At 62.4% G+C, this 115,343-nt stretch carries 103 protein-coding genes and 3 pseudogenes (2 of these 106 only partly in view); 51 read left to right on the top strand and 55 right to left on the bottom strand.

Annotation, left to right across the window (positions count from 1 at the left end; all coding sequences use genetic code 11):
* The 4 genes from EEB13_RS03130 to EEB13_RS03115 all read right to left on the bottom strand — a co-directional run.
* Positions 1-1,960, bottom strand: the 5' portion of a protein-coding gene (locus tag EEB13_RS03130; protein WP_141484566.1) for an acetyl-CoA acetyltransferase. It extends 410 nt beyond the left edge of the window; the window shows 1,960 of its 2,370 coding nt (coding positions 1-1,960); its start codon is at positions 1,958-1,960; its stop codon lies beyond the left edge, outside the window.
* Between the two features lie 66 nt (positions 1,961-2,026).
* Positions 2,027-3,115 (bottom strand): NAD(P)-dependent alcohol dehydrogenase, encoded by a 1,089-nt coding sequence (locus EEB13_RS03125; RefSeq protein WP_141484565.1) that lies wholly within the window; start codon positions 3,113-3,115, stop codon positions 2,027-2,029.
* Between the two features lie 37 nt (positions 3,116-3,152).
* Positions 3,153-4,646 (bottom strand): aldehyde dehydrogenase family protein, encoded by a 1,494-nt coding sequence (locus EEB13_RS03120; protein WP_141484564.1) that lies wholly within the window; start codon positions 4,644-4,646, stop codon positions 3,153-3,155.
* 65 nt (positions 4,647-4,711) lie between these two features.
* Positions 4,712-7,180 (bottom strand): CaiB/BaiF CoA transferase family protein, encoded by a 2,469-nt coding sequence (locus tag EEB13_RS03115; protein ID WP_141484563.1) that lies wholly within the window; start codon positions 7,178-7,180, stop codon positions 4,712-4,714.
* Positions 7,181-7,498: 318 nt separating this feature from the next.
* On the opposite strand from EEB13_RS03115, the gene EEB13_RS03110 reads away from it, so the two are divergent.
* The 4 genes and pseudogenes from EEB13_RS03110 to EEB13_RS31880 all read left to right on the top strand — a co-directional run bounded on the left by EEB13_RS03110 (position 7,499) and on the right by EEB13_RS31880 (position 10,271).
* Positions 7,499-8,467, top strand: a complete 969-nt coding sequence (locus EEB13_RS03110; protein WP_141484562.1) for a LysR family transcriptional regulator — start codon at positions 7,499-7,501, stop codon at positions 8,465-8,467.
* A gap of 810 nt (positions 8,468-9,277) precedes the next feature.
* Positions 9,278-9,448, top strand: a pseudogene (locus EEB13_RS31890) (DegT/DnrJ/EryC1/StrS family aminotransferase); the annotation flags it as partial.
* A 121-nt stretch (positions 9,449-9,569) separates the two neighbouring features.
* Positions 9,570-9,743 (top strand): hypothetical protein, encoded by a 174-nt coding sequence (locus EEB13_RS31885; RefSeq protein WP_261984549.1) that lies wholly within the window; start codon positions 9,570-9,572, stop codon positions 9,741-9,743.
* A 216-nt stretch (positions 9,744-9,959) separates the two neighbouring features.
* A complete protein-coding gene (locus EEB13_RS31880; protein ID WP_261984433.1) occupies positions 9,960-10,271 on the top strand; it encodes a hypothetical protein in 312 nt (103 codons plus the stop codon).
* A 291-nt stretch (positions 10,272-10,562) separates the two neighbouring features.
* On the opposite strand, the gene EEB13_RS03100 is transcribed toward EEB13_RS31880, so the two are convergent.
* Positions 10,563-13,844, bottom strand: coding sequence for a protein kinase domain-containing protein (locus tag EEB13_RS03100; protein ID WP_141484561.1), 3,282 nt, complete (start codon positions 13,842-13,844; stop codon positions 10,563-10,565).
* A 278-nt stretch (positions 13,845-14,122) separates the two neighbouring features.
* Here EEB13_RS03100 and EEB13_RS32305 point away from each other — a divergent pair, with 278 nt between their 5' ends.
* Positions 14,123-14,590 (top strand): SDR family oxidoreductase, encoded by a 468-nt coding sequence (locus EEB13_RS32305; protein ID WP_141485524.1) that lies wholly within the window; start codon positions 14,123-14,125, stop codon positions 14,588-14,590.
* Here EEB13_RS32305 and EEB13_RS03090 read toward each other — a convergent pair.
* The 8 genes from EEB13_RS03090 to EEB13_RS03055 form a co-directional block, all read right to left on the bottom strand.
* Positions 14,513-15,061 (bottom strand): hypothetical protein, encoded by a 549-nt coding sequence (locus EEB13_RS03090; RefSeq protein WP_141484560.1) that lies wholly within the window; start codon positions 15,059-15,061, stop codon positions 14,513-14,515. The two genes, EEB13_RS32305 and EEB13_RS03090, sit on opposite strands and share 78 nt — an antisense overlap.
* Positions 15,054-15,536 (bottom strand): flavin reductase family protein, encoded by a 483-nt coding sequence (locus EEB13_RS03085; RefSeq protein ID WP_261984432.1) that lies wholly within the window; start codon positions 15,534-15,536, stop codon positions 15,054-15,056. The genes EEB13_RS03090 and EEB13_RS03085 overlap by 8 nt, the downstream gene beginning before the upstream one ends.
* 257 nt (positions 15,537-15,793) lie before the next feature.
* Positions 15,794-16,774 (bottom strand): phosphotriesterase, encoded by a 981-nt coding sequence (locus EEB13_RS03080; RefSeq protein ID WP_141484558.1) that lies wholly within the window; start codon positions 16,772-16,774, stop codon positions 15,794-15,796.
* Between the two features lie 159 nt (positions 16,775-16,933).
* Entirely contained in the window at positions 16,934-17,986 is a 1,053-nt protein-coding gene (locus EEB13_RS03075) for an LLM class flavin-dependent oxidoreductase (protein WP_141484557.1), read from the bottom strand.
* A gap of 10 nt (positions 17,987-17,996) precedes the next feature.
* Positions 17,997-18,263, bottom strand: coding sequence for a CoA-transferase (locus EEB13_RS03070; RefSeq protein WP_141484556.1), 267 nt, complete (start codon positions 18,261-18,263; stop codon positions 17,997-17,999).
* Between the two features lie 41 nt (positions 18,264-18,304).
* Positions 18,305-19,669, bottom strand: a complete 1,365-nt coding sequence (locus tag EEB13_RS03065) for an MFS transporter (protein WP_141484555.1) — start codon at positions 19,667-19,669, stop codon at positions 18,305-18,307.
* 238 nt (positions 19,670-19,907) lie between these two features.
* Positions 19,908-20,357 carry a DUF4158 domain-containing protein gene (locus EEB13_RS31370; RefSeq protein WP_187328477.1) on the bottom strand — a complete coding sequence of 150 codons (450 nt, stop codon included), beginning with the start codon at positions 20,355-20,357 and terminating at the stop codon, positions 19,908-19,910.
* A gap of 314 nt (positions 20,358-20,671) precedes the next feature.
* Positions 20,672-23,158, bottom strand: a complete 2,487-nt coding sequence (locus EEB13_RS03055) for a chitobiase/beta-hexosaminidase C-terminal domain-containing protein (protein WP_141484554.1) — start codon at positions 23,156-23,158, stop codon at positions 20,672-20,674.
* Between the two features lie 106 nt (positions 23,159-23,264).
* Between EEB13_RS03055 and EEB13_RS03050 the strand changes: the two genes are divergently transcribed.
* Entirely contained in the window at positions 23,265-23,522 is a 258-nt protein-coding gene (locus EEB13_RS03050; protein ID WP_141484553.1) for a hypothetical protein, read from the top strand.
* A gap of 136 nt (positions 23,523-23,658) precedes the next feature.
* Here EEB13_RS03050 and EEB13_RS03045 read toward each other — a convergent pair whose 3' ends face one another.
* Genes EEB13_RS03045 through EEB13_RS03035 form a run of 3 tightly spaced genes read right to left on the bottom strand, consistent with a single transcriptional unit; the run spans position 23,659 to position 26,010 of the window.
* Positions 23,659-24,084 (bottom strand): hypothetical protein, encoded by a 426-nt coding sequence (locus EEB13_RS03045; RefSeq protein WP_141484552.1) that lies wholly within the window; start codon positions 24,082-24,084, stop codon positions 23,659-23,661.
* Entirely contained in the window at positions 24,044-25,258 is a 1,215-nt protein-coding gene (locus EEB13_RS03040) for a TIGR03364 family FAD-dependent oxidoreductase (protein WP_141484551.1), read from the bottom strand. The genes EEB13_RS03045 and EEB13_RS03040 overlap by 41 nt, the downstream gene beginning before the upstream one ends.
* A gap of 38 nt (positions 25,259-25,296) precedes the next feature.
* On the bottom strand, positions 25,297-26,010 hold the full coding sequence (locus tag EEB13_RS03035) for a GntR family transcriptional regulator (RefSeq protein WP_187328475.1): 714 nt from the start codon (positions 26,008-26,010) through the stop codon (positions 25,297-25,299).
* A gap of 108 nt (positions 26,011-26,118) precedes the next feature.
* Between EEB13_RS03035 and EEB13_RS03030 the strand changes: the two genes are divergently transcribed.
* From EEB13_RS03030 to EEB13_RS03005, 6 genes are all read left to right on the top strand, one after another.
* The gene (locus EEB13_RS03030) at positions 26,119-26,835 is read left to right on the top strand and encodes a phosphonatase-like hydrolase (protein ID WP_141484550.1); all 717 of its coding nucleotides are present in this window, start codon (positions 26,119-26,121) and stop codon (positions 26,833-26,835) included.
* Positions 26,836-26,884: 49 nt separating this feature from the next.
* The gene (locus EEB13_RS03025; RefSeq protein WP_141484549.1) at positions 26,885-27,853 is read left to right on the top strand and encodes a phosphate/phosphite/phosphonate ABC transporter substrate-binding protein; all 969 of its coding nucleotides are present in this window, start codon (positions 26,885-26,887) and stop codon (positions 27,851-27,853) included.
* A 3-nt stretch (positions 27,854-27,856) separates the two neighbouring features.
* Positions 27,857-28,657: a phosphonate ABC transporter ATP-binding protein gene (gene phnC / locus EEB13_RS03020; protein WP_141484548.1), complete on the top strand. Its 801-nt coding sequence runs from the start codon at positions 27,857-27,859 to the stop codon at positions 28,655-28,657.
* On the top strand, positions 28,654-30,237 hold the full coding sequence (gene phnE / locus EEB13_RS03015; RefSeq protein WP_141484547.1) for a phosphonate ABC transporter, permease protein PhnE: 1,584 nt from the start codon (positions 28,654-28,656) through the stop codon (positions 30,235-30,237). Before phnC ends, phnE begins: the two co-directional genes overlap by 4 nt.
* A complete protein-coding gene (locus tag EEB13_RS03010; RefSeq protein ID WP_141484546.1) occupies positions 30,213-31,268 on the top strand; it encodes a zinc-binding dehydrogenase in 1,056 nt (351 codons plus the stop codon). Before phnE ends, EEB13_RS03010 begins: the two co-directional genes overlap by 25 nt.
* 964 nt (positions 31,269-32,232) lie before the next feature.
* The gene (locus EEB13_RS03005) at positions 32,233-33,132 is read left to right on the top strand and encodes an alpha/beta fold hydrolase (protein WP_141484545.1); all 900 of its coding nucleotides are present in this window, start codon (positions 32,233-32,235) and stop codon (positions 33,130-33,132) included.
* A 151-nt stretch (positions 33,133-33,283) separates the two neighbouring features.
* On the opposite strand, the gene EEB13_RS03000 is transcribed toward EEB13_RS03005, so the two are convergent.
* Both EEB13_RS03000 and EEB13_RS02995 read right to left on the bottom strand, forming a co-directional pair.
* Entirely contained in the window at positions 33,284-33,634 is a 351-nt protein-coding gene (locus tag EEB13_RS03000; RefSeq protein WP_141484544.1) for a hypothetical protein, read from the bottom strand.
* A 783-nt stretch (positions 33,635-34,417) separates the two neighbouring features.
* Positions 34,418-34,699, bottom strand: a complete 282-nt coding sequence (locus EEB13_RS02995; protein ID WP_141484543.1) for a hypothetical protein — start codon at positions 34,697-34,699, stop codon at positions 34,418-34,420.
* A gap of 1,097 nt (positions 34,700-35,796) precedes the next feature.
* Here EEB13_RS02995 and EEB13_RS02990 point away from each other — a divergent pair.
* The 5 genes and pseudogenes from EEB13_RS02990 to EEB13_RS02975 all read left to right on the top strand — a co-directional run bounded on the left by EEB13_RS02990 (position 35,797) and on the right by EEB13_RS02975 (position 40,697).
* Positions 35,797-37,443: an ABC transporter substrate-binding protein gene (locus EEB13_RS02990; RefSeq protein WP_141484542.1), complete on the top strand. Its 1,647-nt coding sequence runs from the start codon at positions 35,797-35,799 to the stop codon at positions 37,441-37,443.
* A 557-nt stretch (positions 37,444-38,000) separates the two neighbouring features.
* A pseudogene (locus EEB13_RS02985) lies at positions 38,001-38,458 on the top strand (IS21 family transposase); the annotation flags it as partial.
* 825 nt (positions 38,459-39,283) lie between these two features.
* Positions 39,284-39,559 carry a hypothetical protein gene (locus EEB13_RS02980; RefSeq protein ID WP_141484541.1) on the top strand — a complete coding sequence of 92 codons (276 nt, stop codon included), beginning with the start codon at positions 39,284-39,286 and terminating at the stop codon, positions 39,557-39,559.
* 44 nt (positions 39,560-39,603) lie between these two features.
* On the top strand, positions 39,604-39,735 hold the full coding sequence (locus EEB13_RS31870; RefSeq protein ID WP_261984431.1) for a hypothetical protein: 132 nt from the start codon (positions 39,604-39,606) through the stop codon (positions 39,733-39,735).
* 500 nt (positions 39,736-40,235) lie between these two features.
* Positions 40,236-40,697 (top strand): transposase, encoded by a 462-nt coding sequence (locus EEB13_RS02975; protein ID WP_141484540.1) that lies wholly within the window; start codon positions 40,236-40,238, stop codon positions 40,695-40,697.
* A gap of 13 nt (positions 40,698-40,710) precedes the next feature.
* Here the strand turns inward: EEB13_RS02975 and EEB13_RS02970 are convergent.
* A pseudogene (locus EEB13_RS02970) lies at positions 40,711-41,169 on the bottom strand (IS6 family transposase); the annotation flags it as partial.
* Positions 41,170-41,308: 139 nt separating this feature from the next.
* Positions 41,309-41,710 carry a nuclear transport factor 2 family protein gene (locus tag EEB13_RS02965; protein ID WP_141484539.1) on the bottom strand — a complete coding sequence of 134 codons (402 nt, stop codon included), beginning with the start codon at positions 41,708-41,710 and terminating at the stop codon, positions 41,309-41,311.
* Between the two features lie 1,219 nt (positions 41,711-42,929).
* Between EEB13_RS02965 and EEB13_RS02960 the strand changes: the two genes are divergently transcribed.
* On the top strand, positions 42,930-43,796 hold the full coding sequence (locus tag EEB13_RS02960) for an amidohydrolase family protein (protein ID WP_141484538.1): 867 nt from the start codon (positions 42,930-42,932) through the stop codon (positions 43,794-43,796).
* Positions 43,797-44,038: 242 nt separating this feature from the next.
* Here EEB13_RS02960 and EEB13_RS02955 read toward each other — a convergent pair whose 3' ends face one another.
* Entirely contained in the window at positions 44,039-44,635 is a 597-nt protein-coding gene (locus tag EEB13_RS02955) for a serine/threonine protein kinase (protein WP_261984430.1), read from the bottom strand.
* 86 nt (positions 44,636-44,721) lie between these two features.
* On the opposite strand from EEB13_RS02955, the gene EEB13_RS31770 reads away from it, so the two are divergent.
* On the top strand, positions 44,722-45,183 hold the full coding sequence (locus tag EEB13_RS31770) for a hypothetical protein (RefSeq protein WP_141484537.1): 462 nt from the start codon (positions 44,722-44,724) through the stop codon (positions 45,181-45,183).
* Here EEB13_RS31770 and EEB13_RS02945 read toward each other — a convergent pair.
* Complete coding sequence (locus tag EEB13_RS02945; protein ID WP_033231251.1) at positions 45,161-45,697, bottom strand: hypothetical protein; 537 nt, start codon at positions 45,695-45,697, stop codon at positions 45,161-45,163. The genes EEB13_RS31770 and EEB13_RS02945 overlap by 23 nt on opposite strands.
* 17 nt (positions 45,698-45,714) lie before the next feature.
* Positions 45,715-46,656 (bottom strand): oxygenase MpaB family protein, encoded by a 942-nt coding sequence (locus EEB13_RS02940; protein ID WP_141484536.1) that lies wholly within the window; start codon positions 46,654-46,656, stop codon positions 45,715-45,717.
* A gap of 52 nt (positions 46,657-46,708) precedes the next feature.
* Between EEB13_RS02940 and EEB13_RS02935 the strand changes: the two genes are divergently transcribed.
* The gene (locus EEB13_RS02935) at positions 46,709-47,278 is read left to right on the top strand and encodes a TetR/AcrR family transcriptional regulator (protein ID WP_033231249.1); all 570 of its coding nucleotides are present in this window, start codon (positions 46,709-46,711) and stop codon (positions 47,276-47,278) included.
* Here the strand turns inward: EEB13_RS02935 and EEB13_RS02930 are convergent.
* The gene (locus EEB13_RS02930; RefSeq protein WP_045070662.1) at positions 47,265-48,056 is read right to left on the bottom strand and encodes a DNA-formamidopyrimidine glycosylase family protein; all 792 of its coding nucleotides are present in this window, start codon (positions 48,054-48,056) and stop codon (positions 47,265-47,267) included. The genes EEB13_RS02935 and EEB13_RS02930 overlap by 14 nt on opposite strands.
* Positions 48,057-48,069: 13 nt before the next feature.
* Complete coding sequence (locus tag EEB13_RS02925) at positions 48,070-52,590, bottom strand: ATP-dependent helicase (protein ID WP_187328474.1); 4,521 nt, start codon at positions 52,588-52,590, stop codon at positions 48,070-48,072.
* Positions 52,591-52,707: 117 nt separating this feature from the next.
* Between EEB13_RS02925 and EEB13_RS02920 the strand changes: the two genes are divergently transcribed.
* A complete protein-coding gene (locus EEB13_RS02920) occupies positions 52,708-54,039 on the top strand; it encodes an anaerobic C4-dicarboxylate transporter family protein (protein ID WP_095887913.1) in 1,332 nt (443 codons plus the stop codon).
* Here the strand turns inward: EEB13_RS02920 and EEB13_RS02915 are convergent.
* The 3 genes from EEB13_RS02915 to EEB13_RS02905 are packed head-to-tail and all read right to left on the bottom strand — an operon-like array spanning position 54,036 to position 56,776.
* Complete coding sequence (locus EEB13_RS02915; RefSeq protein WP_230589969.1) at positions 54,036-55,151, bottom strand: N-formylglutamate amidohydrolase; 1,116 nt, start codon at positions 55,149-55,151, stop codon at positions 54,036-54,038. The genes EEB13_RS02920 and EEB13_RS02915 overlap by 4 nt on opposite strands.
* 38 nt (positions 55,152-55,189) lie before the next feature.
* Positions 55,190-56,191 carry an acyl-CoA dehydrogenase family protein gene (locus EEB13_RS02910; RefSeq protein ID WP_141484534.1) on the bottom strand — a complete coding sequence of 334 codons (1,002 nt, stop codon included), beginning with the start codon at positions 56,189-56,191 and terminating at the stop codon, positions 55,190-55,192.
* 21 nt (positions 56,192-56,212) lie between these two features.
* Positions 56,213-56,776 carry a helix-turn-helix domain-containing protein gene (locus tag EEB13_RS02905; protein WP_141484533.1) on the bottom strand — a complete coding sequence of 188 codons (564 nt, stop codon included), beginning with the start codon at positions 56,774-56,776 and terminating at the stop codon, positions 56,213-56,215.
* Positions 56,777-56,923: 147 nt separating this feature from the next.
* On the opposite strand from EEB13_RS02905, the gene EEB13_RS02900 reads away from it, so the two are divergent.
* Genes EEB13_RS02900 through EEB13_RS02890 form a run of 3 tightly spaced genes read left to right on the top strand, consistent with a single transcriptional unit; the run spans position 56,924 to position 60,145 of the window.
* Positions 56,924-58,318 carry a uracil-xanthine permease family protein gene (locus EEB13_RS02900; RefSeq protein WP_092801274.1) on the top strand — a complete coding sequence of 465 codons (1,395 nt, stop codon included), beginning with the start codon at positions 56,924-56,926 and terminating at the stop codon, positions 58,316-58,318.
* Complete coding sequence (locus tag EEB13_RS02895) at positions 58,299-59,363, top strand: isopenicillin N synthase family dioxygenase (RefSeq protein ID WP_095886594.1); 1,065 nt, start codon at positions 58,299-58,301, stop codon at positions 59,361-59,363. The genes EEB13_RS02900 and EEB13_RS02895 overlap by 20 nt, the downstream gene beginning before the upstream one ends.
* The gene (locus tag EEB13_RS02890) at positions 59,360-60,145 is read left to right on the top strand and encodes an alpha/beta fold hydrolase (protein WP_141484532.1); all 786 of its coding nucleotides are present in this window, start codon (positions 59,360-59,362) and stop codon (positions 60,143-60,145) included. Before EEB13_RS02895 ends, EEB13_RS02890 begins: the two co-directional genes overlap by 4 nt.
* Here EEB13_RS02890 and EEB13_RS02885 read toward each other — a convergent pair.
* A complete protein-coding gene (locus EEB13_RS02885; protein WP_141484531.1) occupies positions 60,096-61,601 on the bottom strand; it encodes an aldehyde dehydrogenase family protein in 1,506 nt (501 codons plus the stop codon). The two genes, EEB13_RS02890 and EEB13_RS02885, sit on opposite strands and share 50 nt — an antisense overlap.
* Positions 61,598-62,854 (bottom strand): VOC family protein, encoded by a 1,257-nt coding sequence (locus tag EEB13_RS02880; protein ID WP_141484530.1) that lies wholly within the window; start codon positions 62,852-62,854, stop codon positions 61,598-61,600. The genes EEB13_RS02885 and EEB13_RS02880 overlap by 4 nt, the downstream gene beginning before the upstream one ends.
* A gap of 30 nt (positions 62,855-62,884) precedes the next feature.
* On the opposite strand from EEB13_RS02880, the gene EEB13_RS02875 reads away from it, so the two are divergent.
* The gene (locus EEB13_RS02875) at positions 62,885-63,346 is read left to right on the top strand and encodes an Lrp/AsnC family transcriptional regulator (RefSeq protein WP_045070647.1); all 462 of its coding nucleotides are present in this window, start codon (positions 62,885-62,887) and stop codon (positions 63,344-63,346) included.
* 65 nt (positions 63,347-63,411) lie between these two features.
* On the top strand, positions 63,412-64,743 hold the full coding sequence (gene lat, locus EEB13_RS02870; protein WP_033231239.1) for an L-lysine 6-transaminase: 1,332 nt from the start codon (positions 63,412-63,414) through the stop codon (positions 64,741-64,743).
* Here lat and EEB13_RS02865 read toward each other — a convergent pair.
* From EEB13_RS02865 to uraD, 6 genes are read right to left on the bottom strand one after another with little or no spacing between them, the layout of a single operon-like run.
* Positions 64,733-67,429: a molybdopterin-dependent oxidoreductase gene (locus EEB13_RS02865; RefSeq protein WP_141484529.1), complete on the bottom strand. Its 2,697-nt coding sequence runs from the start codon at positions 67,427-67,429 to the stop codon at positions 64,733-64,735. The two genes, lat and EEB13_RS02865, sit on opposite strands and share 11 nt — an antisense overlap.
* Positions 67,426-68,232: an FAD binding domain-containing protein gene (locus EEB13_RS02860; protein WP_033231237.1), complete on the bottom strand. Its 807-nt coding sequence runs from the start codon at positions 68,230-68,232 to the stop codon at positions 67,426-67,428. The genes EEB13_RS02865 and EEB13_RS02860 overlap by 4 nt, the downstream gene beginning before the upstream one ends.
* Positions 68,233-68,239: 7 nt before the next feature.
* On the bottom strand, positions 68,240-69,637 hold the full coding sequence (locus EEB13_RS02855; RefSeq protein WP_141484528.1) for an 8-oxoguanine deaminase: 1,398 nt from the start codon (positions 69,635-69,637) through the stop codon (positions 68,240-68,242).
* On the bottom strand, positions 69,625-70,548 hold the full coding sequence (gene pucL, locus EEB13_RS02850) for a factor-independent urate hydroxylase (RefSeq protein ID WP_141485522.1): 924 nt from the start codon (positions 70,546-70,548) through the stop codon (positions 69,625-69,627). Before pucL ends, EEB13_RS02855 begins: the two co-directional genes overlap by 13 nt.
* A gap of 17 nt (positions 70,549-70,565) precedes the next feature.
* Positions 70,566-70,895, bottom strand: a complete 330-nt coding sequence (gene uraH / locus EEB13_RS02845) for a hydroxyisourate hydrolase (RefSeq protein WP_092801250.1) — start codon at positions 70,893-70,895, stop codon at positions 70,566-70,568.
* On the bottom strand, positions 70,892-71,410 hold the full coding sequence (gene uraD / locus EEB13_RS02840) for a 2-oxo-4-hydroxy-4-carboxy-5-ureidoimidazoline decarboxylase (protein ID WP_045070631.1): 519 nt from the start codon (positions 71,408-71,410) through the stop codon (positions 70,892-70,894). The genes uraH and uraD overlap by 4 nt, the downstream gene beginning before the upstream one ends.
* A gap of 119 nt (positions 71,411-71,529) precedes the next feature.
* On the opposite strand from uraD, the gene EEB13_RS02835 reads away from it, so the two are divergent.
* Positions 71,530-72,330 (top strand): tyrosine-protein phosphatase, encoded by an 801-nt coding sequence (locus tag EEB13_RS02835; protein WP_045071165.1) that lies wholly within the window; start codon positions 71,530-71,532, stop codon positions 72,328-72,330.
* Positions 72,331-72,337: 7 nt separating this feature from the next.
* On the opposite strand, the gene EEB13_RS02830 is transcribed toward EEB13_RS02835, so the two are convergent.
* The 9 genes from EEB13_RS02830 to EEB13_RS02790 form a co-directional block, all read right to left on the bottom strand.
* Positions 72,338-72,685, bottom strand: a complete 348-nt coding sequence (locus EEB13_RS02830; RefSeq protein ID WP_045070628.1) for a VanZ family protein — start codon at positions 72,683-72,685, stop codon at positions 72,338-72,340.
* Positions 72,682-73,023, bottom strand: coding sequence for a hypothetical protein (locus EEB13_RS02825; protein ID WP_092801244.1), 342 nt, complete (start codon positions 73,021-73,023; stop codon positions 72,682-72,684). Before EEB13_RS02825 ends, EEB13_RS02830 begins: the two co-directional genes overlap by 4 nt.
* Before the next feature lie 4 nt (positions 73,024-73,027).
* The gene (locus tag EEB13_RS02820; RefSeq protein WP_092801241.1) at positions 73,028-73,429 is read right to left on the bottom strand and encodes a DUF1707 domain-containing protein; all 402 of its coding nucleotides are present in this window, start codon (positions 73,427-73,429) and stop codon (positions 73,028-73,030) included.
* Positions 73,430-73,509: 80 nt separating this feature from the next.
* Positions 73,510-75,306, bottom strand: coding sequence for an acetyl/propionyl/methylcrotonyl-CoA carboxylase subunit alpha (locus tag EEB13_RS02815; protein WP_033231230.1), 1,797 nt, complete (start codon positions 75,304-75,306; stop codon positions 73,510-73,512).
* 140 nt (positions 75,307-75,446) lie between these two features.
* Positions 75,447-76,859 carry a condensation domain-containing protein gene (locus EEB13_RS02810; protein WP_033231229.1) on the bottom strand — a complete coding sequence of 471 codons (1,413 nt, stop codon included), beginning with the start codon at positions 76,857-76,859 and terminating at the stop codon, positions 75,447-75,449.
* Positions 76,860-76,869: 10 nt separating this feature from the next.
* Positions 76,870-77,286: a SufE family protein gene (locus EEB13_RS02805; protein WP_141484527.1), complete on the bottom strand. Its 417-nt coding sequence runs from the start codon at positions 77,284-77,286 to the stop codon at positions 76,870-76,872.
* On the bottom strand, positions 77,283-78,185 hold the full coding sequence (locus EEB13_RS02800; RefSeq protein WP_033231227.1) for a sulfurtransferase: 903 nt from the start codon (positions 78,183-78,185) through the stop codon (positions 77,283-77,285). The genes EEB13_RS02805 and EEB13_RS02800 overlap by 4 nt, the downstream gene beginning before the upstream one ends.
* Before the next feature lie 128 nt (positions 78,186-78,313).
* On the bottom strand, positions 78,314-79,777 hold the full coding sequence (locus tag EEB13_RS02795; protein WP_033231226.1) for a condensation domain-containing protein: 1,464 nt from the start codon (positions 79,775-79,777) through the stop codon (positions 78,314-78,316).
* On the bottom strand, positions 79,777-81,258 hold the full coding sequence (locus tag EEB13_RS02790; protein ID WP_033231225.1) for a condensation domain-containing protein: 1,482 nt from the start codon (positions 81,256-81,258) through the stop codon (positions 79,777-79,779). Before EEB13_RS02790 ends, EEB13_RS02795 begins: the two co-directional genes overlap by 1 nt.
* 219 nt (positions 81,259-81,477) lie before the next feature.
* On the opposite strand from EEB13_RS02790, the gene EEB13_RS02785 reads away from it, so the two are divergent.
* A complete protein-coding gene (locus EEB13_RS02785; RefSeq protein WP_257013076.1) occupies positions 81,478-83,172 on the top strand; it encodes a DHA2 family efflux MFS transporter permease subunit in 1,695 nt (564 codons plus the stop codon).
* Here the strand turns inward: EEB13_RS02785 and EEB13_RS02780 are convergent.
* The 3 genes from EEB13_RS02780 to EEB13_RS02770 are packed head-to-tail and all read right to left on the bottom strand — an operon-like array spanning position 83,157 to position 85,811.
* Positions 83,157-83,798, bottom strand: a complete 642-nt coding sequence (locus tag EEB13_RS02780) for a Maf family protein (protein WP_095886587.1) — start codon at positions 83,796-83,798, stop codon at positions 83,157-83,159. The genes EEB13_RS02785 and EEB13_RS02780 overlap by 16 nt on opposite strands.
* 37 nt (positions 83,799-83,835) lie before the next feature.
* Positions 83,836-84,174 (bottom strand): acyl-CoA carboxylase epsilon subunit, encoded by a 339-nt coding sequence (locus EEB13_RS02775; protein ID WP_033231223.1) that lies wholly within the window; start codon positions 84,172-84,174, stop codon positions 83,836-83,838.
* Entirely contained in the window at positions 84,171-85,811 is a 1,641-nt protein-coding gene (locus EEB13_RS02770; RefSeq protein WP_033231222.1) for an acyl-CoA carboxylase subunit beta, read from the bottom strand. Before EEB13_RS02770 ends, EEB13_RS02775 begins: the two co-directional genes overlap by 4 nt.
* Before the next feature lie 116 nt (positions 85,812-85,927).
* On the opposite strand from EEB13_RS02770, the gene EEB13_RS02765 reads away from it, so the two are divergent.
* The 5 genes from EEB13_RS02765 to EEB13_RS02745 all read left to right on the top strand — a co-directional run bounded on the left by EEB13_RS02765 (position 85,928) and on the right by EEB13_RS02745 (position 90,060).
* Entirely contained in the window at positions 85,928-86,782 is an 855-nt protein-coding gene (locus tag EEB13_RS02765) for a biotin--[acetyl-CoA-carboxylase] ligase (RefSeq protein ID WP_095886586.1), read from the top strand.
* A 52-nt stretch (positions 86,783-86,834) separates the two neighbouring features.
* The gene (locus tag EEB13_RS02760) at positions 86,835-87,410 is read left to right on the top strand and encodes an HdeD family acid-resistance protein (protein WP_095886585.1); all 576 of its coding nucleotides are present in this window, start codon (positions 86,835-86,837) and stop codon (positions 87,408-87,410) included.
* Between the two features lie 61 nt (positions 87,411-87,471).
* The gene (locus tag EEB13_RS02755) at positions 87,472-88,026 is read left to right on the top strand and encodes a PH domain-containing protein (protein WP_033231219.1); all 555 of its coding nucleotides are present in this window, start codon (positions 87,472-87,474) and stop codon (positions 88,024-88,026) included.
* Between the two features lie 37 nt (positions 88,027-88,063).
* Positions 88,064-88,744, top strand: coding sequence for a response regulator transcription factor (locus EEB13_RS02750; protein ID WP_033231510.1), 681 nt, complete (start codon positions 88,064-88,066; stop codon positions 88,742-88,744).
* 8 nt (positions 88,745-88,752) lie between these two features.
* Positions 88,753-90,060, top strand: coding sequence for a sensor histidine kinase (locus tag EEB13_RS02745; RefSeq protein WP_141484526.1), 1,308 nt, complete (start codon positions 88,753-88,755; stop codon positions 90,058-90,060).
* Positions 90,061-90,083: 23 nt separating this feature from the next.
* Here EEB13_RS02745 and EEB13_RS02740 read toward each other — a convergent pair whose 3' ends face one another.
* Positions 90,084-90,617: a GtrA family protein gene (locus tag EEB13_RS02740; protein ID WP_033231509.1), complete on the bottom strand. Its 534-nt coding sequence runs from the start codon at positions 90,615-90,617 to the stop codon at positions 90,084-90,086.
* A gap of 139 nt (positions 90,618-90,756) precedes the next feature.
* Here EEB13_RS02740 and EEB13_RS02735 point away from each other — a divergent pair, with 139 nt between their 5' ends.
* From EEB13_RS02735 to EEB13_RS02705, 7 genes are all read left to right on the top strand, one after another.
* Positions 90,757-92,025: a 5-(carboxyamino)imidazole ribonucleotide synthase gene (locus tag EEB13_RS02735; RefSeq protein ID WP_033231217.1), complete on the top strand. Its 1,269-nt coding sequence runs from the start codon at positions 90,757-90,759 to the stop codon at positions 92,023-92,025.
* Positions 92,009-92,527, top strand: a complete 519-nt coding sequence (gene purE / locus EEB13_RS02730; protein WP_033231216.1) for a 5-(carboxyamino)imidazole ribonucleotide mutase — start codon at positions 92,009-92,011, stop codon at positions 92,525-92,527. Before EEB13_RS02735 ends, purE begins: the two co-directional genes overlap by 17 nt.
* 24 nt (positions 92,528-92,551) lie before the next feature.
* Entirely contained in the window at positions 92,552-92,935 is a 384-nt protein-coding gene (locus EEB13_RS02725) for a hypothetical protein (RefSeq protein ID WP_033231215.1), read from the top strand.
* Between the two features lie 20 nt (positions 92,936-92,955).
* Positions 92,956-94,137, top strand: coding sequence for a sensor histidine kinase (locus EEB13_RS02720; RefSeq protein ID WP_033231508.1), 1,182 nt, complete (start codon positions 92,956-92,958; stop codon positions 94,135-94,137).
* Positions 94,138-94,147: 10 nt separating this feature from the next.
* Positions 94,148-94,840, top strand: coding sequence for a response regulator (locus EEB13_RS02715; RefSeq protein WP_033231507.1), 693 nt, complete (start codon positions 94,148-94,150; stop codon positions 94,838-94,840).
* Between the two features lie 129 nt (positions 94,841-94,969).
* The gene (locus EEB13_RS02710; RefSeq protein WP_141484525.1) at positions 94,970-95,770 is read left to right on the top strand and encodes an ABC transporter ATP-binding protein; all 801 of its coding nucleotides are present in this window, start codon (positions 94,970-94,972) and stop codon (positions 95,768-95,770) included.
* Positions 95,767-98,214, top strand: a complete 2,448-nt coding sequence (locus tag EEB13_RS02705) for an ABC transporter permease (RefSeq protein WP_141484524.1) — start codon at positions 95,767-95,769, stop codon at positions 98,212-98,214. The genes EEB13_RS02710 and EEB13_RS02705 overlap by 4 nt, the downstream gene beginning before the upstream one ends.
* Positions 98,215-98,220: 6 nt before the next feature.
* Here EEB13_RS02705 and EEB13_RS02700 read toward each other — a convergent pair whose 3' ends face one another.
* Positions 98,221-98,934: a TIGR03089 family protein gene (locus EEB13_RS02700; RefSeq protein WP_141484523.1), complete on the bottom strand. Its 714-nt coding sequence runs from the start codon at positions 98,932-98,934 to the stop codon at positions 98,221-98,223.
* Positions 98,935-98,955: 21 nt separating this feature from the next.
* A complete protein-coding gene (locus tag EEB13_RS02695) occupies positions 98,956-100,470 on the bottom strand; it encodes an LCP family protein (RefSeq protein WP_045070602.1) in 1,515 nt (504 codons plus the stop codon).
* A gap of 94 nt (positions 100,471-100,564) precedes the next feature.
* On the opposite strand from EEB13_RS02695, the gene rfbD reads away from it, so the two are divergent.
* The 4 genes from rfbD to EEB13_RS02675 are packed head-to-tail and all read left to right on the top strand — an operon-like array spanning position 100,565 to position 104,259.
* Entirely contained in the window at positions 100,565-101,419 is an 855-nt protein-coding gene (rfbD, locus tag EEB13_RS02690) for a dTDP-4-dehydrorhamnose reductase (protein WP_141484522.1), read from the top strand.
* Between the two features lie 43 nt (positions 101,420-101,462).
* Positions 101,463-102,377: a glycosyltransferase family 2 protein gene (locus tag EEB13_RS02685; protein WP_033231211.1), complete on the top strand. Its 915-nt coding sequence runs from the start codon at positions 101,463-101,465 to the stop codon at positions 102,375-102,377.
* Positions 102,374-103,453, top strand: a complete 1,080-nt coding sequence (locus tag EEB13_RS02680; RefSeq protein WP_033231210.1) for a sugar phosphate nucleotidyltransferase — start codon at positions 102,374-102,376, stop codon at positions 103,451-103,453. The genes EEB13_RS02685 and EEB13_RS02680 overlap by 4 nt, the downstream gene beginning before the upstream one ends.
* 32 nt (positions 103,454-103,485) lie before the next feature.
* On the top strand, positions 103,486-104,259 hold the full coding sequence (locus tag EEB13_RS02675; RefSeq protein WP_092801198.1) for an SGNH/GDSL hydrolase family protein: 774 nt from the start codon (positions 103,486-103,488) through the stop codon (positions 104,257-104,259).
* Between the two features lie 4 nt (positions 104,260-104,263).
* On the opposite strand, the gene EEB13_RS02670 is transcribed toward EEB13_RS02675, so the two are convergent.
* From EEB13_RS02670 to cofD, 3 genes are read right to left on the bottom strand one after another with little or no spacing between them, the layout of a single operon-like run.
* Positions 104,264-104,821: an NUDIX hydrolase gene (locus tag EEB13_RS02670; protein WP_141484521.1), complete on the bottom strand. Its 558-nt coding sequence runs from the start codon at positions 104,819-104,821 to the stop codon at positions 104,264-104,266.
* Positions 104,822-106,189, bottom strand: a complete 1,368-nt coding sequence (locus EEB13_RS02665; RefSeq protein ID WP_141484520.1) for a coenzyme F420-0:L-glutamate ligase — start codon at positions 106,187-106,189, stop codon at positions 104,822-104,824.
* Positions 106,186-107,178, bottom strand: a complete 993-nt coding sequence (cofD, locus tag EEB13_RS02660; RefSeq protein WP_033231206.1) for a 2-phospho-L-lactate transferase — start codon at positions 107,176-107,178, stop codon at positions 106,186-106,188. The genes EEB13_RS02665 and cofD overlap by 4 nt, the downstream gene beginning before the upstream one ends.
* A 402-nt stretch (positions 107,179-107,580) precedes the next feature.
* Between cofD and EEB13_RS02655 the strand changes: the two genes are divergently transcribed.
* The gene (locus EEB13_RS02655; protein ID WP_165826358.1) at positions 107,581-107,844 is read left to right on the top strand and encodes a WhiB family transcriptional regulator; all 264 of its coding nucleotides are present in this window, start codon (positions 107,581-107,583) and stop codon (positions 107,842-107,844) included.
* Positions 107,845-108,030: 186 nt separating this feature from the next.
* Here the strand turns inward: EEB13_RS02655 and EEB13_RS02650 are convergent, their stop codons facing one another.
* Positions 108,031-108,519 carry a metallopeptidase family protein gene (locus tag EEB13_RS02650; RefSeq protein WP_033231205.1) on the bottom strand — a complete coding sequence of 163 codons (489 nt, stop codon included), beginning with the start codon at positions 108,517-108,519 and terminating at the stop codon, positions 108,031-108,033.
* A gap of 80 nt (positions 108,520-108,599) precedes the next feature.
* Between EEB13_RS02650 and EEB13_RS02645 the strand changes: the two genes are divergently transcribed.
* From EEB13_RS02645 to EEB13_RS02620, 6 genes are all read left to right on the top strand, one after another.
* Positions 108,600-108,998 carry a DUF3499 domain-containing protein gene (locus tag EEB13_RS02645; protein ID WP_033231204.1) on the top strand — a complete coding sequence of 133 codons (399 nt, stop codon included), beginning with the start codon at positions 108,600-108,602 and terminating at the stop codon, positions 108,996-108,998.
* A gap of 138 nt (positions 108,999-109,136) precedes the next feature.
* Positions 109,137-110,510, top strand: coding sequence for a phosphomannomutase/phosphoglucomutase (locus EEB13_RS02640; protein ID WP_141484519.1), 1,374 nt, complete (start codon positions 109,137-109,139; stop codon positions 110,508-110,510).
* A 132-nt stretch (positions 110,511-110,642) separates the two neighbouring features.
* Positions 110,643-111,737 (top strand): tobH protein, encoded by a 1,095-nt coding sequence (locus EEB13_RS02635; RefSeq protein WP_141484518.1) that lies wholly within the window; start codon positions 110,643-110,645, stop codon positions 111,735-111,737.
* Positions 111,737-112,954 (top strand): mannose-6-phosphate isomerase, class I, encoded by a 1,218-nt coding sequence (manA, locus tag EEB13_RS02630; protein WP_033231201.1) that lies wholly within the window; start codon positions 111,737-111,739, stop codon positions 112,952-112,954. The genes EEB13_RS02635 and manA overlap by 1 nt, the downstream gene beginning before the upstream one ends.
* Positions 112,955-112,956: 2 nt before the next feature.
* On the top strand, positions 112,957-113,883 hold the full coding sequence (locus EEB13_RS02625) for a cation diffusion facilitator family transporter (protein WP_033231200.1): 927 nt from the start codon (positions 112,957-112,959) through the stop codon (positions 113,881-113,883).
* Positions 113,884-113,934: 51 nt separating this feature from the next.
* On the top strand, positions 113,935-115,343 hold the 5' portion of the coding sequence (locus EEB13_RS02620; RefSeq protein WP_045070584.1) for an amino acid permease. Its footprint extends 85 nt past the window's final position; 1,409 of the gene's 1,494 nt are visible here — the first part of the coding sequence; the start codon lies at positions 113,935-113,937; its stop codon lies off the right edge, out of view.

The raw sequence follows: 115,343 nt of genomic DNA, 5'->3' as shown, positions 1-115,343 counted from the left end.
CGTCGGCGACAACCAGATGGCAGGCCAGAGCAATTTCACATCCGCCGCCCATGGCAAAACCGTTGACCGCGGCAATAACGGGTTTGGTCATGTTCCGTCGGCTCGTCAGACCAGCGAAACCGTTCTTGGGCACCCACATGGGTTTCCCGCTCGCCGAGTAACCGAGATCGTTGCCTGCGGAGAAGGATTTGTCGCCGGCTCCAGTGAGGATCGCGACCCAGAGGTCCGGGTCGGCGAAATAGGCGTCGAATATCTGGTCGAGCTCGTCGTTGGCCTGCGGGGTGAGACTGTTGCGTGTCTCGGGGCGATTGATCGTCACTTCGAGGAGATGGCCCGTACGCCGGACTGTGGCGAACTGATAGTCGTTGCGCAGCTGGGGTATGGCTCGCGGACGAAGTTCATCCATGCGCTCCTCCGACAACGTGACGACGTTGCCCGGTCCGAACGACCTCGCGAACACTCTGCTCCCGATCGGCTCCCCGATCTGAAGACGGTCGAGAAGCTCGCTGTCGCCGTCGATGCCGGTGGCCAGGAAGCGGCGTCCGTCGTCGAGGCGACCCACTACGATCCCGAGCACCTTGTCACGTCGGTGCTGAACTGTGTAGGTCTCGATCTCTGCCCAGCCGTCCGCCCGGATTGCGACGAGCACGTTCGGCGCCGAGTCGAGTTCGACCTGCAGGCCGGTGCTGTTGTCGTCCCGTAAGTTCGTCGGTGTGGTCGAGTAGATTCCGGTCGAATACTTGCTCAGCAGACCGCCGTTGGCACCGACGAAGCCGTAAGTCCCTGGTGCCGCGCGAAGCGCCTGCACCACTTCGGCTATGGCATGCATCGAATAGTTGTTGCCGGCACCGCCGAAGAAGGGCAGTCCGCCGGTCAAGGTGAGGTTGCGAGGGTCGTCGGCCTCCAACCCCAGCCCGTCACACACGTTCGACACGGCAATCGGGAAGCAGCTGTACAAGTCGAGCACGTTCAGGTCGTCGACGCCGATGCCGGCGACCTCGAGTGCGTGTAGGGCAGCAGTGATCGCGGCGGGGCTGGTGCCGAGGTCGGCGCGATCGAGCAGGTCCTTCTCACGGAGATCGGCCTGACCGTGCAGGAAGACCCACTTCTCCTGCGGTATCCCGAGTTCGGTGGCGACTGCCACCGACGTCAGCACAACGGCGGCTCCCTGGTTCACCTGGTCGCGTGCAATCAGGAATCTGGGGTACGGGTCGGCGATCATTCTGTTGCGTTCGGTGACGGTGGCCAACTCATCCGCGCTTCGTTCCGTCGGAGCGGCGGCATGTGGGTTCTTCGCCGCCACAGTAGTGAATGGTGCGAACAGTTCACCCATCGATCGCGCATACGCTTCGCGAGTCAACCCGAGACGGGCGCGGCGAGCGTTGTCGAACAACGCGTACTGACTAGGAATGTCGGTGAGCCCGTGGCTTGCCGTATAGCTCGAGGCCAACCCGTTCAATCCGAATCCGCGGTCGTCCAGTTCACCCCCGCGGGTTTCGCCGAAGTCCGGTTTATCGTCGGTTCCCGCGAGGTGACGGGTGGTGGAGATCGCCTCGGATCCGAAGATCAGCACAGCATCCGCGTCGCCGCTCGCGATGGTGCGTGCAAATTCCGTGACGAGATGCTGAGGTGACTGCCCGCCCACGACCTCGAGAATTGCGCGGGTGGGGTCGGCACCGATGCGATCTGCCACTGAACGTGGATAGTTGTCGGACTTCCCCAGCGGGGCCGACGCACCCGGATTCGAAATCTCGAACTGTCGGACTCCGGCAACGGTGTCGAGTCGGGCACCGACCAGGGCGGGGTCGACGCCCGTATCGGCGAGCGCGGCATGTGCCGCCTCTGCTGCGAGTCCGACTGCAGACAGTTTTCGGTAGTCGGGATCGTCGAGACGTTCGGACGCTTGGCCCACGCCCACCAGAACCGGTGTTCGGGGATCGATATCATGAAGTGAGTTCATCGGTTCTGCTTCTCCTGCAATAGATGTCATGTTGAATGAGTGTTCGGGCAACCAGGGCGCACAGGTTCAGAAGATGAGAATCGGTTTGACCGTTGCCCCGGTCGCAGCTCGCACGGCCTCGTTGATCGTCTCGAAGGCGTACGTCGTCACCACCTTCTCCAACGGAAACTTTCCCTCGGCATACCAGGCGAGCAGACGTGGAATCAGAATCGCCGGATCGGCATCACCCTCGATGCAGCCACGGATCGTCTTTCCTGACATGATGATGTCGGAGACGTCGAAACTCACTTCTGGTTGGCCGATGCCCACCAGAACCAGAGTTCCCAGGGGTCCGAGTACGTGTGCGGCTGTACGTATCACCTGGGGAACGGCCGTGGTGTCGATCGCCGCCGTCGGTCTCTCTTTCGTCAGTGCGCGAACCTTTTCCGACAGATCGGGATCGGAACCGTTGAATGCGTGTGTAGCGCCGACGTCGAGAGCGAGTTGTCGACGCTCGGCGTGGAGATCGACCGCGATGATCGTCTCCACGCCGAGTGCCGAAGCCGCCATCACTGCAGCAATTCCGACTCCGCCTGTACCGAAGACGGCCAGGCTCGAACTCGGTTCCGGATCGACGATGTTGACGACTGCACCGGCCCCAGTCTGAAATCCGCATCCCAGTGGAGCAACCATTGTCAAATCCACGTCAGGTGGCACGACGATCACATTCGTGCGTCGGGCTATCGCGTGTCGCGCGAAACTGGACTGGCCGAAGAAGGACGCCCATACCTCGGTTCCGTCCAGAGTGGTCAGTGGTGACGTACCGTCGAGCCGCATCCCCGAGGCATTGCGCAGACCGAATTCCTGGCAGTAAGCCTGATTCCCGGCAGCGCATCTCGGGCATCGACCGCAGCTGTCGAAACCGATCACCACGTGATCGCCCACTCGGACACCGGTGATTTCGGATCCGATTCTCTCGACCACACCTGCGCCCTCGTGCCCGTAGACAGCTGCGACACCAGGTGTCGAGACGGCCTTGACGCCGAGATCGGTGTGGCATATTCCGGTCGCGACGAGCCGAATCAGTATCTCGTCCGAGCGTGGATCGGAAATCTCGATCTCGTGGAGTTCGAACGAACTGTTCGGACCGGTGGAAATGGCGGCGGTGGTGCGCATGGTGAACCTTTTCGGGTGGTCGAGTCGACGTGGAGCCTCAGGACTTGCTCAGGCGCTGCTGGATTGCGTCCAGGGCGTAACCAATTGCAGCCCCGATGGTTTCGGCTTCGACGTCACCGGCGGGCGGAATGAATCGGGCTGCCAACGCGGTCTCAGTGGTACTGGCCGTCACGGTTCGGTGGTGTGAGAAGGTGTCGAATCCTACTTTGCCGCTGTACGCCCCCATTCCGCTTCGCCCGATTCCTCCGGACGGAGCTCCTTCGACGCCCCAGTGGACGACGAGGTCGTTCCGGGTTACTCCACCGGATGTGGTGCGGCGTATGTACTCTCGGAAGTCAGCGCTGTCGGATCCGAACCAGTACGCCGCCAGTGGGCTGGGTTGCGCGTTGATGTGGTCGATCGCTTCGGTGAGCTCGTCGTAGGGGTACACGACGATGACTGGGCCGAATATCTCTTCGGCGGCAATTGCCATCTGGGATGTGACATCGAGCAGCAGGGTTGGCGCGATTCGTCGAGATGCCCTGTCCGGAAGGGACTTCTGATCCTCGTCTGCGACGAGGGAGATCGCGCGTGCCCCCTTGCTCACCGCGTCGTCGATAAGCGCAGTGACTCGATCGAAGTTGCGGTCGTTGACGATCGTGACGACGCCGGGGTTGTTCGGGTAGTCCGCGAAGTGATTCTCGACAGAACTGCGGTATTCGTTCACGAAGTCGTCGACTTTCGCGCGAGGCACGAAGACGTAGTCCGGGCACAAGCAGATTTGTCCGCCATTCATCATTCGAACACCCGAGATGCGCTCGGCAGCAAACGCGACGTCGGCGTCGTCACCGAGGACCACCGGATTCTTTCCGCCCAGTTCGAGAGTCACCGGTACCAGATTCCGGCCCGCGTTTTCGGCGACGAGGGCGCCGACGGCTGGTGACCCGGTGAAGATGATGTGATCGAAAGCCAGATCCGAAAATGTCGATGCCGTCGACACTCCGCCTCTGATCACCACCACTTCCTCCGGGGACATTCTCGTGGCAATCGCCTTGGCGAACACGTCTGCGGTTCTCGACGGGATCTCGGAAAACTTGATCATGATCCGATTTCCGGCTGCCAGCGCCTCAATGGCCGGATGTACGACCAGAAGTACCGGGAAGTTCCACGGTCCGATGACCCCGACCACGCCCTTCGGCCGGATCTGCACGAAGGTTGGAGTGCCCGCAGCATCCGAGCCGACCACCTCCTGATCTGCCATCCACTCGTCGATGTTGTTTCGGATGTGCTCCACTCCGGGGATAACTCCGGCTATGTCGCTGAGCAGGCTCGCAATTCGTGGACGATTTCCGAAATCGGCGTCGAGGGCCTCGGTCAACTCGTCGACGTGCTCGAGGACGGAGGCGAGAAACCGGTCGATCCGATCGAGTCGAACTTCGGCAGACGGCGGACCGTCGGCCAGGAAGTCGTCGCGCTGTGCGCGCAGCAATTCGAGCTGACGGTTCGCGGAAGGATCGACAGGTACGACGCGATGGGTGGGGATGACGGTCATGGCGCTGTTCTTTTCTGTAGTTTGCTCTGGTGTTCGCGGTGACCGTCGGCACGGTGACCGGGTTTTCAGGAGTTTGTGACGGACCGGTTGTCGGTGTCGATCGGAGGGAGTTCTTCCTCGAGGACGCCAGCGGCGATCATGCGGTCGATGTCGTCGTTGGACAGGCCGAGAAGGGTCGACGCGATTTCGCGGGTCTGCTCGCCGAGAAGCGGAGCCGGTCGTAACTCCACATCGGGAATGTTTTCGAAGTGCGCCGGTGTGTTCTCGCTCGGCAGGAGACGATCGATCAACGGATGCCTTGCGACTCTGAAGGTTTGGCGTGCCCGCAGGTGCAGATCTTCGGGTAGTTCCGGAAGCCTCAGCATCATGGCGCCCGGGACTCCGCTTTCCTGGAGTAGATCGACTGCTGCCCGTGGTGATCGACTGCGGGTCCAGTTCTCGATGACGGCGTCGAGTTCGGCGCGGTGTTCGAGGCGTTTCGTCGCAGTCTCGAATCGGGGGTCGGACACGAGTTCGATCGAGCCGATGCACTTGGCCAGTCGTTCCCAGTCGTCGGAGTCGCGGACGTCGATCACGATCCATTCGTCCGTGCCTGCGGCGGGATACAGTCCGCTCGGTGCGTTGCAAGTTCCTCTGTCCGACTCCGTGCCGATGCGTACCGATGCGCTGGCAAACAGATCCGAGTGTTGAGCCAGAATCACTTCGGCTTGGGCCACGCTCACTGTTCCACCACGGTTGGTTTTGAGGCGTCGGACAAGCTGCGCGAGAACACCTATCGCGGAAACTCTTGCCGCTGCGTGATCAGGATAGATGGTGGAGGCGTCAGCGAATCCGCCGTTGGCGTTGTCGTACTTCCAAGCCAGGCTCAGGCCGGTCGAGGCGCGGACCAGCGGACCGTATCCGAGCCGGGCGTTCCAAGGCCCGCTGTTACCGAAGGCGCTCGAGTCGGCAACGACGATCCGAGGATTGATCCGGGACAGCTCCTGATAGGACAAGCCGAGTTTGTCCATTGTTCCTGGTTTGAAGTTCGAGAGGACGACATCAGATTGTTCGACGAGAGATGCGATGTAGGTACGGCCTTCGGGAGAGCGAAGGTTGATACCGATGCTCTTCTTGTTTCGGTGGCCCCAGGCGAAGACCGGAGTGATGAGTGCGCCGGACATGGACTGTCGGCTACCGTCACGGAAGGCGGTGTTTTCGATCTTGATCACCTCGGCGCCCATGTCGGCGAGAAGTCGACCTGTTTCGCCACCTGCGACGATGACGCCGAGATCGAGTACCCGAATTCCGTCCAGCGGTCGCCGTCGGACGGGGTTCGCTCGTGGCGAGTTCGCCGTCGACGGGCCGGCCAGCGGCGGTAGATCGGAGAAAATCTCGGTGTCGTACTCGCCGCGTCGCGGTGCCCGCCTGCGAATTCCGGCTCGTGTGCCGTCAATCTCCATCAGTCCGTTCGGGATTCGGAGTGTGCCCAGGGGAGTGGGGACCGCAGCGAAAGCATCTCGCGCCGAGTAGTGTTCGGAGTCGAGAACCTCCGCGAAGTCGAGTAGTTCGCCGCACGGCACACCGAATTGTTGGCCTTCCGTCACCGCCTGCGTGCGACTCTTGGAAGAGAGGAATGCTTCGATTGCGGGATACAGCGTGCCAACTGCGGCGTATCTGTGTTTCAGTTGACCGAGTTCGGGATCCGCGAACTCAGCAGGCCTACCCATCCATTCGAACATCCCTTGCCATTGCCGAGGGCTGAGGATGCACAGGCGTACGTATCCGTCCGCGCACGGGAAGATCGGGTACAGATGGCTCGAATCGGGTCGTCCGCGGGGGCCGTCGGATGTCGGTACGCCGCCGGCCGCCGATCCTGCCATGCCGAATCCCGGATCGATGATCTGAACGGTGCTTTCGAACACCGAGACGTCGACGTCGTCTCCCGAATCGGTCAGCAGCCGGTTGTAGTAGGCGAGCAACGCGGCCCATGCGGTGGTGACCGCAGCCGATTCGAGTGCGATCGGTCCGGGAGGAACCAACGGCGGGCGCCCGGGCAGACCCGACCGTGACAACACACCTCCGAGAGCGACATGGACCAGCTCCGTTGCCGTCCAGTTCCGGTACGGTCCGGTGCGGCCGAAATCGCTGAATGACACGATCACCAGGGTCGGGAACTCCCGCCGAAGCGCCGCCGGTTCCAGACCGAGATCGGTCAGTCTGTCCACTCCGAGACCCTCGATGAAAATGTCTGCCGTTTGCAACAGTCGTCGTAGGATGCCGATGCCGGCAGTCGTGTCGAGGTCAAGCGACACCGAGCGCTTGTTCGCATTGTGGGTCTCGTGACGGACGTCGAGTCCGGCGAACTCCTGAAGCTCGGCGGACGGCCGATCGACTACGATCGGCTCGACTCGAATGACGTCGGCTCCCAGATCGGCGAGGATACGTGGACCCATCTCCCCGCTCTGCCCGGTGAGGTCTACGACCCGGACGTTTGCCAAGGGAAGGTCGTGTTCGTTCGGCAGATCGGGCGCGGTGTCCTGCGGCATGCTCATGTGGGGAATTCCTTTCGTGACGGAACTCGTGTCCGGGACCGAGGGGAAGCTACCGGTGTGTCCGGCATGTGGACACTGGGTGCCGTCGCCTGCGCGTTTTCGTGAATGCAATTGCTGCAGTGTGGAATTGGGGGCGGCTGTGGGTCGCGACATGGCTGTGGATCGCGACAAGGCCGGGTCTTCCTGCTGCTCGTTCAACGATCACACGAATGTGGTCGCGGTGGCCATCACTCATTTCGACGCTCACATATGCTGCAAAACGCAACGTGTAGGAATTCCCGAGTTGACTACTGCTCGACCGACGAACATTCTCGATGAATGGATCTATCGCACCTGAGGTGTTTCGTTGCCGTTGCAGAGGAGCTGCATTTCGGTAGAGCCGCTGCCAGAATGCACCTCACGGCGTCGCCGGTGAGCCGGATGATCAAAGAACTCGAACGCGAACTCGGTGGCGAACTGTTCGTCCGCCGTTACCACGAGGTGCAAGTGACACCGTTGGGCCGGGCACTGCTCGATCGAGTCCGCGACGTCCTTCGTGGTATCGACCAACTCGGCGTCGTCGCAGCGGAGTTCGTCAACAGCAACCGGGTGATGCGTATCGGGGGAACACACCGCGCGCCGCCCGCGATGACCGACAGTTTCATAGCAGTCGTCGAAGATGCGGCGGCGCCGTGTTCCGTGGATTTCGTCGTCGCTCACTCTGCGGATCTGATTGCCGACGTCGAGAAGGGTGATCTCGCAGCTGCCCTCGTTCATCTACCCATCAACACCGATCTGCTGGACAGCGTGATTATCGGTTCGTACTCGTTCGTGGTCGCCATGCTCGCCGACGATCCATTGGCGAGTAGCGAAGTGCTCGCGCTCGAAGATCTCGCTCATCGCACACTGACGGTGCCGCCCGTGACCCCTCAGCCTTTCGCGATGCGTCGAGTGCGCCAGCGTTTCGTGGATTCCGGGATCAAGAAGTTGCACCGGATGCCCGACTACGACACGGTGCTCCTGGCGAGTCATATCAGGCGCAACAAGGGCATCACAATTTCTTTGCACCCCTCGACCGGTGGCGCAGCCGGAATCTTTGCCGATCCGGGATTCGCCGTGGTTCCGTTGAGTGACGACCTCGAACTGCACGTGGGTGTCGTCTGGAATCGAGAGTTGGTCGACCTGGATCCGCTTCTGCAGTCCGTTGTCGCGTCGATCAAAGCCACCTGGACGGCTGAAAGCGTGGGCGGTGACGCCGAAGTTCTGACGACGCCGAGTTCTACGGTCCGGGTTGCAGGACCGGCTTGACCACCTCGCCGCGCGACGACGCGACTTCGACCTCGTTGAACTTGCTCAACGGTAACGTGGTGAAAATGGTGTCGAACGGAAAACGGCCTTCCTTCCAGGTCGATCAGCCGTGGAATGAACGTCTTCGGATCGACACTGCCCTCGAACGAGCACCGGAAATGCCATCTCCACCGCAGCAGCCGAGTAGTCGGCTACTCCAGTTCAACGGTGCGCCCATCGGGTCGACACGATTCGTCTAAGCCCCTCGAACGACCGGCCCGGCTCTATAGAAACCCAATTAGTGCTTATTCTCGTCAACATCGACGGGATTCGTGAGTCTAGTAGAGCAGTGAAAAACATTGTTGGACAATAATCTTGGAGCGACACTGGGGCTGTTGTTGAGTTCGTTCTCGACGGTCAGCAGTGGCTCCGTCGAATCGATAGTGAGGTCGGTGACCTTCGGAAAGTAGTCACGCAACAACCCTTTGGCGTTGTAGTTCGAGCCGCGCGGCCAGTGCAGTTTGGATGGAATCGCCGTCACGGAGGGTAGATGCAGCAACCGAACCGTGCGTGTCTGGCGCTCGACGAGCCCGCTGATTGCGGATAGGTTGTGCGCGCCGGTGAGCGAAAGCTATCCGGGCTGGTTGATAGCTCGATAAATGCTCTCGTGGCACAACCACAACCACAACCACATCCGCGGATCGTCGGGGAATCGCACCCGCAGATGGCCGGCTGATCTGCCGCGGACTCCACCGCTGCGACAACAACTCCGCCACCCACGCTGCAAGTCGGGTTTGATCGACAGGCGTCGCCGATGCTGGCGGGCTCGTCGTGTCGTGGCACGTCGATGGGCCAAGATCGGCCGGCAGCTGCCCGGTGTTCGTGGACATCGAGCCCAACACGTTCACCGTCGACGTCACCAAGATCGAGGCCATGGTCACCGAGAAGACCGGTGCAATCCTGATGCTGAACCTGGCCGGCAACTGCCCAGACTGGGATGCTATCCGTGACATCGCAGATCGCCACGGGCTCAAGGTCATCGAGGACTCGTGCGACGCGTTCGTTCCACCCTGCGAGGAACACCTACCGGTGCTCGGGCCGACATCGTCGTTACCACTTCTCGATGGCGCACATCATCACGTGCGCCGGAACCGGCGGCATGGTCCTGGTCGACGACGAAGCGAGTTGCGACAAGGCGCCACTACTTCGCCGTTGGGGCCGACGTAGCGAGCCGAACCTGTTCGGCAGCACCAAGACCGGACGCGTGTTCCGTGAAGAGCTCGACGGTGCCGACTAAAACAACGACGTCATCTTCGAGCTCATGTCGTGGAACTTGAAACGTCCGAACTCGATGCCGCTACAGCGTCGTGCAGCGCGACAAGCTCGAGGAAGACTACAAGACGCGTAAGGCAACTTTCGCGGCGGTTACTGTCGCGTACAGTGCGCATCCGGGGTTCTTCACTCCGCGAGTAGAACTGGACGTCGGGATACGGCCTGGCTGTGCTACCCGGTGATGATCAACGACGACGCACCCTTCACGCGTAGCGATATGCGGAAAGCCATCGAAGCAGACGGCATCGATAGGCGAACAGTGTGGAGCGGCAACGTTACTCGCCACCTCATGATGGACAACATCGAATACTGTGAGCCGGACGAGGGACTTCCGGTCGCCGACGCAGTCTTCGAGCACGGCATGGCACTCGGTACGAGTCACGGACTCACCGAAGACGAGGTTGTTCGGATCACGGAGAGCAATAACCGCTTCACCTCGAAGTGGAAGGGAACTAACTTCTGGGCACTGGGGCGGTCCGTGCTGAGCCTCTGAATCTGGTCCTACATAGGTAGCCGTGCGTCGTTGCCGAGATGTGGCCTGCTGTTTGGTTGCATCGTCGAAACTCGTTGTGAATAACTATGGTTCAGAATTCTGTGTTGTTGGCCTTCGGTTGAATCGCAACACCTGAGGCGCCGCCGAGTTCGCGGCAGATCCTGTCGATTCCGTCGAGTACGTGCGTTTGCGTCGTCGGCGGTGTGAGGATGCCTGTCCAATCGCCGGAGCTGGTCGGGATTCCAGCAAGGACAAGTAGGTACGTGCACCTTGTGGGTTAGGCCTGTGTAGTCAGTCCGGTTTGTTTTGTTTCTGATCGACCACCCAGGTTGCGATCTGGGCACGTGACGTGTACCCGAGTTTGGTGAGAATATGTTCGACGTGCCCTTGTGCGGTTCGCTGCGAGATCACCAACTTGGTCGCGATCGCCTTGTTGGTCAATCCTTGAGCGACAAGCTCGGCGACCTGCGTCTCCCGCTTGGTCAGTTCCGTCACGGATCCCTTGCCGGTAATCTTGGCGGGGGGTTGCTCGCCCAGTGCGTACGCGACCGCAGCATCGAATCCCATCTGTCGTCCCTTCCTGTGAGCAGTTTCGAATGCCCGCTCTCCCAACATGTTTTGAGCCGTCCGTTCGGATTTCTCGTGGTTTTGGAGTGCAAAGGGAAGTAGGAATGCGCCACCATCTAAGGAACTTCCCAGTTTCTCTGCTGCCCCCATCAACACCGCAGCGCGTTGCGCGTTCCTGTCCTCTGCAGCGATCCAGGCTAGCGTCTCCAAACACGAAGCAGACGACATTGGGTTGTTCGTTTGCCGAATAAGGCGCAGTGCCTGTTCGAGCAGCTTCACGGCTCGCGCCCGATCACCTTCGCGCCACACAGCTACGCTCAAGGCCCACAACCCAAATGCGCGAAACAGCCATTCACCATGCGATTCGGTGACAGCCAGGGCCCGCTCATGGCAAGTTATGGCCCGGGTTGTGTCGCCGAGCATTTCGTAGGTCATCCCAAGGAAGTGCAGAGTGCTGACTTGGAGGACGGGGTCGGCATGAGAGTCGAGCATCTCGAGCGCGATCTCCAAGTTCGTGCGAGCGCGATGAGCATCGCCGCTATAGAGCGCTAAGAGGCCAGCGGCTTCGGGGATGCGAGCCGCGATCGCCGGATCGTCGACAGACTCGGCGAGCTCTCGCATCTCCTCCACTATGTTGGTTGCCGCATGCAGATCTCCCTGCACGGCGGCATACATGATTGCGGTGTAGAGCGCCTTGACGCGTCCGGCTTTTGACGGTCCGGGTTGCTTCGCGAGGAGTTGGTCGAGGTACTTCCTTTGCGTGCTGTGCAGTCCTCTCGACATTGTGAACTGGAACAGCGCCGCGGCCATGCGCAGTCCGTGCTCCGTCTCGGTGCCCTCGGTCAGGCAAAATTCCATCGCCTCTCGTAGGTTTGGTTGTTCTCGTTCCAGTCGGCTGATCCACTCGAGTTGCCGGGAACTGATCCAATCGGCGTCCGCGTCGAGGGCGAGTTGTTCGTACCAATCTCGGTGCCGCTGGCTCACTGTCAGCGATTCGCCCATCTGTTGTAGTTTCTCTCGGCCGTAGTCGCGAAGTGTGTCGAGCAGCCGCAGCCGGACCACGGAACCCTGTTCTTCGCGGATCAGGATCGACTTGTCCACCAGCGACGACAACGAGTCGAGTAGGGGATCTGCGGGTTGGTCGTCGCCGCAGATGCCCTCCGCGGCGTCGAGCCCGAATGTGCCGGCGAACACCGACAATCTCGCCCATAATCGCTGTTCCGGCGGAGTGCACAATTCGTGACTCCAGTCGATGCTCCACCATAGTGTCCGCTGTCTGGTCGGAGTTCCGCGGCTGCCTCGGTTCAACAAGGTGAATCGGTCGTTCAGACGTTGCAGGATCTGATCGGGTGACATCATCCGTAGCCGTGCCACCGCGAGTTCGATTGCCAGCGGTAGCCCGTCGAGACGGGCGCAGATCCGGGCCACCGTCGCCGCATTGGCCTCGGTCACTTCGAACCCTTCTACCTTTGCTGCGGCGCGGTCGGCGAACAATGCCACCGCGTCGCAGCGCAGCAAGCTCCGCAATGACGGCTCTGCGTCGGGTGCGGGAACGGTGAGCGGGGCCACCAGGTGCACCGATTCTCCGGTGATCCCCAATGGTTCGCGGCTGGTGGCGAGGATCCGTAATCCGGGGCTTGTCTGCAGCATTGTGTCGACCAATTCCGCCACTCCCTCGACCATTTGTTCGCAGTTGTCGAGTACCAGTAGCAGCTCGCGCGTGCGTAGGAACTCAGCCAGGATTTCCCGCACCGGCCGCGCCGGTTGATCCCGCAGGCTCAAGGCGGCCGCAACCACGCTCTCGGTCAAAGTCGCGTCATGCACCTCGCCGAGTTCGACCAGCCATACCCCGTCCGGGAAATTCTTGCGGACGGTTGACGCGACTTTCAGTGCGAGCCGGGTTTTGCCGACCCCGCCGACTCCGGTCAGCGTCAGCAGCCGAGAAACCGACAGTAGGGTCTTGGTCTCCGAAACTTCTGTTCGGCGGCCCACGAAGCTGGTTAGCTCCAGAGGAAGGTTCCCGGTGATGTTCTGCCGTGCGAGTGTGTACCATTTCGGTGCCGGTTCTGGTGGGTTGTCCAGCATTTGCCCTGACTGTGGCCTTGGATCAGCGAGTAGCGACATCTCGTCGACTTGCAGGCCATGGTTGCCCTGTAGTTGTCGGAGTGCTTCACCGAGCGCGGCCGCTGTGGGGCGCTGATCCGGGTCGCGGGACATCGCATGCTCGACTACCTCGCAGACGTCGTCGTCGACACCACTCTCACGGAGGTCCGGTACCGGTTGTGTGGTGATTCGCAGAAACTGCGCCACCACCTGCTCTCCACTGTGCCGTTCGAAGGCCGCGTGTCCGGTGAGTGCGCAGAACAACGTCGCGCCGAGACCGTAGACATCGGAGGAAGCGCTCGGTGGCTCTCCACCGAGTACTTCCGGTGCGGTGAATGCCGGCGATCCGGTGACGGTGCCGGTAGCGGTCTTGAAGCCTCCGGAAATGTGTGCGATCCCGAAGTCGGTCAGGGCCGGTTCGCCGTAGTCGGTGAGCAGGATGTTCGCGGGTTTGATGTCGCGATGCAGGATGTCGAGGTGGTGTGCCGTTGCCAGGGCGCCAGCCATTTTCACGCCTAGCCGGAGCATTTCTTCCCATGCGAGCGGGCCGTGGCGGCGGATTCGGGCTTCGAGTGAGTCTTGCGGGTAATAGGGCATGACCAGGTAGGGACGGCCACTGTCGGTGGAGCCGACTTGCAGGACGTTGACGATGTTCGGGTGCCCGGTGAGCCGGCCCATGGCTTGCTGTTCCCGGAAGAATCGTGCCAGGTTCGCTTCGTCAAGGTCGGTGGTGAGGACCTTGACTGCCACTGTGCGGTCGAGGAGGGATTGGGTGCAGCGGTAGACGACCCCGAACCCGCCGCGGCCGATCTCTTCGGCGTCGTGGAATCCTGCAGCACTCAATTCTTCGGTGACTGCGATGGACACGTCACGGCCGGTGCGGAACGGATCGTTCTCCATCATCAGTTATCCGCCCATCCGCACTCTCTGAGCCACCCGGACCACATGCGCTTACCTCGCAACTTCTCCCAGAGTATCGCTTGCTGACGTGACTGGCGGACACTGAATTGAAGATCGAACAGACCCTGACGTGACGGTGGCGGCGACTTAAGGATGACCCGTAGCGCCGCGGGGGTTCGAGGACTGGTTGAAAGGCGCAGTCAGGTTGTCGGAAGCCCAGCATCGAAGCCTGTTTGGGGCAGTGCGTGTTCGACCGGCGATGGCACGGGGCTTCAGTGGCGATGTGCGGCCGGGGCCGGGCGCGCTTCCGTTGGGCGTACGACCCGGTCGTAGAGGACGAATCGCGTTGTCGGGTCGAACCGCAGTCGGCCCTGTGCCGAGTGCCGGTGGGTCCAACGCGCGCACAAGCGCACGCGGGCAAGACAATCCCCCGACATCAGACACACCCCGACCGATCGACCTGCAACGTGCAGCCGCACAACTCGCCGCCCATGTACCGACAGTATGTCGTAGCGGTGTTCCCCAAACTAGCTGCGCTGCTATACTTTTCGATTAACGTGACAGTGCCGTACGACGTATCGATTCGGCACGCACTCGAGGCTCAGACTTCGAACGGCAAGTGGGCAACGCCCCAGCAGATTGCCGATACCGTTCTATTCCTTTCATCTGGGTTATCGGATCACCTCTGCGGAGAAGTCATCGCGGTCGATGGAGGTTGGCTGGCCGGCACACCTGTCCAGGTCGGCTGATCGAATGATCTCGAGCGTCCATCCTGGGACGCTCGCGATCACCTCAAAGCCGGACGCAGAAATGTGGCTGGCGACCTCGTCGCTGTAGGTGACCGAGTCCGGTGTGAAAAGCACTGCGCCCTGCGCAACTCCAGCACGGACTGCGTCGGCAATCAGGCCGGCGATATTCCTTGCCGGCCACCTTGCCCAGATGGCACTGGTCCTGTCGGTTGTACCGCCGAGTGCTCGCCACGCCTTATTGGCGACATATGTGGGGGCCTCCTCGTCATGGATTCGCAGCAACGGATGGGGTCGGCGTTGGTGATCGTCTGGTTCAAGGTGCTTCGACTGGTTCGACGCGGTGCGCAGATTGTCGGCCGACAGTACATGCGGATAGGTTTCCGCGCGTACTTCATGCACTGGGGCAAAACGAATTCGAGTACTCGGCGGAACGACAATCAGGGTGAGCGGACCGTAGCGAGCGTCAGTCATGCCGGATCCCGGCGAACTTACTCTTGTGAAATATCAAGGGCATTGAATCGGCGTTGGTAGCGAGCCGTTGAACTTGCACAAGGACGAGCGAATGATCGCCGGCTGGTATCTCCGCGACTGATACGCCTTCGAACCAGGCCGCCGCATTTTCGATGAAGATCGCATCGTTGTCCGAGGCAGTAAACGCGACATCGCTGAGCCTCTGGTGTGCGAGCCCTTTGGATAACTTGGTGCCTACTGACGTGTGCTGTTCTGCCAGGATGCTACCGCCGATGGATCGAGCCTGCCGGAGCAGCGGCCAGGTCTCCGATTCGTTCCGAATCGAGATGGTGATCAGCGGTGGGTCGATGGAGACATTCGTGAAGGAGCTGACCGCCATCCCAACCGGTTGAGAGTCGACCACCGCGCCGACGGCCAAAACGCCGCTGGGAATGTGACCGAAGAACGAACGCAAGGTTGGTTGATCGACAGACATTGACCATTCCATAGTTACTCCCAGGTAGTGCGGCGGTGCGTGAGGCGATATGAACATCTAAGAGCCTCGCCCAGCCGACGTAATCGCGGATCGGTCCTATTTCGTCCAGCCGGAGCAACGTTGCCAGATGCAGTGCGTCATGAGCGTCGGTCTTGACGCAAATGTAGGCACTACCGATCCAGACAGCGCCTACTCGGCAACCCACGGCAACTTGCAATCGAGGCCCCGGCCCAGAATCGGGCCGACCCCCATACCGTCTAGCCGGTTCCAGATGCCCCAGCCGCGAATATTTCCCGTGGGTTATCCACAAGCATGGTCTCGATATCTCGTGGCGTGACGCCCGCGTCCAACAATGCAGGGACGACGTCGTCGACGATGTGGTGGAACTGCCAGTTAGGCCAGTTTTGTGCACGGTAGTCGTCAGGAACGTTCTGGGTGTGACATGAAGTGTCGTGGGACAACACCATTCGCGATGCGTATCCACGCTGCACTAATGCTGCGACAGTGGCCACTCGCTTCTCGAACGTCATGAAGCCGTCGAGACCGAATCGGTCCATGCCGAGGTAGGACCCAGCATCGATCAAGCGCTGCAGGTAATCCAGATCGTCGGTGTCCCCACTGTGGCCGATGACCACAGCACCGAGATCTACTCCTTCCTCCGCGAAGATCTTCTGCTGATCCAAGCCGCGCTCGGCCAATGCATCGGTGTGCGTGGAAATGGGAACACCGGTGATGAGATGTGCACGGGCGACGGCCCGCAGAATTCTCTCGATATCGGGAGTCACACCAGGAGCATCGGTGACGCACTTGAGGATTCCCGCCCTGATCCCGGTTCCCGCGATGCCCTCGGTGATGTCCTTGACGAACATGTCGACAAGAGGCTCCTCACCCCCGAGCAGTCGGCCAGGCCCCCGCACACGAAGGTACGTCGGCAGATCGGCAAAGGTATAGAACCCTGTCGCAGCGATGATCGTCACCGGCGACTTCTCTGCTACGGCCCGCACCCGTCGGATATCCCTACCCAAACCCAACACCGTCAAATCGACGATCGTGTCGATACCGGCGCCTTTCAGTGCAATCAGCTTTTTGACTGCATCTTCCGTGCGTTCGTCGTCGTCCCATGTCTCGGGGTAGTTGACCTGATACTCGTGGTTCATCACGAACACGTGCTCATGCATGAGCACACGCCCGAGTTGCCGGCAGTCGATCTCGCCGGTCACGGTCTGAACAGTGGCCATCGGTGTGAATTCCTCCATACGCGCGAGCTGTGGAATCTATCTACAAGTGGTCAAATCTCTACGGCTTCAAGCCATCCGCGGGGCCGGCCTCGGACCGCCACCCAAAATACTCGTGATCGAACCGGGGCCGATGTGCGACCCCGGTTCGATTGCGCAGAGTCAGAGTTGCGGGCGCACTTTCTCGGCGAATGTGGTCATCGACTGGAGAACCTGTTCCTGTGGCTGGCTCCCGCCGCCGTCGAACCAGAGGACCAATCCTCCGAGGCCCGTGTAACTGTGGAAAGATGCCACTTCTTCCGCGACGTCATCTGGCGACCCCAGAATAAGCATCTTGCGTTCGACGTATTGCTCGAAAGTGAGATCCTCGATGCTGAGGCCAACCTTGGCGCGGTTCTTCTTCTCCCCAACGAACCACATATAGCCCTCGCGGAATTCGCGTCTGGCCTGCTCGGCGGTATCGGCGACATGGGTTGCTTTGAACTGTGAGCTGCGAGCGAGGTTTTCATCGATCGCGTCGAACGAGTGTCCTGCCGCACGTGCCTCCTCACGGTAGACCTCGACCAACGACTTCGCCTGCTCACGGGTCGCACCTCCGAGCACGAACGCGAAACCTTGGCGGGCGGCCGACCGGAGTGACTCCTCACTCGAACTGACCATGACGTAGGTCGGCGGAATGGGCTTTTGGAACACCTCCGGGAAAAGTTCGACTTCGTCGATCGTTTCACCGGCACCGGGCACCTGGTAATACTTGCCCTGGAAATTGACCTTCCCGGTCCGCCATGCCTGCATGACGATTTCGAGGACCTCGTTGTAGCGCTCCTCACGCTCGGACAGGTCGATGTTGTAGGCCTGGAACTCGACCGGGTCATAACCCTTGCCGATGCCGAAGTTCAGCCGGCCACTACTCAACTGGTCAATGTAGGCGTAGTCCTCGGCCAGGCGCAGCGGGTGATGCATCGGCAACCGCGAGACCGCGGATCCGACACGAATCCGTGTCGTGGCGGCCGCAGCCGCGGCCAGCAACAGTTGCGCCGAAGCCGTAATTCCGAACTTGCGGCCGTTGTGCTCGGCCACCCAGGCATCTTCGAAACCGAGCTCGTCGGCATGTTTGATCTGCTCGAGTGCTTTGTTCACCGCTACGTTGTGGCTGTGCCACGGCGGAACAGTGGACAAAGCGAAGACTCCATAACGGGGAGTAGATGCAGAACTCATTGCTATCCAATCAGTAAGTGGTCGGTGTACTCGTTATCGACAAGGCAACTCTGAAGGACGGACCGGTGCGCTCACGGACGTAGTCGATCGTGATCTCCGGCGCCAACTCCCGGAGAACGAGCCAGCCCTCGGTGACGTCGAAAACACAGAGGGCGTTGATGATTCGGTCGACCACACCGACGCCGGTGATCGGCAGCGTGCAGGAATCGACGGTCTTGAACGTGCCATCCTTGGCGACGTGCTCCATCAAGACGATGCCCCTGTTTGCTCCGCCCACAAGATCGATCCATTCCGCCCCACCAGGTCATAGACGTTCGATCAGGTCATAGACGTTCGATCACGTTCGATTAGGTCATCGGGTGGCCGCGCGGTAACTCCATTTTCAGAGTCCCGGTCGGCGTCGTTGAAGTAGTTGCTGATCCTCCGCGAGAAGTAGAGCACGACCAGCCCGGCGGCGGAGGCCGCTACTACGAGGTAGGCGGGAGCGAACGAGCTACCGGTCTTGGCGAGTAGTTGCGAGGCGTACGGTGTCAGGCCGGCACCGAAGATGACGCCGATGCTGTATCCGAACGCGACCGCCGAGTAGCGGATGTGGCGGGGGAACATCTCGGTGAAAATGCCGAACATGGGCGGGGCCTGCAACCCGACGGCGAACTGCCACACCGCAATGAGAACAGCCAGCACCCCAATGCCGGGGGCCGTGTCGATGACCCAGAAGACGGGCACCGCCACGATCAGGGACACGGTGAAGCCGATGCTGAGCATCCGGGGCTTGCCGATTCGGTCGGAGAGCCTGCCCGACAGCAGCATCCCCCCGATGGTGACCGCTTGCATCAGACCCATCAGCAAGAAGACGTCGGCCTGCTTCATTCCGATGTCGGAGATCAGGTGGATCGCCATATACGTCGAACCGACAGCGCCGATCAGGTTCGTGACGAGGGCGAACACGGCGACCCTGGCGATGTTGGCGGGCATCGCGCGCACCGCGGTCAGGAACGGCGCCTTGGTGATCTCCGACTTCTCGACCATCTTCTCGAACTCCGGCGAGTCCTCGAGCCCGGCCCGCACCCACAGGGTGATCAGCGTCAGTGGCAGGCACAGCAGGAACGGGATCCGCCACCCCCACGCCTCCATCTGTGCCGAGGTAGTGCTCAGTGCGATCACCCCGGCGACCACACCGGCCAGCCCGACCCCGGTGTTGGAGCCCATCGGCGTCAGCGCCGCATAGAAGCCGCGTCGGCGCTTCGGCGCGGACTCGGCGACGTAGGTCGCCGCCCCGATGATCTCACCGCCTGCTGAGAACCCCTGCACCAGGCGCACGATGACCAGCAGTATCGGTGCGATGACGCCGACAGTCGCATAGGTTGGTAATAGTCCGAGTACCACGGACGCCGCGCCCATCGGCACCACCGTCGCGATCAGTGCAACCTTGCGTCCCCGGCGATCTCCGACCCACCCGAAGAAGATGCCGCCGAGCGGGCGGACGACATACGCGGTTGCGAACACCAGGAGTCCCGACAGGATCGACGTCGCCTGGCTGTGGCTGGGAAAAAACTGCGGGGCGATCACGATCATGAGCAACCCGTAGCTGGCGAACTCGAAGTACTCGATCAGGGTGCCGAGAAATCCGGCAGCTCCTGCCCTCTTGCTGATCCGGGCGGCCGCACGTTGCTGAGGCATCATGGTTCCTCCTAATCTTCGGGACGTCGTGTAGCCAGTGACTACCGCCGGTCAAGTGCACCGAATCCGGACCTCCTTTGTCAATATATTTAGTGCACTCTTTTTTTAAGACGCCTTTCGGTATCACTAGACGGATCTTCGTTCTGGGCAAAGTTTCTTTTGTAGACAGGCTATTTGCTGTCCATGCAAGGTTCACATGATAATGCTCGCGGCCATGCTGGGTGCCTAATTAGTGGCCTCATTATGACCGGTGGGGCTTTGTGATCAGATCCAGCATCGTGTAACCCGGTAATTCGTAGCGGGCCCGGACCAGTTCCTCGAGCGCCACGCTGATCAGGTCGGCCGGATCGTCCTCGGTCTGCTCCGCCGCCCGGATCGCCTGTTCGGCGACCGCCCGCGCCTTCGCCGCCTCGTAACCAATGGCATGGAGGTGTAAACTTCGCGGCAGCGCACAGACGTCCTGACGGTTATTGCGGCATGGCCGTCCTGGGTGCGGCAGTGGTCGTCTCGGGAATTCTTCGTGGCGTCCTAATTTAAGTTCTCCTCGACGGCGCTGCAGCGCAAGCCGTGGAAGAAGCCATCGTTGCCTACGAGGCGGATAGCGATTCCCGCGTCGCGCCCGGTAGCGTGAACGGGCGATGAAGTTCTTCCGTTCGCCGCTTGCGGCACAACGGTTTCTGGCGTTGTTCACTGCGATCTTGCCGCACTCCCGGCCAGGATATGAGCTCACCGCGAGCGCTTACTGTGCTGAAATGGCCGACTGTCCGAACCAGGAACGGTGTCACCGGTGTGTACGCCGTCCGGACTGGTGTTCAAGCAGTTAGATCCGCCCAATGATGGACGAATTCTGTTGACCCCCAGTTATGTTCAGTCAATTTGATACATCCGCTGAGGTCGAGGCCAATGCTGGGGCATTGATCGGTGAGACAGTCTCTGACGACGTTGCCTCCCCGTCTCATAAGGCGGGGAGGCAACGTCGTCAGTGTGTCGGTACGGGCAGAAATGTCAACTGCCGGAGACCGATCCGAGGGATCCGGTCGCGGGCGGGTCAACTACTGGTGCAGCGGTGACATTGACGGTGGCGGTGAGTGTCAGATCTGGATTGACACCGTTGGCCGCCTTGAGGGTGAACGTGTAAGTACCTGCAACGGTTGGTGTTCCGGACAGTACGCCGTCGGTGAAGGTCATACCGGTGGGCAGCTTCGCGGGGTCGACCACCGACACAACGGGGGTGGGGTTTCCGGTGACCGTGAATTCACGGGTCAATGCCGTTCCGGCAACAGCATCGAGTGTGACAGGTCCGGCGTCGGTGAACATCGGTGCCGACGGAACATCCACCTCGGCCGCATCGAAGAAGATGCCCCCGAGTACGCCGTTCGGGCCCGAGGTAGCCGAAGCCCTGATCTGTACCGACTGGTCGATCTGATACGAAAGCCACATCCCGTGCTTGTTGTCCGCGACAGCCTGGACCGGCGTCAGAGCAGCGCCGTCGGTGCTGTACAGCGCAACGGTCTGCTGGCGAGCCGTGTCGTAACTGTTCACGTACACGCGCAGCGTGTAGGCGTCACCGTCCCCGATCGCGACATCCACCTGCGCCGGTGTGCCGAACCAGGTCGACGCGCGTCGGCTGGTTCCCGCGGGCGGCACTTGCAGCGCCGCCGCATGGGTCGAGGTCGGTTCCCACGCGTATGCCGCAGTGCCGCTCGCCGGCGTGACCGTGACGCCCTCGGGCAGGCTGGATGCGTCGCTCGGGATCGCGTAGCCGAGCGCACCGTACGTGCCGATCCAGTTGCCTTGGGTCGTGGTGTCGATGACGGGAAGCCCGGTCGGACGAGTACCCGGTGTGGTGAACTCGAGCTGCTTCGGCTCTGAACGCGCGCCCCACACATCGACGGCCGTCACGGTCGCGACGTAGTCCGTTCCAGGTGTCAGCTCGGCGGTTGCCGAGTCCAGCGGGATGCCGAGTCTGACCGACAACGGAATTTCGAGGACCGATGGGCGTGGGGAGAAGAAGAAGTCACTCGAGCTCACTGTTCCCGCTCGGAGCGGAAGACCGGGAAGACCGGTGTCGGCCTCCAATACCTTCACGTCATAGCCGTAAACCATGTCGTCGCTGGTTGCAGCAGGGACGCGCAGCACGGTTTCGGACTCCGTAGCCTCAATGGTGGGGTCTGCACCCATGACCGGGGGCGTGCTGTCGGTTCGCGCCGCGTCCGTGTACGCGAAGTTCGCCTTGATCTCCTCGGCGGTGGACCCGTCCAGGCGGATGTTCCACGTCGGGCCTGCCAAGGTGCCTGCTCCATCGGCAGGCAGAGTGTCCGAGAACGGTTCCCACTCCCCATTGCGATAGAGCCGCTTGGCCTGGCCGTTGTACGCGATCCGGTCGACCTCCGTTCGATCGGCATATACCTCGACGAAGAGCCCCTGCTGAGTCGCCAACGGGAATGTGTCGAGCAGTTTGTCGCCGTAGATTTGGTACGAGTCGCGCGGAATCTGGGCGTAGGACATCGATCCGTCGTTCAGTGCGGTGAAGTCCTTTTGGTGAATCGACTTCTCGCTGTTGAGGTTCAGGTGCGAATGCCCCGAGATGTAGACGGCCTGCGGGTAGGCGGCGAGGTCTTGTGACAGGGTCGGATTCGAGGCCTGAGCGCCGTTGTTGACCGTTCCAGGGACGGGACGGTGCGCGACGACGAAGACCGGCTTGTTCAGCCCGCCCGGTTCCGCCGTGATAGCAGCTAGCCGCTCCTGCAGCCACGTGCGCTGCGCGCCGCTGTATGCCTCGGTGTTGAGTCCGAGAAAGTGGTAGCCGTTCACGACCTTGTCGAAGTAGCCTCCGCCAGTGTGAGGGAACCACTCCGTCGGGTAGTACTGCGTCATCACGTTCAATCGGTCATCGTGATTGCCGAAGGTCATCATTACCTGCGAGTCGAGGTCGTGGGTTTGGAGCCCGTGGTTGAGAAGATTCACCACGTCTTCGTGATCGTGACCCGTGTCGAAGTTGTTGTCAGAGATCTGATCTCCGTTGGAGATGATCAGATCGGGTGACTGAAGCGAGGTGATCGTGTCGAAGTAGCTGCTCCAGCGGGCCTTGGTGGCGTCGTCCGAGGTTGTGGTTTCGATGTCAGACATGACCACGAAGGAGAGCAAGGGCTTCTCGTTCGTCTTGATGAGGTACCCCGCGACCTCCGTCGGGCTCACCTCGTCGCCACGGATGGAGACCGCTGCAAGGTTCGACGATTCGTCGATCGTGATCGGGCCTGTGTAGCGAGCGCTGCTCGCAGTCGGCGCTGACCCGTCCAACGTGTAGCGGATTTCGGCACCTGCGGCTGCGCTGAGTGTCACTGTCGTGGGGCCGACATAGCGGCCGCCGTCTTGGCTGAAGCTCGGTGCAGCGAGCTCGCCGATCTCGCTGGATTGCAGCACAGGGCTTGCGCCCCACGCAATCGCGCTTGAAGCGGCCATTACGACCGCCGCCATCTGTGTGATGGACATTGAATGGTTCTCCTCAAAAATTTCGTTCGGGAATTTCGATCGGGCCTCGGAAACGGGCCTCGGAAACGGGCAGCGCTCAGCGCCACGCCCAGTACTCTCGCACCGAATGGCTCTATTTCCTGCTTATTTTTGGAAGTATTTAGACAATGTTTACCTACTGTTGAATCGAGTGAACAGCAGGATTTTCCTGCCGATTGCCGACGACAAGCTGCACAACGCAGCCCGGCGCATCGGCATGATGATTACGCCGCCATCGACTCCACTTGAGAGGTTGCGAGTCCAGCTCTCGTCGCGCCTTGACGAGGCGTCGATCGAGTTCCCGCAGAGGGAGTCGCCGACTGAGCAGCATGCCGCCGAACAGTGAAAATAGTTCCAGCACAAAGAATTTGTGGGCACGGCTGTCGTCACGTAGCCACACAGTCAGGTCGACCCGTGCGGGCTCGCGCGCTTCCCCCAGCCTGCCTCCACGTCAGTATTGGGGTACAGCGACGAATGACGGACTAGAAGGACGTGCTGTCGGGACACTCACACACTGGGATATGCGCGGTACTTACGAATCGGTGGTGACCGGTAGGTGTGTGGTGAAGACGCACCCGAGTTTTATTCGCCGCTTCTCCCGGTGTGATCTGCAGCAATTCTGCGCGGTCGCCGTCCGCGCAGTCCTCGGACCGCCTGGCCGGGATGCGGGTGGTGGTCATGCCCTTCGTGGGTGCCTCGGTGTACGAGCCGATGGCAAGCGGCAGAATGACTTTGGGCTCAGTGACGACGGTTGTTGGTCCGCGACGTTTCACGCGGCCGCCGACGAGTAGTGCCCGCATCGGTTGACGGAGTGTTTCCCGAGAGACGTCAAGGACAGCTGGGCGCTCGTCGGATGCCGCAACGTCTTCATCGACGCGTTCCGCTGGCGCGCAGGGTGGGGTCGGCAACTGTCACCGGCACCTGGGCACTCGCAACCTGTGCGAGTGCTCTCGAATCGGGGTCTTCGAGGATGCGGGCGATGTTGGTTTCGGCGAGTCCCATGCTGGTGGTCATACCGATGCCGGTGGTGACCGTGACGATGTGAACGCCGGGCGTCGGTGTTGCGAGAAGAAACTCAGAACCCGGCGCGGAGCTGTAGAGACCTTGCCATCGCTCGGTGACGTCGATTCGGTCGACGCCGAAGATCGCTCGCGTTTCCCGCAGTAGCACCTCGAACCCTGCTTCGCTCTGAAATGGCGGTGCTGTGATGTCGCGAAAATGGATGTCGCCGATCAGGATTGATCCGTCGGGCTGCGGGGTGTACATCTGATGCAGGTCGAGTTCGACGTAGTCCGGGAACTCTGCCCGCAGACGTTCTGCCAGTAGGGGAGCGCCGGGCAAGTCCGCGAAGCCGGAGTACCGAAGCAGTGACCATCCCGTGAACAAGGGCGTGGAAAGCGCGAACTTCAAGGGCAGTTCGGCACGCATCATGTGGAGGCGGCACCGCACGAGTCCACCGTCTTCGGCGTAGTCGGGGAAGAGTCGGTCGATGTCGTGATTGACTGTGACGAAAACGGTATCTGCGGCAAGGCGGCCCCGGGTCGTGTGTACGACGCCGGGTTCGAATGATGTTGCAGCTGTTCGCCAGTGGAAGTGGACGCCTGACATTTCGAGCCACCGCGCGATGGACGGCGCGGCTGTGCGGGGGTCGACCTGTAGGTCGTCGGGCATGTACATGCCACCGACGACACCGTCACCCGAGACCGGTAGGCGATCGAGGGTTTCGCTTCGGTCGAGTAACCGTGCGCGTTCTGGGCCATGTAGGTCGACGAACTGTTGCAGGACGGCGAATTCGTCGTCGTGTCGGGCGAGGCAGTGGGTACCTGTTTCGGCTGACCAGAAGCCGGCTTTCTGCGACAGGTCGAGCCAGTGTCGACGGCCTGCCTGCGCGTAGGTCAACGCGTCGCCGGATTGCGCACTGATGCAGGCGTGGCCGAAGTTCTGCACCGACGCCCCCGCGACCGCGTCGGCGTGATCCACCACGGCCACCGTCATGCCCTGCTGGAGAGCGTGATAGGCGTGGGCAAGGCCGACGATACCTGCGCCGACGACGACAACGTCGAAGTGGGTTCGAACTCTCACGTGAGTTTCTCTTTCTCGGTATGCGAACAGATCTGGTGTCAGGCGCCCATGACGGCGGTGAAGGTCATGCGGTCGCCGCGATAGAGCGAGCGCCGCTGTTCGATCGGTACACCCTGGTCGTCGTACGAGGTTCGGTTGAGCAGAAACATCGGCGTTCTGGTATCGACGGTCAGGAGTGCCGCTTCTCGGGCGTCAGGAAGAACCGTCTCGATGGTGTCGACGACGGGGCCGAATATGATTCCGCGCGTGCGTAATTCCGCGTACAGCGAGGTGCGATAGTCGAAGGTCTCGATCAGGCCGGGTATGCGGTCTGCGGGTATGCGCGTGGTCTCGAGACCGACGCGAGTGTCGTCGGTGGTGAAGACGCGTTCGAGTTGGACCACCGGCGCACCGGTGTCGATATGCAGCAGTTCGGCGAGTTCGGCGTCCGCGCTGTAGGTGCTCCAGCCGACCAGAATGCGAGTGGCTGACATTCCCTTCTCTCGCGCGGCTTCGGTGTACGACCCGATGGCGAGCGGCAGAACGACTTTCGGTGCAGCCACCACGGTGGTGCGTCCTCGGCGCTCGATCCTGCCCGCCACCAGTAGCTCGCGGATGGCTTGGCGCAACGTCTCTCGCGAAACATCGTGCGCGTCGGCCAGGTCCCGTTCGGAGGGGAACGGATCGCCGGGCGACATGCCCTCGAGTAGGGAGTCGAGACTCTTGCGCACTACTTGATGCTTGAGCATCCGGGGTTCGGTGTCGACAACCATGAGCTCACACTACCATTTGTTGGTCTAGACCAAATGGTTGTCGAATGTTCACCGGCCGTTCATCGCCAGACCTCCCAATGGTCTATACCAACCGGCATGGTGTGCACCATGCCTAATGCGACCGTCCCAGCCCACACCGCACCACTCACCGAAACTCCCGCGATCGAACTCGTCGTCATGGACATGGCCGGAACCACGGTCACCGACGACGGCTTGGTTGTCGGCGCATTCGATACCGCCGCCACCACCGTCGGGCTCGCCGAAGACGGTCCCGAACGCGATCGCGCACGTCAGTACGTCCAGGACACGATGGGTCAGTCCAAGATCGAGGTATTTCGTGCCTTGTTCGGTGACGAGGACCGAGCGCATGCCGCCAACCGCGCCTTCGAAGAGGCGTACGACGCCCGCATCGTCGACGGTGTAGCCCCCGTACCCGGCGCCGCCGACACCATCTCCCGTCTGCGCGCCGCCGGCATCACCGTCGTCCTGACCACGGGCTTCTCGCCCTCCACCCAGGAACAGATCCTTACTGCACTCGGGTGGACCGATCTCGCCGACGCCTACCTGGCACCGGGCGACGCAGGCCGCGGCCGCCCGTTCCCGGACCTCGTCCTCACCGCCGCATTGCGAGCCCAGGTCAGCGACATGACGGCCGTCGCCGTCGTCGGCGACACCTCCAACGACATCGAATCCGGCCGACGTGCAGGCGCCTCCCTTCTCGTCGGCGTCCTCACCGGCGCGCACTCGGAAAACCAACTGCGTACCGCCGAGCCCACCCACATTCTCGCCAGCGTCGCCGACCTCCCCGCCCTGATCCTGTCCTGAACCGCCCCTTTCCCGGGACTGACACACTCACCGAACGGACACCACAGCCATGATTGCTCTCGCCTCCCGCCGCGCCGGTATCGCCGCCGCTTTGTTCTCGGTCACAGCCCTCGTCGCTGCTGGTTGTTCCGGCTCCGGCGCTGAAACCACCACCGAGCAGGGATTTCCGAAAACCCTGACACTGGCGGCGATTCCGGCCGAAAACTCCACCGACCTCAGGGCCAGCTACGACCCCGTGATCGAACGACTGGAACGCGAGACCGGGGCGAGTGTCGAATTCGTTCAGGCATCCGATTACGCGGGCGTGGTCGAAGGACTCATCGCCGGCAATGTCGACCTCGCGTTCTTCGGTCCCTTCGCTTACGTCGTTGCCGGTATCAATGGTGCGCAGATGACGCCGCTGGGTGCTGTCGTGAAGAACGAAGGAACTCCTCCCGGATACCAGTCCTACGCAATCGCCCGCTCGGACAACAATTCCGTCAACGCTCTCACCGACTATGCAGGTAAGAAGGTCTGCTTCGTCGACCCGAGTTCGACATCCGGATTTCTTTATCCCACTGCAGGACTCATCGAAGAAGGTGTCATCGCCTCCGGTTCGGAAGCAGACATTTCCGCCGCAGTCACCCCCATCTACGCAGGCGGACATGACGCGTCCGCTCTCGCGGTCAAGGCCGGCGACTGCGACGCAGGTTTTGCATTCGACACAATGGTCGACAAGACCATGATCGAGAACGGTGAGTTGGCGCCCGGTGAGCTCAAGACCGTCTGGAAGTCGGAGATGATCGCAGGATCGTTGTTCGCTGCCAACAACGAACTCGGCGCCGACGCGATCGCGAAGCTGAAGGATGTATTCGGTGAGGGTATGAACTCCGCGGCATTTCAGGCGGACGGCATCTGCTCCGACGAATGCCGCATCACCGACGAGCGCGCCTGGGGCGTCGTACCGGCGCAGGACAGCGATTACGACGGCGTCCGCCACGTGTGTGAGGTCACCGGCTCCGAGAAATGCCAGGGCTGACCCATGTCAACCACCAGCCACCGTGACATCGTCGTCAGCGCACACGACGTCACCAAGAAGTTCGGCTCCACGACGGCACTGAAGAACGTCAACCTCGATGTGCACCGAGGTGAGATGCTGGTACTGCTCGGCCTTTCAGGGTCCGGCAAGTCGACCCTGCTGCGCTGCATCAACGGCTTGCATCCGATCACCTCCGGCAGTATCACTGCACTGGATACGCGCCTGGATTCGGCGTCCCGCAGGTCGGTACGCGACCTACGCAAGAACGTCGGATTCATCTTTCAACACTTCAACCTCGTCGGACGCCTCAGCTGTATCGAGAACGTTCTCGTCGGCGGCCTCGGGCGGTTGACGATTCCCCGCTACGGCGCGGTGACCTACCCCAAGGCCATGCGCGGGGAGGCGCTGCGGTGCCTCGACCGCGTCGGACTCGCGGACTTCGCCGAGCGCCGCGCGGACACCCTGTCCGGCGGGCAGCAGCAGCGCGTCGCAATCGCACGCACGCTGATGCAACGGCCGTCCATCGTTCTCGCCGACGAACCCGTCGCCTCACTCGACCCCGAAAACGCCGCCGTCGTGATGGACCTGCTGCAACGGGTGTGCACCGAAGAGAAGCTGACGGTGGTGTGCACCCTGCATCAGGTCGACCTCGCACTCGGCTGGGCGCATCGCCTCGTCGGCCTCCGCGACGGCGAGGTCGTGCTCGACCGTCCGGCAGCCGGACTGCTGCGCGAGGACATCATGCCGATCTACCAGCGCATCGCCCCCGAATCAGACATACGGTCGGCGGCGACGTCGACATGACCCTCACCCTGGAGCCGAAGACCGAACCGCCACAGACCCAGGCGCGCCGACGCTGGCTTCTTCCGTCACTCGGTGCGATCGCCGTCGTCTTGACGATCCTCTCAGCCGGCTACATCGACTTCGCCCCCGCCGCGCTCGTCGACGGACTCGACGACGTCCAGCGGTTGCTCGCGCGCATGCTTCCACCACGCGTCGACGACACCGGCCGGATCGTCTCCCTCGCGTTCGATACCCTGCTCATGGCCGTTCTCGGTACCGTTCTGGCTGCCATAGCCTCGGTTCCCCTTGCCTTCCTCGCGGCACGAAACACCACCCCACACCCGGCCGTGTACGCCGTAGCGCGGGCCGTCATCACCTTCTGTCGCGCAATGCCCGACCTGCTGTTCGCAGTCCTGTTCGTCCGCGCCCTCGGAATCGGCGTTCTTCCGGGAATCCTCGCTCTGGCACTGCACTCGATCGGCATGCTCGGCAAGCTGTTCGCCGACGCCATCGAGGAAACCGACAACGGCCCCCGCGAAGCACTCCGCGCCACAGGCGCCGGATACCTGAGGGAGATGATCAATGCCGTAGTCCCACAGGTTGTTCCCGCATGGATCGGAGCGTTCGTCTACCGAATCGACATCAACCTCCGGATGTCGGTCGTGCTGGGCTTCGTCGGGGCCGGCGGTATCGGTTTCGCGCTACAGGACGCATTGCGTGGGTTGATCTACCCGCGTGCCCTAGGAATCGTCCTCGTCATCCTCGCAATCATCGCCGCGATGGAGTTGGCGGCCATCGTGATCAGGCGGATGCTGCTCGTTCCGTCGAAGGCCGGCCCGCGACGCGATCGGGCGAAGAAGGTGTCCGCCTCGGCAGTGCTGATCGTGTCCACCATCGCCTCGTTCGTCGTCCTCGACATCGACCCGAGGTCATTGCTGACCTGGATCGGACCGTCCATCGACGTGTTCGGTCGCATGGTGCCGCCCGATTTCTCCTCGCTCGGTGTCGAACTCGTCGACGCGGCAGTGCAGACTGTCGCCATCGGCATCGTCGCCACGGCTATCGGTATCGTGCTCTCCATCCCGGTCGGCATCCTCGCTGCACGCAACGTGACCCCACATCCGGTGATCTATTGGGCGGCGAGGTCCTGGATTCTGCTGGTGCGCGCGGTCCCCGAATTGATCCTCGCGGTGGTGTTCGTCGCTGCACTCGGACTCGGACCTGTCGCCGGTACCTGTGCCCTCGCGATCGGTTCAGTCGGGTTTCTGGGCAAACTCGTCGCCGACGCCGTCGAAGAAATCGATCCAGGACCCCTCGAAGCGGTCTCGTCCGTCGGTGGAGGCTGGTGGAACACCATCGTCAATGCGGTCATCCCGCAGGCAGTTCCATCGATGGTCGGATCGAGCCTGTATCTACTCGACGTCAACATCCGCACCTCGACCATCCTGGGCATCGTCGGCGCCGGCGGCATCGGGTTCCTGCTGTTCGAGTCGATACGCACCCTGAACTTCGACGTCGCAGGCGCCATCGTCCTCGTCATCTTCGTTGTCGTCTACACAGTGGAAAGGATTTCCGGATGGATCAGATCACTCCTCGTCTGACGCAGGCGGCAGTGTGGACTCCCGACGGAATCGACATCCGGACGCTCGACATCCCCGAACTCGCCCCGGGTGATGTCCTGGTCCGCATCGATCTCGCCACAGTGTGCGGGAGCGACCTGCATACCGTGTCGGGTCGGCGCCCCGCCGCCTGCCCATCCGTACTCGGTCACGAGGCGGTCGGGAAGGTGGCAGCGATCGGCGACGGAAACAGACCCGCCGTCGTAGGCGACGGCGGGTCGTTGGTCGTCGGTGACCGTGTCGTCTGGTCGGTCACCGTCCCGTGCCAGCAGTGCCCGCGCTGCGCATCCGGGTTCACGGCGAAGTGCATAGGCGTGCGTAAAGTGGGGCACGAATCCGCCCGCGGCGACTGGGTTTTGAGTGGATCGTACGCCGAGCACATCGTCCTACCACGGGGAACAGCAATCGCACGGGTGCCCGATGCGATGCCCGACTCGGTCGCTGCGCCGGCAGCGTGCGCGACCGCGACTGTCATGGCGGCGTTGGAGGCGGCGGGTGCCCTCACAGGGAAACGGGTGTTGATCTTCGGTGCCGGGATGCTCGGTGTCACTGCGGCGGCCGCGTCGGCCGAGTGTAAAGCGGCGACCGTCCGCGTCATCGACCAGGATCCGCTGCGGCAGAGGTTGTCTCGTGCATTTGGAGCGGTCGACGACGACGGTGACTCCACGGACGTGGCTATCGACTTCACCGGCGCCGCGGCGGCTGTTCAATCCGCGTTCGGACGGCTCGATATCGGGGGTCGGCTCGTCCTCGCCGGATCGGTGACACCCGGCCCGCCTATCTCGGTCGATCCCGAGCGTGTTGTGCGGCGGTGGTTGACCATCACCGGTATACACAACTACGAGCCGCGGCACCTCGCCCAGGCAATTGCGTTCCTCGGGGCGACTGGCGAGCAGTACCCGTGGGCCGAGTTGGTCGACACCCCTGTTCCTCTCGCCGATCTGACGCGCGTACTGGCTCCGACACCACCGGGAATACTGCGATCATCGGTGTCGCCCCACACCTGTTCTTGACGTGCTCGCCACCTGGGCGCCAAACACGCCCTGCCGCGGCATCCTTACCAATCGTCTTTCGACGGGATCGCATAGGACGCTCACCTTTGCGCCGACTATCGAACCCATGAGAAGCTGAAGACGGCTCCAGCAGGACGCATCGGATACGCCGCCGTAAGCGCTCAGCGTAACTGCGTGCGAACGGCCCGCCTCGAATACGCGAAGGTTCCGACACGATTATGAGGGTCCCAGACTGACGCACATCTGGAATGCCCGCCCGCTGGTCAGTGCGCCGCACCACTGACAAGTTCAGTGGAAACTTGCAGGCGTGAACTGGTTGTCGAAATCCGACGGGAACTAGCGAGCTGGACCGGACAGATCAACCAGACATCCGATGGCTGCGAACAGTTTACCTGTGCGTTTCCAAGGGAAGGTGCGTTCGCCGTGGCGTTGTTGGTACTCGCCGCGGCCCTTGTGACCTGTCGGAAAGCCTGATAACCCACGGCCATCGGTGGGATGGCCCGCCGGCGCGCCAGGGCTCATGGGCGCGGCGGGCATGCATACGTCTAGTCGGTGGTGACGAATGTTGCGTCGGGGAGGTAGATCGCGCCGCTGTCTGTCATCGTCGCGAACTCGACGTTGATCTGGAGGACTGGCGGGGTGTCGGATTCGGGGAGTTGCCCCGTCGAGAATCCTGGTTGCCCTTACCCTGCTGGGCTCGGGTAAGGCGGTGACAACCGCACCTCGCCCGCGCGGCATGGACATTGGGGGACATTCGTTCTGATCCGACGTCAATTGACCAGCCCAACAGTTCTCAGAACGCCAGAACGCCAGAACGATCATCTCCTCCCGTAGATTTCTACTCCTGCCTGAACGACACGCGGCGCGAAGCAAGCCATCGATAGACCCCGGCCACGCCTCTTCCCTGTGGTGGCTCCGCAAATATAGTTGCGTGGTTGTGGGTGGGTCGGGCACAGTTCCGCGTGTGTGGGGGCGAGAAATCAGGGCAGATGTGACCGGCGGCATTCTTTCGGGAATCGACTTCGGGGGTGAGGGCCCGGGGGTGCTTTTGGTCCACGGCACTGGTCACAACTGTGCTGCGTGGGCAGATGTGGCGTCGCACCTGGGAACGCACTGCCATGCGGTGGCCTTCGATCTTCGCGGTCACGGGTACTCCGAAGCCGGTTCTCGAACGGCTGAGCAGTACTGGCGTGATCTCGCTGACGTGGCAGCAAGTCTGGGTTGGGAGCGGCCGATCCTGGTGGGGCACTCCACGGGCGGGTACGCCGTATCTGCGGCGACGGCGGCCGGCATCGTCACCCCTGCAGCGATAGCCGTGATCGATGGTGTGGTGCTCGAGGATCGGGCAACGGCGATACACGACAACGCGCACTGGCACGAACCTGAAGCGGCCCAACGGTTGCGGGAGATATATCGCTACGGATGGCGCGTCGACCGACACGACATGCTCGACTACGTCGAGCAATGCGCGCGGGAAACCGACACCGATGGGTTCAACGCCGGCGCCCGACCAGAGTTAATGCGCCAGGTCATACGCCGCTGCTTCACCTCGTGCGCGGACGGTCAGTACCTGCGGCGCCCGACGGTCGAAGAGATCACGATGACCACGGCCGCAGACCCCGACGCAGTCGTGTATCCGAGTGTGGATGTGTACGAGCGGATCGAGTGCCCGATGACGATCGTTCTTCCTTCAGACGGCTTCTACGCACGGCGCGCCGACGAAGTGCGTTCGGTGGTCCAGTCGAGCCAAGGTCGACGGCTTATCGAAATCGATGCTGGACACAACGTGCCCATGACCCGGCCCGCCGAGCTCGCCACAATCATCATCGATCTGGTGCGCCAGACGCACACCGACGTCGAATGACCAAGCTAGGAAGGCCTCGCAAGGACAGTGGCGCCGATCCGTCCGACAGGGTTAAGTGCGGTCACACGGATCGACTCTAGTTATGTGACAGGCGGCTGGAGTCGGTTTGCGTTTCAGCCGCAGCCGCAGCAGGTCAGGTGGAGTTCGCGCTCTAGTCGGTCTGCGCCCACGCGGCCGTCGGAAGGACGAGGTAGATACCGAAATTGCCGAGACCGGTGGCGTCGGTGATCTCCTCGTGGAGGACGTCGACCCGCTCCTGACGGTTGACGGCCCGGCTCTCGAACCACTTGGAGCGCACCTCGATCACGACCGGCAGACCTCCGCAATCGAACGGCCCGAACTCGCGAAAGCGAATGTCGACATCGCCCGGCCGTAGCGCGCCGTCATACGGCTCTTCCGGGCATTGCACAGCCACCGACACCAGATGTGGGAGAACCGATGCGAGCTCTCGAAGCATCGTCTCGGGGACGGAGGGCGCGTAGGTCACTTCCACGAGAGGCACCGGCCGAGCCTATTGCACCGAATTTCGCCCTCGCCCGGCTCTGTTTTTTGCACGTGCCCGTTGAAACTGAAGCACCGTCGGCGCTTCGGATGCGTTCCGGCACGAGAGCCTGACGGTTGCTTCCGGGCCGGCTGAGCGTGCGGGCACCGTCCATTCGGGTCGATCAGCCGATGTCATAGAGGAGCTCCTGAAATTGGATGTCTAGGAGGCTAAGGGTCGGCGTATTTCCGGCGAGACTCTCTGTGCCGGTGTGTGTTTCATTGGCGATTCTGGCAGGAGTTCGTCCCGACTTCCGGTGGCGGTAGCGTCCGTGATGTCGTCGATGCGTGCAGGACCGTCCTTGTCGGTCTGCGTTCACCGGTGGCCGGCCTCGTCGGTGCAGTTTGTTCTTGTCTGAGAACTGGAAGCGACACGCCGAAGTTGTCTGGTCAGGGTATTTTTCGTGGGTACTGAGGTCGACGCGACTGTGGTCGACGCGGTCTATCGGGGCGGAGGCTACGCTGCTCAGTGATGGTTGCCACAGCCAGGAGTCTCATATCAGCGCCGGACTACAACAGCGCCCGGCTAGTAGGGGTCGGGAATGTCTGCCCGTGCAGAAATTCGTGGATTCTCCTTTGCCCCAACCGCACGAGACAACTTCTGGTGCTGCAAGCGCCAGCCGAGGACAGGCTCTGACAAAGTCCGCCAACTATTTCCGGAACAGGCTGCTTGCAGGCCACCTCATGCGTGGATGTACTCCACGTTCGACTCCTTGTTCTTCGTCTCCGGATAAGCGCCGAGTATTCAGATGCGGTCGTCTGCGCGTGAATAGTTGCAGTCGGGCGTGATCGCAACGCCGACTAGCGAGCACCTCAAGAAGGACTGAAGTGATCGGTTCTTGCCACCGATCAACGTGCAGAGACGAACAACGTCCTTCTCCACCGTTTTCCTGATTTCGGGAACCCACAGTCCGAGGAGGCGGGTGATGTGGCGGTCGGGTTTGAAGCCGCGCCAATGCAGGTTGCGGAAGAATTCGCTGGCGAGCGGGTGCCCTATACCCGGTAGGTCTCGCTCACTGTGTGTCATTCGAACGAGGTCTCTGTCGAGATGCTTTTCGCCAGGGGTGAGGTCAGGTAGCCGGCGAGGCACATCATCAGATGTTGGTTGCTGAGCTGGTAGTCGGCAGTCTCCAGCTCAGGTCAGTACCTAACGGCCGCTGCAAACATTCACACCGCCTACGCCGGCGGCGTGCAGGCAGTATCTATCAGTTTGCAAGGATGAGACCAGAACTGGACACTGATGCTTATGCGCGTCGGGGGTCAGCGTCGAGGATGCGGTCGACCTCGTTTCGAGCCGTTGCGCCATTAAGTATACGGATATTGCAAGAGTGTACGGATATCGCACTGGCACGACCAGGCGGCTGGCATGAGAACTTGCGTGAAAACGGCGGGTCGATCCAGTCGCGATCGTGGACGACATGCTGGAACTAACGAGTGATCAGCTGACAGCACCGTCGACGAACTGACGATATTTGCATGCAGGGTCGCGATCGCTACCGTCGCCCAACTGTTGAATGACACCAGTGACGAGCACCTTGCAACTGTAACGACTGAATACATACTGCTGCAGCGGTATTGAGTGAGAGTCAGGGATCGATCGATGGAGCCGACGCCAGCGGCGATGGACATACCGACGTGATCGGACTGCCCACAACGCTTAGTGCTGACCACCGCGTAACCCGTTCGGCCGCACAATCGTCGGAGCGAGCAGCGAGATCGCAAGTTCATGTTGAGGGGCGTAATACGCCTTGGTGTCGATGAGGTGGCTGCGAGGGTTTTTGTGACCACTGTTGCGCGGCAAGCACATTGGATGGCACAGTGTCCGAAATCGCCCAGCTTTACGAGTTCTCGTTCATGGACTGACCACAACGTCGGCCGCTAGTCCGCAACAACCGAATGGGAAGAGTCTCTGGGCTGTGGCGACGAAGTTCAATTCGCGCCATGAAGTCCTCCGTGGCAAACCTATTGCAACCCAGTTTCCGAAAGAGTAGCCTCAATTTACTGCAGCCCCGGGAGGGGTGAGAGAGGATGACTCGATGATCACGGAAGTGGACGTGCTGAGCATCGCTGACACAGCTCGTATCAAAGGATGTCACTCGTCGGTGCGCTGAGAAAGGGATTTCCATGACCGATCACATGCCGTCCGAGCTTGCCCCCCTGGTGAGTTCGGTGTCACGGCGCAACTTTATCTTCGGCCTCGGCGCCGCGGGTGTGGCTGTCGCTCTTGCTGGCTGCGGTAGCGGCGGCGCTAGCGTCGACGGCGCTACCGCCGACGGACCCCCACAGCCTGGGGGCACGTATATCACCGGCACCACTCAGGTCATCGCGCACGTAAACCCAGCCTTGGGAGGTGGTGCCGGTCCTGCGACGATCGGCGCTCAGGTGTTCGCCGGACTGGTGCTCACCGCTGACGATTTCAGCCCTGAACCGTACCTGGCCGAGTCATGGGAGTTCAGCCCGGACAGCCGGTCGCTGACCTTCAAGATCCGTAGTGGGGCGACCTTCCACGATGGCAAGCCGGTCACTTCGGAGGACGTCGCGTTCTCCATCCTGGCTTCCAAGAAATACCACAGCTTTAAATCCATGTTCGCGACGGTGACCGACGTCGAAGCGCCGGATGCGACCACGGTGATCATTCGGCTCTCCGTTCCGAATGCGGCGTTGCTGGCCTGCCTCACTCCTGCGACTGCGCCTATCCTGCCGAAGCACATCTACGGAGACGGACAGGAACTGCGAACCCATCCCCGCAATACCCAGGATGTAATCGGGTCGGGGCCCTTCCGGCTGACCAAGTTTGAACCTCGGACCGAGATTCGCATGGCAAAGTACGACAATTTCTTCCTGCCGGACCGCCCCTTCGTTGACGAAGTCGTCTACCGGGCTGATCCAAGCGGTAACACGATTCTCCTACAGCTGCAGCAGGGCGAGATCCACAGTTTACGGACCGGCGATTCGGTGCAGCTTCAGCAGTTGCGGGCTCAGCCGACGATCGAAGTCGCCGATAAGGGTTTGCAGGCGATCTCCGGCGTCGGCGTCGTCGCACTGAACCTGGAGAACGAGTATTTGAAGAACCTGCAGGTCCGTCAGGCCATCGCGCACGCGATGGACCGGCGTTACATCCTGGAGCAGGTACTGGGCGGAGAAGCGGCCGCCACCGACAGCGTTCTCCCGCCGATCGACCAGTTCTACTCCGACAACGTCACGAAGTATTCGTACGACGTTGACAAGGCCAAGGGGTTACTGGCAGAAGCCGGTTACCCGAACGGTTTCTCAGTGCGAATCGACTACCTTCCGACTGTTCGAGAGTTCTGTGGGAGCATGGCGGAGTACATGAAGGAAGCGCTCAAGGCCATAGGCATCACGGCTAATGTCGTCGCGTCACCCGACCTCGCCTCACTCGCTCAGCGTGTCGTTGCCAGGGATTTCGACATGTGCCTCTATTTGAGCCAGGGTTACGGGGATCCGGTGGTCGGTATTCATTCGCTTTACGAGAGCGCAGCCATCGGGGGACCCTACCCGGGGAACATCCCTCACTACTCGAGCCCGGAGGTCGACGAGCTGCTCGAGCAGGCCGGCCAGGAAATGGATCTGGCACGGCGCAAGGAGATTTACGCCAAATTCCAGAAGGTAGTTTCCGATGACCTGCCCGTCATCCCTTACGCGCAGTACCGACCGCGCGCCGCTTACATCCCGGCCGTGGTCCGTAACCCCAATCTTGGTGTTTGGGAGTCGCTGGCACCTTTGAAGGATATCTGGGTGACCGCCCCATGACACTGCTCTCTGAGGCCCGCCATCAGACGACGAAATACCTTGGACGTGTATTGACTACCACGATCCGAGTTGAGCCGAATTCGGCTAACAGTGTTTATACCGAGGTTCTTGTTAAGTCGAGAAATCGTGAGTTTGTTTGTGCTACTTGAATGTTCTCAATAGAACGTCAGGGCCCAGAAAGCCGCAGTGAGCCACGTCGTGGGCGATCGGTTGTCTCGTTTTTCTTCGAGCGTCATCGTGTCATTCTCACCGAGTCGGCGCCATCCATTGGGAGATGCAATCAAATTCGACAGGCGTCTCCTACCCCAGCAACCGAAACGAGCTGAGAGCAATTCTGCGGCTTTGGGTGTGCGTTTTGACCATTGACAAAACGGGCGGACATCAAGGTACCGTGCGCGGTAATTCCCCTGGATCGCCTGATTAGAGTCGAGCGCAAGGCAAACAGGATTTAGTCAGAATCGAGCGGGCACATCGTAATCCCCAAAAAACCAGGCTCGGCCACGATTCTCAGGGGTGTGCAATCGATGAAGGATGTCTCCGCCGGATCACAGAGAGATTTGTATGCGTCCCGCACCAGGAATTCTGGTGTTTGTTCGATCCGGCAGTTGGCCCGCAGCCACCACGTGGGTCGGGCAACGGTACGGATGGCGTTGGCGCAGGCGGAGCCGCCACCGAGAAAAGCTCCGGTGCGTTGTTCGCGAAGCTCGATCCGTTCAAAGCCGCGATCGACGCCATGCTCACCGCCGATATCGAGGCACCACGAAAACAACGTCACTCAGCCCGGCGGATCCTCGCCAGGCTGGCCGGAGAACATGGAGCGCAGCACCTTTCGTATTCGACCTTGCGTGACTACGTGCGGGTCTGGCGAGCACAGATCGACGTCGAAGCCGGACGCCGCGTCGAAGTATTCGTCCCGCAGGAACACGCACCCGGCGCCGAAGCGGAAATCGATTTCGGTGAAGTGTGGGTGATATTGGCCAGGGTGAAAACGAAATGCCACATATTTGCCTTCCGACGGGTTCTACGCTTTGCTCGAGACGCTCGACGAGTTGGTCGACATGCGACACGGCAAGTTACTAGGTGACGCGGTGGCGGTCATCAACGGGATCCACGAGTCATCCACAGTTGACATCGACAAGATCCACGCCGATCTCAAGCGTCGCGTCCGTGCGGTGCGTCGAAATCCCGCATGATCCGCATCTGGCAGCCGGCGCGGCATTCGACTTCGCGCAGCTGCAGCATGAGAACCCTCCTACTGACTGGGGTTCGGCGGATGCCGCGCGGACGGTGGGATCACAGACGGTGACCCCGGTTCTCATGTGGTGTGCCACGACGTTATCCACCGACGCCCGAGAGTGTTTGAGCCCTCGGCTCCACTGGTGAAGCCGCTCGGTACTGTGCCGGACACCGCGTGGCAGCCGACGTTTCTGTCGGAGTGCGCGGCGATGATGTGGCAGGAGCTGTCCAACCGAGGATAAGTAGGGAAAGGGACGATCGAGGTGACGCAAGTCGTGCAGGCCGTTGCGGGCCGCGGTGCTCGCCCTGCATGAGTCCGGCTGCGCCACAGCAGTTCTGTCGGCCGCTGCCCGATCGGCGCAGTGGCATCCCGCCGTGGTCGAACGAGCCCTCAACTGTCGGCGTTCGCGGACCATCTCGGAGCGCTCGGGTTCGACCTCACCCAGATCATCACTTCGATATCGCCCACCGCCGCAACGACTTCGGTGCCACCTACACGGCCACGTTTCGGCGCCGGAACGGCCGCAACCCCACTGGATCCAGCATTGCGTCCACCCGCCACCGAAGATCGCCGCGCAGGTTTCGGACTGGCCAGGCTACAGCGGTGACCGACCCAGCGGTGCGGCAAGGGACACCGGAAACCCAGTACGCAGCACATTCCGGACGGCCGTGCTACGACGTCGAGATTCGCACGATCCCTACGCTGTCGGCCGCTGCGGTCCTCGGTCAGCCCTCCCGCAAACCACCACTCGAATTCGAGGGCACCCTCGACGGCCTCCCCATCGACGATCTCGCCGGTATCCGCGCCGACGCAGGCGTCGGCGACAAGGAACTTGAACGACTCAGCGCCGCCGGCATCGCCACCGCCTACGACCTGTAGATGCGAGTACCGCTGCACTACATCGACCGATCGAGATCACCCCCATGTCGGCCCTACGGCCAGGGATGAAGAACGTCGCCACCGTCGGCAAAGTGCTGTCCACCAAAGCAGATTGGGGAAAGAAGTACGCACGCATCGAGATCGGAGCAGGAAGCCACCGCGTGACCTCCATGTAATTCCAGCAACCGTGGATGGCAAAACGATTCCGCCGCGACGACCTCGTGCTGATGTGGGGCGATGTCACAGAATGGGAATGATTCATCCAGATCCCCGGTGCACTGATCGCACCCATGCGAGACGCGACCGCCCCATTCGTGCCCGTTTACCCCCAGTCCGACAAGCATCAGGTCTCGACGTGGACTCTGCACCGCGCAGCGCTCGACCCCCTGAGGCGCTTACCGGCTCTCGACGACCCAGTTCCTGACTCGATCCGCAGCGCGCGGGCGCTTCCCGGTCGACTGGAAGCGCTACGTGCCGTCCACGTCCCCGCCGATGCCAGCGACGCGACCACAGGCCGTGAGCGCCTCGCATACGACGAACTGCTGCGCATGCAGCTGGCAATGGGAGTGCAACGCAATGCTGCCCCGTCCAGCAGCGCTACGAGGAAATCGCAGAAACCTGCGAGAAGCTCGGACTACGCGCCGTCCTCGTTCCGGAAAAGAACGCGCGGAAAGCGATGGTGGACGCTTCAGTGTCGAACGAGCGCAACGAGATTGGACGGCCCCTCGTCCTGCTGATCGGACCAGGTCAAGGCGGGGATTCTCCGGCGTTCCCGCTACTGATGAAAGAACTGTCCGTGCCGCGAATCGGGCCAGGCAGGTCTCGGACGCGACCGGATGCGGTGCTCGGAGACAAGGCATACTCGTCGAAAGCCAACCGAGTTCATCTGCGATCACGGCGCATCGAGGCAGTGATCGCCGAACCGGACAACCAGAAATGTCATCGACTCAGACGCGGTGGTCGTCCGGTTCGGTTCGATGTCGAGAAGTACAAGGGCCGCAACGTCGTCGAGCGATCCTTCCGTACTCTCAAACAGTGGCGAGCGCTGGCAACCCGTTACGACAAACTAGCCCTCACGTACCGAGCGGGCGTGATGCTCTCAGCAGTGTGTATCTGGGCCAAGCACCTTGCGAATTAGGAGACATGCCCTAGCGATGCTCGACCGATCCCAGCAGCTCGCGGTGTGCGACCTGGTAGCTGGCGAGTTTGTCGGTGACGATCACCCGCGGCACATACTCCAGCCCTTTGAGCAGCCTCCGGAAGAACTTCTTGGCTGCCTTCGCGTTTCGGTGGGACTGGACCAGCACGTCGAGAACGTTGCCGTGCTGGTCGACCGCCCGCCATAGGTAAGGCTGGGTGCCGTCTATTTTGATGAACACCTCGTCGAGATGCCATTTGTCACCGGGCCGCGCCCGCCGCCGGCGCAACTGGTTTGCGTATGTCTGCCCGAACTTGGCGCACCACCGCCGGATCGTCTCGTAACCCACCACGACACCACGTTCGAGCATCAGTTCCTCGACTTCACGGAAGCTGAGCGGGAACCGGAAGTACAACCACACGCAGTGATTGATGACCTCGACCGGGTAGCGGTGGCCTTTGTACGACAGCATTAGGGTGGTCACGCCACGTTCTCCCAGTTTGCCGCGTTCAACAACGTGACAGTCCCCGCGGAAACCGGTAGCCCTTTGTACGTCGACACCAGCGCATCATCCCAGGTCAGGTGATCTCAACAACTTGACAGTGCCTCGATCAGGCCTGAGCAGGCGTCGTTGCAACTGCTGGTGCCCGATCGATGAACACGCGATAGCGCCGGATCTGGCCGCCATCAAACTCGAAGATTCCGCAGCATGGAACAGCCACCACGATACCGTCCAGCCGTTCATACGTCACGGTCATCGTGGCGATGACGACGTTGGCGTCATCGTCTGGTTGCCACACCTCGATGAGATCATGTCGTATCCGAGCAAACGCCGGATTGCGGACCTTGGCATTAGCCATAAAGATTTGCTTACCGACGCTCGGCTCTGCGTTCGCGAAAATCATCACGATGTCCTGGTGAACGAGTGCGTCGACCGCGTCCAGATCTTGATCATCTATTCCGACGAAATATGCTCGTACTGCCTGCTTCAGGTTGCTCGTGGGGTATGGCATCAAAATTCTCCTCGTGATTGAACGCGGCTATGCGTAGCGGAACATTTCGGAACGCGAAACTCAGGACATGGGCGTAGGCCGGAAACACTTCCTGGCCGTCGAGTCGATCGTTCCCGTTGCTGTCGAATTGATCGATGTATCCGTAGGAGCCGGACATATTGCCTCGCGGGCCGAAGTTGTCGACGGCCGCCTGGGCGAGTGCGGCATTGTCGAGGCGGACGGTGACGTCGAGCCGGTTTGTCCGGGCCGGAGCGCAATCCCGACGGCATTCCACCTGAGAAGGGTGAGAGTATGGACGCGGAACGTGTCTGCGACATACGGACCCGGCCCACTGGAACGGACCTGCGTCTGCCCTTCGTCAGTAAATTGAGGCTACTCTTTCAGGAACTGGGTTGCAATAGGTTTGCCGCTGAGGAATTCACTGCTTGAACTGAACTTCGTCGCCACTTCCCAGTGACTCTTCCCGTGTCGGCTGTTGCTGCTAACGGGCGGTTGTTGTGGTTAGCCCATGAGTAAGGTGTCGTACAGATGGGTGATTTCGGACACTGTGCCATTCGATGCGCTTGCGGCGCAACAGTTGTCACATAAGCCTTACCGTCACCTCATCCGTACCAAGGCATGTTCGACCGCATACATGGATCTTTGGCACCGGCGGCAACGTGCAGGAGTGCGGTGTCGACATCGCCCCTGTCGTCATCGATCTCGCCGCTCTCCCTGACGATTGTGCAGCTGACGGGGTTTGTAGCGGCCAGACATTAGGCTTTTGTGGGCGGTCCGGTCACGTCGGGCTGCCCATCGCCGCTGGCGTCGGCTATCGTCAACCGTTCCGTCTATTCCTGCTCAATCCCACTGCCGCGGTATGTATTCAGTCGTTACAGTTGCAAGGTTCTCGTCACTGGTGTCATTCAACAGTTGGGCGACGGTAGCGATCACGACCCTGCATGCAAATATCGTCAGTTCGTCGACGGTGCTGTCAGCTGATCACTCGTTAGTTCCAGCATGTCGTCCACGATCGCGACTGGATCGACCCGCCGTTTTCACGCAAGTTCTCATGCAAGCAGCCTGGTCGTGCCAGTGCGATATCCGTACACTCTTGCAATATCCGTATACTTAATGGCGCAACGGCTCGAAACGAGGTCGACTGCGTCCTCGACGCTGAGCCGTGTCCGTTCCGCAAACGCAAGCATCAACCGATCAAACCGATGAGTAGGAGAGGCGTATGACACTGCACCCTGATTCCTTCGTGGACTCGCACGTTCATTTCTGGGACCGGTCACAGGGCTTCTTCGTCGGTCCGTCAGACAAGCAACGCAAGGCGTTCGGCAGCGCTGCGTTTCCGCGCGACTACAGTCCCGCGGACTACCGCGCCGACGCCCGCGCAATCGACATCCCCAAAGCCGTGTGGATAACAGCCACCCTTGCCCCACAGAACGTTACCCACGAAATTGCGTGGGTCAGCAAGCTAGCTGAGGGCGAGCCGATGATTGCCGGGATCGTCGGCAGCGTCGATCCGGGCCTGTCACCGCGCGAGCGCAAGGCGGAGCTGGCGGCCCAGTCTGCCTTCGACCTCTTTCGGGGCGTTCGAGTCTTGACTGGCTTCGACTATGGCTCTTCTGCCGCGGACGAATACATGCGAATGCTGGCTGATGTGGACGCCCGGTACGACCTCGTTGCACACCATGAGTCCATGGCGGATGCTGCGCGGTTGGCTGAGCGTCACCCGGATGTCCCGTTCGTACTCGAGCACTGTGGCTGGCCGATGCAGCCCCGGGATCCTGACTATGTCGCTGCGTGGCGCGAGGGGATCAGCGCGCTGGCGTCCGTCGGGACCGTTCACTGCAAGATCTCGGGCCTGGCGATGACGCTGTGCACTTTCGACTTGGAGGCTCAACGACCGTTCATCGAGCACTGTCTCGAGTCGTTCGGTGAAGACCGTTGCATGGTTGGCAGCAACTTCCCTGTCGATGCGGCGCACGGCCGCTTCGACGAACTGATTGGCCTCTATCGATCGGCCACCGAAGGACTCGGGATAGCGGCGCAGCGGAAGTTGTTCACCGAGAACGCGGAGCGGTTCTACAATATTTGAGTGTGAGTTGTCGTCCCGGCGATCATTCGAGGGTTCATGGGTTTGTTTTGAAGTCGAGACGTGCGCTTGATGTCGCAACGGCGTAGTGGAGCGGGCGAACCGAGAGCAGTGAGCCGAGCGGGCTCTGTCAACTTAACTGAACGTGACTGGGGATTAACAGTACTCGGCTATGCTGAGGCGGATAGACCCCTGCCACTGCCATTCTGAATTCGTCGCCTCATCTACTAAAAGAGCCTCATCTACTAAAAGAGGTAGACGATTGCGTTGTTACCGCCAGTGCAGGTGACAACTTTCTTTCCGGTGCAACTCATCGAATAGCGAGTATTGGTGACGGGGCTGACAGCGTTGATCGACACTGTCGCATTTCGTTTGCCTTGACTGACGTACTGATACCGAACTTCTTCGGCGAACTCGCATGACGTGGCTTTGCTGCCGGTCGCGGAGTTCGGCAATTCGTTGTTGGAAAACACGGGTCCGCAGCGCGTTGCGTTTGCGGGGACAGCTGTACCGGACGACGGCGCGGAGGTAGTGGTTCGAGCAGCTGCCGACGTTGTGGTGGGAGAAGATTCTGTGGTGGGTGTAGTTGTTGTAGATGCCGTTGTGTTGAGCTGAGTCGAAGATCGTGCGGATTGATTCGTCTCTGCGTCGAAGAGCATCGGCCGCACCCAGACAAGCCCCACAACCACAACGATCGCAGCTACCCCGGCACCGAGAAGAACCCACACCCACGCCGGTGTTTGTGGTGGCGGTGGATCTTTCGGTGGCTGTGAATCCCGCTGTGGTTGGGAGTCCCGCTGTGGTTGGGAGTCCCACGGATATGGCGGTTGTGGGGCGTTCATATCGGCAGGTTCTCCGGATCCGTCATGAAGAGTGAATTGTCTGCGTTATGTATATCGGATGGAGGGGACCGAGTAGTTTTTGTCGGATGAGTGTGACGACATTCTTCCGATGGGTGTGGGTGGTGCTTGCCTTAGCTGCTGCCGCGCTCGGGTACTTCGCCGCGTCGGATCCGATGTACCAGATCACGTCCTGCGAGATCGGTATTTTCCCAAGCGACGGGATCACGAACTGGACGCAGTGCAACGAATCGATCGTCAGTTACCTCGGTGTGGCAATTCTTGCGTGGTTGGCAGTCCCGGCTCTAATGTGCGTAATCCCAGCCGTAGTTCCCTGTCGCTGGGTCGCAGTTACAGTCGCAGCAATTCTGGTGTTCGGGGCATTCGGCGCATTCTTTGCATCCAGACCCCACTTGGTTGCCTATGGCTACTTCATTCCGATCGCACTGGCGGCCTGTTTCGTCGCGGCACTGCAGTGGAACAGGACGCAGGGGAACATAACGCAAGGGAACAGAAGCACGCGCGAAGTCAGTGTGTCAGCACGATTTTGATCGCGACGATCAACGTCGCTACCGCAGCGAGACCGAACGCCGCGACATGAGTTGCTGTGCCGACTTTTTCGCCGCGGAGATAGCTGATGACGTAACTCGTGGAACCGATACGGAGCACCAACACAAATTCCGCAATCAATTGCGCGGTCCGCGGCTCGAGAAGGTTGAACCAGGCGGTTGCCAGAATGACGATCGGAACCACGGCCGAGGTCAGGATGGGCACGGAATCACGAAGAGCTTCGATTCTCTCCGCAGTCGTGAGTTCTCGATCATTGCGAATACTCTCGCCGACGCCCTCGGCGAAAGTATGCGCGATATACGTCGACAGGGCCGTGCCGATGACGATGGCGACGCCGAGCGATTCCTGAGATTGGGTGACCGGAATCAGAGCGGCCAGAGCCAAGATATTGCCGTACACGTAGGCGGTGGTCCGGGCGGCAATGCGCTCCTGCCCGAGGTGGCGACCGCGGGCGGTAATCGGGCGATTGAGCAGGGTACGTAGGCTCCGCGGCATCGCTTGATTATGGCAGATCAGGCATTTGGGCTGTAGTGCATCGGACTGTCACGGCGCGTTGCGGGAGGCAGGTTGCGGGCCGGTGTGTGAACGAGTGGCGCATCGGGCGCCGTCCTGCCCGTGGCTCGGTCCCAGCCCGCGCGGGCACGCGGTTGATAACGGTAGCGCCACGGGACAAGGTGGAAGACCGCGTTGACGGTCTTGCCGACAGCTGTGTGAATCCTCGTCTCGCGCGCGCTCCACGAGTATCCGAGAAGATCGCGAACCGGCTGGTCGTACATACCGACGGTCAGCCACACAAAGCCTCGTGCGACGGGAATGCGTGCGAGCCTCCAGATCGGCTCGGGTAGCCACGTCATGAATGGCGGCTTGCCCAGGCCGGAGAGGTCGAGCACATCACGCGTGGCCTTGTTGTCCTCGAGAATGTTGCAGCACATGTGATCCCAATACTCTTGGAATGCCTCCCACGTTTCGGGGACGGGCCGCATGCTCATGCCGTAGAGGCGATACCACTGGATGTGCTCGGTGAAGAGTTGCCGTTTCTGTGCTTCGGTCAGGCCGCCGGAAAAGTTCTCTGCCGTCACGATTGTGCCCATGAAGAAGGTCGCGTGTGCCCAGTAGAAGGTGTCCGGGTCGAGGGCGTGGTAGCGCCGACCCAGCTTGTCGACGCCCTTGATCGTGGTGTGGTAGCCGCGTACCTGTTCAGCGGTTTCCTGGGCTCTGTCGCCGTCGAAGACAACTCCGGCGATGGGGTAGAGCGATCGGTAGAGGCGTTCCCAGCGCTCGTCGAAGAACTGCGAATGCTCCTCGACGCCGGCCCCGAGTCCTGGATGCATGTTCTGCATAGAACCTGCCCACACGCCCTGAAGCATGCCTCGCCAATCGCCGAAATACTTCCAGGTCAAGGAATCGGGCCCAAGCGGTGTTGGTGTGGGTACGTCATCACTTTGACTACGCATGTTGTCAGATTAGGATCGACAACATCAGTAGTCAAGGAATCGGAGCAGGGTAGTGGGTATCGAGGAACGGCGTGCAGCACGGAAGGCAGCGCTGTTCGATGTCGGCGTGACGCTACTGGGCGCAGTGGACGGTCCTGCCGTCAATGTCCGGGCAGTATGTAAGGCTGCGGGACTGACGGAACGGTACTTCTACGAGAGCTTCACCGATCGCGATCAGTACGTGGTGTCGGTCCACTCATATGTTTCGGAGCGCGCCCAAACCGCACTCGCGGCAGCAGTAGCTACAGAGTCCGGATCCGAAGCGATTGCCACCGCAGCGGTTGACACGTTCGTGAAGTTGATGGTCGACGATCCCGCGATGGGTAGAGTGCTGTTGATCGCTCCGCTCTCCGAACCGGTGCTCGGAGGCCGCGGAATCGAATCGATGCCGGCTTTTGTGGACCTCGTCTATGCACAGCTCTCCGAAATCACTGATCCGGTGGAGAAGCAGCTGACCGCGGTGGGATTGGTGGGTGCACTGTTCACCCTGTTCATCGGATACCTCGACGGCACAATCGACGTAAGCCGCGATCGCTTTGTCGCGCACTGCGTCCGTTTGTTGACAAAAGCTAATCGCGCGTAAGCGGTTGGCAGGAAGGGCAGAAGAATATCTGTCGTTCGGTGAGCTGGTCGGGTCCGAGCAGTTCCTCGCGGATTCGCGTTCCGCAACGCCGACATGGCTTTCCGCGGCGGCCGTACACCCACGTCTGCCTGCCGGGACGAGTATCGCCGGTGGTCACCCGAACGTGACGTGATTTGTTGGCACCGACAATGCGGTGCGACAGATCGACTACGGCCGCGAGATCCGGAACCCGGTCTGTCGGTGTGCGTGGATGAAGCCCACGGAGAAAACAGATTTCATTGCGATACACATTGCCGAGTCCAGCCATGACCCGTTGATCGAGGAGCGCAACGCCGATCGGTTCGGAGCCCGCGCCGCGCAGATTTTCCTCCGCAACAGCACTGTCCCAATCCGGGCCGAGGAGATCCGGCCCAAGATGGCCAACGACGGAGTCTTCCTGGTTGCGATCGAGGATTTCGGTGATGCCGAGCGAAAACCCCACGGCAACAGCATCTTCGGTCGCCAGAATAATGCGCGCCTGATGGGCGGGGCGATGCCACCGCTCACCTGGCGCGTAGATCTGCCACGCGCCTTCCATCTTCAGGTGGGTGTGGACGGAGGCGTCGCCGACTCGGATCAACAGATGCTTTCCTCGGCTGACTACGGAGTCGACTCGTGTGCCGGTCAGATTGACGGTGGCATATCGCGGGACACGCACGTCGCACGTGGTGAGTACCTTGCCGTTCAGTGCCGTGCGAAGTGCATTGGCCGTCCGCCAGACGGTATCGCCTTCGGGCATCAGCGAGCAGCCTTCATGATCTCAACCTGAAGCCGCGTGGGGTGGCCGCAAAACCGGCTTCGACCAAGACCGGCGCAAAGTTGTTGCCGTGGATGGTTTCGCCGTTCACCTTCTCGACGACGATCTTCTCGACTGATCGGTTCTTCACGATCTGGGCCAGAGACGTTGCTGCCGTGCGGAGTACGCCTGGGTCGTCGGTGAACGTAAGGATTGTCCGACCACCACGTTCGACATAGAGCACCAGTTCTCCCTCGACGAGGACGACCAGCGCGCCGGCCTTCCGCCCGGGTCGGTGTCCGGGTGATTCTTCGGCGTTCGATGCCGGCCATGGGAGCGCCGCTCCATACGGATTGGCGGGGTCGCACGCAGCAAGAGTGACGGTGGCAGAAGGGGTATGGCGACCCTCGATGGATTCCCCGAACGTACGCAGACGATCCACGACCGCAGGCGTGGAGAACTGCGCGCCGCCCAACGTATCGACGAAGTATCCGCGTCTTGCCCGGCCGTTGTCCTCGAAAGTACTGAGCACCTTGTAGATCAACGCAAATCCGCCGGGGACGTTCTCGCTCACCACGCTGCCTCGGGTGACAACTCCGTAGCGTTCGAGCAGGAGGTCCGCAGTCGCGTGTGCCCGCACCGTTGGATCGGGTTCGGCAGCCGGTAGCAGAAACCAGCGTCCGGCGGCGGTGGCCGGTCCGGTGCGCGCGGGCACCGCCGGACGCATCATTCCGCGATACGGACGGGCCCGCGGAACACGCCTCGGAGCGCGGTGGCTGGTTGTGGTTCGAGTGGTGTCGGATAGCAGAGCACGAAGTGGAGCAAGGGTGTCGTTGCCGATGTGTCCGAGCCACACCAATTCCCACAGTGCGGTCGTGAGCGCGCCGTCTTCCGGATTGTCGAGTGCTTCGGCCAATTGACGGAAGAAGTAGGCGCCACCAGCGGTCAGGACGTCGAGGGCTTGCTGCTGCAAGTCCGAGACATCGGTGTCAGCAGGTGGATTGAGAGTCGCCGGGGCAAGATCCGCCGGGTGCAGGACAACCCAACCGTCCTTGGCCGAGATGGCTCCGGACCCAGACCACAGGACTTCGCCGGTCGAAGTCAGTTCGTCGAGCATGGCCGGTGAATAGTCAGGGATTCGACTCGGCAGGATCAGCGATTCGAGCGCCGACGCCGGAATCGGAACTCCGGCAAGCTGATCGACGACGGCGGCAACGCCGTCGATACCGCGGAGAGTGCCGCCGACATGCTGCCAGCTGGGGAGGAAGCGGCCCAGAGTGGCGGTGCTGACGGGTTCCACATCCGCCCGGGCAGCAGCGAGTGAGCGTCGACGCAATCGCCGGAGAACCTCGGCGTCGCACCATTCGCTCCCAGCCGATCCGGGGCGGAATTCACCCTCGAGTACCCGCTTCTCCAAGGCAAGACGGCCGAGAACATCGCGAGCCACCGATACGCCGATGCCGAATCTGGCGGCCGCGTCGGCGAGCGTGAAAGGTCCGTGCGTGCGCGCATAGCGGCTCAACAAGTCCTCGAGCGGCTGATCCACCGGTTCGATGAATGCGGCGGGCACGCCGATGGGTAGGGGTACGCCGAGGCCGTCGCGCAAGCGGGCGGAGTCTTCGATTGCCGTCCACCATTGTTGCCCGGCAAACGAAACATGTAGGGCGCGTTTGTCCGTCACCAGGGTGTCGAGCCACGATCGCGGATCTTCGAGGGAACGCGCGGTCACCTCCGCCGTCGTGAGTGGTCCGAGCATGCGCAGCAGATCAGCAACACCCTCGAGGTCTTTTGCCTTGCGCTCCGGCACCAGTCGTTGCAGCTCGCGCTCGGCTTGCTCGATGACACCGCCGTCGAGCAGTTCCCGCAATTCGACGCGGCCCAACAGTTCGGCGAGCAGTGTGGAGTCGAGAGACAGTGCTGCCGCCCGTCTTTCGGCGAGCGGGCTGTCACCCTCGTACATGAAGGCGCCGACGTAGCTGAACAGCAGCGCACTGGCAAACGGGGATGGTGATGCCGTCTCGACATCAACGATGCGGATCTGGCGTTTGGCGATCTTGCCGAGTAATTCCATGAGCGCCGGCAGGTCGTAGACGTCCTGGAGACATTCGCGCACGGTCTCGAGCAGGATGGGGAACGTGGGAAACTTGCGTGCCACGTCCAGGAGCTGGGCGCTGCGTTGACGCTGCTGCCACAGCGGCGCACGCTTGCCGGGATTTCGGCGGGGAAGAAGCAGTGCGCGAGCGGCACATTCACGAAACCGTGAGGCAAACAGTGCAGACCCGCCAACCTCCTGGGTGACCAGATCTTCGATGTCCTCGACATCGAACGCAAAGAGTTCGGCGCCGGGAGGGTCGTTCTCGGTATCAGGTAGACGGATGATGATGCCGTCGTCGGAGGCAGTGGGGCTGGAATCCACGCCGTACCGTTCCTGCAGCCGGGCGCCGATGGCAAGTGCCCACGGAGCGTGCACTCGCTGGCCGTACGGGGAGTGCAGGACCAGACGCCAATCGCCGAGTTCGTCGCGGAAGCGTTCGACCACCAACGTTCGATCCGACGGTACCTGCCCGGTCGCGTTCTTCTGTTCGCCCACCAGCTGGATCAGGTTGGTGGTGGCGTTGTGGTCCAGGCCGCCGATGCGGCAGCGCTCGATCACGTCGGCCTCGTTGCCGAGCGCTGTTTCACGGACGAACTGACCGAGAGCCTGGCCGAGTTCCGCTGGGCGCCCAAGACCGTCGCCGTGCCAGAACGGGAGGCGCCCCGGTTGTCCGTAGGCGGGGCTGACCAGAACGCGGTCGAACGTGATTTCCTCGATCCGCCAGCTGGTCGCGCCCAGGGCGAACACGTCGCCGACTCGGGATTCGTAGACCATTTCCTCGTCGAGTTCGCCGACTCGGGAGGCTTTTTCGCCGACCATGTAGACAGTGAAAAGGCCGCGGTCGGGGATTGCGCCGCCCGAAGTGACAGCCAGACGCTGAGCCCCCGGGCGTCCGGTGAGTGTGTTGGCCTCGCGATCCCACACCAGGCGTGGACGCAGTTCGGCAAACTCGTCCGAGGGGTACCGACCTGCCAGCAGATCGAGGGTGGACTCGTACGCGGAGCGGGGAAGTGTTGCAAACGAACCACTTCGGCGGACAGTGTCGAACCAGTCGTCGACGTCGATCGGCTCGAGTGCCGTCGCGGCCACCGTCTGCTGGGCCAGAATGTCGAGCGGATTGGCAGGAACGGCCATCGCTTCGATCTTGCCTTCGACCATGCGCTCGACGGTGACGGCGCAGTGAATGAGATCGGTTCGATGTTTCGGAAACACCACGCCTCGGGAGATTTCGCCGACCTGGTGTCCGGCCCGGCCGACGCGTTGGAGTCCGCTCGCAACCGATGGCGGCGCCTCGACTTGGATAACCAGATCAACTGCGCCCATGTCGATTCCGAGTTCGAGGCTGCTTGTCGCGACGACGCACCGCAGTCGCCCGGATTTCAGGTCGTCTTCGATGATGGCGCGCTGATCCTTGCTGACCGAGCCGTGGTGGGCGCGCGCGAGCAGTGGTTCGGCACCGAAATTGACTTCGGTGGGTGTGCCGATTTGTGACGGCGGCTTCGGCATTTTTTCGACCACAACACCGGTGCGTTCGGCGTGGATTTCGTTGAGCCGAGCCGTCAACCGCTCGGCGAGACGCCTGGAGTTGGCGAACACTATGGACGAGCGGTGTTCGAGAACAAGATCGACTATCTGCTCTTCGACGTGCGGCCAGATGGAGCCCGCTTGGGGCGTCGGAGATTCTGATCCGTCGGCCGGTGTTGCGATGCCCAGTTCGGTCATGTCCTCCACGGGAACGCGGACGGTGAGGTCGAAGGTCTTGGCGGCCGGCGGCGCGACGATCCTGATGGGCGCGGACCCGGAAAGGAACCGCCCGACTTCTTCGTGGGGGCGGACGGTAGCGGACAAACCGATGCGCTGCGCGGGCGACTCGAGAAGTGCGTCGAGACGCTCCAGCGAGAGTGCGAGATGCGAGCCGCGTTTGGTCCCGGCCACGGCGTGGACCTCGTCGACGATGACGGTGTCGACTCCGGCCAACGTCTCGCGGGCGGCGGAGGTGAGCATCAGGAACAGCGATTCCGGGGTAGTGATCAGGATGTCCGGCGGCCTTTTGATCAACGAGCGTCGATCGGCGGGGGAGGTGTCACCGGAGCGGACGCCGACCGTGATCTCGGGCGGAGTGAGACCGAGGCGTTTGGCGGTTTGAGTGATGCCGACAAGCGGAGCGCGGAGGTTGCGTTCGACATCCACGCCGAGTGCCTTGAGCGGTGAGATGTACAGGACCTTGGTGGTGCGGTGACTCTCGTCCCGCGAAGCCAACTGATCGAGTGCCCACAGAAAAGCGGACAGCGTCTTGCCGGAACCGGTAGGCGCAACGACGAGGGTGTGCGCGCCGCTTGCTATGGATTCCCACGCGCCGAGTTGAGCCGGTGTTGGGGCGCTGAAGGCACCGTCGAACCATTCTCGTGTCGCGGGCGAGAACTTTTCGAGGACGTCGGTCACGTATCCATAGTGCACCTGCCCACCGACAGCGTGTTCAAACCTGTTGAAGACGTCGGCGGCATTATATTTTTCTCTAATCAGGACGGTTTGGCTGTTTTTCGAGAAGGCGAGTGCCAGATGGAAGCTGTAATTATTGCTCTCGAGCTCGTAGTGGTGCTCGGGGCAATCGTCATGGGCACTCGATCGAGTGGTGTTGCACTCGGTCTGTGGGGCGGTGCCGGCGTCGCCGTCCTTGTGTTCGTGTTCGGCGAGGACGTAGGAGCGCCGCCGGTCGATGCCCTCCTGATCGTGCTGTCCGTCGTGCTGGCGTCGTCGATGATGCAGGCAGCCGGTGGCATCGACTGGATGGTCACCATCGCGGCAAAACTGATCGAATCCAGGCCCAAACAGATCACGTTGATTGCGCCGTTGGTGTCGTTCCTCTTCTCGGTCGGCGCCGGAACGTCCAACATTCTGTATCCGCTGCTGCCCGTGATTTACGACGTGTCGTACAAGAACGGGGTGCGTCCGTCACGGCCGCTGTCGCTGTCCGTCGTCTCGACCGGTGTTGCGCTGGCGTGTAGCCCGGTATCGGCGGCCATGGCGGCGATGGTGACGTTGACCGATGTGTCGCCGTACGATTTCGAGCTCATCGACATCATCAAGATCACCTTCCCGGCAGCGGTGATCGGCATCATCATCTCGTCGTTCGCTGTGAATCGCCTCGGCAAGGAACTGGCAGACGATCCCGACGTGCAGGCAAAGCTGAAGTCCGGAGAGCTAGCCGGCCCCGGCGCTGCGGCCACCACCGAACTGGTCTCGACGAAGACCGGTCGCAACGCAGCGCTGATCTTCCTCGCAGGTGTTCTGGCGATCGTGATCTTCGGACTCTTCAAGGGAATTCGACCCGAGGCAGCCGACGGCTCGCCGCTGGGAATGACCCCGATCATCGAGATGCTGATGTTCCTGGTCGGCACTCTCATCCTGCTCGTGTGCAAGCCCAATGTGGCCGACGTTCCGACCTCGACGGTGTTCCGCGCCGGTATGGTCTCGGCGATTGCGCTGTTCGGTCTCGCGTGGCTCACCGATACGTTTATCAGCGCTCACTTGGAGCTGATCACCAGCACCGTCGGCGACTTGGTCAGTGCCGCGCCGTGGATCTTTGCGCTCGGTGTCTTCCTGGTGTGTGTGCTCACCACCAGCCAGTCGACCGCCACCAGAACCATCGTGCCGATCGGGCTTGCGGCCGGTATCGCCCCCGGACTGCTGACCGGTATGTGGGCCGGAGCGTTTGCCGGTATCTACCTGTTGCCGACAAACGGTTCGCAGATCGCGGCCGCGAACTTCGACCTCTCCGGCAGCACGAAGCTCGGTACCAAGCTCGTGGACCACTCGTTCTTCCTGCCGACGATAATCCTGGCGGTGACCACGATTACCGCCGGCGCGATATTCGGAGTGCTACTCGGCTAGCTGTCTCGGTAGTGGTCCCAGCTCGCCTTGCATGCGCGGGCGAGCTGGTCCACCCGCTCCGGATCAGAGCTCGGCCAGTCGACGCCGGGTTCCATGATGTGCGCGGCGAGGGCATCGCCGAGAAGGAACTCGCGTTTGAACTCCGCCTGCACGGCGCTGAGTGTGATGCCGGCAGCATCCGCGCGTGCTGACTGCTCGGCGAATCGCGCACCCGCTGTGATGATTTCGAAGCTGCCGAGATATGGCTGGTTAAGGGCGACAGCGCCCGGATCGTCGACCTGAAATCCCTTGCGATGTGCTGCCGCGAGAGTTCGAATCAGTTCGGGGTCCATCGTCACGGGATTGTCGCCACGTCGATTGCCGTCGTGATCACCGCGATTGGACAGTGCCACGACGTCAGGCAGCCGATCCTCCTCGGGGCGAAGTACATTGACCGCACCGTCGCGTCGCGTCGTGTGGTTCATCGTGTCGTGGAACGAGAGTGTCGTGAACGATCGCCGCACCTCGAAACTCTTCTCCACCATTTTCTCGACCAGAGAATCACGCGTGCGCTCGTACACGCCGAGTCCGCGATCTGCTGTCTCGGTGAACGTGTCGGCCAGGCGCTTCCACCCGGCGTCGTCGGTTGGTTCCAGCAGCAACGGGTAGAAGGAGAACGTGACCGGGCGGACGGCGTCTACGCCCGTGAGGTCCACCTTGTTGCCCGCGCCGGCCTGGTGAACACGTGCAAATGCTTCGCGCAGTGAAGCTTCCAGGTTTTCGGGCTTGGCGCGGTTTGGATCGCGGATCATGCGCGGATGAGGATTCTCGACGTACACGATGCGCGGATCGATCTCGGCCCACCGACGCACGATCGCGCTGGTCGACATGTCGGTGAAATCGAACTGTAGGCGCCTCGTGAACTCGGGTGCCAGAAACTCGGCAAGCTCTTCCGGGATGGCTGAACCCGAATGAGGGCAGCTCACAAGAAGATCGGCGCCCGCGATCGCGTCGTCGAGTGTGCGTGATTCACGATCGGCGTAGAAAGTCAGATCGTCGGGAGTGAAGCTGGTTCCGGCCGGAATGAGTACAGGTGCACCGTTGTTCGTGACACTGTTCATGACACTGTTCATGGCACCGAGCGTAATCCAGGGCAGCGGGGTGCACTCGGCTAATCGCGCAGTCGCTCGACCAGAGCAGTCTTGATTCCAGGGCGGGTGGCGGCTACCAGTGTGAACGTGGCTTCACGCATCAGACGCTCGGCCGTGTTGCTGCCCACCAGCGAGCGCGAGCCGGTAGCCGTGACGAAAGCCGCCGCAACCCGGACTGCGAGTTCGGAGGCCGCGGCGCGGGCGGCAGACATGTCGGCGTTGCCCGCCACAGCGCTGTCGAGCTGTTCACGCACCAGTTCGGCTTGGCTTCGGAACGGTTCCGTATCGACTCCGAGATCCGCCAACTCTGCCATTGCGCGCCGCGCGACCCCCATCGCCATGGCTCCGTTGAACCACAGGCCGGGCAGTTGAGTGTTCTGGAATTGCTGATCGTCGACAACTGCCGTGACCTGGGCGTCGGGGATGGCAAAACCGTCGAAAGCTATTCGGACGGTGTTGCTTCCGCGAGCAGCGATAAGGGGGAGTTCCTCGACGGACAGGCCAGGAGCGTCGGTAGCCTTGACCACCGAGTGGACGATGGAATTGTCGAATTCGTCCCGCGCCGACACGAGAAGAACGTCGACGATTCCCCAGCCGGTGACAAAGGGGGCTATCCCGTCGAGGACGTATCCGTGATCGACCCGGCGTGCCCACAGCAGGGGAGGGCGCGGGATGGCGCCGGCGTAGGCGACACCGCCCTGCAGTTCTCCGCTGACGAGGCCGTCCCAGTACTGCTCAGTCAGTGCAGTGTTGGTGGTCGATGCCAAGGCGCCGACGACGCCGTGATGCTGCATCCAGGTGAATGCAGTCGCGAGGCACCCGCCGCACAGTGTTTCGACAACCTCGACAAGTTCGGCCGTCGAAGGTCCTTCCTCGCCGAGCGCGGCCAGGCCGTAGAACCCGTCGGCGGCGAGGGCGTCGAAATGACTGCTCGGAATTTCACCGTCCGCGTCAACGCTGTCGGCAACGGGGAACAGAACGGTATCGGCGATCTCGCGCGCAAGTTCCGGCCACATGGTCACCGCTTCAGGGTATGCGGTGTGTCAGAAGGACGGGGGAGAACTCACGATCAGGAACCGGGCAATTCGATCGGTTCGGTTGAACCATCGGTGGGGAATGGTCGCCGCGTACAGCAATGTGTCCCCGACATTCAGCCGATGCCGTTCGTCCAGGCCCACTTCGACATCGACAGTTCCCTCGAGAACGTGAATGAATTCCTCGCCGGCGTGTTCAGTGTGTTCACCGGCTTCGCTGTGCGGCCCGGCCGTGATTTCGTTCGGTTCCATGGAGTGTGACCCGGTGGAACAGAACCGGATCGAAGAATCGTGGGCGAGTTCGAACTTCCGGCCCTCGTGCGCCCGCACCAGACTCGACGGCGTGCGCTCACCTTGGGCGAGTAGCGCATGAGCGGTAGTGCCAAGCGATTGTGCGAGTCTGTGCAGATTCATCACACTCGGCACTGCGCGACCGTTTTCGGTCTGACTCAGAAACGGCTGTGAGAGACCGGATTTCAGTGCAACCTCACGCATGGTCAATCCGGCTTCCTTGCGCGCATGGCGCACTGCGATACCGATTGCCGTTGCGATCGCCACTTGGTCGTCGTCCATGTGCTGAACATAGCAGTGCGGAGGCGGCGCATCCGAGCGGAGAATTTCATTACATGCGCGAAACAAAATTGACCACAGCAAGAAATTATCGACGTGCTCAATAGGGAAGTACACAAAACACTCCCAGCTACGGACGGAGATCGGCGCATGGCCATCCATCCAGTCGACGAGCGGTTGCCCTTTGCCCGCCAGTCAGCTTTTGCTCTTCAGCACGTCCTGATCATGTACACAGGCTGCATCACGGTACCGCTGGTGTTCGGTGCGGCCGTGGGCCTGGACCGTAGCACCGTTGCACTGCTGATCAGCGCCGATCTGCTTGTTGCCGGCATCATCACCATCATTCAGAGCCTGGGCGTGGGGAAGGTTGCGGGCGTACGACTTCCGATCGTCTGCGGCGCCACATTCGCCGGCCTGACACCGATGATTCTCATCGCCCAGGAATACGGATTGCAGGCGGTGTACGGCTCCATGCTGGTCGGTGGTGTGGTCGGAATCGCGCTGGCAGTGCCATTTGCCAAGATCGTCCGTTACTTCCCGCCGCTCGTGACCGGAGTGGTCCTGACCGTGATCGGTATCTCGCTGATCGGCGTCGCCGGTGGCCTGATCGTCGGAAACGACCCCACCGCACCGTCGTTCGCAGATCCCAAGAACCTCGCGCTGGCCGCCGCTGTCGTTGCGATCGCAGTCGGTTTCATCTGCCTCGGGCGCGGTATGTGGACTCAGCTGGGAGTCCTGATCGCGCTGGTCATCGGTACCGTGATCGCCATTCCGATGGGCTTGATCGACCTCGGTGGTGTATCCGGTTCCGCGTGGGTCGGCATTCCCATGCCCTTCCATTTCGGAGCACCCGAGTTTCCGGTCACCGCAGTGGTGGCCATGAGCATCGTGATGGCAGTCGTGTTCGCAGAATCGACCGCCAGCATGTTGGCAGTCAGTGAGATCACCGGAAAGCCCTTGAAGAAGGCTGATTTGGCGCGTGGCCTGGTGGCCGACGGTCTGTCCGGAGTGCTCGGCGGCATCTTCAACGCCTTTGTCGACACCGTGTTCTCGCAGAATGTCGGCGCCGTCGCGACCACCCGCGTGTACAGCCGATACGTCACCGCTACCAGTGGCGCCATCCTCATCGTTCTCGGACTGATTCCCCGAATGGGTGAAGTTGTTGCAGCACTGCCTGATCCGGTGGTGGGCGGCGTCGGCATCATCCTGTTCTCCACGGTTGCCGTCGTCGGCATCAACACACTCCGCAAGGTCGATCTCAGCGATCCGATCAATACGACCATTGCCGCGGTATCCGTCGGAATCGGTCTCCTTCCGGAGTTCGCGGAAGGAATGTTCGAGCGGTTCCCGTCGTCTGCGCAGATCCTGCTCGGCAGCGGAATCACCCTGGCCGCGGCGTCGGCCTTCACACTCAACCTGCTGTTCAACCACACCCGACTCGGCGAACTCGCCCGCAGTTCGCGCGAGAGCCTTCCCGAATCACCTGCAGTCGCACAATCCCCAGTCACGCCGACAGGAGACGCCCATGTCGCAGTTACCGCCTGAGTCCTTCGAAGTCCCCGTCATCGACATCTCCCCGTACGTTCTCGGCGGTTCGCCGCAGGAGCAGGCCAGAGTTGCCGCCGAGATCGACGATGCCTGCAGCAGAGTGGGATTCATCCAGATCCGGGGTCATGGAATTCCTGCGGAAGTGGCGGGAGGTCTCGCCGGCGCGATGGACGATTTCTTTGCACTGCCGATGGAGGCGAAGAACGAGTACCGCGTTGCCGGAGCCAACCGCGGGTACAGCCCACCCAAGAGTGAATCGCTGAGCCTGAGTCTCGGCGTGGAATCCGCGACCCGGATGAACGATTTTTTCGAGGCGTTCAACATCGGCATCGAAGCTCGGTCGTTCACCGATCTTGATCTCTCCGAAGCGGATTACGGTATCAACGTGTGGCCGGACGTCGAGAAATTCCGGGCCAGGATCGAGTCGTACTACACACACGCAGCACGGGTAGCTCGCACGCTGACCACTATCTTCGACGATGCGCTGGGGCTGACGCCGGGGTTCTTCGACTCGATCACCGACCACTCGATCGACGTGCTGAGAATGAACAACTACGCGTTGCCCGAGGGAACCGTGACGCTGGACGGCGAGCTCAAGGGGATGGGCGAACACACCGACTTCGGGCTTGTCACCGTCCTGTGGGCCGATCAGGTCGAGGGGCTCCAGGTACTCGGAAGTGACCAACGGTGGCACGACGTGTGGCCTGAAGACGATGCGCTACTGGTCAATCTGGGCGATCTGACTGCCCAGCTAACCAACGACCGCTGGATGTCGACGCTGCACCGCGTGGCACCTCCCGTGGTGAACGGCACGATCAAGCGTCGTCGTTCCGCCGCGTTTTTCCACGACGGAAACGTCGATGCCGTGATCGAAACGCTGCCGAGTTTCTTCGACGAGTCCGGACTGGCGTACGAACCTGTCTCCGTCCGGGATCACATCAAAGCCAAGCTGGCCGGATCGCGGCAGGGCAAGTCCAACACCGCGGCCGGGCGCGAAGCCGAGCGGGTTCGCGTCGCAGCGCAGCTGGAGGCAACGTCGTGACTGCCAGGAATCTTGTTCTGGTCCACGGTGCCTGGGCCGGAGGCTGGGTCTGGGATTCGATGCTGGAACCACTGCGAGCGGCGGGGTTCAACCCGGTAGTCGTTGACCTTCCCGGGGCCGGCGTCCTCGATCGGGACACTGTCGTAGACCTAAGTGCCGTGACCGATCACGTTGTAGCGGTGCTCGATTCGCTGGACGGTCCGGCTGTGCTGGTAGGCCACTCGGGTGGTGGCATCGTGGTGTCGCAGGTTGCCGAGCGAGTTCCCGCTGCGGTCGCGGGAATCGTGTATGTCGCCGGGATGATGCTGCCGTCGGGTATGGACTTCGGAATGCTGTGCAACGAAGTGGAATTACCGGCGCCCGTCGGGATCTCGCGATGGGTGGTCAGCTCGGATGACGGGTTTTCGAGTGTGGTCCCACCCGAAGCCGGTGCAGCGGTGTTCTTCCACGAGGCCCCGGTAGCCGACGCGATCGCTGCGGCACGCCAACTTGTGCCACAACAGGAAACTGCACGACTGATGGCACCGACAATCACCCCCGAGCGATTCGGTACGGTTCCGCGCCTATACGTCGAATGCACCTTGGACCGTACAGTTCCGATCGAGACGCAGCGAGGAATGCAGCAGCGAGTGCCTGGGGCCAGCGTGGTGAGTCTCGAGACCGATCACGCGCCGCAGTTGTCGGCGCGCGCCGAATTGGTCAGCGCGATCACGGAATTTGCCGCAGACGCACTCAGCCGAACTCGACGCCTTGAGCCAGCGGAAGTTGGTCCGAGTAGTTGATCGTGTTGGTCGCGCGTCGCATGTACGCCTTCCACGCATCGGACCCCGATTCACGTCCGCCTCCGGTGTCCTTCTCGCCGCCGAAGGCGCCACCGATCTCTGCGCCCGACGTGCCGATATTGACGTTGGCGATACCGCAGTCGGAACCGTCGGCGGCGAGAAACCGTTCGGCTTCGCGCTGATCGAGCGTGAAGATCGACGATGAAAGCCCTTGTGGCACAGCATTGTGGAGTGCGATGGCATCGTCGAACTCGCGGTAGGTGACGACGTAGAGGATCGGGGCAAAGGTTTCGGTGTGCATGATGTCGCTCTGGGTCGGCATCCGGACCAGCGCCGGGCGCACGTAGCAACCGGTTTCGCCGACGCGCTCACCACCACAGACGACGGTGCCGCCGCTCGACCGTGCGGCGGTGAGTGCGGACTGCATCGCCTCGAATGCGGCATCGTTGATCAGCGGCCCGACCAGGACACCGTCGTCGAACGGATTCCCTACCCGTAGTTGTGCATAGGCGGCAGAAATTCTTGCAACCAGTTCGTCGGCTATCGACTCGTGAACGATCAACCGGCGCAACGACGTACACCGCTGCCCCGCAGTTCCGGCAGCAGAGAAGACGATTCCGCGGACTGCGAGATCAAGATCCGCTGACGCGGTGACAACAGCGGCGTTGTTTCCGCCAAGTTCGAGGAGACTTCGTCCGAACCTCGCCGCCACACGCGGCGCCACCTCGCGTCCCATGCGAACCGACCCGGTGGCACTCACCAGAGCGACCTGTGGATTGTCCACCAGGGCCGCACCCACGTCGCGTCCACCGATCACCAATTGATGAACGTCTTGTGGGGCGCCGCAATCGGCGAGGGCGCGGCGAAGGAGGGTATGTGCGGCCAGTGCGGTCAGAGGTGTGGTCTCGGAGGGCTTCCAGACCACTGTGTCACCGCACACCAGGGCGATGGCGGTGTTCCACGACCACACCGCGACCGGGAAGTTGAAGGCTGAGATGACACCGACAACACCGATGGGGTGCCACGTCTCCATCAGTCTGTGTCCTGGCCGTTCCGAAGGCATTGTCCGCCCGTAGAGTTGACGTGAGAGACCAACCGCGAATTCGCAGATGTCGATCATTTCCTGGACCTCGCCGAGTGCTTCCGACGAGATCTTGCCGGCCTCGAGCGTGACCAGTTCCGCGAGATCCGTTTTGTGCTCGCTCAGGAGTCGGCCGAGTTGCCGCACGACGGCGCCGCGGATCGGCGCAGGAACCGTGCGCCAGTCACCGAACGCGTCGTGTGCTGCGGCAACCGCGCCGTTGACATCGTCAGCGGAATGTTGTTCCAGAGTGCGAATTTCGGTTCCGGTAATCGGTGTGCGAGCCGTCAGGTTGCCGGTGGGCCACTCGGCTCCGCAGCGAGCAAGCGCGGAGTGGGCGCGCTCGGCGAGAGCGGAAGGATCGGGAAGGTTCACGGGTGAGTCCTTTCGCGGGAGGCGTCCTGTTGCGTGCGGTACAACTCGAATGGGTCGAGGATGGGGTGTCCGATGGCGCCCTCGAGTCGATCCTGCCCGTAATCGGCGCTGTCCGCATCGGAAACGAACCCACCGGGCGAATCGAGATTCGACGCAAAGATCCCCGCGGCGGACGCCGGTAGGAAGTCTTCGTAGACGATGGGTTCGCGAACTATCGTCGAACCGTCACGTCGGTAGGTGAAGTATGCCAGGCCGGCGTCGGCAAGGCCGTCCTCCGTGGAGGGAAACGCGTCCTCCCATACCGCCGTGTCGGGGGAGAAGATCAGAGCGTCGTAGATCTCGCGGCCCTTGCGGGTCAGCGCTATGCCGCGGGCCTCGACTTCACCGAAGCGCACGCGGACGGGGACATCGTGCACCGAACCGTCGGGCTCGCGGAAGGGGCGGTTCTCCGCCAACGCCCGAAACGAGGTCTGCCGCAGCAGGAGTGGTGGACCGTCCCAGCGCGGTGGTCCCTGAATCCGGTCGATCATGGTGATGCCGCGCTCGGTCATGCGGCGGTACAGATCGTCGATGTCGAGTACCCGTGGGGTGAGATGGTTGAGGTGGGTCGAGTTTTGGCCCGCGATATCCGCGGCCACCGGTGAGATCTGCGCGAGTTCGCGGTACCAGGATGCGTCGATCGGCTCGGTTCCGAGCCGGAAGGCGCGGGTGGCGGCGTCGACGAAGTGGGTGGCCTGCGGCTCCGGCAACCCGTTATCGCGCTGTGCGGCAGCGGCCAGGCCAAGCAGGTCGGGGGAGAAGAGACACCGCGTGCCCAGGTAGGCAGTGATGCGGCGCTGGACATCGGCGGTGAAGAATCGTTTGTCGCCGGTAGTGAGAACCGAAGTGAAGACGCGGAATGGGTTCAATGCGAGTTCCCGAGGATCGGTGGGACGGAACGCGGTGGAAACCACGGGAACGGGGGGATCGGTAAGCCGCAGATCGTAGAACCCGACCGCAGACATCCCGAGGGCGCCGAAGATCTTCGCGACGTCGTGCAGTTCACCGAGAGTGCCCAGCCGGATCGCACCGTGCCGTTCCGCGCTGATCCGGCTCAGGGTTCCCCAGCGTTCCGAGCCCGGACGGGTGGCCGTGTAATCCCGATTGACCTGCAGTGTCACGTCAACCAGCGTGTTGTACGCTGGAACCTCGTTCCCGTACATCCGCGACAGTTCGGCGGCAAACCGAGAACGTAACTGCCACTTTTCAAGCATGTGTATGTCCGGTTACGTTAACCTTCGCGGGTGGGTGACGAACAGAATGACGGCGGAATTCCTCCGGTCGACGACACGGACAAGTTGTTGATTCGAGAGCTCGTTGTGGACGGGCGTGCCACTTTGGCGAGTCTTGCCGACAAGGCGGGGTTATCGATCTCGGCGGTGCAGTCGCGGGTGCGTCGGCTTGAATCGCGCAACGTGATCCGGGGGTACGCGGCAAAGATCGATCCGGAAGCTGTGGGTCAGAATCTGTCGGCATTTGTCGCGATCTCCCCTCTGGATCCTTCTCAACCCGACGATGCGCCGGCCAGGCTCCGGCACTTGCCCCAAGTGGTGTCCTGTCACTCGGTAGCCGGGGCCGAAAGCTACGTACTTCTTGTTCGAGTCGCCTCGCCCCGGGCGTTGGAGGCGTTGCTGCAGGAGATCCGAACGGCGGCCAATGTGAGCACCCGTAGCACGGTCATTCTTCAAACATTTTACGACGAATGACCGATCTGCAGTAATTTTTCCATCTAATCATCGACATGGCAATAATTTTGACTTAATCTTTGCGTATGAGTACCGCGACGCAAGGCTTCGACGGCAGTGCGGATTTCCCGGTGTTCGAGGTCCTGTCTGCCAGTATCCTCACGGACGGATTCGATCTGGTTCTCGATCTCGAACGCTCGCACGGTGTGTATCTACAAGATCTCCGCACCCGTGTCGACTATCTGGACATGTTCGGGTTCTTCGGGTCGTCGGCGCTCGGAATGAACCATCCGGACATTGCCGACGACGAGGCATTCTCGCGCGAATTGGCAATGGTTGCAGCAAACAAGCCGAGTAATTCCGACATCTACAGTGTGCCGATGGCACGATTTGTCGACGCCTTCGTTCGGGTACTTGGCGATCCGGCGTTACCGCATCTGTTCTTTGTGGACGGCGGCGCCCTTGCTGTGGAGAATGCGCTGAAGGTGGCGTTCGACTGGAAGAGCCGACGGAACGAAAGTGAGGGGCGCTCACCGGATCTCGGGACCAAGGTCTTGCACCTGACCGAGGCTTTCCACGGGCGCAGTGGCTATACGATGTCGCTCACCAACACCGATCCGGAAAAGGTTGCCCGGTTTCCCAAGTTCGACTGGCCTCGGATCACCTCGCCCTATGTCGCGGACGGCCGCGACATCGAGGCTGTCGAGCAGGAAACCTTGGCACAGGCCCGGCAGGCATTTCACGAGAATCCGCACGACATCGCCTGTTTCATCGCCGAACCGATCCAGGGTGAGGGTGGTGACCACCATTTCCGGCCCCAGTTTCTCCAGGCGATGCAGGAATTGTGCCGCGAGAACGACGCATTGTTCGTTCTCGACGAGGTGCAGACCGGGTGCGGATCAACCGGAACGCCCTGGGCCTACCAACAATTGGGGTTGGCACCGGACGTCGTGGCCTTCGGGAAGAAGACTCAGGTCTGCGGCATCATGGCAGGCGGCCGTGTCGACGAGGTGCACGACAACGTTTTTCACATCAGCTCGCGGATCAACTCGACGTGGGGCGGCAATCTCACCGACATGGTGCGTGCCCGGCGCATTCTCGAGGTCATCGAACGCGACCGGTTGATCGACCGGGTTCGATTCACCGGCGCGCACCTACTTCAGCGACTGACCGCGACAAGCGAAAGGTTCGACGAGGTCACCGAACCCCGCGGACGTGGCCTCATGTGCGCGATCACCCTGAGCGCCACCGAGTTACGCGACCGGGTGGTGACCGCGCTTCGCGACGACGAGCATGTCCTCATTCTGCCGAGCGGGCAACGCGGAATTCGGTTCCGTCCACCGCTGACCGTGACAACCGGTGAGTTGGACGCAGCGGTGGACGCCGTCGAGCGGGTACTGCACACACTTACCGCGTGAGCTCGGCCCAGATCCGATCCGGTGTCATCGGAGTGGCGCGGCACCGAACACCCACCGCGTCGAAGATAGCGTTGGCCAGTGCCGGGGCAACGGGATTGAACGGCGCTTCGCTCATGGACTTGGCGCCGAATGGTCCCAACTTGTCGTAGGTATCGGCAAAAAGAACCTCGGTGATCGGGAGATCCGCCAACTGCGGAACGTGATAGTTGCGCAATTGCGGATTCACCACATGCCCGTCCTCGATGACGATCTCCTCGAACATCGCTGCGCCGAGTGCCTGTCCCACACCACCTTCCACCTGCCCACGCAATTGTGCGGGGTTCAGCACGGTGCCGGCGTCGGCAGCCTGGACCGACTGCAGAATGACGACCCGGCCCGTTGCTGTATCCACCGCGACCCGAAAGCCGTGGACGTTGAACGCCACCGACCGCGGCGAGCCGTCATGGTGGCCGTCGGTCGAGAGCGGTCCGCCGTCGAGGAGTGCAGGGAAACCGACAGAGCCGGTTGTGGTGGTTACACCGTCCGTCGCGAGTTCGACCGGACCGACGCACAGTGATTGTGCTCGTGCGAGTATCCGATCACGGAGGCGTTCGCACGCGATCTGGAGAGCCTTGCCCGCCACAACGGTGCCGGCCGAACCGAAGGCGCCGGTGTCGTGTCCACCGATGTCGGTGTCGGATTGAGCGATCACGATGCGATCGACGGTGGTTCGCAATTCGGTGGCGGCAATCTGATGATGAACTGTTGTTGTCCCGTTACCGAATTCGGCGGTACCGATCCGGACCACATAGCGCCCGTCGGCCTCGAGGGTGACCGTGGTGTCGGCGAAGTGTCCGCGCGGCGGGATCGTGGCGATCATCGCAACGGCCATGCCCTGCCCCGTTTTCCACCGGGGTCCGTCTGGCGGCGTCTGCCCTCGTCCGCTCGACAGCGCGCGCTCGACCAGGTCCAGACACTGATCGAGACCGTAACTGCCGAACTCGAGGTCGCCGTCCTCGACGTGCCAGTCCACGAAGTCGTCTCCCGGAACCACCACGTTGCGTCGACGGAACTCGAACGGGTCGACGCCGAGTTTCCGAGCAAGTTGATCCATCGCGGATTCGACGGCAAAGATGATCTGCCCCAGGCCGTAGCCGCGGAACGCACCAGACGGCACATTGTTCGTGTACACGGCCTCGGCGTCGACGCGTTTGGTCGGGCAACGGTAGACGGCAATAGATTCCGCACAGCCGTGGAACATCACTCCGACGGAATGGTTGCCGTATGCGCCGGCGTCGGAGAGGACGTCGATCGCCAGCGCGTTCAGGTGGCCATGCTCGTCAGCGCCCAACCGGACCGACACCCGCATCGGATGCCGCGACGGGGCCATCGTGAACTGATCGCTGCGACTGAACTCGTACTGCACCGGTCGGCCGGTCTTCCGGACGGCAAGGGCAACAAGATCCTCGGTCAGCATTTCCTGCTTGCCGCCGAAACCGCCACCCACTCGCGCGGTGAACACGCGGACTTCCTCGCGGGCGAGACCGAAGATGTGTGCCAACTCGTCCCGAACCAGGAACGGCACCTGCGTGCTGCTGCGAATGACAAGCCGGCCACCGGAGTCCAGCCATCCCACCGCGGCGTGCGTCTCCATGGCAACGTGCTGAACCCGAGCGGTCTGCCACGTGCCTTCGACAACGGCAGCGGATGCACTCAGGGCTTTCTCGACGTCGCCCACTCCGTCGTGGAGTGCGGCGACGATGTTGCGAGTGGGCTCGGCGATACGCGCGGACATATCCTTGTCCGCGTGCAGAAGCGGCGCGCCGGGCGCGCGAGCGGGCTCCGGATCGAAGACAGCTGCGCGAACCTCGAAGTCGACCTCGATCAGCGCGAGCGCGCGCTGTGCGTCCCGCGGTGTCTCTGCAATGACAGCGGCAACTCGCTGACCGACGAAACGTACGGTGCGGTCGAAGATGCGGGTGTCGTCCGGATCGTCGGTGCGGTTCTGATGGCGCGCTGTGGAGAAGAGAACATCCGGGCTGTCGAGATAGGTCAGAACGGCAACGACACCTGGCGCGGACTGTGCTGCGTCAGTGTTGATCTCCTTGACATACGCATGGGGGTGCGGGCTGCCGAGAACCGCTGCATGCACCAAGCCCGAAGGGACGTCGCCCTCGGCCAGATCCAGAGTGAAGGGTTCTGTTCCGGTGACGATTCGACTCGAAGCCGGGGCCGCAATGGAACGGCCCTGAGCTACAGAGCGATCCGCGTCCTCGACGTTCTTCGCGCCCGCCAGAGCGTCGCGGATCGAGCGATACCCCGTGCAGCGGCACAGGTTTCCCTTCATCGACGCCGGCAGGTTCTCCTTCTGAGCGGGTGTCAGCGCCGACGCCGTCACCACCATGCCTGCGGTGCAGAATCCGCATTGAAATCCGCCGGCGTCGACAAACGCCTGCTGCACCGGGTGCAGATCGTCTTCAGTGCCGAGACCGGTTGCGGTCACAATCTCGTGCCCGTCGATGCGGTGCGCCGGGAAGATGCACGAATGCGTGGGCGTGCCGTCCAGCAGTACCGAACACGCGCCACAATCCCCGGCGTCGCACCCCTTCTTGACGGACATTACGCCGTGCTCGCGCAGGAACGTCCGCAAGCACTGTCCCGGACGTGGTTCGTCGTCGCGGGCAACCCCGTCGACGGAGTACTTCATGTGAGTTCCTCCCTGACCTCTTCGGCCAGTAGTGCTGTCATCGACTCACGCCAGGGTGCGCTGCCGTGGACGTCCGTGAAATAACAGTCGGCTGGGATCACGCGAAGGGCGTCGGCCAACTCGGACGCGCTCGGGTGGGCGTCGAATCGCAGCACGTGGGGCCGCCGCGTTGCCGCCGTGACGCTGAGTGTGAAACCGGCGACGTCTTTTCGGCCCGCTACGACAACGGCAGACCGTCCGAGTGAGGTCTGAGCGAGTTTGCGTAATGCGGTGCGGGCGAGCAGCGACCGAGTGGGGAGAGTGATGCACCGAATGATGTCGCCGACGCCCAGCGCGTTGGTGCCGTTTCCGGTCACAAAATCTTTCACGGCCACACGGTATTCGCCGCTGCCCGGACGCCACACGGTCAATTCGCCGTCGAGAGTGACGGCCATCGTGGTCATGGCGCCGGCGGGAAACGACAGAGCGATGTTTCCGCCGACGGTGGCGTGGCGCAACACTTTCCACGACGCAAGCAGCGCGTCCGCGCAGTCCCGAAACAACTGCTGAGCCCGGAACTGTGCCACAAGTTCGGAGCGGCACAGTTCCTCGATGGTGCAGGTCGCGGCAATCTCGAGGCCATGTTCGGTGACTGTGAGCGGCTCCCAGCCGAAGCCGGCCAGATCGACAAGCGTGCTCAGATGAGGTTGAGGTTCGGAATACAGCCAAGTGCCGCCTCCGATGAATCCGACACCGGTCGAGGGACCGGGCAGATCGGTCCGAGTGGCCGGCACCAGAACCTGATCGACCGTGTGCAGATCCACTGTCGGCTCACCCGGCCTTTCGCACCAGGTCGAGGTGAGCGCGAGCAACGTCCGATGCGACGACGTCCTCGTCGATCGTGGTTACCCGATCGTCGGCGACCACAACCGCACCGTTCACCATCAGAAGTTTCAACGGTGGTGTCGAGCCGAGCACCAACGCCGCGACCGGGTCGGTGATGCCGGTGTGCGCGAGCGTATTCAGATCCCACACCGCGAGGTCGGCCAGTTTTCCCACTTCGAGGGAGCCGATCTCGTGCTCACGGCCGAGAACCCTCGCGCCCCCGATGGTCCCGAGTTCCAGGGCGGTGCGAACCGTCAAAGCCTGGGGGCCGCCGCGAGCGCGAGCGAACAGGAGGGCGTGGCGCGACTCCTCGACCAAACTGCACGCCTCGTTGCTGGCCGCGCCGTCGACTCCGAGCCCGATGGTGACACCGGCGTCCAGCAAATCGCGGGTGCGCGCGATCCCGGCGCCGAGTCGCGCATTGGACGTAGGGCAGTGTGCCGCAGCGGTTCCCGTGCGCGCCATCGTCTCGATCGCGGAATCGTCGAGGTGGACGGCGTGCGCGAACCATACGTCCGGGCCAACCCAGCCGACTCGCTCCATGTACTCCATCGGCGTGCAGCCGAACAGTTCTGCGCAGAAGTCCTGCTCGTCCAGCGTCTCCGCCAAATGGGTGTGCATTCGGACGCCGGAATCCCGGGCCAGAACCGCGGACTCACGGAGCAACGCCTCGGTGACCGAGAACGGGGAGCAGGGTGCCACCGCGATCCGCAGCATCGAATCGGGGCTGGGGTCGTGCCACCGGTCGATGACCGACGCGGTGCCGGTGAGGATGTCGTCCAGTTTCTCCACGACGTGATCAGGCGGTAGTCCGCCGGAACTCTGCCCGAGGTCCATCGACCCCCGCGTCGGATGGAATCGCAGGCCGACCTGGGCTGCCGCGGTGATCTCCGCTTCGAACACGTCACCGGCATCGCGTGGGACCACGTAGTGATGATCGGTGGTGGTGGTGCATCCCGTCTTCGCCAGCGCGGCGAGGCCACCGGTTGCGGCCGTATGCACTGCGTCGGCGTCGATCCCCGCCCAGATCGGGTACAGCGTGGTCAGCCACTGGAACAGCGTCGAATCGGCAGCCAGGCCGCGAGTGATCCACTGGTACAGGTGATGGTGCGTGTTCACCAGGCCCGGCGTCACGAGGCAACCGGGGGCGTCGATGGTACGTGCCCCGGGAAACTCCGGAGCCGGCCCTTGGCCGACGGCCGTGATCATATTCCCGGTAACTGCTACGTACCCGTCGGTGAATTCGGTACGGGCGCCGTCCATGGTGACGACATGAGCACCCGTGATGACGAAGTCGGTCACGGAGTTTGCACTGTTGATGACGAAGTCGGTCACGAAAGCCATCCGGCGTACGTTGTCCACGATGGGCCGGCGTCCGGTGCGTCCGAGCGGCTGACGGCGGCCTGGATCAGGCCGTACGGGCGATCCGCGGCATGGAACACCTCGTTGTCGTTCTCGATACCGAAACGGCCGAGCGCGTAGTCGAAATGGTGCTTGTTAGGCGCGGACAGCCGCACCTCCGCGATGATCGGGAAGTCCTCGAGGATCGCCTTGCCGATCTGGAACAAGGTCTGCTGCAACGCAAGTGAGTGCACCGTCGCGAATTGCTTCACGATCTGTGCCTTGATGGCCACGTACACCGATTCCCAGTCGACGTCTGTGGTGGTGAATCGCCATTGCGCCACCAGTGTGGTGGCCATGACGCGGTCCTGCGTCGGTTCGAGGACTGTGTACGGATCCTGGAGGAACCCGGAGAACTCACTGTCGGTGGACTTGAGCAGAACCAGGTCCTTCAGGCCGCCGATCACCCAGGTTCCGGTGTCGTCGTGCGTGATCGACGCGGTTCGCACTTCCTGACCCTTGCGAATCCAGGTGTGATCGTGCTCGGCGCCGTCGACCACCGCGCGCTCCCAGGCGTACTCCTCGATCTCGATCCGTGCGCCCGTCACCGGTTCGATGTCGTCGACAAAATGCGATGCGAGTTCGAGGCCGTACGACTCGATCGAGATCAGGCCCTTTTCCTTGGCGTAGGCATACGCGGTCTGCTTCTGAGTATCGGTGGGAAGAACCTTCGACTGATCGCCGGTGAGGTAGGCATCGGCGAAATCGCCTCGCAGACAGGTGGAAACGTTGACATCGTGAATCTCGTGGCGCGGCGTGTCGCGGTAGATCCGGACAACACGATTCTCGGCCTTGCCGTACTGGTGCCCGGTGAGTTCGATGGTCCCGGAGAGCGGTGCGGTGGTGGTGTTGATGGTGTTCACAGTGGTTCTCAGCTCCCGCGATAGGTGGAATAGGCAAAGGGGGACAGCAACAGCGGGACGTGATAGCCACGGCTCGTGTCGTCGATCCGGAAGGTCACTGTCACTTCCGGGTAGAAGTTTTCCTGCTGGATCGACTCGAAATATGTTCCGGTGTCGAAGATCAGGCGGTAGGTGCCGGAAGTCAGGCCGTCTGGGGCAAGTTCGGCGACCCGGCCGTCGGAATCGGTGTGGGCCTGAGAAATCGGCGAACCGTCCGGCCCGCAGAGCTGGACGTGGACACCTTCGGCCGGGTTGCCGGTTGTCGCATCGAGGACGTGTGTACTCAGTACCTTGCTCATGCATCATCTCCGGACAACGAGTCGATCAGACGGGTGAGTCTGATGCGATTGATAGCGGCCAACTCGATTCGTAGCACGCGGCGTTCGGACTCCGGATCGTTTTCCAGTCGCTTCTGGAGTATGTCGAGGAGTTCGGTGGCCGACCGACCGCTTGCACAGACGAGGTAGACGTGCGAGAACTTGTCCTCGTACTCGGCGTTCTTGATGCGCAACTGCTCGAGGACGTCGGCGCCGGCCGTGGATACCGCGGCCTGTTCGCGACTCGACGACGCGTTCTCGGTGCGCTCACCGATACGCGGGTGCCCCGCGAGGGCTTTGTCGATCTCGGATTCGGGTAGGTCGCGCAGCACGGAATCCGCGCTGTCCAGCAGAGCGTCGAGGCTCGCGAAGGGCCGTGCCGCCGCGAGCGAGTTCGCCCAGGCGTCGGAGTGGCAACAGTCGAGCAGAGCCTTGCGCACCGATTGGTCTGCGAGTGCGTTGAACGCATCGAGACCGCTGGAATTCGTTGTAGGCATGTCCACAGCATTATCCGAACATGTTTCGGAAATGTAGCGCAGCAATTACGGGCGATCGTACGTCGCAATTGTCGCGAGTGTCATAAGTCGTGAGGGTGTCATCGCCTATGTTCGTAGGTATGACTGACAATCCGAAGCTGTCTTCCGTTGTTCCTTCGCTCGCGAACCTGCGTGATATCGGGGGACCGGAGTCCCGATTCGGCGGTTCGGTGCGAACCGGCGCGGTGTACCGCTCCACCGATCTAGCGTCGCTCAGCAAAGAAGGCGAGCAGACGCTGGCCGACTTGGCCGTCACCACGATCTACGACCTGCGAACCGCCTCCGAGCGCGAAACAGCACCGGACCGGACCCCGGCCGGAATCCGGGAACTCGGACTGGACGTATTGGCGGACAAGCAGTATCGAGCTATCCCGGCCCAGATGCAGCAAATGATCGCCGATCCCCGGGCCGCGTCAGAGTTGCTGGGAAGCGGGCAGGCGCTCGAGTACTTCCAAGGCAGCTACCGCGATTTTGTGACCCTGCCCAGCGCGGTGGCGTCGTACCGCCAGTTGTTCCTCGATCTCGCAGAGCCAACCAGTGCGCCGGCACTCATTCACTGCACGACGGGTAAAGACCGGACGGGATGGGCCGCGGCGGCGCTGTTGCTCTTCCTCGGTGCGTCGAAGGACGCGGTGTTCGAGGACTACCTGCTGACGAACACGGTCCTGCTACCGCTGTTCGCGCCGCTCTTCGAGAAATTTGCCGCCACGGGTGGTGACCCGACGCTGCTCGAAGGCGTTCTGGGGGTACGGCCCGAGTACCTGGAGGCATCGCTTGCCGAACTGGAATCGGTGCACGGTTCCATCGAGGCGTATTTCACCGACGGGCTCAAGATCGACCAGGACACTCAGACTCGGTTGCGCGGCAACCTGATCGGCTGATCGCGGATTAGACGGCGCGGGCGCGTCGCCGGTATCCGACGGCGGCGACGATCCCGATGCCGATCGCGATACCGACCAGATCGGCGGCCGCGTCCCACACCGAACCGGAACGGGAAATCGGCAGGACTCCCTGCAGGACTTCGGACACCGCGGCAAAGGCGATCAGCCACAGCGCCGTGAGCCACCAGGGGATTCTGGCGTGCAACGACGTCATCGCCAGAACCACGAACATCAATGTGTGGGTGACCTTGTCGCTGTTCTCCGGCCCGGACGGAACGGTGGATCCGGGGGAGAACAACATGATCAGTGCGATCACCACAGCGATGGCGAGTGGCCAGTACCGGTTGTACGTCATCCGCGCGTCACCGTGAGTTCGAGGGCGCCCTCGGCAAAACGCGAAACCGCATCAGTTGCGGTAGCAAGAGCGTCGTCGTGGCCGGATCTTGCCCAACCGGTGAGTTCGGCAGTGGCGCCGCGGGGCGTCAGCAGAACCTCCGCCAGAAGTTCACCGGTATTCGGTTGGCACACCGCCCACGAGTAGACGGTGTTCTCGGCCCACTGAGATGTCCGGAGATCTACGTAACCGGGGTCGCTGATCCCTCCGTCGGCAAGCGCCGGTCGGTCGTCGACGCGTTCGTCCGAGCGCAACGCTCGCAGATACCACGCGCCCGCATTGATCTCTATCGGGTCCATGAATTCAGGAATTCCTGTCGTCGCGACGTTTCTTCTTGCGTTCTTTGTCCGTCCCGAACAGCAGCGCGCCGGCCAGTGGAATGGCAAGAAACCACAGCCACGTACCGGTGACGAAGAAGAGGATGAGGGCAAGAATCGGGATGACCGCCATGATGCGACCGGACCAGTCGGGGTCGAACTTCCGCGCTGGAACCGAAGCTGATGTGGCGGCGGGAGATGGAACGGGATCGGGAAGATCCTTGAAAACCGGAGCGAGTTCACTGCGAGTTGTTGCAGCCGTGACGATTCCACTGCGCTCGTCGAACTCCGAGACAGTGAGGCGACCGGCTGCAAAATGCTCGGTCAGCGCCGTCAATGCCTGCTCACGTTCAGCAGTGCCGATACGAATGTCGGGAACATCAGCCATGAGTGACAGCCTACTCAAACGACTGTGCGCCTTTCCGGTAGTGGGAACTACCGGAAAGGCGCACACGGGCCGGAGGCCCCTTACTTAAGTTCTGCCAGAACCGTGCCCTGAGTGATGGCTGCGCCGGCTTCGACGGACAGTCCGGTGACGATGCCGGCCTTGTGCGCGTTGACAGGGTTTTCCATCTTCATGGCCTCGAGGACAGCGATGAGGTCGCCTTCGGCAACTTCCTGGCCCTCGGTGACGGCAACCTTGACGACGGTGCCCTGCATCGGAGCGGTGACGGCGTCACCGGATGCTGCGCCGCCGCCCGCGCCGCCGCGCTTGCGTGCCTTCGGCTTCTTGCGGATGGCACCGGATGCTGCGCCGCCGCCGTTGCCGAGCGAGAACTGACCCGGGAGGGAAACCTCGACACGACGTCCACCGACCTCGACGACAACGTTCTGACGCGGCAGAGCCTCGTCCTCGTCGTCGACCGGTGCACCGGAACCGGCGTACGGCTCGATGGTGTTTTCCCAGTCGGTTTCGATCCACTTGGTGTAGATGTCGAACTTCTCGCCGTTGCCGACGAATGCCGGGTTCTCGACGATGTGGCGGTGGAACGGGAGGACGGTCGCGAGGCCGTCGATCTCGAACTCGGCCAGAGCGCGAGAAGCACGCTGGAGGGCTTCTTCGCGGTTGGCGCCGGTGACGATGAGCTTGGCGAGCATGGAGTCGAACTGGCCGCCGATGACGTCGCCGGCAACAACACCGGAATCGACGCGGACGCCGGGGCCCGAGGGCTCACGGTAGACGGAAACGGGGCCGGGGGCGGGCATGAAGCCGCGGCCGGCGTCTTCGCCGTTGATGCGGAACTCGAAGGAGTGTCCACGCGGGGTGGGATCTTCCTTGATGGAGAGCTCTTCACCGTTGGCGATGAGGAACTGCTGACGCACCAGGTCGATGCCTGCGGTCTCTTCCGTGACAGGGTGCTCGACCTGCAGGCGGGTGTTGACCTCGAGGAAGGAGATGGTGTCGCCCTGAACGAGGTACTCGACCGTTCCGGCGCCGTAGTAGCCGGCTTCCTTGCAAATCGCCTTGGCGGACGCGTGGATGCGTGCGCGCTGGTCGTCCGTCAGGAAGGGGGCCGGAGCCTCTTCGACGAGCTTCTGGAAACGACGCTGCAGCGAGCAGTCGCGGGTACCGGCAACAACAACGTTGCCGTGCTGGTCGGCGATGACCTGAGCTTCGACGTGGCGCGCCTTGTCGAGGTACTGCTCGACGAAGCACTCGCCGCGACCGAAGGCGGCGATGGCCTCACGGGTAGCGGATTCGAACAGCTCGGGGATTTCCTCGATGGTCTGGGCGACCTTCATGCCGCGTCCACCGCCGCCGAATGCTGCCTTGATGGCAACCGGTACACCGAATTCCTTGGCGAACGCGACGACCTCGTCGGCACCCTTGACGGGGTCCTTGGTGCCGGCTGCCATCGGAGCCTTGGCGCGCTCGGCGATGTGACGAGCGGTGACCTTGTCGCCGAGGTCGCGGATGGACTGCGGTGATGGACCGATCCAGATGAGGTTCGCGTCGATGACGGCCTGGGCGAAGTCGGCGTTCTCGGAGAGGAAGCCGTAGCCCGGGTGAATGGCGTCGGCGCCGGACTTACGGGCTGCGTCGAGAATCTTGTCGAATACGAGGTAGGACTCGGCGGAGGTCTGTCCACCGAGGGCAAACGCCTCGTCTGCGAGCTTCACGAACTGTGCGTCGGCATCGGGTTCGGCGTAGACAGCGACGCTGCCGTAGCCGGCGTCCTTGGCTGCCCGAATGACCCGCACCGCGATCTCACCGCGGTTTGCGACAAGCACCTTCGTAATGTGCGCGCTGGCATGACTGGGCACTGAGCCTCCTGTAGTTCGCATTATCTGTCTCCTCGGTGCACTGACGGAGCAGTCACCGTCGGAGTTTTACTGGCATCGCTTCGGAGTGTATTCATCGCTTCGATGCAGGTTGTAACCGGATCGGTCTACCTGGGCCGTGTTCACGAAACGGTTTGCAAAGCTACCGACGAGTAGCCGGGAGCGTCGTTTGTCGGGTTCTTCTCTTCGTTGCCGACGACCGTTTCTTCGATCGCTCGACGGAACGCCGCCACATACTTGTGCACCGACGAGTTTGCGGTGTCGTTGTTGGGATAGCGCACGGCCAGATTGAGACCCTGTGGTGTTCGATTGATCCAGAGGTAGACGTCATGGGTGTATGCCTTGCTGCGCAGCGCGCGTGCCTTCCATTCCGGCCACTGTGCTGCTTCCGGGACAAATCGAACATCCATGTAGGACACCACAAATCGAGGCCGGATCGGAGTTCCGAGTTTCTCTCCGATGCGATCGAACGGTATCGCTGCCGCCGGTTTGCGCATGGACATCGATGTGGCAGCCCGCTCGGCGAGAGTGTCGAAGGAGCGGTCGGAATCAATCGGGATGTCCAGTGGACACAAACCGACGAACCACCCCAGCGCGCCGGCCCATTCCTGAGCGGTGCGAGTGTGGATCGGCGTCACGACCCGGAAATGATCGACCCCGGCGACGTCATGTCCGACGGCGGCAAGGCGGCCGAGCAGTCCCGCGAAGTAGCCGACCCCGCTCGCGGCGCACTTGGCGCTGAACGCCTTCGACTGATCGGTGTCGAGAAGCCACGTCGATAGCCCGTTCTGGGACTCCGGACCCCGGTCGCCGATAGGCAGTGGAAACTGGGGGAGTCCGCCGTCTTCCATGGCCTCTCGCCAGACGTCGAGAGCGGCGTCCTCGGCGTCTTGATCGGCCATCTGCTGGCGTTCCTGTGCTCCGAAATCGACGTAGCTGCCGACCGGGAACAAGTTGGCAGGCTGGCCCGTCAGATTCTCGCGATACAGCGACGCGATCTCGTGTGCGATCAGGACGATGGAAAAACCGTCGATGATCGAGTGATCGGCCGCGAAGAACACTGTGAAGGGGCCGTCGTCGGTTCGAGGTGTGAGGGTCGCGAACACGTACGACGGCCAACTGTGCGGTGACGCAAACTCGTCGAACAGGCGGTGCAGGTGTTCGAAGTTGACCTGGCTCGGCGAGTTGTATCCGTGATCGACAACGCCGATGTCGATTCCGTTCACGGGAACCGTGTGCCGAATGATCTCACCCGACTCGGTATCGAGTGACGTGTGCGAGCGAAGAACTTCGTGCCGATCGATCCACTGCTGCAAGGTAATTCGGAAAGCCTCGAGATCGAGTGGTCCGGGGATCTCGAACGCCGTTCCGAGCCAGGACTGCCCGCCCGCGCCCGCGGACGAGCGCTGCAGGTGCGCCTCGTGGATGTACGACGCCGGGCGCGGATCAGGCGTCCATTGACCGGTTGCGCACGGAAGCCATTCGACGAGCGATCCACTGGGAATCGCATAGTCGGCAAGTTCGGTGAATTCCATGTTCTTGTACTCAGCCCCGCAAACGACGCTTGATACGGGCGAGCATCGCGGACATGCCGCGCAGACGAAGGGGACTGACCGCTTCCGCGAGACCGAGCGCCGAGTAGAAATCGTCGGGAACCCCAAGAATCGCGTCCGCGCTCTGACCGTCGAGTCCCTGCGCCAGGATGGAGGCAAAGCCACGAGTGGTCGGGGCTTCTGCGGGCGCGCTGAAATACAGCCGGACCTTGTCACGATCGGCATCGTCCACCGAAAGGAACAGCGGCGACTGACATTCCGGAACTGGTTCCATGGCGTCTTGTTCGAGTTCGGCGGGTAGCGGCGGCAACTCGCGACTGAACTCGAGAAGAAGAGTGAGCTTGTCGGAGGTGCCGACGGCTGCGAAATCGTCGACTATCTCCGCCAGTGGCTCAGGTAATTCGCTCATGCCGATGCTCCGGCGGGAACGTCTCCGGGCTCTTCGCCGACAGCGATCGGAACGCGCACGGCATTGCCCCACTCGGTCCACGAACCGTCGTAGTTGCGGACGTCGGGGTACCCGAGGAGGTGTGTGAGGACAAACCACGTGTGGCTCGAGCGCTCACCGATACGGCAGTACGCAACGATCTTGTCTTCGCGCGACAGGTCACCGTAGATCTCGTCGAGTTCTGCGCGCGTGCGGAAACGGCTGTCAGGGGCGGCGGCCTTGGCCCACGGAATGCTCCGGGCGCTGGGGATGTGACCTCCGCGCAGCGCGCCTTCCTCCGGGTAATCGGGCATGTGGGTGCGCTCGCCGGTGTACTCCTGCGGTGACCGCACGTCGATCAGCGGTCCGCCGCCGAGATGCGCCAGGACGTCGTCCTTGAAGGCGCGGATGGGAGCGTCGTTACGCGCGATCACCGGGTAACCGGTGGACGTGGCAAACGGGACGTCGAACGACGTGTCGCGGTTCTCCGCAATCCACGCATCGCGGCCGCCGTCGAGCAGACGGACGTCCTCGTGTCCGAACAGGGTGAACACCCACAGAGCGTATGCCGCCCACCAGTTGCTCTTGTCGCCGTAGATGACAACGGTGTCGTCGCGGCTGATGCCCTTGCGGTTCATCAGGTCGGCAAAGGCCTCGCCGTCGATGTAATCGCGGGTGACCCGATCGTTGAGGTCGAGGTGCCAGTCGATCTTGACGGCACCGGGGATGTGCCCGATGTCGTACAGCAGAACGTCCTCGTCGGATTCGACCACCTTCAGTCCCGGCGCACCGATATTCGCCGACAGCCATTCAGTAGAGACCAACCGGTCGGGATTACTGAACTCGGCAAACGCGGGTAAAGGATCGGGGGCAACGGGCACGGGTGGCTCCTGTAAGGCGAATCGATCGGGTCGATAGACGGACTCCAACGATTCTAGGCGCTCCCCGCGTGGGAGTCGCTCGAATGCGTGCGAGGGCTCCCGCTCCCGCTGCCCCGAACCAGGTCGGGCTAGATCAGCGGTGTTCCTGCTCCGATCGCCGAATCCCTCAATTGTTCGGTCAGACTTCCGATCGGCGTCACGCCGCGCTTGCAGATGTCATGGAGTTTCCGGTCCAGTTCGGTGAGGAAGTTCACCATCGTGACGTTCGCTACGTCGGTGTCCGGGAACCTCGATCGCAGTGACAAGCCGCGGTTTGTCCGTGAAATCCAGAACTGCGCGTCGTCGGCCACGGTGACGTTGCTGATGTGGTGAGCGTTGAGTTCGTCGTGATCGTCGGTGCCTGGAAGCCTGCGGTAGTCGATGTACGAGACCATGAAGACATCAGTGCGAGTGCGACGGATCTTCTCGCCCAACGCATCACGAACTTGTGCCATCGTGAGACCTTCGAGTGTCAGTGCCACCCGGAACGACGCGTGCGTATGTGCCAGCGACGCCCCGAAATCACCGTCCGGGGTGACCCGCACGGTGATCGGCGCGCTCGTGGTGAGCCACCCGATTGCGTCCGCCCAGCGGGGGTCCTTACGGATGTGCAACGGAAACTGCAGTGGCAGTGTGGATTTCCCGGTAGTTGATTCCGTGGTCATTCCCATCGCCGTGAGAACTCCGGTGAAGACACTGCCACCTGCCGCGGTGCAGATCGAGTCGAATTCCGCTGTCCGTTCGGCATCGAGGAGAACCCGCACGTCCGCTCCTTGCGGCGCCGGATGTCCGGCCTCCACACCGAGATCGAGGGGGAAACTCGGCGACGTGCCGCCACAGATTTCGTAGAACCGCTCCCACTCTCGCAAGCGGGGATCGTTCTCGATGGGAACGAGCCCGTCGGCTTCCAGTTCGCAGTAGCGCACGAAGCTGCCCGGATCACCCAGGTGGCTCATCACGTCGGCAACAGCACTCGCGTCGTCGAGCGCGGGGAGCGCGTTCAAGCCCTCGTAGATCTGACGGAGCTCACCGAGTGCGATGACCAGTGAATAGCCGTCCACCAATGTGTGGTCGAATGCGCTCAGGACTGTGTAGTGCTCGGCGCGCTCCACCGTCGCGAAGGTGTACGCGGGGAACGTCAAGGGATCGCAGACCTCGGTGAACCGCTTCTTGAGATGGCTGCGCAGTTCCGCAGTGGTGGCCGTGGTCATCGGTTCCGACGTGACGATAGTTGCGGTCGCATGGTCCAGATCCATCCGAACCGCACCGAACTCGCCGACCTCGAAGCCGGTGTGCAACGTGTCGTGGCGACTGATGAACAGTCGCAGAGCCAGATCCAGTGCCGGACGGTTCAATTGGCCGGGGAGATCGAAAGCTGCTGCCATCCAGACACTTCGGCCGACGCCATGGGTGCGCGCCGTCTCGAGGTGGAAATGCTGATTGTAGGACGGCGGAATCGCGGATTCGGTGACAGCGTCGTCAGCCGGCTGCAGCGACCATTCGGTGACGACGCCGGGTTCGAGGCCGTAACGGTCGATCGATGTCACATGCATCAGGCGACACCCGACGCGCGTGAAATCGAGTAATCACCCTGGGTGGCAACAGTTGTGATGACATTCGCCAGGTGCTTCGCGAAACGAGTGACCGACTCGTGCGCGGTCGGTGTGTCGGGATGGGAAATCGCCATCCAGGTACCGGTCTGCACCCGATTGATCCACATGGAGGCGATCTGCGTTTCCTTACCGCCGACAATGCCGGTGGCATTGGTCTCGACGTAGGTTTCCGATCCAGGCGTGCGGCGGCCGTCGATGTAGGAGACGATGGGGGGCGGCGTCAATGTCTTCGTAATTCCGGTCGACGCTCCCGCTTCACCCATGGCGGCGAGCACGACGTCGATCACTTGTTGCACCGATACGTGCAGGAGTGACTTGCCCCGGTGATACGCCTGCTGGCCGATCTCGGCCAATTGCGTGAACGTCTGTTGCTCCCCGATGTCGATTCCGACCGGAATGAGATTGACGTACCAACCTTGGGAGAACGTGTCGGCTTCTGATCGAGTGCTGACCGGCGAGAGAGCGATGAACTTGTCGCGGCCGGCCAATTCGAATTCGGTAATAGCGAGCGCAGTGAAAATTCCACCGATGAAATTCGATCCGTTCTCCTTGCAGACGGCCCCGAATTTCTCGCATTCGATATCGTCGGCCAATTCGAACCGCGATCCGATCGCAGGTTTCGGGGTGTCCTCGGCACCGAGCGGCAAGGCAAATCCCGGGAACGACCCACCGCTGCGCATGAGGTAGCCGAGCCACTCGTGAACCTCGGGAGATTCCATGGTCAAGGTCGCGGAGAGTTCCTGCTCGGCTCGACCCAGCTGGGCGTAACTACCCGCAGCTGGAAGCTCGATGTCGGTTCCGGTCGTTTCGGCGGCGTAGCACGCGCGCAGCTCCGCGTACGTCAGCACCATTGAATACATGTCGGTGTGCGCATGATCGATCGCGTGGAAGAGCGTGAAGCCGGGTGATTGGGGCGAGAGGTGCTCCACCGCGCCGAAGACAAACGCGGGCCAACCCAATCCGCTGGTCTCGGTGGCAAACTTTCGCTCGACCAGAGCGCGGACGTCCTCCGGGTCACTCAGCTCCTGGCCTTCTCGGTATGTGAGATCGATGGTTTCCGGCGGCACCACATGGCGCCGCACCGGAAAGTTCGGGTCGCTCGGATCGGCCATCGCAGCGTCGAACGAGAACCAACTGTGCAGGGTGTCGTGCCGGCGGACGTACTTCGTCAGCGCACGCGTCATCGCCGCGCGGTCGAGCGGGCCGTCGAAATCGAAGGCGATGCCGATCCACGGCGATTGGGGATCACCGTTCTCAGCAGCGATCCGCGCACGTCGGAAGTGACGGTCCTGCATCGTTGTAGGAGGTAGATCCCGATTGATCTCTGCTCCGGCAGCGCTCGCGGCGCAGGCATCCGTGACCCCCCATTCGACCACCCTTCCGGGTTGTGGACGCCAATGGGTGATCAAATTCAGATCCATCGAGTAGGGCTCCTGCGCATGTCGTAAGAGAAGGTCCGTCCTGGAACTGGACAGACGATGAACTATCGCATTCGGGAGAACGGATTGTCTGTTCTTCCCTGTTCTAAACCGATAATGATTACAACCACACCTACCGGACATTGTGGTCATCTCCATAGTGACGTATCCAGAATGCCGTCATATGGACAGGGTGGCAACAACCTCGTCTAGTGTGGCCGGGTGCTTCCCACTACCCGTGATCGGTCGTCCACCCCGTCGTCACTGACGCCGTGGCTCGGCCTCGCGACCAGCCTCGCCGCGGCATTCATGCAGTTGCTCGATGCAACGATCGTGAACGTGGCATTGCCCAGCATCGCCGTCGATCTGGGCGCCGGTGTCTCCGCGCAGCTGCTGATGGTGAGTGTGTACGTCCTGGCATTTGCCTGTTCCCTCATCACGGCAGCGCGTCTGGGCGACCTGTGGGGGCGTCGTGCGGTGTTCCTGACCGCATTGTCGGTGTTCGTGGTCGCGTCACTGCTCTGTGGACTGGCGCAGAGTGCCACGATGCTCATTGTCTGTCGTGGTTTGCAGGGTCTTGCGGCAGGCTCGATGTCCGCGCAGACGTTTGCGATCATCTCGGGATTGTTTCCGAAATCCCGTCATCCACGGGTGTTCGGGATCTACGGAGCAACTATCGGTCTGGCGACGGTCAGTGGCCCGCTGATCGGCGGCCTGCTGATCGAATGGAATCTCTTCGACTGGGGTTGGCGGCTGATTTTCTTCGTCAATATCCCGATCGGCATCGCCGCACTGATCGTGGGCTACTTCCATCTTGCCGACGCCAAGGCGGATTCAGTTCGTTCGCTCGATCTGGTGGGCGCGCTGCTGTCGTCCGTCGCGCTCTTCTTGCTCATCTTCCCCCTGGCCGAGGGTCGCGCCCGCGGGTGGCCCACCCCGCTCGTCGTGATGATCGCGGCGTCGGTTCCGATCGCAGTGGCGTTTGTCCTCTACGAATATCGATTGGGAAAACACGGCGGCGATCCCGTTCTGCGCCTCGAACTCTTTCGAGACCGAGCATTTGCCGTCGGCGCAGCCCTGGCCTTCGTGTTCTTCGGCACTTTGACGTCATTGATCTTCACGATCAGCCTGACGCTGCAGTTCGGGTTCGGGTTCTCCCCACTTCGTGCCGGCGTCATGACGTTGCCATGGGCAGTGGGAATGGGGGTGGCGGCGGTGCTCTCGTCGGCGGTCTACCGGCTGCTCGGCAACCGCGTACTCATTGTGGGAATGGTGGTTTTTGCCGGATCACTGCTGACGCTCTCGACGATTCTCGAAAAGGTGGGGACCGATCCGTCCTGGCTTTCCCTGGCCGGGCCGCTGCTGATCGGCGGCGCCGGACTCGGTCTGTTCGTCGCGCCGTTGCAGACGGCCATTCTTGCTTCGGTGCGGCCACAACACGCAGGTTCGGTGTCTGGCCTGCTGCCCACCGTGCAACAGGTGGGGAGCTCGATCGGGCTGGCGCTGATCGGAGTCGTGTTCTTTTCGCTCGTCGCCGGCAATGCGCCCGCCGCGGTGCAAGGGGAGCGCGAGAACTACGTCGCGACGCTCGAGGCTGCCGGCCTGAACGAAGGTATCCGCGACATTGCCGAGAAGACCTTTGTCGATTGTGCGACAAGCCAACTCGAATCCGGCTCGCCGATGACGGTGGCGCCGGAATGCAGTTCGAAAGGTTCCGCAGTCGCAGCGAGTGGCCCCGCTCAGGTGGCCGTCACGGCAGCGTATGCGTCCACCAGATCAGCGGCGGGAGAAGCCTTCCTGCAGGCCCAGCGCAGCGTGCTGACGATCATTTCCGTCATCGCGCTGGCAATTGCACTTGCATCGCTGGGGCTGCCGAAGGTCAATATTCTGGTGATGGAAGATCAGAAGACGCTCTGAGTGCGCCACAGATCGGAGACGGAGACACCGACGCGTTCCAAAAGGGTTCGCACCAAAGGTAATCCGATACCGATCACACTCGACGGGTCGCCCTCGATCTTCTCGACGAACCATCCACCAAGGCTGTCCAGCGTGAAAGCGCCTGCAACCTGGAGGGGTTCGCCCGTGGCGAGATAGGCCTCGAGATCATCGGTGGACGGATTCGCGAAATGCACCACCGTGGCGCTGTGATCGGACGCGACGCGCACTATGTGGCCTTCGATCACCCGCATCACACAATGACCGGTGAGCAGAGTGGCACTACGGCCCGCCATCGCGGCCCACCGACGCCGCGCAACTTCGACACTGCCCGGCTTTCCGTGCAGTTCACCATCGATCAGAAGCATCGAATCACAGCCGACGACAACAACATCGGTCAAACCGTCTGCCGCCAGGCCGGGAACGATCTCCGCGGCCTTTGCCTCGGCCAGCACCGTGACCACCTTCTGCGGGGCCGCACCCGGTCCGAGTTCACCCGCGATCTTGTCTTCGTCGACACCGGAAACACGTACAACAGGCAAAACCCCGGCCGCCCGCAAAACTGCGAGGCGTGCCGGGGATGCCGAAGCCAGAACTAGTTGAGTCACACAAGCAGGCTAGATCAGGTGCGCTACCCGAACGGGTTCAGGTACGTCGTCCGAACGGGTTCAGGTACGAGTACGGCGAGAACGGCGCACGCGTGCGATGGAACTGCGTCGGATCTCCCCACGTTTCGCTCGGGAGCGACTCGGCCGGAGCCGAACCACCCGATGCAGCGGCAAGGACGCTGACCAGCGCGGCAATCTCGACGTCGGTGGGCGAACCCTTGACGATCTTGATGACCGACGCATCCGAAACCGGGGTTTCGGCCTTTTCGGTCACCGCGGAGTCAGCGACGGCGCCGTCGACATCGGCACCGTTGACGGACGAAGTCGCCACAACTGTGACCTCTTCCGTCGTGATGTCCTCGGTAACTGTGCTCATAGGGGAATGTTCCCATGCTTCTTGGGCGGAAGGGAAACGGACTTGCGCTCGAGCAGACGCAGAGCGGCAACGATCTGACCGCGGGTGTGCGACGGCGGGATCACAGCGTCGACGTATCCACGCTCGGCCGCTACGTACGGGTTGACGAGGGTGTCCTCGTACTCGTTCTGCAGCTTCAAGCGCAATGCGTCGACGTCGTCACCGTTCTTCGCGGCTTCGAGAAGCTGCTTGCGGTAGACGAATCCGACGGCTCCCGATGCGCCCATGACGGCGATCTGTGCAGTCGGCCAGGCCAGGTTGAGGTCGGCGCCCATGTGCTTGGAGCCCATGACGTCGTACGCTCCGCCGTATGCCTTGCGGGTGATGACGGTGATCTTGCCCACAGTGGCCTCGCCGTACGCGTACAGCAACTTCGCGCCGCGGCGGATGATGCCGTTGTACTCCTGCTCGGTACCCGGGAGGAAGCCGGGAACGTCGACGAGGGTGATGATCGGGACGTTGAACGCGTCGCAGGTGCGGACGAAGCGCGCAGCCTTCTCGGAAGCGTCGATGTCGAGGCAACCGGCGAACTGCATCGGCTGGTTGGCGACGATACCGACGCTGCGACCGTCGACGCGACCGAAGCCGACGATGATGTTCATCGCGCGCTCAGCCTGGACCTCGAGGAACTCGTCGTCGTCGAGGATGCGGCGGATGACCTCGTGCATGTCGTACGGCTGGTTCGCCGAATCCGGGATGAGGGTGTCGAGTTCGATGTCCTCGGCGGTGAGGCTCTCCTCGATGGAACCGACGATCGGATCGGTGATCTCGCCACGCGGTGCTGCTGCCTGGTTGTTGGACGGCAGGTAGCTCAGCAGGTCCTTGACGTAGTCGAGGGCATCCTGCTCGCCGGACGCGACGTAGTGCGCGACACCGGACTTGACCATGTGGGTGCGTGCGCCGCCCAGGTCTTCCATGGTGACGTCTTCGCCGGTGACGGTCTTGATGACGTCGGGGCCGGTGACGAACATCTGCGATGTCTCGTCGACCATCACGACGAAGTCCGTCAGCGCGGGGGAGTACACGTGGCCACCGGCGGCGGGGCCCATGATCAGGGAGATCTGCGGGATGACACCGGACGCCTGAACGTTGCGGTGGAAGATCTCGCCGTACAGGCCGAGCGAGACGACGCCTTCCTGGATGCGGGCTCCTGCACCTTCGTTGATGCCGACCAGCGGGCGGCCGGTGCGGATCGCGAGGTCCATGACCTTGACGATCTTCTCACCGTAGATTTCGCCGAGCGATCCACCGAAGACGGTGGCGTCCTGGCTGAAGACGCAGACGTCGCGGCCGTCGATGGTGCCGTAACCGGTGACGACGCCGTCGCCGACGGGACGGTTCTCGGCCAAGCCGAAGTTCACCGAGCGGTGACGGGCCAAGGCGTCGAGTTCGACGAAGGAACCCTCGTCGAGAAGGGCGGTGATGCGCTCACGGGCGGTCAGCTTGCCTTTGGCGTGCACTTTGTCGATGGCGGCTTCGCCACTCGGTGCTTGCGCCTGCGCTTGCCGGATCCGCAGATCCGCGAGCTTTCCCGCGGTCGTATGGATATCGGGTGCGGTCGCCGCCTCCGGCGCGTTGGGCTCTTGGACAGTGGTCATGAGTCGTGAGCTTAACGAGGCTCCTCGGGTCGGTTCGAAGGCAGGTCCGATTGTTGCGGTTTCGCCCGCCTAAGCTACTGACCAGTACATTTTGCTCGTCGCTTTAGGCTGGGACTATGTGGACTGATCTGAACCGACCACCCCTCGATCAAGCGTCGCTGCGACGCGCACTCGTGCGCAGCGACGGCGGTAGCGATGCACGTGCGTTCTGGAACCGGCTCGACGTCGTCGAGAGCACCGGGTCGACCAACGCGGACCTCTTGGCACGCGCGTCGGATCCGGGCGCCGATCGTCATGTGCTGATCGCCGAATATCAGGAAAGCGCGCGCGGGCGACACGCGCGCACGTGGGTCAGCCCCGCGCAGGCACAGATATCGATGTCGGTTCTGCTGGGGATGCCTGGACTGAACCTCGCCGACATGGGTTGGCTGCCGCTGCTCACCGGTATCGCCGTCGTCGACGCATTGCGCACGGTGGCCGAGGTGCCCGCAGAACTGAAGTGGCCCAACGACGTTCTGATCGGTGACAAGAAAGTGGCCGGCATTCTCGCCGAGGTCGCGCGGACCACCCCGGAACCCGCGGTGGTCGTGGGAATCGGATTGAACGTGAGTCTGGGCGCCGAGGAACTGCCGGTGCCGACGGCCACCTCGCTCCTTCTCGAAAACGCGGAAACCGTTGACCGGGACACGTTGGTGCGGGCACTGGCACGGGAACTGGCGAGGCAGTTCCGCGGCTGGGAGAACTCCGGGTGGGATACCGGGGCGCTGGCAGCCGAATATCGCGAGCGCTGCGGAACTCTCGGCAAACGGGTACGTGCTGTCCTGCCGGGGGACAAGGAAGTTTTCGGCACGGCGACGGACATCGACACCTCCGGTCGCGTGGTCATCGAGATCGAGGGAAGTGGTGGCGAGACGTTTGCCGTTGCCGCCGGTGACATCACGCATCTGCGGGCGGCGCCGATCACGGACTAGAAAAACAGCGAGTCGTGTCCGTTTTTGACCGCTCGGGTGCTATTTTTCGGTCATGACCACACCGATCGTGCTTCCGACCGAATCAGAAATGGCAGAAAGCGCCCGGCGCGTTCTGACCGGCATGACTGTGCTCCTCGGCCTCCTGACGCTCGGCCTCGGTATTGCGGTTCTCGTATGGCCGGACGCCACACTGTTTGTCGTCGCGGTAGTGATCGCCATCCAGCTGTTCGCGTTCGGCATCGTGCAGATCATCCGTTCCTTCGCCGACGTCACCGCGAGCGGCGGCACTCGCACGCTCGTCGCGATCTCGGGCGCGCTTGCAGTGCTCCTCGGATTCCTCGTCCTGCGCAGCCCGCTGCAGACCGTGGTGCTGATCGCCCTGGTGATCGGTGCCTGGTGGGTGTTCCGCGGTGTACTCGACATCATCGCCGCGGCGTCCGGTGGCACTGCGGATCGTGGCCTGTCGATCGTGCTCGGTGTCATCAGCATCGTGGCCGGCGCGGTTGTGCTGCTGCAGCCTGAGTTGTCCCTCGAGGTCTTCCGGATCGTCGTCGGTGTCTGGATGGTGCTGTACGGCATCGTTATCGTCATCACGCCGTTCGTATTGCGCAAGCTCGCCCAGAACTGATTAGGGCTGCGCAAGCTCGCCCAGCCTTAATCTGTCCGAGGTAGATGGCACACTTCCCGTCATGGGATATCCGGAAGATGCGCTCGCCCAGGACGAGGAACTGATCCTGCATCGGCATCCACATTGGAAGATGCTGGTGGTTCCAGCGCTCACGTTTGTCCTGGCGACGGCCGTGGCAGGGTTTTTGCTCGGCGTGACACAGAAGCAGGTCGACGGGACAGCGCGTACCGTGCTGTCGATCGTGATCGGCGTCGCCTGGTTCGGCGTTGTCGCCTGGCGATCGGTGGCGCCGTTCACCGTCTGGAAGTTCACGCATTTCATCGTCACCGATCGACGGGTCCTGATTCGGCAAGGTGTGTTGACCCACACCGGAATTGACATCCCGATGGGCCGGATCAGCAACGTCCAGTTCCGGCACGGCCCGGTCGACCGGCTTCTCAAGACCGGCACGCTCGTGATCGCGTCGGCCAGTGACGATCCGCTCGAATTCGACGACATCCCGGACGTGGAGCACGTGCATTCGCTGCTCTATCACCAGGTTTTCGATTCCACGCAGCAACAGCACGAGCGAAACCGCCCCGAGGATCAGGGCGAAGATGACGGAAACGCTTGGTAATCACCGCGCAAAGGCTCGCTGTCCGTACGCTGTCCCTGTGACTGCCGTATTGCTAGCCGAAGACGACGAGGCCATTGCCGCACCACTTGCCCGAGCATTGGGGCGGGAGGGGTACACGGTCACAGTGGAACAGACCGGTCCCGCCGCACTGCAGCAGGCGCTCGAAGGTGACTTCGATCTGCTGATCCTCGATTTGGGGCTGCCCGGTATGGACGGGCTCGAGGTGTGCCGACAGATTCGCGCTCATCGGACGACTCTGGCCGTGCTGATGCTGACCGCCCGTACCGACGAGGTCGATTTTGTCGTCGGTCTCGACGCCGGCGCCGACGATTACGTGGGCAAGCCCTTCCGGTTGGCCGAACTGATGGCCCGGGTGCGCGCGCTCCTGCGTCGACACGGCAGTCGTGAGGACAGCATCGTCGAGGTCGGCGGTATCCGCCTGGAACCGGCCGCGCGGCGTGTCCTCGTCAACGGATCCGAGATCGCCTTGGCGAACAAGGAATACGAACTTCTGCGGGTGCTCCTCGAACACGCTGGTGAAGTCGTCTCCCGCGACGCGATCCTGCGTGAGGTCTGGGGGGACGTCGAGTTGCGCGGCTCGAAGACGTTGGACATGCACATGTCCTGGCTACGCCGGAAGATCGGCGACGAGGGCCCTGCGGTCGAACGTCGAATTGCCACTGTGCGCGGCGTCGGCTTCCGCATCAACACGGACTAGTTCGCTCGATGCGTCGGCGCATTCTCCAGTCGATTCTCGGGGTCGTCATCCTCACCGCGTTGTTGCTGGGTGTTCCGCTCATCTACACGGCTTGGTTGTGGGTCGAAGACGTGAGCCGCAACGATTTGCGGGTGCGACTCGATCGCATGGCCACCGAGGTGATCGCCCAGGAAGGTTCTCTCGGCGTTGTCGACGGAGCCCTCAATACCGACGCACTCCGATTGCTCACCCCGAACGACGCTCGACTTGTTGTCGTGTACCCGACCCCGTCGGACGGGGCCGCTCGCGTCGACATCGGCGAAGCGGTAGTGAAAAATCCGCTGGTCGAGTCGTTGGCGATGGGATCGTCCGGGTCACTGCGCCTCGAAGTGCCGTCGGAGAGATTGCGGACGCAGCAGAAGCAGGCAGTTGGGGCGGTCGGAGTATTGGTCCTTGTCGCGATCACTACCGGAGCCGTCGTCGCGGTGGTCACGGCACGTCGACTGGCCGGGCCACTGCAGGACGTTGCCGAACGGGCGGCGAGGTTGGCAGAAGGTGATTTCCGGCCGGACCCACGACGCCACGACATTCCCGAACTCGACCGAGTGTCCGATGTCCTCGATGCAGCGACTGTCGAGATTGCCGGCCGACTGCAGCGTGAGCGAGCGCTGGTCGCGGACGTCTCGCACCAACTGCGTAGCCGACTCACCGCAGTGCGGCTGCGTCTGGACGAGTTGTCGGTGCACAGCGACCCTGATGTCGTTCACGAAGCTGAAGAAGCCATGGCCCAGGTTGATCGGCTGACGGAGGGAATCGACGAGTTGGTGCGGTCCTCGCGCAGCAGCGGTTCCGCAGCCACAACAGTCTCCGTGGTCAGCGAACTCGAAGGCGTCTGCGGGGATTGGCGGCCGCAGTTCGAGGATGCCGGACGAGCGCTCCGCTTGACCGGCGACCGCGGCGTGACAGCGTCGACAACAGGCTCTCGCCTGCGCGAAGCCGTGTCCGTTCTGGTGGACAATGCTTTTGCCCACGGCGACGGAACCTGCACGGTATCCGTTCGATTGATCGACGGAGCTCCCAAGCGCGAAGCGATGGTCTGTATCGAGGTGACCGACGAAGGCGGCGGGGTCGACAACAATCTCGCTCCGCACATTTTCGATCGAGGCTTCTCCGGGGCCGGTTCCACCGGCGTCGGGTTGGCGCTGGCGCGGGCGCTGATCGAAGCGGACGGCGGTCGGCTCGAGCTACAACGTCGAACGCCGGCACCGTTTGCGGTGTTCCTGCCGGTGGCGTCCGAAAAGCCGGTCGACGTCGGCACGCTGCGCGAACCGCGGTGACGTGAAGCGCGAATATCGCTGCGTCAGGCTTGGTCGAGTTCTTCTTCGGTGTGGTCATCGCTGACGATCTCGGCATTCTCTTCCGGGAACACGAATTTACGGAAGGACCAGAAGCGGAACACCATCTGCAGGAGATTGCCGATGATATAGGCGCTGATGAAGTCGGCGATATTCTCCGTCGTCAAGCTGACTTCGGGAACGCGCAGGTTGAAGACGTAACTCGAGATGTACAGCGGAATGAAGCTGATCACCACGCCGATCGCGCTGATGAAGAAGAACAGCGCTGCCTCGTGGGCAGGTTCGCGTCCGCCACGATTCTTGAACGACCACTCACGATTGAGGATGTACGACGCGATCACCGCGATAACGCCGGCGATGATCTTGGCGGTGATCGGCTTGGATTCGAGGATCGAGAGCTTGAGTGTGTAGAAGATGCCCGAGTCGATCAGGAAGGTGGTTCCGCCGACGATCGCGAACTTGATCAGCTCGCTGTGGCGCAGGGCAATGTCTCGGAACGGCTGGGGTATGCGGGCGATTACCCCGTCGACAAATGACACAACAGATGAGTTTACGAAAGAAAACCACGCCGTCATGGTTTTGTTCGGAAATCATCAGCAGAATCACAGACAGGGTCGGCGCTACGAAGCGCCCGCCCCGGCGCATGACTACATCCGGCGCATGACAACATAGATAGCCGTGACCGGCAATAACGACGCAGTTCAGTCCTCCCCCCGCCCGACCACCGCGCGACCGGCGAACAAGGCCATGCCTGTCGTCACCATGATCGGTGGTGGACAGCTCGCGCGCATGACTCACCAGGCAGCCGTTGCCCTCGGCCAGACGCTCCGGGTGCTGTCCGGAACGGCCGGTGAGCCGGCCGCACAGGTCAGCCCCGATGTTGTTCTCGGCAGCCACGACGACTTGGACGCGCTGCGCCGCGCCGCCGTCGGATCCACTGCGCTCACATTCGATCACGAGCAGGTTCCGACCGAACATCTCGAGGTGCTGGTGGCCGAGGGTGTCAACGTGCAGCCGCCGCCGCAGGCACTGATCTTCGCTCAGGACAAACTGCTGATGCGTCGTAAATTGGCAGAACTGGGCGCACCGGTGCCCGCGTACGCCGAGGTGACGTGGGCCGAGGACGTCGTACGTTTCGGCGCCGAGCACGGCTGGCCGGTTGTCATCAAGGCAACGCGCGGTGGATACGACGGCCGTGGTGTGTGGATCACCGACGACTCCGACGAAGCCGAGGCGATCGTCACCGAGCAGTTGGACAAGGGTGTTCCGCTGATCGTCGAGGAAATGGTGTCGATGCGCCGCGAACTGTCGGCGATGGTGGCGCGGTCACCGTTCGGTCAGGGTGCGTCGTGGCCTGTCGTGGAGACCGTGCAGCGACACGGCCAGTGCGCCGTTGTCATCGCGCCGGCTCCAGATCTGCCCGGTGCCGTTGCGGCAGAAGCGGAACAGCTTGCGTTGCGGATCGCGTCGGAGCTCGGGGTTGTCGGTGCGATGGCCATGGAACTGTTCGAGACGACCGACGGCCGTCTTGTAGTCAACGAATTGGCGATGCGCCCGCACAACTCGGGTCACTGGACCATGGACGGTGCCCGGACGTCGCAGTTCGAGCAGCACTTGCGCGCCGTTCTCGACTACCCGCTCGGCGATACGTCGCCGATTGCTCCGGTCACGGTGATGGCCAATGTTCTCGGTGCTCCCGAAGCTCCCGAGATGAGCATGGACGAGCGTGTCCACCACCTCTTCGCCCGGATGCCCGACGCCAAGATTCACCTGTACGGCAAGGGTGAGCGCAAGGACCGCAAGATCGGCCACGTCAACATCGTGGGCGGGGCAGGCTCGATCGACGACCCGAATTACGTTGCCGCAGTTCGGGAACGGGCTGAGCGGGCAGCGCACTGGCTTTCGTATGCAGTATGGACCGACGGATGGGATGTACACGGTGAGTGAGAGTATGGGCGCGCAGGTCGGCCTGATCATGGGCAGCGACTCCGATTGGCCGACGATGGAAGCCGCAGCCGAAGCGCTCGCAGAGTTCGGAATTCGCTTCGAGGTCGGTGTGGTCTCGGCACACCGCACACCGCAACGGATGCTCGACTACGCGAAGGACGCTGCCGGCCGCGGCATCAAGGTCATCATCGCCGGCGCAGGCGGAGCGGCGCACCTGCCCGGGATGGTCGCCTCGGCAACGCCGTTGCCGGTCATCGGTGTACCGGTTCCGCTGAAGTATCTCGACGGTATGGACTCGCTGCTGTCCATCGTCCAGATGCCTGCCGGTGTTCCGGTCGCGACGGTGTCGATCGGTGGAGCCCGCAACGCCGGTCTGCTCGCCGCCCGCATCCTCGGTGCCTCGGATCCCGCGCTGCAGGCAGCCATGGTGGTATTCCAGGAAAGCCTCGAGACCATGGTGCTCGAGAAGGACAAGGCGCTGCGCGAAAAGCTGCTGGGCTGAGAAGCTGCGTAGCTGAGATTTTTCATGCGTGAACGACGCGGCCTGCCGCTGACCCTGATCCGAGCTAGTCGGGGCAGCGCGCAGGCCGCATTCGTGACGCAGGTGGCGTTGCTCTATGCCCGAGTGCTGGGCGCGCGCATCACCTTCGACGACGAGTTCGGAATTTTTGTCGCCTCCGGGATGCGGCGCGGATTTGCCCGCGGCGGAACAACTCTCGGTGGTGTGTATCTGACCCGCCGGAACATTACTCGGGCAGTGCTGCGTCACGAGGCGATTCATGCCGACCAATGGGCCAGGCACGGACTGGCATTCGGGCCGAAGTACTTGCGCGAGGAACTGCGCCACCCGGGCGTGCGAAACAAGTTCGAGATCGAAGCCGGGCTGGCAGACGGCGGTTACCGCGTCTGAGTAGCGCTACTGTGGGCGGCATGGCCCGTTTTCCGACTAGTGAACGATTTGTGCGCTGGACTACGGAACACGCGCGCGGCATCGACATCACCCTGGCTTGCGCGGTCGCCTTGCTGAGCCTGGTCACCGCCGCCACAGCCGGAGTCTGGGCTGTGATCGTCTCGCTCGGCATGAGCGTCCCGTTGGCGTGGCGACGGTCCCGCCCCGAGCTGTCCGGCATGCTGATTGCCGGCTTCGCGGTACTGCACGTTCTTGTCATCGGAAACACTCTGCTCGGCTGCGCGATAGCCGTTCCGATCTCGCTGTACGCCCTCGCTGCATACGGCGCGCGGTGGAGTAGTTTCACCGGACTGGGGATCGCCTTACTCGGGTCGATCGCGGCGGAGTTCCGATACTTCGGCTACGACGGCATTTCGTTCTCCGCGCAAGTGTTTCAAGCGGTGGGCCTGATGATCTTCATGCTTGCGGTCTGGGCATTCGGAGACTTGCGGCGTGTGCGAACCAAACAACTCGAAGGTCTGACCGAACGCGCGCGACTGCTCGAACTCGAGCGAGCGCAGGAAGCCGAGATCGCCACCATCAGTGAGCGTTCGCGAATCGCCCGTGAGATGCACGACATCGTTGCCCACTCGCTCACCGTGGTGATTGCCCAGGCGGACGGCGGTCGGTACAGCGCGGCCAAGGATCCGCAGGCAGCGGTTCAGGCGTTGGAAACCATCGCGTCGACGGGGCGGGCGGCCTTGACCGACATGCGTGCGCTTCTCTCGGTGCTCCGCGAAGATCGGCCGCGAGATTTTGCGGTGATTCCCGGCGCCGGCGATATCGACGCTCTGCTGGAGGACCTGCGCCGCAGTGGACTTGATGTCACCGCGTCCGTGGCCGGAGAACCACGCGATCTGTCGGCCGGTGCCGGTCTGACCGCGTATCGCATCGTGCAGGAATCGCTGACCAACGTACTCAAGCACGCCGGACCCGGCGCCCACGCGGGCGTCGAGATCACCTGGACCGATACCGAACTCGTACTTCGCATCGCCGACGACGGACGCGGTGGTAGTGCTGCGCTTGTCGAATCCTCACCCGGTGGACAAGGCTTGATCGGGATGTCGGAACGCGCGCGGCTGCACGGCGGGACGATTACCGCCGGCCCCCAGGCAGGCGGCGGATACGCCGTGCATGCGGTGTTGCCGTACGAGAGGACCTAGGGTGTCATCCATGGACAATCCGGTGACTCCGATTGCAGTGGCTCTTGTCGACGATCAGCAATTGGTTCGAGCGGGTTTCCGGATGGTGATCGACTCACAACCCGACCTCGAAGTGGTGGTCGAGGCGTCCGACGGGCAGCAAGGCCTGAACCAGCTGGCAACTCGTCGGGTGGATGTCGTGCTCATGGACGTCCAGATGCCGAACATGGACGGGATCGAAGCGACGCGGCGGCTGCTGACTACGGCGGATGCCCCAAAGGTTGTGGTGCTCACCACATTCGACAACGACGAGTACGTGATGTCGGCCATCAGGGCAGGTGCCAGCGGATTCCTGCTCAAGGACGTGCCGCCGGAGCAGTTGCTCGACGCCATTCGCACGGTGCACCGCGGCGACGCCGTCATCGAGGCGCGGGCAACGCGGCGTCTGCTTCAGCATGTCGGACCACTCCTCGAAGGCTCAGCCCCCGAGGCGGCGTTACCCGGCGATCTCACCCCCCGGGAGATCGAAGTTCTCGAGGCCATGGCGTACGGGCTGTCGAACTCGGAAATCGCGGCCAAGTTCCATGTTTCCGAGACAACCGTGAAAACTCATGTGGGACGGGTTCTTTCGAAAACCAAATCCCGCGATCGGGTGCAGGCAGTTGTCTTCGCGTTCCAGATCGGACTGGTGCGCCGTGCTGACCTGTTGAGTGCTGATACGTAAACTTGGTACTGCAGGGCTTCGTACTGCTGAAGACTGATCCGGTGTCCTCCTGTAGGAGGATACCGGCGAGCCCGAAATCGGTCCGCGCTCCGACGCGCCCGCCCCCGGTGCTCCCATAGCGTCGTAGACATGAATCAGCATAGGAACAGCGCGCCTGCAATCACGGCGCGCGGTGTCACCAAGGTCTACGGCACCGGCGACACCGCTGTCCACGCATTGGGCGGCATCGACGTGGATTTCGGCCGCGGAATGTTCACGGCGATCATGGGTCCGTCCGGCTCCGGAAAATCGACGCTCATGCATTGCCTGGCCGGCCTCGACACGGTGACGGGTGGGCAGGTCTACCTCGGAGACACGGAGATCACCAAGCTCGGCGACACCGATCTCACCGAATTGCGCCGCGAGCGAATCGGTTTCGTATTTCAGGCCTTCAACTTGCTGCCGGTGCTGACGGCCCGCGCAAATATGGTGCTTCCGATGAAGTTGGCCGGCAGTGAACCCGAACCGGCGTGGATGGACCAAGTGGTCAAAACCCTCGGCCTGTCCCAGCGACTCGACCACCTTCCGCACGAGCTGTCCGGCGGGCAGCAGCAGCGCGTTGCGGTGGCGCGGGCATTGTTGCCACAACCGGACGTAATTTTTGCCGACGAGCCCACCGGTAATCTGGATTCACGTTCCGGTACCGAGGTTCTCGGTTTGCTCCGCACCGCCGTTCGGGAGAGTGGTCAGACCGTGGTCATGGTCACTCATGATCCGGTTGCGGCGTCGTACGCCGACCGAGTGGTGCTGATTGCGGACGGTCGTACGGCCGGGGAGATCTCCGGCCCCACCGTTGATTCGGTGATGGCCGCGATGCGCGGACTCGGGGCAGACGATCTGGGTAACGCCGGCTCGAGCAACGCCCCGCAACCGATCGGTGTCTACCGATGAGGGCACTGGCTTTTGCTCAGGCCCGGGCACATGCGGGCCGGTACGTCGCGTCGATCCTTGCCGTGGTGATCGCCGTCGGGTACATCGTCGCGACGTTGACGTTGAGTTCGACGGTGACCGCCAGCGTGCGGACATCGCTTGCTGCGCAATATAATACGACGGATGCGGTTGCGTCGGGTCCGGATGTGAACCTCGGGGCCTTGCGCAGCGTGCCGGGTGTGTCGGCAGTGGCCGAGGACGTCGCGGGATACGTCCGGGTCGACTCCGCGGAGCAAGGTGTGTCTTACGGCGATGTGCTGTCGGTTTCCGACAGCCCGCGGCTGCGTTGGCAGAGTCTCGCCCAAGGAGAGTGGCCGACCTCGCCGGGACAGGTTCTCGTGAGTGCTGATTCAGGGATTCCCCTCGGGGCCGAGATCATTGTAACTGCGGCGAATTCGGGGGAGAGCGCAGCAGATCCGAGTGCTCGGGTTGTCGGGTTTGTCGATCTGAGTGGGTCGGCGCAACGACTCGGCGGCACCAAAGTGTTTGCCACACCGGAGCAGGCTGCGACGTGGGCGGGTGACTCCGCCACCCGTGAGTTCCGCATCGTCGGTGACGGTTCGGTGACGCCTGACCAACTTGTGGAGCGGGTGGCGCACGCGCTGCCGGCGGACTCGACCGTTGTCAGTGCGGAATCCGCCACCGACGCCGCGGCAGCCGAGTACCTCGGCGGCACGGACATTCTCAGCACCGTGCTGCTGGCCTTCGGCGCGGTTGCGGTAGTGGTTGCGGCACTGGTCATCGCCAACACGTTTGCGGTCCTGCTGGCGGCCCGAACGCAGGAGCTCGCGTTGCTGCGGTGTGTGGGTGCGACCGCCACACAGGTTCGTCGCAGCATTCGGACCGAGGCTGCCGCAGTTGGTGTGATCGCATCGATCCTCGGAGTGGGACTGGGCATCGGATTGGCGGCCACGATCGGTGCGGTGGCCACTGCTGCGGACGTACCGGTACCGCTGTCGACTCTGACCGTCACACCGGTGACCCTGTTGGTCGGACTGGTGGTCGGCATCGTGATGACGATGGTTGCAGCGTCGGCACCCGGCCGTGCGGCAACCCGGTTGTCGCCCTTGGCGGCCCTGGTACCGATGGAGTCGAAGCCCGAACACGTGGCAGCCTCGGTGATTCGGGTTGCCTTCGGCATCGTTGCACTACTCGGCGGTATCGCGGCGACAGTAATGGGTGTGATCGGGCAGCAGGTGATGGTGGCAACAGTCGGTGGCTTGCTCTCGTTTGTCGGCATCGCGGCCCTGGCAGGGCGGATCGTGCCTGCGTTGATCACAGCGGCCGGTGGTGTCCTCGGGCGGATGATCGGCTCGGTGGGCGAACTCGCAGCGGGCAACGCCGGCCGGAATCCGCGTCGAACCTCTGCGACAGCACTGGCTTTGCTGATCGGAGTGGCATTGACGAGCACCATGGCGGTGGGTATCGCCACGGTGAAAGACGCTGCGCCGGTGGCGATGGACAACCAGTTTCCGGTCGATGTCATGGTGAGCAGTTCCGGATCCGCGTCACTGCCGGAGGCTCTGGGTACCGACATCGGCGCGATAGCAGGAGTCCGTGCCGTCAGCGGCCTGGTAAATGCAGATCTGATGCTCGACGGGCACGGGACTCTGCAGGGGTACGGGGTGGACGCGGCGCAGGTGAAAGACGTTCTGCGTACCGATATTTCAGTTCCGGCTCCCGGCCAACTCGTGCTATCGCGAGCCGACCTGACCGACTACGGACTTGGTGCCGGTGATACCGTCACGCTGCGCGGAGATCGTGGACCATTCACCGTGAGTGTGATCGAGGGTGTGAAAGGGCAACCCGCACTAGTGGATCGAGCAGACCTAGCGGCGGCGTCCACCCCGACCAACGACGGTTACTGGGTCAGACTGGGCACCTCCACCGACGAAGAGGCGCTCGCCGTCACCGACCGCATCACCGAAATCGCGCGGCAGATCGCGCCGGGTAGCGACGTTCAAGGTATGACCGAGATGCGTTCGGCGATCGATTCGATCCTCGACACCATGCTGATGGTCGTTGCGGGCCTGCTGTCGGTTGCCATCCTGATCGCGCTGATCGGCGTCGGGAACACCCTGGCGCTCTCCGTTCTCGAGCGGCGCCGCGAATCCGGACTGCTGCGCGCACTCGGACTGACCAGGAAGGGAATTCGAGCGATGCTGATCTGGGAAGCGCTGTTGGTCGCAGGAGTCGCATCGGTGATCGGTGTTGTCTTCGGTCTGGTGTTCGGAGTCGCGGGAACGGCGTCTGTTTTCGGGCTTGGCGACGTGTCGCTCGGCGCCGTGCCCTGGGCGCAGTTGGTGGCCATCACCTTGATCGGCGGCGTGGCCGGAGTGATCGCCTCACTCCTGCCTGCCCGCAGAGCCGGGATGGTCTCACCCGTCAGCGCACTGTCGAGTTGACTGCGGTCAGAACTGCTTCGTGACCTTCTCGGTGCCCACTCGGCGCGCGGTAGCATCCGCGTCCGGGTGGGCTACCTGCACGAGCGACGCGCCGGCGGCCAGCACCGACAGCAGTCCGTCGATCAGTTCTTCAGCCGAATCCCACGACGCGCTGGACATCACACGATCCGACGACGCGAGTTCGCGGGCGGCGGCGGATTCCGTTGCCGCGCGCACGGTTTCCGCAACCGATCGGCCTTCCAGGGCCGCTCCGGCGCCCGCGGCGCGGAACTGATCGCCATGCACTCGGATGGACGTCGCGTAGTCGGCAACCCCGATCGGCAGATCGCTCAGGCCCTTGCCGAATGCGTCGAGGGACAGCGCCGCGACCTCAGGGACGTCGGCGACGTCATCGAGTCGATCCGCCGTCACGAAAGCAAGTTCGGCGTCGGACTCGGGGGAGAGGACAACCTCGCACCCGGCCCACCACACACCGAGTAGGACGGCAACGCTCTGCCAGTGGGCCGGCAGCAGCACCGCAACTTTTGCTCCCGGCTCGAGAGCAAACTCGTCGCGCACCATGTTTGCGGTCTTGGCAGCCCAATTCATCAGGGTGCTTGCCGACAACTCGATGCGCTCGCCGCTCGCATCGTCGTAGTACGTGACCCGTGGTCCGGCAGGGTCGGCCGCGAGGATCGGTCCGAGGAGTGCGTCGGTCAGATTGTCGGCAGATGAAGGCATCCGCTCAGTTTACGCAGAGTATTAATTCACACAGCGGGGTCCGCTGGATGCGGCGTCGATCGGCGGTCCGGCGGGAGCGGGAGTCGGACTGGTCTCGGTTGTGCTCGCCGAGTCCGGTGTCCCGGAAGCTGAAGTCGAGCCGGAATCCGTTGGTGACACGGAATCGGCGGACGTGGGACCGGAGTAGTCCGAGGCGAGAACAACCCGAACGGTGTTCGAGGGCAACGACGAATCCGCTTTTACGGTCAAGCCGCCCAATGCGTCGGCGACGGCAAGGGCTGCGTCGTCGTCCTTGGACTTCGCAAAGACCGTTGACTCGGATACGTCTGCACCGGTGTTGTTTCCGACTTCGCCTTCCCGGTAGCCGAGTGCGCTCAGTGCTTCGGAGACTCCGCTCGCGAGTCCGCCGATATCGCTGGCGTTAGCTACGTCGACGGTGAATTTCGAGGCATCGACGGTAGGCGCCGCCGAGGTGGTTTCTTCTTCCTCGACCTCTGCGCCGACGAGGTTCGCGATGTACTTCTTCACCTCTTTCGGATCGACCTTGACGATCGACTCGCCGTAGTCGGTCATACCGTTGATGTCGAGCACCGGGATGGTTTCGAACTGAACCTTGCCGCCCGCCAAATTTTGCAGTTGCTTCGCGAATTCGATGATGTCCCAGTCGTCGTCGATCACCACCGAGCGTGACACGGCGTTGGTCAACGAACTGAGCTTGCCGGGATCGCTGAGTGTTTTTGCGCTGAGGACCTGGCTGACAAGGGAAGCCATGAACACTTGCTGACGCACGATGCGGTCGAGGTCGCCGCGGGGAAGATCGTGACGTTGCCGGACGAAGCTGAGGGCGTTCGATCCGTCGAGAGTCTGTTGGCCGGCCGGAAAATTGGCGCCGGAGAGAGGCTCGTTCACGGCCGCGTTGAGGCATACGTCGACGCCGCCCACAGCATTGGTGAGCAGAACGAATCCGAGCAGACCGACCTCGGCGTAGTGGTCGACGGTGATTCCGGTCAGGTTCGCGACGGATTCGATGAGTGCTTCGCGGCCCGCTTCAGTGGATTTGCGGTCCGACTCCGATTCGCTTGCTCCGTTGTTGACCAGCCGCAGACGCTCGGTCTCCTTGGTTGCTCCGAAGGCTCCGTTGATCTTCGACATGCCGATGCCGGGAACATTGACGTACGCGTCGCGGGGAATGGAGATCGCGGTGGCGGAACTGCCGTCGTTGGGAACGCGGATCAAGATGATCGTGTCGGTGTTGGACGCAACTTCCTCACCGGCCCGTAGCGAATCCAGCTCGCTTTGGCTCAGGGGATTTCCGTGCGCATCCGTTCGGCTGTCGGTTCCCACCATGAGGATGTCGATGGCGCCGTCCTTGCCGCCGCCCAAGCCGAGTCCGCTGGCGGTGGCCAGGGAATTGCGCAGTGAGTCCACTCCGCGCCAGGCAAAGCCGGTAACCAGTAACACCAGGACCGACACGACGGCGACGGCGATCCGGCCTGGGCTGGTCTTTGCTCGACTAGGCGCAGGCTGCGGACGCACGCGGCGTTGTGGTTGCTGGTGTGACACCCATCCAGGTTACTGGTCTACTCACGTCAGGTCGGGTACCTGGCGACGGCGTGCCAAACTGACGGGTATGACTAATATCCTGCTCACAGGGGCGCGCGGCCAGCTTGGAAGTCGTATCGAATCGCTTGCGCTCTCGGCGGGTCGAAGCGTTGTCGCTCTGGGTTCAGCACAGTTGGACATCACCGATCGTGGTGCGGTCGACAAAGCGCTGACGTCCGATGTTCTCTCACCCGAGACGGTGGTGATCAACTGCGCCGCGTACACGGCAGTGGATGCAGCGGAGTCGGATGAGGCGGCGGCCACGGCAGTGAACGAGACCGGGCCGAGCAACCTGGCATCGGCCTGCGCGCGGGCGGGTGCCCGATTGATCCACGTCTCCACCGACTACGTCTTTCCTGGTGACGCTCACAGCCCGTACGAGGTCGATGCGCCGACAGGGCCGTCGACGGTCTACGGCCGCACGAAGCTTGCGGGCGAGGAAGCCGTGCGCAAGTCCGGCGCTGATTCCGTGATCGTTCGCACCGCCTGGGTCTACTCGGGTGAGACCGGTGATTTTGTCGGCACGATGCGCCGCCTCGAAGGTGAACGGGACTTTATCGACGTCGTCGACGATCAGATCGGTTCGCCCACGTACAGCGTCGATCTGGCGGCCGGTCTGTTGGAACTGGCGTCACGTCCGTTCACGGGCACTTCGACACTGCACGCGACCAACGACGGGCAGGCCAGTTGGTTCGATCTGGCGCGCGCGGTGTTCGAGGAGATCGGTGCCGATCCGAATCGGGTTCGCCCGTGCACCAGCGCCGCATTTGTCCGCCCGGCGCCGCGCCCCGCGTACTCGGTGTTGTCCGGTGACGCGTGGGCGGCCGCGGGCCTGAGCCCGTTGCGCCCGTGGCGTGAGGCGCTTCACGACGCAATCGCGTGAGCAAAGTTCAGATGGAGCGCTCCGGGCGGCTAGGCTGACCGGCGTGAGTCCCAAGCTGGCCGTGGTAACGGTGACGTACTCGCCCGGCGAGCATCTCGAGAACTTTTTGAGCACACTCGCCGAGGCGACGACAGAAAAACCCCAGGTCATCATGGCCGACAATGGGTCGACCGACGGAACTCCCGAGGCCGCCGACAGCAAGTACGAACACGTTCGTCTGCTCCGTACCGGTGGAAATATCGGGTACGGAGGCGCGATAAATCGGGCTGTCGCGGAGATCGATCCGGCTGTCGAATTCATCGTGATTTCCAATCCGGACGTCCAATGGAGCCCCGGTTCACTCGACAAATTGGTGGCTGCGGCAAATCGGTGGCCAAGGGCCGGTGCGCTGGGGCCCAAGGTCCTCGAACCCGACGGCAGCGTGTATCCGTCGGCGCGATCCGTTCCCGACATCACTTCCGGTGCGGGACACGCAATTCTGGGCACGGTGTGGCCGAAGAATCCGTGGACGACTCGCTACCGCCAGGAGAACGAGGCGCTCACCGAGCGCGCGGTCGGCTGGTTGTCCGGTTCGTGCCTGCTCGTTCGCCGCGATGCCTTCGACGCCATCTCCGGGTTCGACTCCCGTTACTTCATGTACATGGAGGACGTCGATTTCGGTGATCGCCTCGGAAAAGCGGGTTGGCTCAACGTGTTTGTGCCCTCTGCGGAGGTAACTCACGCGAAAGGGCATGCGGCAGGGCGTCATCCGGAGTTGATGCTGCCGGCACACCACCGCAGTGCCTACCGTTTCCAAGCCGATCGCCATCCACATTGGTGGCAGGCCCCGCTGCGTCTGGCACTGCGCGGCGGCCTGGCGCTTCGTTCCAAGATTGCCGTCGCATCCGCAGTGCGCGCTCGCACAGATCACCCGACCGATGACACTTCAGTTTCGAATCCCAGGGGACAACAACGATGACCGAACCTACTCCGACCGACGCGGTAATCCTGGTAGGCGGCAAGGGCACTCGCCTGCGTCCGCTGACCTTGTCGGCTCCCAAGCCGATGTTGCCGACGGCCGGTCTGCCGTTCCTGACGCACTTGCTCGCGCGGATCGAAGCTGCGGGCATCAAGCACGTCGTGCTCGGTACGTCGTTCAAGGCAGAGGTGTTCGAGGACTACTTCGGTGACGGATCGAAGATGGGCCTCGAGATCGACTACGTGTTCGAGAACGAACCGCTCGGCACCGGCGGTGGTATCCGCAACGTTCTTCCGAAACTTCGCGGCGACAACATCATGGTGTTCAACGGTGACGTACTCGGCGGCACCGATCTGAACGCGATCCTCGACACACATACGAAAACGGATGCGGACGTCACGCTGCATCTCGTCCGAGTCGGTGATCCGCGTGCCTTCGGTTGCGTGCCCACCGACGAAGACGGTCGGGTGTCCGCGTTCCTGGAGAAGACCCAGGATCCGCCGACCGATCAGATCAACGCCGGCTGCTACGTCTTCAAGCGCGAGATCATCGAGCAGATCCCCGAGGGTCGCCCGGTGTCGGTCGAGCGCGAGGTGTTCCCGAACCTGCTGGCCGAGGGCAAGCGCGTCTTCGGTCACGTCGACACGTCGTACTGGCGTGACATGGGCACTCCGGAGGACTTCGTGCGCGGTTCAGCCGACCTGGTTCGCGGTATCGCGCCGTCACCCGCACTCGAGGGCCCGCGCGGCGAGTCCCTGGTGCATCCCGGTGCCGGTGTGGCTCCCGGAGCTGTGTTGATCGGCGGCACGGTTGTCGGACGCGGCGCAGAAGTGGGCGCAGGCGCCCGCCTCGACGGCGCAATCCTGTTCGACGGCGCCGTGGTGGAAGCCGGGGCAGTTGTCGAGCGATCGATCCTCGGATTCGGTGTTCGGGTGGGACCCCGCGCGCTCGTCCGCGACGCGGTGATCGGTGACGGTGCCGATATCGGCGCTCGCTGCGAATTGCTCCGCGGCGCTCGGGTGTGGCCCGGTGTGACGCTGCCCGACGGCGGCGTGCGTTTCAGCACAGATGTGTGATTGTTGAGCTTCGCAACTGGAATAATGGCCGGATGACTTCATTTCCGAGCCGCTACGTCGCCCTCGGTGATTCGTTCACCGAGGGCGTCGGCGACACAGACGACAGATTCCCCAACGGACTACGAGGTTGGTCCGAACGCGTCGCGGAGCAGTTGGCAATCGGCAACCCGGATTTCCGATACGCCAATCTGGCGATTCGTGGTCGACTACTCGGTCCGATCGTCGACGAGCAGCTGGGGCCCGCGCTGGCGCTGAAGCCGGACCTCGTGACGATCTACGCCGGCGGCAACGACATGATGCGCCCCAAGCTGGACCTCGATGCCGTAGTCGCTCGCTACGACACCGCGATTGCCGCGCTCACCGAATCCGGTGCTCGCGTAGTGATGTTCACCGCCTACGACACCGGATGGTCGGCGTTCTTCGGCAAACTCCGTGGCCGGATGGCCATTTACAACGAATTGGTGCGCGAAGTCGCCGATCGACACGGCGCGACCATCGTCGACTTCTGGCGGTTCGCCGAATATCAGGATCTGCGGATGTGGGACTTCGACCGCCTGCACATGTCACCTGCCGGGCATCAGAACATGGCCGCTCACGTGCTCGACGCCATCGGTGTGGGCCACACCCTCACCGCGCCGGATCTCGGTCCCGTGCCGGCGCAGTCGAAGATCGAGGCCAGGCGCGAAGACCGTCAATGGACTCGAGAGTTCCTGGTGCCGTGGCTGGCTCGGCGCGTCAAGGGCGTCTCCTCGGGTGACGGAGTCAGCGCCAAGCGGCCCGAGTTGGTGCCCGCTTTTCAAGCCTGAAGGTTCAGGCCTGAAGGCGCAGTCTCGCCAGCGAGACCATGTGGTCGACGCTCTCGTGTTCGGCATTGGCTGGGAGGGAATCGACGGGCCACCACTGCAGGTCCGTCGACTCCTCGCTGCGCACGATCGGTGAGTTGTCCGGTGCCACAACAAGAAACCTCAGGTCGAGGTGCCGGGTCGGGACGCCGAGTGAACACGTGATGGGGTGCGTGTGTGCGGAAAGAAGTGCGGGGTCGATGCGCAGATCGTGAATTCCCGATTCCTCGCGAGCTTCGCGCAAGGCGGAATCGATCACAGTGTCATCAGTCGGTTCGCAGTGTCCGCCGAGCTGAATCCACTTCCCGACACGCGGATGCAGAGTGAGCAGGACGTGATTCAGGCTTTCGTCGACAACGAGCGACGACGCGGTGATGTGCCCCGGCGCATGACGGCGAAGGCATCCGTCTGGTGCGGAGTCGAGAAAAGCCAACATGGTGTGACGGAGGGACTCGTCGTGCGCTGACGGCGTAGGCCATTGTTCCAGAACACCTTTGGCGGACCTGTGCAGAGTCTCTGCGCTCACCTACATCTCCACCAATGCGTCGCCGGCTGCGGGAGCCGTACGGGGAGTGAGCGGTTCGAGGGGGTGACCGACAGCGACGGCGCCGAGCGGTTGCCAATCGGCGGGCACGCCCAGATGTTCGCGCACCGTGTCGGCGGCAAAGATCGTCGAACCGATCCAGCAGCTCCCGATCTCACGGGTCGCGAGCGCAACCAGCAAGCCCTGCACCGCCGCTCCCGCCGCCACGGTGAACATCGTGGACTCCGCAGCGCTGCGGCGCTCGTCCGGGTAGCTGTGCGCGCCGTCGGGGACGCAGAACGGGATGACAACTTCAGGGGCGTCGAACAGGATGTTGCCACGCGCGACGCGGGCCTGCGCGGATTCCTCGGTGCGTCCGTCGGCGCGCAGATCGGTGAGCCACTTCTCGCGTAGTGCTTCCAACAGTTGCTTGCGAATAGTGTTGGTGCGCAACCAGACAAAGCGAACGGGTCGGGTGTGGTGCGGCGCCGGCGCGGTCAACGCCTCGGCGATGGACAACCGAATCGCGTCGGCGTCAACAGGTTCCTCGCTGAACGCGCGAATCGAACGGCGCAGAAGCAACGACTGGCCGCGGCCCATCGCCGTGGCTTCGGCCGTGCCGAGCCAGAACAGATCGTCGGCACCGCGACGGATGAGATCCTGCGCTGTGGAACCGTTGTCCTGGAATCGCAAGCCGCGTACGACGGCAACCGGCACTCCGCCGAGCTTGCCCTTGACCAGATCGCCGGCAGCCGCGATTTCGTCGGCAACGGCGATCTCGGTCACGATCAGATCGTTACCCTGGCTGTCCTGCGCTCCGAGGTAACCGTGCAACACCGGGATTCCGGCGGCGCCGATCGCGGCGTCGGTCTGCCCGTTGCGCCACGCGCGGCCCATGGTGTCCGTCACCACGACGGCGACGGACTTACCGGCGGCATCGAGGAACCGAGCGCGCAGCGCGGCGGCACTCGCGTCGGGATCGACGGGAAGCAAAGCCAACTCGCCGCCGTCGACGTTGGAGCCGTCGATGCCGGATGCGGCCTGAACGATTCCGAGCTTGTTCTCCGTGATGAGGGTTCGGCCCTTACGCGCTACGACGCGTACGGCTTCCTGATCGACGAGTACACGCCGCGCGGCATCGCGCTCGTCGGGGTCGGTCGGGGACGAGACGACGCGGCCTTCGACCTTCGAGAACACTTTGCTCGTCACGACAAGGACGTCGCCGTCGCGGATCCACGGTGTTGCCTCGATGAGGGCAGCAGCCAAATCATCCCCCGGACGGAACTCCGGAAGACCGTGAACGGGAATCACTTCGATGGCTGCGCCGGGCGAGTGATCGCCGGGAGCCTGATCGGTCGTGTTTGTTGTCACAGCGACACTCCGGCGATATCGAATGCGGTGGCCACCATCTCGGCGGTGGCCGCGGGCGAGGACATGATCAGTGGGACGGCGCGCACATCCACACCGTCGACGTCGGCGGTGTCACCTTCGTCGATCAGCCAGCCGTCGAGGATGCCGTTGATCGACCGGGCGCCGTAATGGCGACCGATTGCTTCGGATGTCGTCTCGACGCCGATGACGTCGAGGCACTCATCGGCCATTCCGCGCAACGGTTTTCCGCCGATCACGGGGGAGAGTCCGATCACTTTGGCTGCGGTGGTGCGGAGTGCACCACGAATGCCTGGCACCGCCAGAATCGCGCCGACACTGACAACCGGGTTGGACGGAGCGATCAGGACGACGTCCGCGTTCTCGATCGCCTCGAGCACTCCCGGGGCCGGCTTCGCCTGTTCGGCACCGACGTGAGCAAAGCTGTGGGTCGGGACGTGTGCGCGGTGACGTACCCACCACTCCTGGAAATGGATCGCTTTCTGCTCGCCGTCCTCCGGGTCGGTGATCACGACGTGCGTTTCGCTGCGGTCGTCACTGACGGGGATGAGGTCAACGCCGGGATTCCAACGATTGCACAACGCTTCGGTAACTGCGGAGAGCGGATAGCCCGTTCTGAGCATCTGGCTGCGGATCAGATGGGTGGCGATATCGCGGTCGCCGAGCCCGAACCAGTCCGGCTTTGCGCCGTACGCGGCGAGCTCTTCTTTTGCGTTCCAACTCTCGCCCTTGTGGCCCCATCCGCGCTCGGTGTCGATGCCGCCGCCGAGGGTGTACATGCAGGTATCGAGGTCGGGGCAGATACGCAGCCCGTGCATCCAGACGTCGTCGCCGACGTTGACCACGGCTGTGATCCGGTGTGGGCCTTGATATTTCTCGAGCGTTTCACCACCGGAGATGCCGAGTGCGTGTTGCACTCCTTGGAGGAAACGAGCTCCGCCGACGCCGCCAACCAATACAGTCACGTTCACTTGACAAAGACTAGGCGGTGCTCGGCTTGCCGTGTCCGCTGGGCGGTGTGTCAGAGGCAAAACTCGGGCCGGAATACTAATGGATTCCTGTTCATTAGCTTGACCGCGACACGCTGGACGTGTGTAATCTCAAATGTGTCATTCCACCGATGTCGGCGAGTTTGCCTGCAGCGGGACCACATTCGAACGTAGTTTCGAGTGGTCAACGGGGTGGGGTTGAAATGGGTTGAAATACGGAGTGAAATTCTGCGCTATTACAGGTGAGGAGGCGGAACGATGCCCAATGAAAATGTCGAGATCAGTGCTCTGGCAATGACAGTGAGCTACGAACCGCAGACCGATTCCCAAGCAGGCGCAGCAGAAGGTGCCTGCAGTGAAATCGAGGCGGTGACTGCTCGGCCTGTGCTGAGTCTGGTGACCGGCTTCGAGGAACTGTTCGACACCATCGAGGATCAATGGCAGGAACGCGCACTCTGTGCGCAGACCGATCCTGAGGCGTTCTTCCCCGAAAAGGGTGGATCTACTCGGGAAGCCAAGCGAATTTGCCTCGGCTGTGAGGTTCGTGACGAGTGCCTCGATTATGCACTCGCCAACGACGAACGGTTCGGAATCTGGGGAGGGTTGTCGGAGCGCGAGCGTCGACGTCTCAAGCGGGGGATCATCTGATCTGCTGCTGAATCGGTTCGGTCAGCGTCGGGGCTGACGGGACGGTCTGCGAAAAGTCTTGACCTGCAACGGGGAATTGCAGGTCGTGCACAGACTTTCAGAGGTATTTGCCTAAGGGACATGGGCTTTCGGCCCTAGCCTGCAGAGTACTTAGTCCTCTTCGGGTGCCTAGTCTTTTTCAGGTGCCTAGTCTTCTTCAGGGAACGTCGGATCGATCACTGATGGATCGACGCCGAGGAACGTACTGACTTGATGCACCAGCACGTCGTGAACCAGATCCGTGAGTTCGTCCGGATTCTTGGCACGCTGCTCCAACGGTCGACGGAACAACACAATTCGCGCACGTGTCGTCTTGCCGTGCCGATCGATGCCCGCGGGAATCAAACGTGAGAGTGGGACAGGTCCGTCCGCGACAACTTCCGGTGGCCAGTTCACCGAATCCGGATCACGGGCAAAAATCTTCGGAACCTCGTCGACGGCGATGTCGAGTTTCTTCAGCCGGTCGTGCCATGCCAGGTCCACCGGAGCAAACGCCTCCATCACGAGGAGATCGAATTTCTCCGCTCGGGTTCGCCGTGCCGGAACTTCCGGCGGCAACAAAGGTCCGCGCAGGCCGCGGCCGTGCCGTTCGATCGAACGGGTGGTGATCGACCGTCTGCGGGGGGAGCGTGACATGGCGTCGAGATTACGACAGTGACGCTCCGTCGGTGTGTCCGAGTAGGTTCCCGCCGCGGGGAGGGCTAGGCTCCGTACCTGTGAGATCTCTGCGTCGCTGCTGCCGCCCCGGGTGCAAGAACCCCGCCGTCGCGACGTTGACGTATGTCTACTCGGACTCCACTGCGGTAGTCGGTCCTCTCGCGACCGTCGCTGAACCGCACTCGTGGGATCTGTGTGACAACCATGCGTCGCGTATCACGGTCCCGAAGGGCTGGGAAATGGTCCGGTACGAGGGTGGATTCTCGACCAGCACTCCGGACGAAGACGATTTGACCGCTCTTGCCGAAGCTGTCCGTGAGGCAGGTTTCGGCGACCGTGCCAAGGGACGTGAGGACACCGGCGTGTCCGCAGGCGACGACGCCCGTTCCGTCGCGCCTCCCGCGGTCCGCACCGGTCGTCGCGGTCACCTGCGTGTTCTGCCGGATCCGTCGGCCTGAACTTCCGGCCGCTTTTGCCTGACATCCCGTAGTCACGCGTGAAGCATTAGGCTTGCTCAGAACTTCCAGCGTCTTGCGAACTTCCAGTGTCCCGGTCGAAAGATCCGACGGGATGCGCACACAAGGAGAATGAATTCAGTGGGGCGAACAGCCGAGTCGGTTGCTGCAATCATCAAGGCGTACGACGTCCGTGGCGTGGTCGGTGAGCAGATCGACGAAGATTTTGTCCGCGATGTCGGTGCGTCGTTTGCCCGCTTGGTTCGGGACGAGGAGGGCGCTGCATCGACCGTGGTGATCGGGCACGACATGCGTGAGTCCTCACCCGCGCTGTCGGCCGCGTTCGCCGAGGGTGTCGTCGCGCAGGGACTCGACGTAGTACACATCGGACTGGCGTCCACCGACGAGCTCTATTTTGCTTCCGGGTTGTTGAACTGCCCCGGTGCGATGTTCACGGCAAGCCACAACCCCGCGAAGTACAACGGCATCAAGTTGTGCCGGGCGGGTGCGAAGCCAGTCGGTCAGGACACCGGTCTTGCTGTCATCTCCGGTGAGGTCGTCTCTGGAGTTCCCGAGTTCGACGGTCCGGCCGGCGCGGTCAGCAGCCGCGATGTGCTCGACGAGTACGCAAGCTACTTGCGTGGGCTGGTCGACCTGTCCGAGATGCGCGCGATGAAGGTTGCCGTCGACGCGGGTAACGGGATGGGCGGACACACAGCGCCCGCCGTCTTCGGCCCGATGCCGCTCGACGTGCTGCCGCTGTACTTCGAATTGGACGGCTCGTTCCCCAATCACGAAGCGAACCCGCTCGATCCGACCAACCTGGTCGATCTGCAGGCGTACGTCCGTGAGACGGGCGCAGATGTCGGTCTTGCCTTCGACGGTGACGCGGACCGTTGCTTCGTGGTCGACGAAAAGGGTGACCCGGTGTCCCCGTCCGCCGTGACGGCACTGGTTGCCCAGCGCGAGTTGGCAAAAGAGCCCGGCGCGTCGATCATCTACAACCTCATCACCTCGCACGCCGTGCCGGAACTGGTCACCGAATTGGGTGGCGTTCCGATCCGCACCCGTGTCGGCCATTCGTTCATCAAGCAGCAGATGGCCGAAACGGGCGCAGTCTTCGGCGGCGAGCATTCCGCTCACTACTACTTCCGCGATTTCTGGGGTGCCGATTCCGGCATGCTGGCTGCTCTGCACGTGCTGGCCGCACTCGGTGAGCAGGACCGGCCGCTGTCTGAACTGATGGCCGAGTACACCCGGTACAGCGCTTCCGGCGAGATCAACTCGACCGTTGCCGATGCGGCCGATCGAACGGCTGCGGTCCTCGCCGCCTTCGCGGACCGCACAGAATCCGTCGACCGCCTCGACGGTGTCACGGTCAACTTGTCCGGTAATGCGTGGTTCAACCTGCGGGCATCCAACACCGAACCGTTGCTCCGACTCAACGTCGAAGCTCCGACGCAGGCCGACGTCGACGCGTTGGTCGGCGAGATTCTGGCGATCGTTCGAGGCTGAGTTCATTTTTCTGCCCGATTGGTTTGTCGGCGCGTCGGCCGCCTGGGATAGTTGGGGGACTATCCGCGCACGCGGTGCTGCGGTCGATGTTGGTTGCGAGAGAAGTTGTTACGGAGAAGGGGGTGCGGTGAGATGACAGCGCCGACACCGCTCCTCGACCTCGACGACAGTGACGCATTGTCAGCTGCCGATTCCGAGGGGTTACTGCGTTCGGTAGCCATGGGGGGCGCACAGATTCGTTCGACGGCTTCGGCGGTCGCGGAAGGCTCGCTCGATCGGTTGGCCGGGCTGCGCCCACGAAGCATCGTGTTGATCGCGGGATCGGCCGGTGCCGGACACGCCGCCCGGATCGCCGTTGCCCTGCTCGGCAATGCTGTGCCGTGCCCGCTGGTGCTGCTCGACCGGACGCCGTCGTGGGTCGGCCCCCTCGACGTCGTGGTGGTTGCGGGAGACGACGCGGGGGATCCGCGCCTGGTGGAGTCCGTCGACGGGGCGGTGCGCCGCGGCGCAGAAGTTGTTGTCGCGGTTCCCGAAGAGGGACCGATGAGGGCAGCGGCTGCCGGGCGCACTATGACCCTGCCGCCGCGTGTGTTCACTGCTCCGCGCCACACGATGATTCGCTTTCTCGCGGTCTTCGTTGCCGTGGTTGCCGCGATCGAGAACCGCGACAAGGGTGAAGCCGGACCGTCGTCCCTCGATCGGATCGCGGACGCCGTCGACGCCGAAGCCATCAGCGACGGGTTGTCCAACGAGGTGTTTCACAATCCAGCCAAATCCTTGGCTACCAGAATGCGCGATCGCCGACTGGTCGTGTGCGGCAGCGGCGCGGTCGCCACTGCGCTTGCCGACTATGCAAGCGCGTCGCTTCTGGCATCGGGATGCTCCGCGGCCTCCGGTGAACTGTCGGATGTGATCGCAGCGGCACGGGCCCTCTTCGCTCCGCCGTCAAGGGCCCCCGATTCGGTTTTTCACGATCCCTTCTTCCACGATCCGGAGCTCGACGGCCCGTTGCCGATCGACCCGGTTCGGGCATTCGTTTTTGCCATGGAAGCGGGACGCGGCGAGGTTGTGCGACGCATGGATGCGCTGGCCGATGCGGATCTGGTGATCGCAGCAGACGAGGACAGCGCCAATACGGGGGTATCGGAAGTGGAACAGGTGTTTGTCTTGGCATCGAGAGTGGACATGGCGTCCGCATACGTGCAGTTGACGGGTGGGCCGCGCTAGTGCACGAACTCGAGGGCGCTCTGCGGTCCTACGCCTGGGGGTCACGTACGGCTATTGCCGAACTTCGTGGGCTTCCCGTGCCGTCCGCACATCCTGAGGCGGAATTGTGGCTGGGCGCGCATCCGGGCGATCCTGCGCGCGTCGTCACCGACGATGGCAGTGAGTCGTTACTCGACGTGCTCGGCCGGGACCCGGCGCGGCAACTGGGTGAGCAGAACATCGAGGCCTTCGGTGAACGCTTGCCGTTCCTGCTCAAGCTGTTGGCAGCAGAGGAACCGCTGTCATTGCAAGCGCATCCGAGCGCCCGCCAGGCAGAAGAGGGCTTCCGCCGGGAAAACGCCCTCGGTGTTCCGATGGACGCACCCGTCCGCAATTACAAGGACGGCAGCCACAAGCCGGAACTGGTCGTCGCCCTGAGCACGTTCGAAGCGCTCGCGGGATTCCGCGAACCGACGAGGACTGTCAAGATGCTGCGCGCACTGGCGGTGCCCGAACTGGAGCCGTACATCGGTCTCCTTGAAGGACAACCGGATTCGGACGGCCTGCGGGCGTTGTTCACAACGTGGATAACCTTGCCGTCCACCGCGCTCGGAACATTGTTGCCGGCCGTCCTCGCGGGATGCATCGGTTACGCGTCGTCGCGAGACGCGGAATTTGCCGCGGAGATCCGCACCGCGCTCGAACTCGGCGAATCGTATCCGGGTGACGCCGGCGTGCTGGCTGCGTTGCTGTTGAACCGGGTCACCCTCGAACCAGGTCAGGGAATCTTCCTGGCCGCCGGAAACCTGCATGCCTATCTGCACGGACTGGCTGTCGAGATCATGGCGAACTCCGACAATGTTCTACGCGGCGGGCTTACCCCCAAATACGTCGATGTGCCCGAGTTGCTTCGGGTCCTCGACTTCAACGGATCCGACATCACGATTCTCGACCCGTCGCCGCACGCGGGCAGCGCGGACATCGTCTATCCGACGCCCGCTCCGGAATTTCGGCTCACGCGTATCGAATTGGGTGCAGACCTGACGGACAGCGTCGTTCCGGCTGGGGATCCGCGCATCCTGATCTGCACCGAGGGTTCGGTCACGGTGCGCTGTGGGACTGGCGAACTGGAACTCGATCGTGGCCGCGCAGCCTGGATTTCCGCTGACGAACCCATCGCGACAATCTCTCCCCGAAGCACAAAGGCACAGGTTTTCAGCGCCACGGTTGGCCGATAACCGTGTCGGCAGAAGGTGGAAAGAAAGCAATCCTGGCCGCATTGGGGGCTAATGCCGGAATTGCCGTAGCCAAATTCGCGGGATTCCTGATCACCGGGTCGTCGTCGATGCTTGCCGAGTCGGTGCACTCCGTTGCCGACACGTCCAATCAGGGACTGCTGCTGCTCGGGCAGAAGAAGGCCGAGAAGGAAGCCGACCAACTGCACCCGTTCGGATACGGGCGCAATCGGTACTTCTACTCGTTCGTGGTTGCGCTGGTGCTCTTCACTTTGGGTTCACTGTTCGCGATCTACGAGGGCATTCACAAGATCCAGCATCCGGAGGAACTCAACTCGGCGTTTGTAGCCGTTGTCATCCTGGTCATCGCCATGTGCCTGGAAGGGTTCAGTTTTTACACCGCGATGAAGGAATCTCGTCCGCTGAAGGGAAACGCGTCGTGGTGGTCGTTCATCCGTACGTCGCGCAGTCCTGAACTGCCGGTTGTCCTCCTCGAGGACACCGGCGCACTGATCGGACTGGTGCTGGCACTGGGCGGCGTCGGCCTGACGATGGTGACCGGCAATCCGGTTTTCGACGGCATCGGCACCCTGTGCATCGGCGTGCTCCTCGGCATCATCGCGATCGTCCTGATCGTCGAAATGCAATCCCTGTTGATCGGGGAAGGCGCGACCAGCGTCGAAACCGATCTCATCCTGGCCGCGTTGGTCGACGGAACCCGCATCGAACGAGTCATCCACTGCAAGACCCAGTACCTCGGTCCCGAGGAGATTCTTGTTGCGGCGAAGGTTGCCGTTCCGCTCGGTTCGACCATCTCGGATGTCGCGACCGCAATCGACGAGGCCGAAGCGCGCGTGCGTGCTGCTGTTCCGGCGGCACGCGTGATCTACATCGAACCGGATCTGGACAAACTGGTCACTCGCAAACCCTGAACAAAGCCTCTCGCACAGGCTTAGGCTGATGCCATCTCTAAGGAGGCGGCAGTGGCGATCAAGGACGAGGCCGGATCCGGTCGTTCCAAATTGTTCCGAACCAAGTCGATAGAGCAGTCCATCAAGGACACCGACGAACCCGAGACCAAACTCCGAAAAGATCTGAACTCCTGGGATCTCACCGTATTCGGTGTTGCGGTGGTCATCGGTGCAGGAATCTTCACACTCACGGCTCGGACGGCAGGCAATGTCGCCGGGCCGTCGGTGTCGCTGGCGTTTGTCATCGCCGCTGTTGCCTGCGGCCTGGCGGCACTCTGTTACGCCGAATTCGCGTCGACGGTTCCCGTCGCCGGTAGCGCATACACCTTCTCGTACGCGACGTTCGGCGAGTTTGTCGCCTGGATCATCGGCTGGGACCTCATCCTCGAATTTGCGTTGGCGTCGTCCGTCGTCGCAAAGGGATGGTCCCTGTACCTCGGTGAGGTGATGGGTTCACGAAGTCCGATCGTCGAGTTGGGTCCGGTCTCGTTCGACTGGGGCGCGGTGCTGATCATCGCGGTCATCACGGTGTTGCTGGTGACCGGAACCAAACTGTCGTCGCGAGTGTCGCTGGTGATCACGTCGATCAAGGTCGCCGTGGTGCTGCTCGTGATCATCGTCGGCATGTTCTACATCGACACCGACAACTACACGCCGTACATTCCGCCCTCGCAGCCCGGCAGCACCGGGGAGGGCATACATCAGTCGTTGTTCTCCTACGTCACGGGCGCAGGCGGCAGCACGTTCGGATGGTACGGACTCCTTGCAGCGGCGAGCCTGGTGTTCTTTGCGTTCATCGGATTCGACGTCGTTGCCACCACCGCGGAGGAAACGAAGGAACCGCAGAAGGCGCTGCCGCGGGGAATTCTCGGCTCACTCCTCATCGTCACCGTGCTGTACGTGGCGGTGACGCTGGTGCTCACGGGAATGGTGAACTACACAGTGCTCGAGGGTGACACATCCAATCTGGCAACGGCATTCGCGTTCCACGACATCACGTGGGCAAAGAATGTGATCTCGTTCGGTGCCCTCGCCGGACTCACAACCGTGGTGATGGTGTTGATGCTGGGGCAGACTCGTGTGCTTTTTGCGATGGCGCGCGACGGTTTGATGCCGCGGCGGTTGGCGCCGACGGGTAAGCACGGAACTCCGGTTCGGATCACCGTGCTCGTCGGGGTGGTGGTTGCCGTATTGGCCGGATTCTTCCCGATCGGCACGCTCGAGGAAATGGTGAACATCGGAACGCTGTTCGCTTTTGTTCTCGTCTCGATCGGAGTGGTGGTGTTGCGCCGCACGCGTCCGGATCTACCCCGCGGATTCAGGGTTCCTCTCGTGCCTTGGGTGCCGATTCTGGCGGTGTTGGCCTGCGTGTGGCTCATGTTCAATCTGTCGGTGGAGACCTGGATCAGGTTCGTCGTCTG

The sequence above is a fragment of the Rhodococcus sp. WS3 genome (genome assembly GCF_003797085.1).
Taxonomy (GTDB): Bacteria; Actinomycetota; Actinomycetes; order Mycobacteriales; family Mycobacteriaceae; genus Rhodococcus_F; species Rhodococcus_F globerula.
Note: the sequence above shows the minus strand (reverse complement) of the source record. Positions and strands in the feature narration are given on the sequence as shown.

Bases quoted from the DNA above. Each gene is read 5' to 3' on its own strand.
- EEB13_RS03125 (WP_141484565.1), bottom strand. From the start codon at position 3,115: ATGCGCACCACCGCCGCCATTTCCACCGGTCCGAACAGTTCGTTCGAA.
- EEB13_RS03120 (WP_141484564.1), bottom strand. From the start codon at position 4,646: ATGACCGTCATCCCCACCCATCGCGTCGTACCTGTCGATCCTTCCGCG.
- EEB13_RS03115 (WP_141484563.1), bottom strand. From the start codon at position 7,180: ATGAGCATGCCGCAGGACACCGCGCCCGATCTGCCGAACGAACACGAC.
- EEB13_RS03110 (WP_141484562.1), top strand. From the start codon at position 7,499: ATGGATCTATCGCACCTGAGGTGTTTCGTTGCCGTTGCAGAGGAGCTG.
- EEB13_RS31885 (WP_261984549.1), top strand. From the start codon at position 9,570: ATGGCGCACATCATCACGTGCGCCGGAACCGGCGGCATGGTCCTGGTC.
- EEB13_RS31880 (WP_261984433.1), top strand. From the start codon at position 9,960: ATGATCAACGACGACGCACCCTTCACGCGTAGCGATATGCGGAAAGCC.
- EEB13_RS03100 (WP_141484561.1), bottom strand. From the start codon at position 13,844: ATGATGGAGAACGATCCGTTCCGCACCGGCCGTGACGTGTCCATCGCA.
- EEB13_RS32305 (WP_141485524.1), top strand. From the start codon at position 14,123: ATGTGCGGCCGGGGCCGGGCGCGCTTCCGTTGGGCGTACGACCCGGTC.
- EEB13_RS03090 (WP_141484560.1), bottom strand. From the start codon at position 15,061: ATGACTGACGCTCGCTACGGTCCGCTCACCCTGATTGTCGTTCCGCCG.
- EEB13_RS03085 (WP_261984432.1), bottom strand. From the start codon at position 15,536: ATGTCTGTCGATCAACCAACCTTGCGTTCGTTCTTCGGTCACATTCCC.
- EEB13_RS03080 (WP_141484558.1), bottom strand. From the start codon at position 16,774: ATGGCCACTGTTCAGACCGTGACCGGCGAGATCGACTGCCGGCAACTC.
- EEB13_RS03075 (WP_141484557.1), bottom strand. From the start codon at position 17,986: ATGAGTTCTGCATCTACTCCCCGTTATGGAGTCTTCGCTTTGTCCACT.
- EEB13_RS03065 (WP_141484555.1), bottom strand. From the start codon at position 19,669: ATGATGCCTCAGCAACGTGCGGCCGCCCGGATCAGCAAGAGGGCAGGA.
- EEB13_RS03055 (WP_141484554.1), bottom strand. From the start codon at position 23,158: ATGTCCATCACACAGATGGCGGCGGTCGTAATGGCCGCTTCAAGCGCG.
- EEB13_RS03050 (WP_141484553.1), top strand. From the start codon at position 23,265: ATGGCTCTATTTCCTGCTTATTTTTGGAAGTATTTAGACAATGTTTAC.
- EEB13_RS03035 (WP_187328475.1), bottom strand. From the start codon at position 26,010: ATGGTTGTCGACACCGAACCCCGGATGCTCAAGCATCAAGTAGTGCGC.
- EEB13_RS03030 (WP_141484550.1), top strand. From the start codon at position 26,119: ATGCCTAATGCGACCGTCCCAGCCCACACCGCACCACTCACCGAAACT.
- EEB13_RS03025 (WP_141484549.1), top strand. From the start codon at position 26,885: ATGATTGCTCTCGCCTCCCGCCGCGCCGGTATCGCCGCCGCTTTGTTC.
- phnC (WP_141484548.1), top strand. From the start codon at position 27,857: ATGTCAACCACCAGCCACCGTGACATCGTCGTCAGCGCACACGACGTC.
- phnE (WP_141484547.1), top strand. From the start codon at position 28,654: ATGACCCTCACCCTGGAGCCGAAGACCGAACCGCCACAGACCCAGGCG.
- EEB13_RS03010 (WP_141484546.1), top strand. From the start codon at position 30,213: ATGGATCAGATCACTCCTCGTCTGACGCAGGCGGCAGTGTGGACTCCC.
- EEB13_RS02995 (WP_141484543.1), bottom strand. From the start codon at position 34,699: ATGACACACAGTGAGCGAGACCTACCGGGTATAGGGCACCCGCTCGCC.
- EEB13_RS02990 (WP_141484542.1), top strand. From the start codon at position 35,797: ATGACCGATCACATGCCGTCCGAGCTTGCCCCCCTGGTGAGTTCGGTG.
- EEB13_RS31870 (WP_261984431.1), top strand. From the start codon at position 39,604: ATGTCGGCCCTACGGCCAGGGATGAAGAACGTCGCCACCGTCGGCAAA.
- EEB13_RS02975 (WP_141484540.1), top strand. From the start codon at position 40,236: ATGGTGGACGCTTCAGTGTCGAACGAGCGCAACGAGATTGGACGGCCC.
- EEB13_RS02965 (WP_141484539.1), bottom strand. From the start codon at position 41,710: ATGCCATACCCCACGAGCAACCTGAAGCAGGCAGTACGAGCATATTTC.
- EEB13_RS02960 (WP_141484538.1), top strand. From the start codon at position 42,930: ATGACACTGCACCCTGATTCCTTCGTGGACTCGCACGTTCATTTCTGG.
- EEB13_RS02955 (WP_261984430.1), bottom strand. From the start codon at position 44,635: ATGAACGCCCCACAACCGCCATATCCGTGGGACTCCCAACCACAGCGG.
- EEB13_RS31770 (WP_141484537.1), top strand. From the start codon at position 44,722: ATGAGTGTGACGACATTCTTCCGATGGGTGTGGGTGGTGCTTGCCTTA.
- EEB13_RS02945 (WP_033231251.1), bottom strand. From the start codon at position 45,697: ATGCCGCGGAGCCTACGTACCCTGCTCAATCGCCCGATTACCGCCCGC.
- EEB13_RS02940 (WP_141484536.1), bottom strand. From the start codon at position 46,656: ATGCGTAGTCAAAGTGATGACGTACCCACACCAACACCGCTTGGGCCC.
- EEB13_RS02930 (WP_045070662.1), bottom strand. From the start codon at position 48,056: ATGCCCGAAGGCGATACCGTCTGGCGGACGGCCAATGCACTTCGCACG.
- EEB13_RS02920 (WP_095887913.1), top strand. From the start codon at position 52,708: ATGGAAGCTGTAATTATTGCTCTCGAGCTCGTAGTGGTGCTCGGGGCA.
- EEB13_RS02915 (WP_230589969.1), bottom strand. From the start codon at position 55,151: ATGAACAGTGTCATGAACAGTGTCACGAACAACGGTGCACCTGTACTC.
- EEB13_RS02905 (WP_141484533.1), bottom strand. From the start codon at position 56,776: ATGGACGACGACCAAGTGGCGATCGCAACGGCAATCGGTATCGCAGTG.
- EEB13_RS02900 (WP_092801274.1), top strand. From the start codon at position 56,924: ATGGCCATCCATCCAGTCGACGAGCGGTTGCCCTTTGCCCGCCAGTCA.
- EEB13_RS02895 (WP_095886594.1), top strand. From the start codon at position 58,299: ATGTCGCAGTTACCGCCTGAGTCCTTCGAAGTCCCCGTCATCGACATC.
- EEB13_RS02880 (WP_141484530.1), bottom strand. From the start codon at position 62,854: ATGCTTGAAAAGTGGCAGTTACGTTCTCGGTTTGCCGCCGAACTGTCG.
- lat (WP_033231239.1), top strand. From the start codon at position 63,412: ATGAGTACCGCGACGCAAGGCTTCGACGGCAGTGCGGATTTCCCGGTG.
- EEB13_RS02865 (WP_141484529.1), bottom strand. From the start codon at position 67,429: ATGAAGTACTCCGTCGACGGGGTTGCCCGCGACGACGAACCACGTCCG.
- EEB13_RS02855 (WP_141484528.1), bottom strand. From the start codon at position 69,637: ATGGCTTTCGTGACCGACTTCGTCATCAACAGTGCAAACTCCGTGACC.
- uraH (WP_092801250.1), bottom strand. From the start codon at position 70,895: ATGAGCAAGGTACTGAGTACACACGTCCTCGATGCGACAACCGGCAAC.
- uraD (WP_045070631.1), bottom strand. From the start codon at position 71,410: ATGCCTACAACGAATTCCAGCGGTCTCGATGCGTTCAACGCACTCGCA.
- EEB13_RS02835 (WP_045071165.1), top strand. From the start codon at position 71,530: ATGACTGACAATCCGAAGCTGTCTTCCGTTGTTCCTTCGCTCGCGAAC.
- EEB13_RS02830 (WP_045070628.1), bottom strand. From the start codon at position 72,685: ATGACGTACAACCGGTACTGGCCACTCGCCATCGCTGTGGTGATCGCA.
- EEB13_RS02825 (WP_092801244.1), bottom strand. From the start codon at position 73,023: ATGGACCCGATAGAGATCAATGCGGGCGCGTGGTATCTGCGAGCGTTG.
- EEB13_RS02820 (WP_092801241.1), bottom strand. From the start codon at position 73,429: ATGGCTGATGTTCCCGACATTCGTATCGGCACTGCTGAACGTGAGCAG.
- EEB13_RS02810 (WP_033231229.1), bottom strand. From the start codon at position 76,859: ATGGAATTCACCGAACTTGCCGACTATGCGATTCCCAGTGGATCGCTC.
- EEB13_RS02805 (WP_141484527.1), bottom strand. From the start codon at position 77,286: ATGAGCGAATTACCTGAGCCACTGGCGGAGATAGTCGACGATTTCGCA.
- EEB13_RS02795 (WP_033231226.1), bottom strand. From the start codon at position 79,777: ATGCATGTGACATCGATCGACCGTTACGGCCTCGAACCCGGCGTCGTC.
- EEB13_RS02790 (WP_033231225.1), bottom strand. From the start codon at position 81,258: ATGGATCTGAATTTGATCACCCATTGGCGTCCACAACCCGGAAGGGTG.
- EEB13_RS02775 (WP_033231223.1), bottom strand. From the start codon at position 84,174: ATGAGCACAGTTACCGAGGACATCACGACGGAAGAGGTCACAGTTGTG.
- EEB13_RS02770 (WP_033231222.1), bottom strand. From the start codon at position 85,811: ATGACCACTGTCCAAGAGCCCAACGCGCCGGAGGCGGCGACCGCACCC.
- EEB13_RS02765 (WP_095886586.1), top strand. From the start codon at position 85,928: ATGTGGACTGATCTGAACCGACCACCCCTCGATCAAGCGTCGCTGCGA.
- EEB13_RS02760 (WP_095886585.1), top strand. From the start codon at position 86,835: ATGACCACACCGATCGTGCTTCCGACCGAATCAGAAATGGCAGAAAGC.
- EEB13_RS02755 (WP_033231219.1), top strand. From the start codon at position 87,472: ATGGGATATCCGGAAGATGCGCTCGCCCAGGACGAGGAACTGATCCTG.
- EEB13_RS02745 (WP_141484526.1), top strand. From the start codon at position 88,753: ATGCGTCGGCGCATTCTCCAGTCGATTCTCGGGGTCGTCATCCTCACC.
- purE (WP_033231216.1), top strand. From the start codon at position 92,009: ATGTACACGGTGAGTGAGAGTATGGGCGCGCAGGTCGGCCTGATCATG.
- EEB13_RS02725 (WP_033231215.1), top strand. From the start codon at position 92,552: ATGCGTGAACGACGCGGCCTGCCGCTGACCCTGATCCGAGCTAGTCGG.
- EEB13_RS02720 (WP_033231508.1), top strand. From the start codon at position 92,956: ATGGCCCGTTTTCCGACTAGTGAACGATTTGTGCGCTGGACTACGGAA.
- EEB13_RS02715 (WP_033231507.1), top strand. From the start codon at position 94,148: ATGGACAATCCGGTGACTCCGATTGCAGTGGCTCTTGTCGACGATCAG.
- EEB13_RS02710 (WP_141484525.1), top strand. From the start codon at position 94,970: ATGAATCAGCATAGGAACAGCGCGCCTGCAATCACGGCGCGCGGTGTC.
- EEB13_RS02705 (WP_141484524.1), top strand. From the start codon at position 95,767: ATGAGGGCACTGGCTTTTGCTCAGGCCCGGGCACATGCGGGCCGGTAC.
- EEB13_RS02700 (WP_141484523.1), bottom strand. From the start codon at position 98,934: ATGCCTTCATCTGCCGACAATCTGACCGACGCACTCCTCGGACCGATC.
- rfbD (WP_141484522.1), top strand. From the start codon at position 100,565: ATGACTAATATCCTGCTCACAGGGGCGCGCGGCCAGCTTGGAAGTCGT.
- EEB13_RS02680 (WP_033231210.1), top strand. From the start codon at position 102,374: ATGACCGAACCTACTCCGACCGACGCGGTAATCCTGGTAGGCGGCAAG.
- EEB13_RS02675 (WP_092801198.1), top strand. From the start codon at position 103,486: ATGACTTCATTTCCGAGCCGCTACGTCGCCCTCGGTGATTCGTTCACC.
- EEB13_RS02650 (WP_033231205.1), bottom strand. From the start codon at position 108,519: ATGTCACGCTCCCCCCGCAGACGGTCGATCACCACCCGTTCGATCGAA.
- EEB13_RS02635 (WP_141484518.1), top strand. From the start codon at position 110,643: ATGACAGCGCCGACACCGCTCCTCGACCTCGACGACAGTGACGCATTG.